The sequence below is a fragment of the Parabacteroides sp. B2-S-102 genome, assembly GCF_023656665.1.
Lineage (GTDB): Bacteria > Bacteroidota > Bacteroidia > Bacteroidales > Tannerellaceae > Parabacteroides > Parabacteroides distasonis.
This window is the reverse complement of sequence record NZ_JAMOKM010000005.1, coordinates 173,014-288,356: the sequence shown is the minus strand read 5'-3', so window position 1 is coordinate 288,356 and position 115,343 is coordinate 173,014. Positions and strand designations below refer to the sequence as shown.

Below are 115,343 nucleotides of genomic sequence, written 5' to 3'. Positions count from 1 at the left end.
ATATATCATGGTAGATAAAGACGGTGACGGCGAGATTTCCGATCCGGCGGATTATGACTACATCGGATCCGCTCAACCGAAACTGACATATGGTATCACCAATACTTTCCGCTACAAGAATTTTGATTTGTCATTCTTCTTGCGTGGAACGATCGGTAATGATATATTGAACGCGACCCGCATGGCATACGCTCAATCCGGATTCTTGCCGGGAACAAACGCATTGGATGATCCATTGACCTATACGTTAAGCGAAACTCCAAGATTCTCCAACTATTACTTAGAGAAAGGTTCTTTTATGCGTCTCGACAACTTGACTTTAGGTTATAAGATCAAAGCATTGAATGGTATCCGTGTTTATTTCACGGCGCAAAACCTATTCGTTATCACGAAATATAAAGGCCTTGATCCCGAAGTTCCTATGGATTCAGGAGACGGTTTGACCCCGGGTGTAGAACCTCGTGAATTTTATCCGAAGGCACGCACATTCTCTGTTGGATTAAACTTGAATTTCTAATACACAAACAGTAACGATCATGAAAAGATTATTCAAAAATATAATATGTGCCGTACTCGCTCCGGTAGCACTTGTCTCTTGCATGGATTTGGACGAGAACGTATACGACAAGCTTCCTACCGACGAATTCGGGACAACAGAAAAGCAGATTAATGCGATCATGGCTCCGGCATACCAATCCCTAAAGAACATGCTGGCTTATGACGGTCCTTGGGGAGCGGCCGATATGACAGCCGATATCTTGATAGCACCGACACGTGTAGGTGGCGACTGGTGGGACGGCGGACAATACATGGAACAATGTATGCACAGTTGGAAACCGAACTCTTACTCCGTGGAGAATTGCTGGACATATTGTACGGAAGGTTTAACCACCGTTAATTCCGTATATAATATTATAGAGAAAAGCGAGGCGATGAGCGATGAACTTAAGCTTCAATACTTGTCTGAGCTAAGAGGATTACGCGCTTTCTGGTATTATGTAATCGTAGATATTTTCGGTAACGCTCCATTAGTGACAGATTTTGAGGATACCTCCTTGCCCTCCATCACGAGTCGCGCGGATCTGTATAAATACGTGGTGAAGGAATTAACCGAGATCATCCCGAACCTGCGTTCCGATGTATCAGACGCCAGCTACGGTAAGTTCACGCAAGGGGCTGCCCGTATGGTATTGGCAAAGATGTACCTCAACGCCGAGGAATGGATCGGCGAGCCGAACTGGAAAGGTGTAGTGGAGCAGTGCGACGAGATCATGAAACTCGAATATATCATCGAGCCGAATTGGAAAACCAATTTCGAGGTTCATAACGAGGTATCACGAGAGATTATTTTCCCGATCTGCTACAAGGCATCTGATGCTTGGGGTAACTCCATTCATCTTTGGACATTGCATTATCTGGATCCCGATGTATTAGGTTTCACCGGCGGTATGTGGAATGGTATCAACGCCCAGCCGGATTTTGTCCGCACATTTGATACGGAAGATCCTCGTTACGAAGGTTCGTTCTTGATTGGCCCGATGATCGACCCTAGCACGGGAGAGATTTTGAAAACGACCCTAGGACATGACTTGATCCATACGATCGACTTAAATGTGGTACCGGGAACTGAGAAAACCGATGCGGATGGTAACTTAACCCCGTGGGGCGAGGTTCACCAAGAAGACGGCGCACGTATCAATAAGTGGGTATATGAGAAAGGCATGCAAAATACCAATATGGAGAACGATATCGCTATCTTCCGTCTGGCCGATGTATACCTGATGAAAGCGGAAGCCTTGGTTCGTATGGGCGGGGATCTCGGTGAAGCTACTCGTCTGGTAAACGCTATCCGGGAAAGGGCTTACGGCAATTCCGATCATAATTACACGAGCGTGACATTGGACGATATCTATAACGAGCGTGGTTATGAGTTGGCATTCGAATTTGTCCGCCGCCAAGATATGATCCGCTTCGGGACTTATCTGAAACCGAGATATATGAAGCCGAAACAGACTCCGGAATATCGTAAGATCTTCCCGATCCCGTTCAAGGCTTGGCAGAAGAATAATAATTTGGTTCAGAACCCGGGATATCCGGCATTCTAATCATATCAGTCTGTTTTTAATATCAATTCTTTAGACCCCAATTCAATTATTAATCATAATATGAACAAATTTATGAAAGAGGTAAATAAACAATCCAGTCCGACTGGAATCTCGAGAAGGGAATTCCTTGGGATGGCAGCCACAGGTGCTGCCGCCCTTACGATCCTGCCCAGTTTTACCGTAGCGGGATTAGGACACGTAGCTCCCAGCGATAAGCTTTATATCGCGAAAATAGGCTGTGGCGGTATGGGAGCCGCCGATTTGGGTAGCTTGATGAATACGCCGCACAAAAACGCGGCGATCACCTGTCTGTGCGACGTAGACGACCGTCAGTCTGCCGACGCTCGTAAGAAATACCCGAAGGCTAAGTATTTCAACGACTTCCGTGAGATGTACGACAAGGAGCACAAAAACTTCGATGCAGTATGTATCTCCACTCCGGATCACAACCACGCCATCCAAGCTTTCGGAGCAATGCGCATGGGTAAGCACGTATATCTGCAAAAACCGATCGCACACGATATTTACGAGGCACGTATCCTTACCGAGGCCGCCAAGAAATACAAGGTCGTGATCCAGATGGGCGACCAAGGTAACTCTTGCGACGGTATGCGTACCCTTCGTGAATGGTTCGAGGCGGATCTGCTGGGCGACATCCAGAAGGTATATTGCTGGACCAACCGTCCCGTATGGCCGCAAGGTATTCCTTGGCCGAGCCAGAAGCCTGAGGTTCCCAAGGGATTAAATTGGGACTTATGGGTAGGTACCGCCGAGTATGTGGATTATATCGATAATCTTGTTCCGTTCAACTGGCGTGGTTGGTGGCGTTTCGGTACAGGCGCTCTTGGAGATATGGGTTGCCACATCATCGGCCCTCCATTCAAATTGCTTCAATTAGGTTATCCGACTGAGGTTTCTTGCAGCACGACCAATGTCTACTCCGGTATCTTCGAGGAGGCTTATTATCCTGAGAGTTGCCCGGTAGCCAGCTCGATCCGTTATAAATTCAAGAAGAAAGACGGAAGCGACCTGAATCTCTATTGGATGGACGGTGGTATCATGCCGGAGCGTTTCGAGGAGATCGATCCGGATGCAGACATGACCTGCACGATGGGAGACTTGGATATGATGGACGTAGAAGGCGCAACCGTATTCGTAGGTACGAAAGGTATGGCTTCTTGCGGCTGGGGCGGTTCCGACCCGAGATTCTGGCCAAAGGGACAGAAGGCGAACAAGAAACCGCTGTTCGACAAGGACGTGAACATTCCTCATAAATACAAACGTATCGAAGGCGGCACGAACGGTCATTACTGGGCGTGGATCGACTCTTGTATCGCAGGATACGACAAGGCGGACGTAGAATCACCATTCGAAGGTTACGCCGGTCCGTTGACGGAGACCGTATTGATGGGTAACCTGATCTTACGCAGCTATAATATCCGGGAACAAGTGAAACATAACGACTCGATCTACGGAGAACGCGAGGGCTTTATCTATCCGGGAAGAAACAAAACTTTCCAGTGGGACGGAGCGAACATGCGTATCACCAACTTCGAGCAAGCGAACCAATTCATCAAGCGGAAATACCGCGATGGATGGGAAGATCTCAAGTTATAAAAGCGAACAACAATGGGATGAGACGGGGCACACCCCGTCTCTACAACTAGATAATTTACTTAAATAACTATACAAAGATGAAAAAGATTTATAGCAGTATTATGGCCGTAGCCTTATTCGCATCGGCTCTATCATGTACCTCTGGCAACAATAACAATACGAACAATGCCGGAACGCAAACCGCCCAAACCCAAGCCCTCGATAGCGATGGTATCCCTACGGGAGGCGAGTGGATCACCATGTTCGACGGGAAAACCTTGAACGGATGGCGCGGCTATTGCCGTCAGGATGTACCCCAAGGTTGGGTGGTTGAAGACGGATCGATCACCTATAAAGGTAGCGACAATAAGGCAGACACGGGCTTCGGCGACTTGATCTACGACAAGAAGTTCAAAAATTTCGTTTTCGAGATCGAATGGAAGATCGACAAGGCCGGTAATAGCGGTATCTTCTATACTGCGCAAGAAATTGAGGGTACACCTATTTATTACTCCAGCCCAGAATATCAGTTACTCGACAACGAGAATATGCCGGACGCATGGGAAGGTTGCGATGGTAACCGTCAGGCCGGTGCCGTATATGACATGATTATGCCGGATCCACAACCCGTAAAACCGTACGGAAACTGGAACAAGACGAGAATCGTTGTCTATAACCAACGCGTGATCCATTACATGAACGACGTGAAAGTGCTGGAATTCCAGTTCGGTACACCGGTATGGCGCGCGTTAGTGGATCATAGTAAGTTCAGCAAGTTCAGCACGAGTCCGGAGAAATGCCCGGAAGCTTACGACTTGATGCTACAATGCGGAAAACAACCGGGTTACATCGGTATGCAAGACCACGGTTATGGTGTTTGTTTCCGCAATATCCGAATCAAAGAGCTCTAAAATCGTATGAGAATAGAGATTTGTCAATCTTATGAGGCATTAAGCCTTAAGGCAAAAGAGATTGTTACCTCAGAGTTAGGGCAGCACAAGGCACTTACGCTTTGTGCCGCCACTGGGGGCTCTCCTACCCGGATGTATGAGTTGCTGGTAGAGGAAGCCGGTCGCCAACCGGAATTATTCTCCCAATTCACGGTACTAAAGCTTGATGAATGGGGAGGAATCCCGATGGACCACCCGGGTACGTGCGAGTCGTATCTACGGAACTATTTCGTAGGTCCGCTTCAAATCCCGGAAGACCGGTATATAGCGTTCCAAAGCGATCCGGAGAACCCTGAGGCGGAATGTGAGCGGATCCAACAGATACTGGATCAAAAAGGCCCTATCGACATTTGTATATTAGGAATAGGGATGAACGGCCATATCGCCTTGAACGAGCCGGCTCCTTCCTTACATACGAATTACCATGTGGCTCATCTGTCCCAGAAATCATTGCAACATCCCATGATCGCCGGGGATACGGAAAAACCGGGATACGGACTGACATTGGGCATGGCGAATATCTTTCAGTCACGCCTGATTATCCTTCTTATCAACGGGATAAAGAAAAGGGAGATTACTCAAGCTTTCCTTGAACAGAAGATCTCGACGGAGTTGCCGGCCTCCTTATTGTGGCTGCACCCGAACGTGATTTGCCTGATCGACAGGGAAGCGGCGCATAGTTCTAATTAAGCTTTTACAATTATCATGAAATACGCTATCGCATTAGACATTGGAGGAACAAGCATAAAATATACTCTTGTGAACCAGAATGGCGACATTCTTTACGAATCGTCGGAAACCACACAATCAAAAGAGAATCCACGCCCATTATCCGATATCATAAAAAGTATCGTACGGAAAATGACAGACTACGCCCGTTCCCGGGACTGGGGGATTTACGGAATTGGCATAGGTGTACCTTCCGTAGTAGATAAGGGGGTGGTTCTCTTTGCCAATAATCTTCCTGAACTGGACAACCAACAATTGGATCTTGCGTTAGCGGAATTTAATCTACCGGTATTCATCGACAACGACGCAAACCTTATGGGGTTGGGCGAGGTGATATATGGGGCGGCTAAGGGCCTCTCCGATATCGTTTTCTTGACGGTGGGTACCGGCATAGGGGGCGCCTTGTTCTTGAACGGCCGGCTTTATGGCGGCTACCGGAACCGGGGCACCGAACTTGGGCACTTAATTATTCATGGTCTGAATGGGAATCAATGTACTTGCGGAGCGTCCGGTTGCCTAGAGGCACACGCTTCCGTAAGTGCGTTGATCGCCTTATATCGGCAATTATTGGAGAAGAACGGACGGGAGATACCTTCCCGTATCGATGGAAAATATATAGTAGAGCGCTATAAAGCTCAAGAGAAAGAGGCCGTACTCGCTATGGAGGATCATTTCCGGAATCTGTCCCTAGGCGTAGCGAGCCTTATCAACATTTTCGCTCCGCAAAAGGTGATTATCGGCGGAGGCATTTCGGAATCCGGAGATTTCTACATTAATAATATACGGGAACAGGTCTGGAAATTCGTGATGAAGGAAACCTCGTACTTCACGACTATCGAACTTGCCCGATTAGGAAATAAGGCCGGATGCCTCGGGGCGGCGGCATTGGTGTTTAATCATTGAATCTATCTATCATGAATAAGAATAATTGGATCGTACTCCTCATCTTGTGTATTTGGTTTGTCATTTCTTTTGTTACCAATATATTAGGCCCTATGCTACCGATGATTATCGATAGTTTTGGGCTGAGCCTGACATTGGCCGCATTCTTGCCGTTCTCGTTTTTCTTGGCATATGGCATCATGTCCATCCCGGCAGGAATGATCATCGAGCGTTTCGGGGGAAAGATTTCCTTATTGGTCGCTTTCAGTCTGACGTTTTTGGGTGCGGGGCTTTTCGTCATGTTCCCGACCTACCCTATCGTATTGACCTCCCTTTTCGCTATCGGTCTGGGCATGGCGATGCTACAGGTGATTATATTGCCCTTGATGCGTGAGGCGGGCGGAGAGAAAAAATATGCCTTTAATCAGGTATTGGCCCAGATCGTATTCGGGGCCGCTTCTTTCATGAGCCCGTTCGTCTTGGCCGGGCTTATGCGGAAATTAACCGGTGAGGATCCGGCGAACGACTTCTTCATCCGTTTCCTCAAAGGGATAACGCCGGAGAGCTTACCTTGGAGCTCGCTCTATTTTATCTTTACGATTGTTTTTGTCATCATGTTAGTGGTTATCTCTTATGTCAAATTCCCGAAAGTAGAATTAAAGGAAGATGAGAAGGCGGGAACGGTACAGAATTATAAAGAATTACTCAAGCAAAAACAAGTTATATTCTATTTCTTGGGGATTATCGCTTATGTGGGAACCGAGCAAGGATTGGCGAATTGGATGAGTCTTTTCCTGAATATGTATCATGGGGTCAGCCCGGAAGGAGCCGGGGCTACTACGGTTGCTTGGTTCTGGGGATTGATGTCCATCGGCTGCTTGTTGGGATTGGTGATCGTAAAGTTAATCGACTCAAAGCTGATGTTACGTATTTTCTCGATGATAGCGATCCTTAATTTATCGATAGCGCTCTTCGGTCCTACGCAAGTAGCGATTATCGCTTTCGCTTGTTGCGGCTTCTCGATCTCGATCATGTTTTCGGTGATATTCGCCTTAGCCCTTAACTCCGTGGATAAGCATCATGGGGCTTTTTCCGGTATCTTGTGTACGGGTATTTTCGGTGGGGCATTGATTCCGTTCATCATTGGTGGACTTGGAGATCTGATCGGGTTGCGCTATTCCATGTTTTTCCTATTTATCACGCTGGGCTATATCTTGAGTATTTCCTATTGGGCAAAACCATTGGTCAAGAATGAGACCGTCAGTCTTAAGGAATTGTTGAAGCAGTTAAACCGTACAAAATAAATATGTATATCTTTGGCCTATAAAATTATCATCCATGAAAAAAGAATCAATCTACCTCGTTCTGGCATTTTTTATACTTTGCGCTCACTCTTTATATGCGAATAAAAGCGTGCGGTTGGCTTCTCCAAACGGAAAGATCAAGTTTTCCTTGGCTTTGGATAAGAATAGCCCGGTATACAGCGTAACATTTAATAAGCAGACCTTGATCCAAGACTCCCCATTGACGCTGACTTTCGATAATGGGGCGTTCGGGGAAAATGTAAAGATCAACAAACCCGTGTTCAGTACGAAGGAAGAGACCTACGAATTGATCGTTGGTAAGGCGAAACATATACATAGCCTTTCCAAAGAGGTAATCATCCCGCTAGAGGAAACCGTTCAGCCTTTTCGCAAGATTAATCTGGTCTTGAGGGCTTTCGATGACGGTATCGCCTTCCGCTATGAGTTTCCGAAGCAAAAAGGATGGGATTCGTATATCATGTATGACGAGGGAACCACCTTCAACCTACAAGGGAATCCGAACGTAACCACTTTATTCCTCCCCAACTACCAAAGTTCCCACGAAGGTAAATATACGGTCACAGATTATGCCGACATGGATAATAAACGATTGATGGATATGCCCGCCCTATTCTCTTTCCCGAACCATGTTTATATGGCGATTACCGAGGCGGCGGTTCGTGATTACGCCGGTATGTACCTATGGAAAGAAAACGGGACTCTTCTCGGGAAACTATCACCTAAACTGGGACAAGAGCGTATCAAGGTAGAGGCATCCCTACCCCATCAATCTCCTTGGCGGGTCTTGATGATCAGTGATCAAATCGGTTCCTTGATAGCGTCCAATATCCTTACGAATCTCAATGAGCCTTGTAAGATAGAGGATACGTCTTGGATTAAGCCGGGTAAGACTACTTTTACGTGGTGGAACGGAAATGTCGTTCCGGATACGACTTTCCTTGGCGGAAACAATTTCCCCACGAATAAATATTACATTGATTTCGTAGCCCGTAACGGATTGGATTATCACTCGATCTACGGGAACGCCGAGCAAGCTTGGTATGACGAGGATGGAGCCGGATTCGGTTCTCCGGGTCCTAAAGCGGACATCTTGAAAGTCGTTCCGAGCCTCAATATGCAGGAGATTTGCGATTACGCCAAGAGTCAAGGCGTACGTATCCATTTATGGACCAACTGGAAACCTCTGTACGCAAAGATAGACGAGGCTTTCGCCCAATTCGAGAAATGGGGAATCGCCGGCATGATGATCGATTTCATGGATCGAGACGATCAGGAGATGATCCGCATCCAAGAAGAGTTCTTGGCGAAGGCGGCTAAGCATCATCTATTCGTGCAATTCCACGGAGCTTGCAAGCCGTCTGGATTGAGCCGTACCTATCCCAACGAGTTCACCCGCGAGGGTACGCTTAATTACGAGCATTGCAAATGGGATAAGGATACCGACGCAGATCATGACATCCATATGCCTTTTACCCGTTTATTAGCGGGAGCGACTGATTATCATTTAGGAGGTTTCCGCTCTTTGCCAAGGGATAAGTTCAAGAACCAAGAACGTAACCCTTACGTAATGAGTACCCGCTGCCATATGTTAGCGATGTACGTGGTATTAGAGAGCTATCTCGGCATGATTTGCGATACGCCGGAGGCTTACGAAGGACAACCGGGATTCGAGTTCCTGAAAGCCGTGCCTACGACTTGGGACCAAACAGTCGTTCCGAACGCTTCCGTCAATGAATACGTAACGATCGCCCGCAAAAAGGGAGAGGATTGGTTTGTCGGTACGATCAATAACAGCCAAGCACGCAGTATCGATGTAGACCTCAAGTTCTTGGATAAGGACAAGAAATATAAGATAACGATCTATAAAGATGCTGAAGATACGAATATAGACTCGAACAAACTCGTAAAAGAGGTTGAGGAGATCACCTACAGGGATAAAATCACCCTTCCGCTGGCCTCCGACGGAGGATCGGTCTTTCATATTCAACCCATCTGACGTAACTCATCCACTGCAACCTGGGTTGCGGTGGTACTGCAAGGCTGATGCAGTAATACTGCAACGCCCATACAGTAACAAGACACAAAGCTTTCGGATAAAAGCAAGTATTGGAGGAACCGGAACAATTGATTACTTTTGTGCTCAAAAATAGATAAATGAGTTACAATTGGAATACACGGACGGAACTTTTGTTCGGAGCGGAGCGTATGGAGCGCTTATCCCGTAGCCATGTATTGGTAGTTGGCCTAGGAGGTGTGGGAGCTTATGCCGCCGAGCAGATTTGTCGGGCCGGAGTAGGAAAGATGACGATCATAGACGCCGATACGGTAAACGAGAGTAATATCAACCGCCAATTGCCCGCCCTTCATTCCACCCTAGGGATGCCGAAAGCCGAGGTCGTGGCCAAGCGTTTGCTCGATATCAATCCCCGGTTGCAACTAACCGTCCTGAATGAATTCCTGCGAGACGAACGGACGGAGGAGGTACTCTTATCGGCCCCTCTCGATTTCGTGGTAGATGCCATCGATTCCCTAAGTCCCAAGGTATACCTGATGTACCAAGCATATATCCATAAGATCCCCATCGTGTCCTCCATGGGGGCGGGCGCTAAGGTAGACCCATCCTTGGTACGGATAGCGGATATCTCCAAGACAATCAATTGCGCCCTCGCGAAAGCGGTGCGGAAACGGTTGCGTCCTCTAGGCGTAAGCAAGGGGATTCCCGTCGTATTTTCCACCGAGTTCGCCGATCCGGACGCCGTGATCGAAGTTGAAAACGAAACATGTAAACGTACGACCACGGGAACGGTCTCTTATATGCCGGCAACGTTCGGTTGTTTCCTTGCCTCGCACGTCCTAAGAAACTTGATATGATACAAACCGAAGGAATAACGAAAAGTTTCGGTGCCTTACAAGTATTGAAAGGCATCGACCTCACGATAAACAAGGGCGAGGTTGTCGCTATCGTAGGCCCCAGCGGGGCGGGTAAGACAACCTTGTTGCAAATCATCGGCACGCTCGACGCACCGGATAGCGGGCGACTGGTTATCAATGGCACGGAGACAAGACGATTGGGCGATAAGGAATTGGCGGCTTTCCGCAACCGGAATATCGGCTTCGTCTTCCAGTTCCATCAATTATTGCCGGAGTTCACGGCCTTGGAAAACGTGATGATCCCAGCCCTGATCGCCAAGGAGAAATCGGCCATAGCCGAGAAGCGGGCGAAAGAGATGCTGGACTTCTTGAAACTCTCCGATCGTATGGCACACAAGCCCGCCGAGCTATCCGGCGGAGAAAAGCAACGGGTAGCGGTAGCCCGTGCGCTTATCAATAACCCGGCGGTTATCCTCGCCGACGAACCTTCGGGAAGCCTCGATACCAAGAACAAGGAAGAATTGCACGCCCTCTTTTTCGAGTTAAGAGACCAGATGAACCAGACGTTCGTCATCGTGACGCATGACGAACAGCTGGCCACAAACACGGATCGGGTGATTCATATCAAGGATGGAGTGGTAGAAACGAACTAACAACAAGGGGGTTTATTTACAATACCCGTAGTTTCACCGTCTTTTGGTCGTAGGCGATCTCCGTGCGGATAATGTAGATGCCTGCCGGGAGATCGAACGTATAAGTCGGACGGGCGGGATATAAGGTACGTACCAAACGACCCATCGGCGTAAACACCTGTATCCGCTTCAACGCCTCGCTAGCACTGGCCACTATCCTACCCGATACGGCGGAATAGACAGAGATAGATTCTACGTTGTCCACCCCCTCATTACCGGTAGGCGAGCCCGCACTTAGGAAGTAACGTCCATGGCTGCTGCCGTCCAAACGCAAGGTATACGTATTGTCCGACAACTCCGTACTTTTACGGGTCACGGCATCGTACAGGTAAAGCGTCTCCGCCCAATCGCCGATACCCTCTATCGTCAGTGTAACCTCCCCCTTACCCTCGCCGGCATATACGCCAAGGGGCACTTGGTCGATCCGTCGTACTACGTTCACACCCACGGCACGAGTCCCGGCGATAGTGTACACCTGCGGGATCTCCTCCAGTTCCGTATCCAGCAAGATTACGGCATCCTTATCTGCCTCATAGCTATTCGCGGCATCATCCTGCCGCATCAACAAGGCCGTGCTACGATATGCATCCCGCTCTGCTGTCAGCCTCAATACCGGGTTTTTGGCCGTAGCGGTACGTAAGGAAGAAGAGACCTTCTCCGACTCTCCTTGCATCATGGAGGGATCGAAATGAACCACCTTCAGATCGGTACCGGTTGCCGTACCTTCCGCTTTCGTTTGAGCCGCATCTTTCAGCTCTACGAAGAAGGCTTGCATGGAGGCGATAACGGCTCCGGATGTAGCATCAGTAACATTTCCACCTTCCCATGCCACATCAGGTGTACCGACAACAAGCCCCTCCTTCACATCCAATGTCCAATATTTTTGCTCTAAGATAGCCTCATTCTCTTTCAAGAAACGAACGATATCCAACGGATACATATAAGGATTACCCAACAGGAAGTGCTTGCCGTCACCATCAGCAATAACACGGACGGTTCCATTATCCGTATTCCACCAATCTTCCGTTCCATTCACATCTGTCAATACCACCTTGATCGACTTGTTATCTGCCAGTTTACCAGCATTGATCCGATTTGCTAAAGTCGGGGCTTTGGTCATGGCGGCTCTCAATGTAGCGCTTTTCGTATCCGGTTTCCACGGTTCATATTTGTAGGAGTCATCCGCTTTCGGCAGGCGTACCAATACTTTCTCACCTAAGCCGGTCGCATTCTTCTTTTCTACGCTGGCATAGAATCCCTTTCCTAAAGCGTAGGGCACATTCACATCGTTATATTCACGGCTCCAGTTGGATTGGACTACCTCGTAATGAGTTGTATCCAAACCATTCTCCGGAAAAGAAACTATTTGATCTGCTTCGCTCTTCGGCACGTACATCGTGATCGCCTTGTCCCAAGCTTTCTGGTAGAAGGCTGGGGCTTGGCGGTCGTTGTCAGCCGTGCTGTAGGTGATATCGGCGAAAGCATAGGTGTTCTGACGGCCCGTGTTCTTCACGGTGTACATATCGCCGGCGAATACGCTTTGCAGGGGCGATGCCATCCAATATTTCGCATCAGGTGTCATCTCGAATTCCACATGGGCAGTGTCGTACGTCAGGAATTGCTGACGGCGTAACTGCGCCTCGGGTTTGAAATAGATAGCCTTTACCTTATTTATATAGTACGGGGTTACGATCGTATTATCTCCGTCTTTGTCTACCGCCATATCATATTGGATATACTCGGTAGCCTTTGATGAGTTCGCTTCGGGAATCTGTAACAAATGATCTTTCGTCTCCAAGCCTTCCAATTCCAGCATCTGCTTTTCCGGGATCGTGATACGGGTGAAATGAAGCGGGGCGAAGGCGGCGGTCAAGTCTGCATCATTGCCGTTGGCGTCTGTTTTATCTTCTCCGTTTGGATCTATGTACAATTCCCCTTTCGTAGACTGATGCCAGTTTGCGTCATTATACCATGCCTCAGCGTCCTCACCGGTGTTCGTACCCTTCCAAGTCAGATATTCCGGCACGATCTTGATAAGTAAGGTAGCGTATCCTTCGCAAGAGCCTTTTACGAAAGCTTCGTCCTTATATTCACCGAATGGGATATAGAGGGCATAAATCTGGCCTTCGTCAAAATTTGTATAAGCTTTATCGTCAAAAGTCATGGAGAATAATCCACCGCCATAGTCAGTTCCACCTGCCTCATTTTTACTTTTAGCTTTCGCAGACAACTTTGTCAAATTACCCACCTTTGTATAAGTAGCCCCTTGCCGCAAGAAGATATCCGTAGTATTGCTTTCGGGCAGACCTAATTGATTGGATTCTGTCATACCCATCTTTAGGCCATTGCTTTGGATAGGAATATTGGTTATGCTTTTCTCCATGATATTCGGCAAGCCAATACGCAGGGGAACATTGGGATAATGCTCCATTCCTTCCGGATACTTCACGTCCGGGAAACCAACAAGTAGTTTCGGGGCGGGAGCGGCTTTCAGTGATCGTTCTTGAGGTCTATCGCAGAAAAGCCAAAGTCTGTCCTTCTCGGGAATACTCTCCGGTAGATAAGGAATCGCTACCACTTTTTTTACCCAACGAAACTCCGCATATCCCAAATTCCCGCCAATCACCAATTTCGGCTCTGTATCTACATCACCTAAAAGCAATGTCTTCAATTTCGCAATAAGCCCAGGCTTATCTTTATATGCGTCTAATTTTTCATAATACTCAATCAAATTTTTCGCAGGGAAAGACGAAGCTTTCTCGCCATCGGGAAGGGTATTTCTATAAGACTTCAATATATCTTCTAAAGCGAATCCATATTCATCATAGAACGCAGCAAATTCCAGCGAGTCTCCCAAGAACCAGTCGAACGTATATGAATAACCCTCATATTTATCTACAAACTTATCTGTCTCTCCGGTCATCAAGTTGTTGTTCTCATCATATCTTTCAACCCACATGGTTGCCTCCTCAATCTGACTGATCCGTCCCTCGCAAGCGATCATGCCCTCCGGCAAATCTGTCTTGGTCTTTGCCACGATCGTGAAGGAAGGGAGTACGGTGAAAGGGGTAGTCAGCAAGCAAGGATCGTTGAAACTATCTCCCGCATGGGCATTCGGGAAATTCACGATTTCATCACTAGTAACTGTCGCAGCCGCACTAAAGATTACCACATCATACCTACCGGAGGCGGCATTCTCTTTACTTCCGAAATTTTGCTCCCCTTTATATTTCAACTCAGTCTTGTCCACATCAATGGCACTCAAATGGATGGTATTGCTATTTCCTTCATCCCACCAAGGCACACGAGGACGAGAAATACCCATTACCGAACAAACGGCCCGTATCAGTTCTTCGTACAGATTATTGTCATTCCCCTCCATTATTCTATCTATCTGGTTAGATAGGTCTTTCGGTTCCGGAATCTTATAGTCCCACTCTGAATCCGATTTGCCACAGAGTACACTCAAATTTTGTTTCAAGTACGCAATATACTCTTCTTCCGGGAATTTATCCCCATTTGTTTTTTGGGCATGATCTAGTATGTCTTTTTGCCAAATTTTATGCTCAGCGGCATCATATAAGAAATCATTGATCATACGCAGGTTTACGACAATTTGTCGTCGCATCGCAGTTTCATGATTTGTCAGATCCTCAAATCCTTGATGCTTCAACCCTTCTTTAGTCGGAACGATAATACGATACACCTTGCTTCGGTTGTTATAGCGCTCATTACTATAATCCTTCAAATCCGTATTTAATGTAATCCAATCTTCAGGCTTCTTTATATCCCCATTTTCCTTTTTATCGGTAGCTCCAATATAAACATTTCCGATCGTTTTATTAAGATTCTCATTTCTTTTCCTTGGATCTCCACCCATCAAACCATAGCGGTATTTCCATATATGCTTTGAATCTTCCGTTATGCTATTCCCCATATTCAGATCGGACAATACATCCGGATTAATGCTCCAACCCATATTCTTGAGCAGAAGTTCGTAATCCGTGGCAACGGTCAGGCTGGCAGAAGAACACACGTCTACTCGCTTTACGTCGATTTGCGGTATGGAGCGATAAATACGCAGACCATCGATGGCGTAGTCCGCACCATATGAATGAGCTGTATTGTTTTGTACCTCCAGATAATATCCTACATAATCATCAAGCGATTGTGACAAGGAAAATGAGTACATTAATTGCTGCCATTTACCAATATTGTTATTAGCCGGCCGCCCTTCCGAAGTCGAGGTATAATCAGTCAGTGCATCCCCTGAAGTAAAACGATGTAAAACAACTTCTGTACCATCTGCTTTTAATCCGATAAAATTCATGTTTACATTAGGAGGTAGAGGTTTTCCTTCGGCTTGAGTATCTTTCCATGTCGTCATATCATTCACCCAAAAGTTCACTAAAATACCCGTATGCGCACAGATATTACCATCCAACGGAATTTTCACCAAACGTCCCGGCAAATTGGCCGCATCCACATAAAAGAAATATCCCAATGATTTTTTCCCCGTATTGTAATAAGTCCGGTCATAGATTGCCACTTTGGGCTTACTTTGGGCACTTGCAAACCAAAAATAAGTCTTTCCCTCAACCTTTTCATTATTCGTTGATACTTTTTCCACATCCGCTGTTCGAAACAAACCATATTGGTTTTGTAAGGTCTGAATCCGATTATCCTTATTTGGTTGAATTTGATAATTAAATGGAGCATATCCCGTGATCTCCGGATCCAACCATTTACCTTTATCCTCTTTATTATCAGAAAAACCAATCTTTGCCATATTATTAACAGAGTTCAAATCGTCTACAGATATCGAATCATTCCGGTCAAAATTTATATATCCTATTCTTTCATAAAACTCCGGATAGTTATCCGGATTACGCCTTGGGTCAGAATCTTTTTCTTGCTTTTCCTGTAACATGAAACCATGATCACCAGGGATAAGATTATATCGCACCAACAGAGGACTCGCTTTCGTCTTATCTTTACCCACCGCCCGAATTTCTAATTTTACAGGTTGTGTTCCAACCGTTATCAAATTATTTATAATCTGTGTCCAGCGATTACCCAAATCTTTCCATTCGCCATTGTCTTTCTTATATTGATAAGTTTCTCCCTGTACTATTTGATCTCCGTCATACCACGCATAATTATTAGCGATCCTACCCAATTGTATATTAATCGTTCCATTATTTTGCGGGACATATATGGTTTCATCCATAAAAGGAGTGGTTTCATCCGCTTTAGAATCTTTTATGCGATTCGCAATTTCGCTTGCCGGACGAATCACAAATTTATAACGTATGGACAAAGTAGGTTCAGTGAATGTAGTCCCATCCACCTTATAATTGTTATTTAAACTCACATCACAAACAACAAGATCTTCTTTTACATTCACCGCTGAATATTCAACCGTAGAGGCTCCGAGAGGGACAGAGCTATTTATAGCAGTTGTACCTTCTATCTTATAAAAGTCTTTATAAAAAAATAAAGAAGTACCTGCGTCTCTCAACGAGCTTGGATAGAGATTTATAAGATCCTGTAAGGCACCACCCTGTACAAAAGAACCATCTAACTTAGGATTTATAGCCTTACCTTTTATATTTTCGCAACTTAAATTACCTTCATTAAGCTGATACCAACGTACATACCACCGATAGTTCGCATTATAAAAGCCATCATTATTCCTCAACTCAGGAATAAACAACTCCCTCTCTTCCCCATCTGCCACATACACCGTATCCACACGTTCGGTAATACCGGTTTGGGGTGAACCATTCTTATAATTGATCGTGTACGTCTGCCCCCACGCCGGCACAGCCACACCAGCGGAAAAAATTAACAAGCAAGTTAATAACAAGGATTTATATCGTAGGTTGATTGATGGTTTCATCCGTCAGGTCCTCCTTTTTTAGTTTATTGTTGTTATATTATGGTTGTTATTTGTAGTTTCTGATCTTGATGGTGTAGGGGATTTGCATCTCTTGCTTCTCCTGACCCACATAATAGTTTATAATGAGCGTGAGGATGACTGTAGCATCCACGTTTCCACCCAGTTCCCGAGTGCGGATCGTGAAGGAACCTTTCTTTCCTTCCTTGATCGAAGCCTCGGGAAGGTAGAAACGCTGTTTCTTGTCACAATCCTCTCCGTTTACGGCCGTAATGAGACGTTTCTCGTCGCTTTTTACTTGGATCGAACTGATTTTCGCTGTTTCCGTAACCGTTCCCTCCTGCGGGAGACCTTTGATCATGAAATCTCCTGTCACGCCTTCTATGCTAGATATCTCGAAACGGATCGACAAGTCACCGGCGGCTTGCAGGGTATGCTCAACAGGCGTCAGTATCTGCACGCCCGTCTTCTCGCCATAGAACAAGGCGGTCGGGTAGACCCCGATGGGGAGACGTTGCTCGGCTACTTCCAATTTCGTCGTGATGTTGGTTATCAAGACAGGGATGACCAGCAGGTCATTGCGGCGTACGAAGTCGAAGCCCGTGAGGTGCTCCGTACGAGGGCGGCCTTCGATCTCTACACCGAGGTGGATGCCACCGCCGTTCTCTCCGACGGCCGCATTGGTCTCAGGAATGTAGCGAATATAAGCTCGTTTACTACCGTTCTCGCCGTCCACATGTTTGGCTTGTATTTCTTTTTCATTATCACCGGGTTTGATAGATTCAGTATAAAGATCCTCTAGACTTACTACAGGAGGATTCGCATCTTTCGGAAAAGATGGAGCCAAAGGCTCTTCCAAGTCCTTGTTATCCTTAAACTCCAAATAATTCTCATTTCCCCAAGGCAAGAGCCAGATCGGCAGGCTTCCCTTGCGGAGGTTCATGATGTCCAATTGGTTTACGGTTATGGATTTATCTAAGTTATTGGTTATCTCCACTTGCACCTTGCCGATCATGCGGATCAAGGGAATCTCGAATTTGTTCTCTGCCGGAGCGGGCAATACCGTATGCTTTTGGGCGTAGCTGCTCATAGGAATACGCTTTCGAGACGCTTCCTCGCCTCCGAATTTACCTTTTTTCTCCTCATTCCTTGTATCAATACTCGTTCCCGAGTCCAATATCTTCACCTCCGACAGTTCCGCCAAGGAATGGGCTTCGGTAATTTTTTGATACAACGATGTACCGTCTTCCAACGATTGTAAATTGGCGAACGCATAAAAATGGTATGTGCCAAAGGGTAGTTTCATCTCCACCGTAGTACGAGAATCCTCATTACTGATATCCGGAGTCCATGTTCCATCTTTGCCGGATATATATCCGGCCAAATCCGCATTCTCATCATAGGCCACCACCAGCCAGTTCGTGATGTCTCGCTCGTATTCTTCATCTTTTGCCCAGAAATCCGTCTCAGTAGTTTCATCCGCCTTCGTCATCATCCCTCCGGCCTTCGTCTGCGGCGGGCGTACCGAACGGGATGTCCGCAAAGTGATAGTTACAACACAATGGTTCGGGTCGTCATCCGGGAGATCGCCCCCCCGGTCTTCACCACAAGCCATAAAAAGCCAACAGAGGCAAAGACCAGCGGCGACCGCCGTCAATCGGTTATATATGGTATAGCGTCTCATCATTAGCGATATTTAATAAATCTCTGTTTACAATATGCCATCGTTGATACGAATCACCCAATCCTTCACCTGTATCTTGAAGCAGGCGTACCCCACGATCATAGGGTCTTCCGGATCGGGACCATCGGGATTATCCGGGTTATCCGGATTGTCAGGATTATCAGGTCCCGGAGGATCCGGAGGCGTAGGCTTATCCGGGCAATCGGGGCATACCTTCGGCGTAAGGAAGAAGATGATCGAGTACTCATCCTGCCGGTCCAGATACTCCTGCGGGGAGATACGGTGCCCCTCCATCTTGGTGAGAAGGAGGTAATCGTTGAGGTTCACGTTCAGCACATCCTTCTCCCATCCGTGGTGACGGATGATGAGGCGGTAGTTGCGGCCCGCCATCAGGCGCATGGTGTTCATCTCGGCCACGGCCACGTATTGCCCGCCCACGGTAGCGCCGGGGGTCGGGTCGGCTCCCAGCTCCACGTTCTCCGTATAATAAGGCAGGTAGTGGATGGTGGGATCTTGCAGCAGGGAATTGTCGTAATCCATATACCCGTTGTCGGCCACGATCCGGAAGGAGAAGTTATTCACGTCCATGTCCTCCCCCATCACGTTTTGCAGCACGACACGTAGCTTGTTGGTATTCTTGGCGAGGCTGATCACCTTCTCCTCGGGCATGTCGCGCGTCACGGTGAAGGTATCGAGGCTATGCCAAAGCGGGTGCAGCTCGTTGGGTTGTGTCGTATCGTCCTCACGCAAGGTACGTACCTTGACGTCTTGCGCCCTCTCGACAGCCCGCGACGCCTCGGCGGGATCGTTCCATGCGTAACTGCCCTTGTCCAGCCCGGCCCAAGTGACTACCTGATAGGTACCCGGCTCCATGTCGAGGGCGATGGAGTTCCGCTCGTCCAGCTCGCTCTTCTCGATCCGCCGCTGGAAGAGGAAGTTCCCTTCTTGGTCGCAGAAGAAGAGCGTAACGAAGTCTACCTCATGCTGGAAAGCGTCGGCGAATTTCATATTATAGTCGTACTTGAAATACAGCCGGAACTCGCAAAGCGGCAGCGAGTCGTCGTGTATCCAATCGCAAGCGTATAGCCCCACGGACAAGGCAGCTACGCCAATCAACTGTTTGCAGGTATGAAATAAACGGTTCATAATCATTTTATTAAGATACACAGTAATCCTCCGCCCGTACTACCGGGGATGGAGGTAAACCATGATGCCCATTATAAAGTTCTTATGATGGGCATCGTAAGGTGGCTTGGATGGGCATCGTAAGGTGGCTTGGATGGGCATCGTAAGGAGCTTACAATGCCCATCGTAGGAATCCCCCGGAGGGGTAGGGTTAAATAATGATGTCTTTGTTCGTGCGTTTCACCCAATCTTTCACGTAGATGGTGACGTCGATGGTAACATCATCCGTCTCATCCGGTTTGTCCGGCGTATCCTTACCCGGCGTGTAAGGCAGCGGGTCACCTAAGCCACGCACACCCGTCACGTACAATTGGTACACGTTGTTACGCACGATACAGAACTCCATCACGCCCATCATACCATCGTTCCCGTTATCGTTATGACGGATCCAGAACTTGTAATAGCTCTTTCCGCCTTTGTATAAGGAAACGTTGTAGAATTGGTACAAATTACCGATCTGATCCGGGGTGAAATTATTCGGATCAGTGTAGGTATCAGGGAGATGACCACCGTCATTCTCATTTTGTTTCTTTCTAAATTCAGTATAGCATAGGCGCATTTTTAGCCCTTCACTCCAGTTTGTTTCGCCCTTAATCATGTCACTAAGATATTTCTTAAACGCGATCTCAAATCCGTTCTGATCAGACATGGAATTAATCGCCTTTTGTACATCAGCAAAATCCGGTAATGTTGTCATCCCATCCCAGCCATTCATTAAGCCTTTCAATAAATTAGGATTCGAACCCTCTTCCAAATTAAATGCGCAAGCGGCAACAGACGGAAGATCTTTATAGACAGAACGGACAGTCGCACCCACACCGTTCTTATGGACTGCCAAAAGGAATGTTTTATTGTTATCTAAAGGAACAGACTCAATAGAACCCGCATCTTTATTATAGAAACTGACTTTAAAATTATCACCATCTGGCATAAACTCAGACTCGAAAATAACGCCGGTAGAATAACCATTTACTTGCGCCTCACGATCCAACGTGTTCTCCTTGGTGTACACGACGGGGTAATATATTCTATCATTCACTCCATAATAAGGTTCAGTCTCAGCCTCAGGAATCTTAGACATATTCTCAACCCTATTTAAGTCTTTGTTTTCCGGATTAAAATAGTTGATATAAGAGTCCTTGAATTGAGTCCAAGGATCATCGCCTTCATTCATAGGTACCTTCTTTTGGCTGATCGACGGATCCAGCACATAATTATAAGAGCCATTCGCCTCATTTAGCGTCATCATAGACCATACTTCATCACCCAAATATTTAAAGTCATTACCACTTTCAGTATAATTTCCAGCCATCGCATCCGCTAAACTTGACCCTTCGCCAAAGTTCTTAGTCGCTTTAGGAGAGACCTGCTTAAACACGTAGCTGTTACCCTTCCATTGGTTCACGACCTTGTAACCCGTCAATTTGAATGAGCCTTTATTTTTTACCGGAGAGCTTTCGAGTATTTTATCTATCTCTAATACAGCAGCATATCCCAAGTCGATACGTGCGGCCATACGCTCCACGAATACGGTTGTTGTCGCCGGTTTCGTCTCATCTGTATTTTCCACGGAAATGCGAACAAGCGAATTCCCTATGCCATCTACGCCTTTCATCTTGTGCGTAGACATAATGAAGTGATCCGCTTTCGAAACCTGATTAGTGCCAGTCCATAAATCCTTTAAAGTTACTCTGTCTCGTAAGTCACCCAAAGTAGTAATACCCTCTATTCTATTTCCGGCATTAACTACTGTAAAGACTTGATACGTATGTCCTTCTGTTGTCAGCTCCTCATTCATCGTCACCTTCATCGTCACTTTTCCGGCACTGTCATGATTAGGCTCGCCACCTCCACTCGGATCAACACCGGTCTTAGATTCATACCAACCCTGTCCGGCAATCTCTAAACTTTTATTTACGTCATCATTAAAGAAGTCCAAGGGGTTAGAGTCAAATGTATTACCGTCATATTTCACCAAGAAGATATTAACATCATACACCTTACCCTCATTAGCGCCATCGAACTCTTCCAAGAAACCGTTGCCGTCCTCGCCCCAGCCGGCACCATCGTTATTAGGATTAGAAGGAGTTCCTCCCGCCTTCGTCAATGCCCCCTTCGACACCGTGGAGACGTTCACTGTCATATAGACTTTGCCGCTATCGCCCTCACCACCGGAATTGCCTCCGTTTTCGATATCATCGGAGCAACCCGTAACCGCCAGCAAGAAAGCGGCAGCCGCACTTAATAAATAATTCTTTTTCATGTTTCTCATCCGTTTTTATATTTGACACTCATTATTATCATCCTACGATCACGACTCTCGTCATCAATCAGCCAGTTCCTCCCGCTTCGCGGCGATCTGCCTCAAGTTCTCCTCAACCTGCGAGGCTACGGAAGGATCGTCGGACAACTTACCCAGCAGAGCCTCCGCCTCGTCCAAGCGGTTCTCCAGCATGGCGATGGCCGCCTCCGCCAAGGTACGCTCCGCGGAATCGGAAGTCTTCGCCAGATAACGGTGGGCCGATTCCAGGCGACCCACGTCGATCGCCGTAAGGGCGGCGTTCAGGTTCGATACCGGATCGTCCGGATACATGCGCACGGCAATCTCGAACACCTCGCGGTAAGCGTCGCTACCCGGTTCCATCGTCTGCGCCACCCGGAACATCTCGTTTAGACTCAACTGCCTAGGGTCCGAATAGATCAACTCACGGGCCTCTTCTACCGTAAACGAACGGATCGTGTAGCGCACCGCGTAATCCGAATGGCGCAAGGCTGGATAAATATCGCGCAAGAGCACCCGATACGAGGCCCCCCCGTTCAACGCCTTTAGCTTCGCCTCGCGGCGGTCGTAATCCTTCGGCTCGTCCGCACGGATGATGGCCAGCAACTCCTCCTTGTCCGCAAGCGAGGAGTTCTCCACCCGTTTCTCCAATCCGGCCCAGTCCTCCGGCTCGAAATCCACCGTGAAACGGGCCTGCTCAAAGTGGTAAAGGCCCTTCACATATTCGATCAACGCCTTGGCGCGATGCTCGGCCAAATAAGTGTTATGCTTATAGGTACCTTCCGGCGATGCGAAACCCTTGATATATACCTCCGTGATGGTAGCGTAAGGATCCTCCTTCACTGACGACACGGTCTCAAGGATCTTGCGCAGCTCCGAGGGATTGTCGCGATACTCAGGATATATCTCCGTGCGGTTTACCGGGAAGTCGAGGAAGGCGCTTCCTTCCTTCACACGCTCTTTCACACGCTCCGCCTCCGGCGTGACGTAGGCCAAAAGCGGCCGCAATACCACAGGCTCCGCGATTCGGATCGGGAAAAGCGGCGACTTGTCATTACTCAACGCCTCCCAACCGCAACCGCAAAAATCGGCTACCAGCGACACCTCCGAACGCTCCATCCACTTGGCGAAAGGAATAGAGGCATGGTAATCGAACGTCTGCTCCTTCCCATTGTGACGGCGTAAGACAAACTCTCCGTTCGCCGTCGCATCGCGCCCAGACCGGTCGTACTGGATCTGGCGGTTACGCCCGTTCACGATCACGGGAGGCAAAGCCCTTACGCTATCGCCCCGCTCGATCAGCGGCGTACAGACCAAACTCCGGTTGGCCGATAGCGACAACTCATCCAGCGCTAGTTTCATATCAATTATCAAGCGATCGCCCACATGCTCCACCAACCGCTCCTTCACGACGATGGCGGTAGCCGTCTGCTGCGCCTGTACGGGAATCGTAGTACCCACACAACCGGCCAAACAGGCGATCCCAAGTATCATCCATCCTTGTAGATTCTTCATTTTTCAGTCCTCCATCGATTTAAAATTGGTAAATCAGATTGATCGCCGCCTGCGTAGGCCCGAAGTAATGCTTCTTGATCCCTTCTTGCTTGCGACCGCAATTCGCGCAGGGATACTTGTCCGACTTCAAGTACAGATAGCCCACGCCCACCGTGGCCTCCAAGTTCCAATGGCGAGACAGCAGCCACGAGTATCCATAACTGATACCGGCTCCCGCGCCCCATCCCTGGTGACGCTCGCCCTCTGTACCCAGCCATTTGATATCGGCTACATTATATAATAGGTACGGAGTATGCACGCCGAGGAAATGACCGTTAAACGTCTCGCAAAACCAATACCTCAACTCCGGGTGCAGACGCAAATGCTTCAGTGAACGGCCATAACTCCCATCATCGTTCTTGCCGCTGAACGGATTCAAGCCTGCCTCCAACTCAAGTGTCCAATGACGGGCGAGATAAACTTCAGCCCCCAAATTAAACGTGGCAGTAGCCCAATAAGGAATTTAGGGGAAGCTATGTCTTTAAAATGAACCATATTCACCTTTATTGATTCACTCTCTCAACTAAAGAGGAATTTCTATACTCTACAAATTCCTCCTGAATATCAAAAACAAATAATACAATAAGCTCGTTTGGATAGGCCTATATGTAAGCCATTGATTGGCAGCTGTATAGAAACACCATAATATTTATTGGATTTCATGTACGTGTTTTCCAAAAAACATGTACGTCTTTTCAGGAAAACATGTACATGTTTTTCTGAAACGTTCCGTGTGGTCTATTGATATACTATATAAACGACAATAAAATGTTGTTTAACGTTTATTCTCCGCTGACGTTTTTGAAACGCTAAACCTTATTCCATAAATAAGTTCACAAACCATCCATCCTTTTCTCTAAAATCCGATTTACAGAGCCTATCACCTTCATGTTCGCATGAGCCAAACGTGATATATCCAATTCTTCCAGATAAAAACGAGTCGTTTTCTCCGACGAGTGCCCCAACGCCTGGCTGATCAAGGCCATCGGCATATCGCAACGTAAAGCTTCTGATGCCCAGCTATGGCGAACAACATACGACGTAAACGGATTCGGTAACCGTAAAGTTTGCCCAATCCGTTTCAGCCGGGCATTATGCTGAGCCAAGCTACGCTTATACCTCAAATGGTCCGGATTCCCGGGCGGAAGAATCGGGAACAAATACGACGATCCGGTCGCTCGCTGCCGATCCGCATATTTCCGGATCAATTGCAACATACTACTGGTTATCTCCAACCGGATCATACGTCCTGTCTTATGACGGTGATATACCAACTCATTCCCCCGGATATTCTGCCTCGTCAAGTACGCTATATCCACAAAAGGCATCCCGCAAGCCATAAAACTGAATAGGGAAAGATCTATCGATAATTCCACTTGCGGGTCATCCGCCACCTTGATCTGAGCGATTTGCTGGAACAAAGATGCGGGAATCGCACGCCTCGCCGTCATCGCACGCCGGAGTTTCAAATTCTCAAACGGATAATATGACGCAGGAACCAACGACTCTTGGCAAGCCATATTATAAAGCGCCCGCAAACTACTGATATACGTATTTACCGTATTAGTAGCTAATCCTTTTCCCTGAAGATACGTGATGAAATCTATCACCAACGCACGATTCAAATCGGCCAAACAGAACCCCGGGTTCTTCACGAATCTTAAAAAATGCCTTACGGCCACCTCATACAACTCAGCTGTCCCTTCTTTCTTTAACTGCCGTTTCATGTCTCTTCGTTTTCCCATATAATCCATCAATGAGATTGCTAACTTTTTCTTACGTCCTCGTTTCATACTCCTTTCACTAAATTATTTATACTTTACACGAACAAATTAATTCAAATTATTACTTTTGCTCCCGAAAATAAGAAAATAGGTAACAATTAAAAGCATAAAAGCAACAATAAATAATATGGCAAACAATCGAGTCACATTCGGTAGTAAATTGGGCGTAGTACTAGCTACCGTAGGATGCGCCGTCGGATTGGGAAGCGTATGGCGCTTCCCGTATATGCTGGGAGCGAACGGAGGTGCGGCCTTCCTACTGGTCTACATACTTTTCATGATATTCTTGGGCATTCCGGTGATGGTAACCGAGTTTTTCATTGGCCGGTATTCCCGTAGTAATACGGTGGGTTCTTTCAAGAAGATGGCTCCCGGAACAAAATGGTGCTGGATCGGGTACAACGGGATCTTGGCCGCATTTTTGATATTAAGTTATTACTCGGTTGTCTCCGGTTGGACGCTTGAATATGTTTGGCAAACGCTAAGTGGCCGTTTGTATGGACAGCCGGATATAGACTATACGGCCGATTTTCAGGATTTCGCCTCCAATGTCTTCCGTCCGATCTTTTGGATGGGCGCTTTTATCGGGTTAACTCACTTCGTGATTGTCTCGGGTGTAGAAAAAGGTATCGAACGGGCCTCTAAGATCATGATGCCGCTTTTATTCTTGATCTTGCTGATCATGTGCGTACGTTCCGTGACCTTACCGAACGCTGAGGCCGGATTGCTTTTCCTTTTCAAGCCAGACTTTAGCAAATTGACTTCCTCAGTGGTCTTAAGCGCACTAGGACAGGCTTTCTTCTCTTTGAGTTTGGGTATGGGCTGCCTGATCACTTACTCCTCTTACTTCGGGAAAGATACGAATATGCAGGCCACCGCTTGGCAGGTGACAATCATTAATACGCTTGTCGCCGTATTGGCCGGTATCATGATATTCCCGGCGGTATTCAGTTTCGGCATCACCCCTTCCGCTGGTGCGGAACTCGTGTTTATCACGTTACCGAACGTATTTGGGCAATTACCGCTGAGTGGCTTGTGGTCCTGTATTTTTTATATCTTGCTAGCGATGGCGGCACTGACTTCCACGATCTCTTTACATGAGGTAGCTACGGCCTACGTTCTTGAGGAGTTCCACATGACACGCAAGAAAGCGGCTTTGATCGTTTCCTTAGGGGTATTTTTCTTAGGTATTTTCAGTTCTCTCTCATTCGGGGTGATGAAAGGATTCACGGTTGGAGGCTTGGCCTTTTTCGACGCGCTGGATTACTTGACCGCCAAGATCATGCTACCGCTGGGAGGTATGCTCACTTGTATTTTCGTAGGTACACGTGTCGATAAAAAAGTATTGAAAGCCGAGTTGACCAATGAGGGGACTCTTAAGTTCCGTCTTTTCGGCGCTTACGTATTCTTTATGAAATACGTGGCCCCAATCGCCATCGGTATCGTATTCTTGAACGAATTAGGTATCTTGAAATGGATCACCGGTAAATAATACCGAGAATTCCTTGTCAATAGAAACGGAACTTCTACCTTTGTCGGTGGAAGTTCCACAAATCAAAACATAAGACTATGAAATGGCATGATTTACTTTATTTCTCCAAGGGGGAAAGGCAGGCTCTTACCCTACTCCTTTCCTTAATAGCGATGGCATGGATCGCAATTATCGGGACGGATTTCTACCGTTCCCAATTTCAAACAGTTCCATTGGTAAACACCGGAATCAAACAAGATTCCTCACAGATCTATTCGAATAAAACACCTTCAAATTCCATTCGGAAAGAAAAAGAATCCCATTCGAACGAAACTAAAATCCCTTCCGAAGGGAAATCCAAACGCATCCGAAGGGAATCAAAGCCCCATTTTCCCTCTTATCCCAAAGCAGAAAAATGGCCGCAAGGAACGGTTGTCGAATTAAACTCGGCTGATACCACCGCCCTTAAAATGGTTCCGGGAATTGGTAGCGTTTTTGCCAAGCGGATCATTAAATACAGGGACTTATTAGGAGGATTTTATTCCGTAGAACAACTAGGAGAAGTATATGGTATTGACGAGGATCGTTATGAAGCGATGAAATCGTGGTTTTCCGTGGACCCGTCAGTTATTAGTCATCTATTTGTCAACCAACTGTCAGCTAAAAAACTAGCCAGTCACCCATATGTCAGTTATAAACAAGCTAGGATCATCGAAAAAATGATCCGGAAAAAAGGGAAATTACAAGGTTGGGAGGATTTATCCCTATTGGAAGAGTTTCCGGAGCACGAACAACAACGATTACGATATTATCTTTCATTCCATTGATATTTTCACTATGTTTGTAACAAAACATATTCTGTATGATCTATCTGAAGCAAGTAAAATTACTGGACCCGGACTTGGTAGCCGGCGATCCCGAGGAGCTAAAGTATCCTTATAAAGCTCCGGCAGTACGTTTCACGGAATCATTCATTTTCCGCAAGCCGGTCACTTTCCTTGTCGGGGAGAACGGGGCGGGAAAATCCACCCTGCTGGAAGCGATGATGAGTAAATATGAGGAAAGGGATGAGGAAGAACCGGGTATGCTATATGACGGAACCGAGGCATACAAGATTTACGCCAATGTCTTACCCGAGCATATTAAACTGATCGAGACCCAAAAACCGGAAAAGCATTTCTTCTTCCGGGCAGAATCCTTTTTTAACCATGCGGCCGAATTGGATAGGCAAGCCCAACTGGAATTACGTAAGTACAGCCGGATCTACGCCTATAAAGCTTACGGTGGCAGGAGTTTATTGGAGCAATCGCACGGCGAGAGCTTTCTCTGCGCTTTTCTGAATTATGCCAGCCGCAATACATTATTTATATTAGACGAACCGGAAGCCGCACTCTCCCCACAACGGCAGCTGGCCCTTTTAGTGCGTATCCACGAACTGGTGAATAACGGTTGCCAACTGATTATCTCCACGCATTCCCCGATCCTGATGGCTTATCCGAACGCGGACATTTACGCCATCGATGATACCGGAGCGCATGTCACCCCGTATGAGGAAACCGAGCATTACCAACTCACTAAATATTTCCTCACGCATACGGAGCAAATGATGAAAGAACTGCTTGGGTGATATTATTTCTCCCAAGCATTCAAGATCTCGGCAATGTAAACGATATGCGCATTACCGTTCTTCTCATCATACCAACGAGGGAAAACGGTAGGATCTAAAAACTTGGCCTCCTCGATCTCGGACTTATAGACCACTTTGCATTCCAACGTAAGGCGAGCTTCCTCGAATACCGGGTTGCCGGCCTCCGTAAAGAGCGGCGTCAACCCCGTAGCGGCCACTTTATCAATCTCCCGTCCGGATTTAGAGCCACAAATGCTATGGGCTTTCCGGTGCTCCGGTCCTAGGAAAGTAATCGTGAATTCATTCCTAGCATCGATAAACTCACGGGTATAACGCTCCGGACGAATAAAGGCAAACACCACCGGACGGTTCCATAACACTCCCACGCCGCCCCAACTGGCAGTCATCATATTAAACTTCTCCTTATCACCGGCGCTTACCAGCATCCACTCCTTACCAATCAACTCGATAAAGTTGTCTTTGATCTCATTCGGATTAATCGCTTTCATATCTCATTTTATTTTTCCTCAAAGATATAAAATATTCCCTTACTTACCGGTACTCATCACACCGGAGTCATTATCAGCGTTATTCACCTTCTTCTGGCCGGCGCTGAACTTACGGCCGAAGGAGAAATTATAGGAGATCGTCGCGATGAATAAGCGAGAACTTTCCTTGATATAATTTGAACGGCGGAAAGAGGCGTATTGGTTCCAGTTCTCCGTCTCCTGCTTATAATTATCCGTAAACGGATTGATGACACGCAGGCCAACCATCAAGTCCTTATGCCGATAACCGAGTTGAATTCCTTGGATATTCTCACCCCCACTCATCGTCTCGCCCTTAAACCAGTTCCAATTTGTCATTACCATATACCAAAGCGACCATTTCTTCCATGTAGCGGAAACATTCGCCTCGCACCACCAGTTCGTATATCGATGCGTGTAGGTATTACCGTTACTCATATAATGGTTCATACCACCATTGACAGAAAATTGCAAGATGTCCTTGATCGGACCGACCCGCAAATTGGCAGACGCGACAACCCGTTGCCAGTTTTTCTGATTATCCCAAGTCTGGATGATCTTATTTCCTTCCAGATATTTCTCGTCCATGATAGCGTCCGGCTGATACTCATAAGCGCCCAAGGCATTCACGTAAAACAGACCTTTGCGAAACTCGTAATTCAATTCCGTATAATAACTCATATAAGACTTCAGGTTGGGATTACCCCGCTGTATTTGCAAGGAATCGATCACTTGGTCAATCGCACTCAACTCACCCAAAGAAGGAGTCACATTCCCCATCGTTGATTTCAAACGGATGGAAGACTCCCCGGGCAAAGCATAAAACAAGGTCAACCGGGGACTCACCGTATAACGTTCATAATCCGCATCCTCACCCCGTTGACTATAAGACGAGCGATTCACGGTCACACCCAACGAGTAATCCAGTTTTTTCACCTTTCCCTTGAACTCCGCATATACGGAACTCTCCATCTGTTCCATATGCGTCTTATAGTTATGCCCATTGATATAACTGTTATCCGAGAAAGATTGGTTATGGCGTAAACCGCCGCTCAACCGATTACCATTCGTTAATTTCTTCTCATAGATAGCCTCGCCGATAATCGAGTATTTATCACCATCCACCACATTATTTACATCAGTCAACAATTGTTCATGTTTACTCTCTTGATAGATACGGGTCGATTTCGTTTGGTTATAAGTCCCTACCACGTTAAACACCAAGGTCTGGTTATGCTTCAAATCCCGTTGGTAATATAAATCCAGCGCAGGAGCTTGATAGGCTGATCCCGATAGATCGATCATATCCACTTTATCCTCCGGATTCGCCTTATTCATCAAGACTCCTTGATAATCCCAATGCGGTTGATGATTATTCCGGTAGCGGAACGTGGCGTTAAACATATACTTATCCGGCTTTTGATAGCTATAGTTCACATTCAGGTTATGCATGAACAAACGAGCGCGCGAAGGTTCGCCTATTTCCACACGGTTCAAGGTCGTTCCATTCGCTAAATGGAACTCTTCCTCGTTATTCCGTTTCATTCCATAGAAATCACGAGGACCGATCCGATAAGAAGCGCCCCATTCCGAGTTCTTATGATTGATCTTTCCCCAAGCATTATGTTCACCCCACATGGAATTGATACCTTGCGCCATGTCCAGACCAAAACTACCTCCCGTATCCGGCCGGCGAACAATATAATCCAGCACGATATCGGCATTGCCGTAACGTAAGCCCGGGTTATCATGATATTCTATACGGATGATATCCGAGGGATTCAAGGCCTTGATCTCATCCTGTTCCACCTTCACGCCATTGATACGCACTTGGACTACCCCATTTCCCGTGGCCTTGATCTCGTTGTTCAACAAATCCACCTGCACTCTCGGTAGCATCATCTGCTGCAACAAATCCATACCGTTTCCCGAAGCCTTCATCTGGCGATCCGATGGGAAGACCACTTTTTTATCGGCATGGCTCGTCTGGGCAGAGGCGCTAACCGTCACCCCGTCTAAGGATACCGCATCATCATTTAAGGATATTTCTCCCAAAGAAATATTCTTGGACAAGCCTTCCAAGGAAATATACTCCGTCTTAAAGCCTAGACTAGAGACAGATAGAATATAACTCCCTTTTTTAATCTTATTTAATAAAAAATGCCCCTTCATATCCGTAGTCGTACCCGCTACAAAAGAAGAGTCCATTGTTTGCAATACCACATTTGCAAATTCCAAGATTTCTTTGTTGCGAGCGTCCCGCACCATTCCCTTTATCTCCAAGTTCTGAGCAAAAGCTCCCTGTACCATACCGCCTAGCAGTATGATCCAAATCATCATCCGTTTCATTTTTATCGTATTTTTTCCGAATATAGCAGGGTGGCCTTTCCCGCTTATCATTTGTTTCTAACTATAAGACGACAGCCGTTTGGAAAACGTTACAAGAAAATGATAAAAAAATAATATTTCGATGAATTTGCTTCGTAGATACGTATCTTTGTAACCAAACAACAGATTATAAATCATGGAGCTATTGAATAATTGGATCAACGGAGTCAACGATATATTATGGTCATACATCCTTATTATCATGTTATTGGGATGCGCCGTATGGTTTACGATAAAAAGTAGGTTCGTGCAATTCCGCATGATTGGCGAGATGATCCGATTATTAGGCGATTCTGCCGGGAAAGGAGAAAAAGGGGAAAAGCATATCTCCTCTTTCCAAGCCTTCGCCGTATCTTTAGCCAGCCGTGTAGGGACCGGAAACCTAGCCGGTGTAGCGACAGCCGTAGCGATCGGCGGACCCGGATCCGTATTCTGGATGTGGCTGATCGCTTTACTTGGTTCTTCCAGCGCATTCGTGGAGTCTACGTTAGCTCAATTATATAAAGAAAAAGGGAAAGACTCGTTCATTGGCGGTCCCGCTTACTATATGCTACATGGTTTGGGGTTACGATGGATGGGGGTATTATTTGCCGTATTGATTTCGATAACCTTTGGCTTTGCCTTTAATTCCGTACAAAGCAATACGATCTGCGCAGCTTGGGAAGGCGCTTTTGGCATCGATCATGCTTGGATCGGAGCGATTCTTACGGTACTTACGTTAATCGTCATATTCGGAGGTATTCAGCGCATCGCAAGAGTAAGCAGTATTGTCGTACCGGTCATGGCATTAGGATATATAGCATTGGCGTTGGGAATCGTACTGTTTAATATTACCCGCCTACCCGCTGTTATAGAAACCATTCTGTCAAACGCTTTTGGTTGGGAACAGGCGATAGGCGGTAGTGTCGGAGCGGCGTTGATGCAAGGGATTAAACGAGGTCTATTCAGTAATGAGGCCGGTATGGGATCGGCACCGAATGTAGCGGCTACGGCGCATGTCTCCCATCCAGTCAAACAAGGATTGATCCAAGCATTAGGCGTATTTAGCGACACGCTGATTATCTGTACCTGCACGGCGTTCATCATCTTGTTTAGCGGAGCGCCATTAGACGGCTCCATCAATGGAGTCCAGCTCACGCAACAAGCTTTGAGTAACGAGGTGGGTAGCATCGGTAGTACGTTTGTCGCTTTAGCGATCCTTTTATTCGCGTTCAGTAGTATTATCGGTAATTACTATTACGGAGAAGCGAATATTCGTTTTATCACGTCCAAGAGAAGTGTCTTATTTATTTATCGTATATTAGTCGGTGGAATGGTCATGTTCGGTGCGTTGGCTAGTTTAGACTTGGCTTGGAGCCTAGCGGACGTGACCATGGGACTGATGACGATCTGCAATTTGATCGCGATCTCATTGTTGAGCCGTCAAGCGTTCCTATTATTACAGGATTACGTAGCCCAAAAGAAAGCGGGTATTAAAAGCCCTGTATTCGATAAGAACAAGATACCCGAGTTGAAAGACAAAGCGCAGTGTTGGTGATCAGACAAACATATTGAAGTATGATAAAAAGCAAGATGATAAGCTTTTACATAGCGGTCATGATGATATGGACCTGTACGGTAAAAGCTCAAGATGATGATAAATCCATTATCCACAAAATAGGATTCGACGTACGTCCCTCGTATGTCGCCCCTACTAGTAAATTCCTCAAAGATGACGGCTATGGAAACGGGCTTACTTTACGTAAGGCGGCTTCATTCCATTTGAAATACGGATTCCAACTGAATCCTAACTCTAAGGAGGGCCAGCTTTATCCGCACACTTACCAAGGAATAGCCGTCTCTTATAATACCTTTGGAAACCGGCAGGAAGTTGGTAATCCTTGGGCGGCGTATGTTTTCCAAAGTTCCCGCATCGCCAAGATCTCTTCCCGGTTATCCTTCGATTATGAATGGAATTTCGGAGCCTCATTTGGTTGGCATCCGTATGATGATAACAATAATTACCGCAATAAGATCATCGGTTCTAAGATCAATGCCTATATCAATCTGGGCTTTTTCCTCAACGCGAAACTATCCCGTTATTGCAACCTGCTTGTCGGGGCGGATTTAACGCATTACTCAAACGGAAATACTCATCTTCCGAATGCGGGATTGAATACGATTGGTGGCCGGATCGGACTCGTCTACACGCTCAATCCTATCGAGGAAAGCCATCATGAGATAGGTACTGCACGTTCCTTACCTGAAAATCAGTTGTACCTCTCCAGCTTTTGGCAACGCATCAGCTACGATGTCATCCTATACGGCGCGACCCGTGCTAAGGGGGTTATGCTTGGTGACGAGGCTCATATCTTTCCCGGTCATTTCGGTATCCTCGGATTCAACCTCAACCCGATGTACAAATTCAACCGGTTCCTAAAAGCAGGTATCTCCCTAGACGGCCAATATGACGAAAGCGCAAATATTTATTCCGACGAGATCATCCAAGTCGGCGAAGAACCCCGATTCTACCGCCCGCCCCTACACGAGCAAATCGGTATCGGCCTCTCCGCCCGTGGCGAGTTCACGATGCCATTCTTCTCGATCAATATAGGAGTCGGACATAATTTATTTTACAACAAAGGCGATCTGAAAGGATTATACCAGATCCTAGCCCTCAAGGTATCGGTTACACGAAATTTATTCCTGCATGTCGGATACCAACTGCACAAGTTCCATAATCCGAATAACTTGATGTTGGGGGTTGGGTATAGGTTCCATAATTAGCCTCACTCATAAATCAAGCAAAACAACCGTTCCGGCGCAAGTACCTCATTAGCCACCTCAAGGATTTGCCCGGCGGTTATTTTCTCGATCTGGGCGAATACCTCGGGGAGAGTATCGTAACGGTTGTAATGGAGGTAGCTTTTTCCTAAGCCAAGGAAAAGACCCTCCCGGTTATCGCCCGACACGCCCAGTTGACCGATTACCTGCTTCTTGGCGGCGGCTAATTGAGTGGCGGACAGCTTTACGTCACGTAAACGGGCCAATTCCTTATGCACCAAACGCATCGCTTTCTCACGGTTCTTCGGGTCTGTCCCGAAATAGATACTGGCTAGTCCGGTATCGGTATAAGAGGTTATATTGGATTCTACGTTATAGACCAAACCATGCTTTTCCCGCAAGGAGACATTCAAGCGGTTATTCATGCCCGGACCACCCAAAATATTATTCAACAAAAATAAAGGAATGCGCTTTTTATCGTGCATACTGAAAGCCCGGCCACCGATCAGTACATGGGCTTGATGGGTATCTTTATGGATCTGGCGTACGCAAGCCTCGATGGGGTCCGGAGCTTTCCGGATCCGTTCAGCCATCGGGAAAGAGATATCGCTTAAAGCGGATTCCGCTGATTTCAAGATCTTCTTGAAGTCTTTTCGTCCCATCGAGAAGAACACCATATTCTCCGGGGCGTAAAAACGACGCATGAAAGAACGACCGGACTCGGAGTCAAAGCGAAGAAGAGATTCCTCATCCCCTAAGATATTATGCCCGAGGGTATGACCCTTATAAAGCAAGTTCTCAAACTCGTCGAATATAAGTTCCGAAGGACTATCCTCATACGAATTGATCTCATCCAAGATGACATCTACCTCCTTCTCGATCTCCTGTTTGGGGAATTGGGAATGGAAAACCAGATCGGTCAATAGCTCAAACGCCCGGCCAAAATCCTCCTCCATAAAAATGGAATAAACAAAGGTCTCTTCCTTCGTCGTATAGGCATTCAACTCCCCTCCTACGTTCTCCATACGGTTCAGGATATGCCACGCTTTCCGTTTCTCCGTACCTTTGAAGATCATGTGTTCAACGAAATGCGCCAAGCCAAATTCATCCTCGTTCTCATCCCGTGTACCGGCGTTCACGGCGAAACCGCAGTAAGAGACCGGGGAATTAACCGGGAGATGTACCATGCGAAGTCCATTCGGCAATGTATGAGCGATATAATCCATTTTCCTTCTTGTTTGTATCAGCCCGCAAAGGTACGAAAGACTTTCCGGAAAAACATGTACGTCTTTTTCAAAAAACATGTACGTGTTTCCGGAAAAAGACGTACGTGTTTTTTTCGATCTATTTGCCTCCTTGGAAAAAATACCTACATTTGTGTAAATTAAACAGATAAGGCTATGGGAAATATCGTCCGAAAATTACCGATAGGCATACAGAGTTTTGACAAACTACGTACAGAGAACTATTTGTATGTTGACAAGACCGAGTTCATTTATCAAATGGCATACCAAGGTGTCCCTTATTTCCTAAGCCGCCCCCGGCGATTCGGGAAAAGCTTGCTGCTATCGACATTCAAGGCATATTTCGAGGGGAAGAAAGAATTGTTCCGGGGATTAGCCATAGAGAAACTAGAGACCGAGTGGAAAGAGCATCCGGTACTTCATTTCAGCCTCAACGCCGAGTTGTACGATAGCCGCAAGGCATTGGAGAATATGCTGGAACGCCAGTTGAGGGAATGGGAAAAAATATATGATACCGGAGGAGAGGGTATCACCTATTCCGGACGGTTCATGACCATCATACGAAGGGCGGCGGAGATAACCGGAAGGAAGGTGGTCGTACTGATCGACGAGTACGATAAGCCATTACTTAGGAACCTGCACAACGAAGAGCTACAGAACGAGTTCCGGGAATTATTGACCGCTTTCTATACGGTCCTCAAAGATGCCGATCCTTGGCTGCGCTTCGTATTCATAACCGGTGTCACCAAGTTCGCGCAAGTCGGTATTTTCAGCAACCTAAATCATTTGAACGACATCAGCCTAGCCCCGCAATACGCGGCCCTTTGTGGCATGACATTGCCCGAGATCGAGGCGACTTTCCAGCCGGAGCTTTATGCCTTGGCCGAGGCGAATAAGCTTTCATACGAAGATACCATCGAGAAAATTACACGCCGATACGACGGCTACCATTTTGATTTCCGCAGCGGTATCACCCTTTATAACCCGTTTAGCGTATTGAACGTGTTGAGTAAACAGGTCTTTTACGACTATTGGTTTGCTTCCGGTACCCCGACATTCTTGGCGGAGATGTTACGGAAAACGAATTACGATATACGGGAGCTGGACGGGATAGAGGTATCCGAGGTATCCCTTTCGGACGATCGGGCGAACATCAATAATCCCGTGCCCATGATTTATCAAAGCGGATATTTGACAATCAAAAGCTACGATGAACGTTTTCGGTTATATACGTTAGGATACCCGAATGAGGAAGTTAAATATGGATTTTTGAATTTTGTAGCCTCCATGTATGCGCATTTACCGGAAACCGAGACTCCCTTTTATATCGGAAAGTTCATTCAAGAGCTGGAAAGCGGAAACACCGAGGCTTTCCTCACCCGCCTAAAGGCTTTCTTCGCCGACATACCCTACGAGCTGAATGACCGGACCGAGCGTCATTACCAAGTGGTTTTCTACATCGTATTCAAGCTACTAGGACAATTCACCGAGGCCGAGGTACGTTCGGCCCAAGGACGTGCCGATGCCATTGTAAAAACTCCTCGCTACATCTACGTATTCGAGTTTAAGCTGAGAGGTACGGCGGAAGAGGCGATTCGGCAAATCGACGATCGAGGCTATCTGATTCCTTATACGGCCGACGAACGGGAAGTAGTCAAAGTGGGGGTCGCTTTCGACGCAGCCACTCGCAACTTAGGTGAATGGCTGATTGAAAAAACATTGTAATTCTATGAGAAACATGAAAATAATAACCTGTTTACTAACAATCACTTCCTTGGTTTTTACCGCTTGTGGAGGAGGAAGTAATGATATAGAGAAAGCGAAAAGCGTAGCGACCACGGAACATTTAAAGCGATACACCGAGGCCATCTCGCATGACTCCTGCCAAGGCCGTAAACCATTCTCGGAAGGGGCCGACCGTGCGGTGAACTATATCGCTCACCAAATGAAAGAGGTTGGGCTGAAACCCATCAACGGCGATTCTTATTTCCAACAGGTTAATATCATATCCTCACGCACACGATGCCCGGACCCGATGGTCCTAAAGACCCCGAAAGGGAAAATCCCCTTAGATTGGTTGGAAGGTTACACCGCTTTCTCCGCACGGATCGAGCCGGAGATCGATATAGACAACGCAGAACTGGTATTCGCCGGCTATGGGATCGTAGCCCCCGAGTATGGGAAAAATGATTTCGAGGGAATCGAGAACCCGCAGGATAAAGTAGCGGTCGTTATCGTAAATGACCCGGGACTCGGAAGCGACAACACGGATTATTTTAACGGTGATATCATGACCTATTACGGTCGTTGGATGTATAAATTCGAGGAGGGCGCCCGACAGGGATTAAAAGGAGTTTTGATCATCCATGAAGACCGGGGAGCGGGCTATCCTTGGTCGGTCGTACGAGCTTCCGCCCAATCTAAGATGTATGTGGACAGCGATAGCGATGCCTATCATTGCCCGCTAAACGGCTGGATCCAATTCAATGCCGCCAAGCAATTGCTGGCCGATAATGGCTACGACATTGACCAACTAATCGAGCAATCTAAATCGCCAGACTTCAAGCCCATCTCCTTGAAATCTACGGTAACCGTCTCGATGAGGAACACCTTCGACCGCCAGCAAAGCCCCAACGTAATCGGTTATATTCCCGGTAGCGGGAACACGGATGAGAGTGTTATTTATCTAGGCCATTGGGACCATCTAGGCTATGGAGCACCGATCAACGGCGACAGTATCATCAACGGCGCTACCGATAACGCCGTAGCCATCGCATGGATGCTCGAGATGGCACGTTGTTTCAATGCCTTGAAAGAGAAACCCCGCCGGAATATCGTCTTCCTCTCCCCTACTTGCGAGGAGACCGGATTCCTCGGTACGAAATACTATGTGGAGCACCCGTTGTTCCCGATTGATAAGATAGCCGCCGTAATCAATCTGGATGTCTTCCCGCTATGGGGCGAGAACAACGATGTCACGATCACCGGATACGGCAACTCCGAGCTGGATGATACCCTAGCCGAGCTAGCGAAGAAATACAACCGTTACATCATGCCCGACCCCGACGCTTATAACGGGATGTTCTATCGCTCCGACCATTTCCCTTTCGTACAAAAAGGCATCCCGGCCATGTTCGCCAAAGGTTGGAACGACAACCGCAAACAGGGTAAGGAGTGGGCCAAAGAGCATATCGCACATTATTGGGCGGAAACTTACCACAAACCGACCGACCAGACCCATCCCGACACGGATGATTACAGTGGTCTGTTACAAGAAGTACAATTATTCTTCGACCTCGGTTATAAACTGGCACAAGATACCGGATACCCGAAATGGAAGCCGAAGTCCGAATTCGCAAACGTCTTAAAAAGATAAATTGTCTGAAATAGATGATGCCAATATCAGTAAATATAAATACTTTCGCGATCGTTATTCAGGCAGGAATGCCGTAAAACAATCAATCAACAATATGGTAAACGAAAATATCACCTCTTTATTGGAGCAGGAAGCGGAAGCGGTTCGCAACATACCCGTTACACCCGGATATGAGGAAGCGGTATCGCTTATAGTGAAACATGTACACGACCTAGGTGGAAAACTGATCATGAGTGGAATGGGTAAAGCCGGGCAAATCGCCTTGAATATCGCTACCACCTTTAGCTCGACCGGTACACCTGCTTTTTTCTTACATCCCAGCGAGGCACAACACGGAGATCTGGGAATCGTATGCAAGAACGATATCATGTTATTGATCTCCAACTCAGGAAAGACACGTGAACTGGTGGAATTGGTAGATCTCACGAGGGGTTTGGTGCCAGACATGAAATTTATCGTTATCACCAGTAACCCGGATAGTCCTCTAGCCGCCGAGGCGAACGTATGCCTGTTGACCGGCGCTCCCAAGGAAGTTTGCCCGTTAGGCCTTACGCCGACTACCTCCACGACCGTCATGACGGTAATAGGCGATATCCTCGTGGTCGGAACCATGAAGCGTATCCATTTCACCAACAAGGATTACGCCAAGCGCCATCACGGGGGCTACTTAGGCTCCAAGAGCCGTGAGCTAAGCAAGAACGAATAACAAACCAGTATATAGTCATGAGAAAAGTCTTTGGTATAGGAGAAACCATCCTCGATATCATTTTCAGGAACGACCAACCACAGAAGGCCGTTCCCGGTGGCTCCGTCTTCAACGGATTGATATCATTAGGTCGATTGAATGTCCCCGTATCCTTTATCAGCGAGCTGGGCAACGACCGGGTTGGTGACATGATTCGGGATTTCATGGAAGATAACCACATCACGACCGAGTTCGTAGACCGTTTCCCCGATGGGAAAAGTCCTATATCACTCGCTTTTCTGGACGACGATAAGAACGCTAATTATATCTTCTACAAGGATTACCCGGCGCAACGGCTGGAGGTGCCCCTGCCTAAGATCGAGAAAGACGATATTTTCGTGTTTGGCTCTTATTATTCCCTGAACCCGGTCTTGCGGACTCGTATGGTAGAATTTCTGCAATACGCCCAAGAACGGAAAGCGATCATCTATTACGATCCCAATTTCCGCAAGGCACACGCTCATGAGGCGATCCGCCTCATGCCTACCGTACTGGAAAATCTGGAATTCGCCGACATCGTCCGGGGCTCGGACGAGGACTTCCAGAACCTTTATGGCAAGAGCGACGCACAGGAGGTTTACAAAGAGCATATTCAGTTTTATTGTGATCGTTTCTTAACAACTCACGGGGCAAACGGAGTCAATCTCCACACCCGTAATTTCACACGACATTTCGATTCCCCGCAAATCCAGCCGCTTAGTACCATCGGCGCCGGCGACAATTTTAACGCGGGTATTATCTACGGACTTCTAAAGTATGACGTACGCCATGCCGACCTTCCCTCTCTGGATCAGGATACTTGGGGAAAAATCATCCGCTGCGGAATGGACCTCGCCTCCGAGGTTTGCCAAAGCTATGATAATTATATATCCAAGGAGTTCGCGGCGAAGTATGTTAGTCAGTCTTAAATATCATTAATGAAGAAGCGGGAAAAACTTGTTTTACTATCTTTGTAAGGAAAGCTTATTATCATAGAAGACAATGTTAGGAAAGATTCTCTCTCTATTCGCCAGTGTGATCCTGTTAGTGGGTTGTTCCTCTAACGCACCCGACATACGAGCTATTTGCCTACGTGATGACATCGGAAATTACGTGATAAAATGGGAAACCGATCCGGTAATGGAGGGGATTGTCAAGATGACCGTGTCCGACAACCCGGATCTTTTCACCAACGAGTCCCCGATCATTTACGCCAACATCAAGGATGGCGTAGCTACTTACATCACGAACGATAATATATCACGTAAGTATTTCCGCCTTTCTTTTAATGATAAATACCCACGGATCATCGGGGCACGCTCGGCGGTTATGGATAGCGTACAGAATTTCCGGGATCTAGGCGGTTATACCTCTACAAACGGGAAGACGGTGAAATGGGGCAAGGTATTTCGCTCCGGCGAGTTAAGCAGCTTGAGCGAATGGGACTCCATCCGATTGGATAATCTAGGGATCAAGACCATCATCGACCTCCGTACGAACCAAGAAACCCTCACCGCCCCTATCAAATATACGAAAGCAAATATCCTGCAAATCCCCATCTCGGTCGGCAAGATCGCCGATGCCCCCCAACGTGTTATCGAGGGACGAATGCGGAAAGGAGACGCCGGGGTATATATGGAAGACGAGTACCTGCAATTCGTGACAGATAATACCGATCAGTTCGCCAAGGTACTGGAACAGTTCCAGAACGAGGATAATTACCCCATTCTCATCAGTTGTTCCTACGGAAAGGATCGTACCGGGTTTCTCACCGCCATGTTACTCGCCGCCTTGGATATTCCCCGGGACGCCATCATGGAAGACTACTTGACATCCAATCAATATATCGATACGAGTCATTTAGCTGATATCGTGAAACATCTCTCCACAGACGCCCAAGAAAGCATTACGGTCTTCCTTACGGCCAACGAGGGGCTCATGGACCTAGCTTTCCATAAAATCAAGAAAGAGTACGGTTCCACCGAGAAATATTTGTCGAAAGGATTACGTCTTACTGATAAGAAACGTGAAAGGCTCAAGGACATATTACTTTATTAAGAAAAAGAGCCACCCGGAAAAGATTCACTTACCCGATGGCTCTCGGTAATTCTCCACGTTTATGCCTGTTCTATTTGATAATTAATTGTTGAGTCAGCTTCTTGCCGTTCACAAAAACCAGCACAAAATACCTTCCACTTCTCAATTCCGATACAGGGATTTCAACTATAGGACGATCGAAAGTAAATTGTTTCAACAAGCTTGTTTCCGACCAGATTTGTACTTCATACTCACCTCCATTTTCTGTCGTAAACATAGGTTCCATACGTGGACTAGGCGTATTTACATCATTTAGAGTTAACGTTACTAGGCTGGTGGCAGGGTTCGGTGTCAAAGAAAAGCTATAATTTGAGGAGCAATCCACAGCCTCTACCTCACCAGTAGTTACCCAATCTCCATTCTTGCATCCCAACAAACGAGCTTCCATTGTATACCAACCCGGAGAGAGCATATTAGTCAGATCATTATCACCTTTCGAGGCGGTCCTCGTCATAACCACATTCAACCCCGGATATCTCAGCAACCGAACCTCATAAGAACTCAAATTATAATCAGACTCGATGGTGAAGATATTTCCGGAATGGCTCGTACACCATGTATCGTTTCCATTCACAGTGTTCCGATAGGTGATCATACAAGAGGTATAGCCTCCACTAATTACTTTCCGCTCTTGATTGTGGCTTTCAATACGGCAGGTCCGTTACCGGTAGAAGAGACCGTACAAGAAGTATTGCTTTGCGAGGTTATTCGCAAAGGCCCCGTGCATGACCAAGTAACTGTGGAGTTTGGATAACTTACAGAGAATGTTGAAGAAGAACAGACTTGGTCTGAACCACCGGTGATGGATATGGGATAGTAAGGAAGGAGGAAGTCGAGGAAGGAGGAAGATCGAACATACGCACAATAAGCTCTCTGAGTACTAGGATTTCCATGTACAGTTCCAATTACAACATGTCTCTGTAAAGAAGAATCCCAAATTGTCAATGCTCCACCACTATCACCTTTAGAAGGACTATGCTTACCATCATATGTAATAACAAAACTATTAGCAGCTCCTATAGTAGAATTTGAAACAATAGGAAGATCTACCTTTTTTAAATCATCTGACATTTTCCATTCTTTAAAAGGATCATCAATCACAAGAAAAGTAATCCCCCAACCTGTAACTCGAAGTATATTTCCTACATTATAATAAGAAGCCTTATTAGCTGAAAGAATATCTATAGCTTTTACATTTGTAGAATAAGACAAAGGCCTAGACAATATTAATAAAGCAATATCCAAAGAAGGGTGATAAACAATATTTGAAACAGAATACCAATTCGCACCAATATTTGAATATTTAGAACTACCAACTCCCACTTTAACCTCTTTTGCAGTATATTTTTCCACCACATGAGCAGCTGTTAAAATCAAGTTTGGAGCCAATATAGACCCTCCTCCGTTAAAAACACCTTTCGTTTGAATCGCAACCTGCCAAGGAACCTCTGATATATTGATATTAGATCCCTCCACTATTCGCTGTTGAGCATTTACAGGATAAAACAATATACCCAATAAAACACTAATAATTAAAAAAGTTTTTTCATAATACAATCATATTAAAAAGTTTATTCATTCAATTCTCGAACAGAAAGTACAGAAATATCAATTACTGAGGAATCCGATTTACACAATGGATATCTCTTTCTATCCCCAAAACAAAAGCCTACTTCTAAACGTTTTCCGTAGTGATTTTTATAAGGTATAACTATCTCATCATCACAATAAACTAAAGAATCCTCTAGAATAAGGAATATTCCCTCTGCCTCACAATTTACATTTGTAATAGTAACCTTTCTAATGTGTGGCCAACCAACACAATCAAACTCATCTGCATCAAAGACACTTTGTGTTTTCTCTTCCTTGCATCCCGGCAACAGGAAAAGTAAACTCAAAAAAGCAATAATCATTCTTTCTTTTTTCATAAGCTCTCTATTTTAGATTTATAAACGGTAACAAATCACAGTGCTTGATTCCTCCATCATGGCAACAAGCAGGTTCATCGGGCAAGACAGGCTCAAGACGGCCTTAATATATACAACAAAAAGTCTTTTAACTTTTCATTTATCTTAATCCATAGAAAATCTCCGTTCAGACCGTTTCTAACAAACTGTCACTTTTTGACACATTGTAATCTAAAGCCTCAGAGAATCGAATATTCCGGGACTTAGTACGGCTCGCTCGCAAATAAGGAAGAAATATTTCGCAATCAGCTATTGATTAACAAGATACCGAAAAACGGTCTTTCGCCACCTATCACACTTGGAAAAGGCACTATTTTCCCCCAAAGCACCACTTTATCCCCTTACCCTCCGGCTATATCATAGTATCAAGAAAAAGGACATGTCACGATATACGCCCTATTTCTATCAGAAAGATCAGACAAGAGCTGTTTCGCTAACAAATAAACGACACGGTTCGCATGCGACCGAGGTGCCCACCCTCTCCCAATAGGTAAAAACCATCCGTGGTTCGCTGATTTTTAGCGAATTTAGCATAACAATCCTATAGAATCCGAATTATTTACGTACCTTTGCGGCCACTGAATATTATCATATATACACAATCGCATTTTGAAAACATTTGAAGAATTAGGAGTTGCCGCACCGATATTAAAGGCAATCCAAGAGATGGGCTACGAATCGCCCATGCCCGTACAGGAAGAAGTGATTCCTTTCTTACTGGGAGAAGATAACGACGTAATCGCATTGGCACAAACAGGAACCGGCAAGACAGCCGCTTACGGCCTGCCGATCCTGCAAAAGATCAATGTCTCTCAATATCAGCCTCAAGCGCTTATCCTTTGTCCGACACGCGAGCTTTGCCTACAGATAGCGGACGATTTGAACGATTATTCTAAATACATCGATAACCTGAAGGTTCTCCCTGTATACGGAGGTTCCAGTATAGAGAGCCAGATCAAGACACTGAAGAGAGGCGTACACGTGGTAGTGGCTACCCCGGGACGTTTGATCGACTTGATGAACCGCAAGACGGTTGACTTAAGCAACGTAAAGAACGTCATTCTTGATGAGGCGGACGAGATGTTGAACATGGGTTTCACCGACAGTATCAACGAGATCTTGGCGGCTATACCGGAAAACCGCAATATGCTGCTCTTCTCCGCTACCATGCCGAAAGAGATTGCCTCTATCACCAAGAAATACATGAAGGACCCGAAAGAGATCGTCATTGGCAGGAAGAACGAGGGAAACAAGAATATCCGCGATATCTATTACATGGTTCGTGCGCAGGATAAATATCTCGCGTTGAAACGTCTAGCCGATTATTACCCGAACATCTACGGTATCATCTTCTGCCGTACCCGTAAGGAGACACAGGAGATCGCCGATAAATTGATTCAAGACGGCTATAACGCCGACTCCTTGCACGGCGAGCTGAGCCAAGCGCAACGTGATTACGTGATGCAGAAGTTCCGTATCAAGAATATCCAGTTATTGGTCGCTACGGACGTAGCCGCACGTGGTTTGGACGTGGATGACTTAACCCATGTAATCAATTACGGTCTGCCGGATGAGGTAGAATCTTATACCCACCGCCGCGGACGTACGGGCCGTGCGGGAAAAACGGGTATCGCTATCTCTATCTGCCACGTAAGGGAAAAAGGCAAGATCCGCGAGATCGAACGAATCATTAACAAGAAATTCGATAAAGGCAAGATGCCTACCGGTGAGCAAATCTGTGAGAAGCAATTGTTCAACTTGGTGGACCAGATCGAGAAAGTGAAAGTGAACGAGGAGGAAATCGCTAGTTTGATGCCTTCTATCTACCGTAAATTGGAATGGCTGGATAAGGAAGATATCATCAAGCGTGTCGTATCCTTGGAGTTCAACCGGATGATCGACTATTATAAAGATAACGATGATATCGAGGTTGTAGACGAGAGCGCCCCAAGAGAAAGAGGCAAACGTGGTGGTAGAGGCGAAGCGGAAGAAGGCTACACCCGTTTCTTTATCAACTTTGGAAAGACAGACGAGCTTACACCTCCTCAACTTATAGAGTTGGTTAATAAGTGTGTACCGGGTAAGGTTCGTATCGGTCGTATCGACTTACGTGATAATTTCTCATTCTTCGAGGTAGAAGAGGGAGAAGCCAACCGTGTCATGGACTCGATGAACGGCTTCGAGGTAGACGGACGACGTATCTCCGTAGAACCGGCGCAAGCGAAAGGCGAAGGTGGTAAAGGCAGTCGTGGTAGCCGTGGAGGTAGCCGTAGCGGAAACGGTTTCAGAGACCGACGGGATAGCGGTAGAAAAGGCAGAGATAGCCGTCGGGAAAGCGACCGTGGAGACCGTGGCGGTAGACGTTCCGGCCGTGGCGATGACAAACCGAAGCGTAAATTCTATGAGGACGCTCCTCGTGGAAAGAAAAAACGCAGTAAATAAAAATAGATATTCATAACCCTTCCTAATGAGCTCGGCATCGAACCGGGCTCATTTTTTAATTAAGGTTATAAAGGTCTTAAATTATGCGTACCTACAAAGTTTGTGGTACTTAATTCCTTATTTTTGCCAAAACTGGAAAAAGTCCTGAAGACATGCAAACAGAACTAGTACGTCAGCTAACCATAGAAGATTTATCGCAAAACGCTGTGCTTGACTATATTGATGGAGATATAGCATTTGCCAATCGCCTCCGCCTTCCTCATGTGCCCCATGCCAAGCCTGTCAAGATTGACGCATTAAAATTGTTGATATGCACAAAAGGCACATTGCAAGTAGACGTGAATACCAAGACACGGATAATCCGAGCCAACGAAGTTCTGTGTTGCCTTCCTCTGACCGTACTTCGCAATGCTATCGGTAGTGATGATTTGGAATGCAAGGGGATCGCTATCTCCATGAATATAGTCAGGAGATTAGTCAGCTTGGGTGGTGGCACACGAGACAAGTTTTTTTATCTCGAACAAAACCCAGTCCTGCCAATAGGACAAAAGGGAGCACAAATCTTCGAATTATATCATAAATTAATTGGTTCCAGGATAAAAGCAACAGACAATCCTTATCAGAAAGGGATCATGTCTGCCCTTATCAGCGCTATATTCTATGAGTTGCTAGGTAATTTGGATACATATTGTATATCCAGAAACAACACGATGTTCAAGCAAGGCGATCTTTTATTCAATCGATTTATAGAATTACTATCTAAATCAAAAGTAAAAGTACGCTCCGTCTCTTTCTATGCGGATAAGCTCTTTATCACTACCAAATATCTCTCGGTGATATGTAAACAGGTATGTGGAAAGACAGCTTTCGATATCATTAATGAATTTATCATAGAGGATATCACCGAGCTACTTAAATACTCTGAAAAATCCATTAAGGAAATAGCCAATTATTTGGAGTTTCCCAATCTCTCATATTTCGGGAAATACGTGAAGGCACACACGGGTATGTCGCCTACCCAATACAGAAAGCATCTTATAAATAAGCTATAAAAGCATCTCATACTTTCTTTTTGAGAAACCATACTACAAGATATTACAATCAGAACACTTCACCAGCACATTTGGTATATAAAAATGAGCTATCTCCTTTTAACTTTGCGCGGAATTTTAAAAGGATATACAAATGGTTATGAGTTCAAAATGGATGAGACTAATAGGATTAGTCGGTTTTACGGCAGTATTGGTGTCTTGCAAACAAACACCTCAAGCTCCAATGAATGCCAATTATGCAACAATGAAAATAACAGTAAGTGACAAGAAATTCTCTACCTCTTATTCAGCCACGATCCGTGGACGGCAGGATATCGATATTTATCCACAGGTATCCGGAACTATCGAGCGCCTTTGCGTAACAGAAGGTGAGAAAGTCCGGAAAGGACAAATTCTTTTCGTCATAGACCAAGTACCCTACAAGGCAGCCTTGAATACGGCTATAGCCAACGTTAAATCAGCAAAGGCAGGCTTAGCCACGGCGGAATTAACCTACAACAGCAATAAAGAGCTATATGCCCAGAAAGTAGTATCAGAGTTCAGCCTAAAGACCTCCGAGAACAGTTATCTCACCGCACAAGCAGCTTTGGCACAAGCTGAGGCTCAAGAGACAAACGCCCGCAACAACCTCTCTTATACCGAAGTAAAAAGTCCGAGTGACGGAGTGGTAGGAGCGTTACCCTATCGGGTCGGAGCCTTAGTCAGCGCCAATATTCCACAGCCATTGACTACAGTATCCGACAACTCGAACATGTATGTGTATTTCTCTATGAATGAGAACCAGCTTTTATCCTTGACCCGTCAATATGGTTCCATGGATGACGCACTGAAGAACATGCCGGAAGTAGAACTTAGACTAAATGACAACTCCATCTACGAACATAAAGGAAAGATCGAGTCGATCAGCGGCGTGATCGATCGCCAGACCGGTACGGTAACCGTCCGTTCTGTCTTCCCAAACGAGGCACGCCTACTACATAGCGGAGCCTCTGGAGCGGTAATCATCCCCAGTACATATGAGAATTGTATCGTAATCCCACAGGAAGCGACAATACGTCTACAGGATAAAACAATGGTATATAAAGTAGTGGATGGCAAAGCAGTCTCATCCTTGATCACGGTAGCTGAATTGAACGATGGACGCGAGTATGTCGTATTAGACGGACTGAAAGCCGGTGAAGAAATCGTATCACAAGGAGCCGGATTGGTACGTGAGGGAACACAAGTTAAATAAAAAGAAATCAGTGCATTATGAAAGGGAATATATTTATCAAACGGCCTGTTATGGCTATATCCATTTCCATCCTGATCTTGGTAGTCGGGCTGATTTCGCTTTTCTCGTTACCTGTTGAGCAATATCCGAATATCGCTCCGCCAACAGTAAATGTATCAGCTACCTATACCGGCGCAGATGCCAACGCTGTGATGAACAGTGTCATCATGCCTTTGGAAGAAAGCATCAATGGTGTGGAAAATATGATGTACATCACTTCTACCGCTACAAACGCAGGGACTGCAACTATCGAGGTATTCTTCAAACAGGGAACTGATCCCGACATGGCAGCGGTTAATGTGCAGAACCGAGTCTCTAAGGCACAAGGCTTACTACCGGCCGAGGTAACCAAGATTGGTGTCTCCACTCAAAAACGCCAGACGAGTTTCTTACAGATCGACGCATTAGTCTGTGATGATGGTCGCTACGACCAAACATTCCTTGCCAACTACTTGGACATTAACATTATTCCACAAATCAAACGTATCGAAGGTGTGGGAGATGTGATGATGTTAGGTGATGCTTACAGTATGCGTATTTGGCTCAAGCCGGATCGTATGGCTCAATATGGATTGGTACCATCAGACGTAACTGCCGTACTAGGCGAACAGAACCTGGAAGCTCCAACAGGCCAATTAGGCGAGAACTCACAAAACGTATTCCAATACACGATGAAATACCGCGGACGCCTAAAAGATGTCAACGAATTTAAGGAGATCGTCATCCGATCACAAAATGATGGATCAGTCCTACGGCTAAAGGATATCGCAGATGTAGAGCTCGGAACTTTGACTTATGGATTCGATAATAAAATGGATGGTAAAGCAGCCGTAACCTTCTTGATTTTCCAGACCGCAGGCTCTAACGCTACCGCCGTGAACGAACAGATCACCAACTTGCTGAACGAACTTGAGCAGGATCTGCCGAAAGGAACTTCTTTCATGACTATGATGAGTTCCAATGACTTCCTCTTCGCCTCTATCTATAATGTGGTGGAGACCCTAATCGTCGCAATCATTCTCGTGATCTTAGTGGTTTACTTCTTCTTGCAGGATTTCAAGAGTACGTTAATTCCCTCTATCTCGATCATTGTCTCATTGGTCGGAACCTTCGCTTGCTTGGTTGCGGCAGGATTTAGTATCAACATCTTGACTCTTTTTGCGTTGGTATTGGCTATTGGTACGGTGGTGGATGATGCGATCGTCGTAGTAGAAGCGGTACAGGCGAAATTCGACGTCGGCTATAAGTCGCCCTATCAAGCGACTAAAGATGCCATGGGCGATGTTACCATGGCGATCATTTCTTGTACCTGCGTATTTATGGCAGTGTTCATCCCTGTAACTTTCATGGGAGGTACATCCGGAATTTTCTATACTCAGTTTGGTGTGACCATGGCAACTTCCGTTGGTATCTCCATGATCTCGGCTTTGACACTTTGCCCGGCGCTTTGCGCTATTATGATGCGTCCATCCGATGGCAACAAGAGTACCAAGAGTATCAACGGCCGTGTACGTGCCGCTTATAACGCCTCGTTCAACGCTGTGCTAGAAAAATATAAGAAAGGCGTGATGTTTTTCATCCACCATCGTTGGATGGTATGGGTATCATTAATCGCTACGCTTGTGCTGTTGGTCTGGATGATGATGACCACAAAAACCAGTTTGGTCCCTCAAGAAGACCAAGGTGCGATCATGGTAAACATGTCCATCGCTCCGGGTAGCACGCTAGAAGAAAACAAGCTAATAATGGCCAAAATAGAAAAAATCCTGGAAAGTACGCCAGAGATCGAGCATTATGCCCGCATTGCCGGTTATGGGCTTATCTCCGGACAAGGAGCCTCTTACGGTTCGGTTATCATCCGACTGAAAGACTGGGATGAGCGTAAGGGAAAAGAGCACACCGCCGATGCGGTGATTGCCCGGCTCAACGCACAATTCCATCAAATCAAGGAAGCACAGATCTTTAGTTTCCAAACTAGTATGATCCCGGGTTACGGCATGGGTAACTCCATTGAGTTGAACATGCAGGACAAGACCGGAGGCGATAAGACGATTTTCTATAACTCAGTATTACAATTCCTCGGAGCCTTGAACCAACGCCCGGAAATAGCGATGGCCTATAGCTCTTACGCCATGAACTTCCCGCAGATCTCTGTAGATGTAGATGCCGCCAAATGTAAACGAGCCGGTATCTCGCCCGCTTCCGTATTGGATGTTCTCGGTAGCTATTGCGGTGGTGCCTATATTTCCAACTATAACCAATTCGGTAAAGTGTATCGCGTGATGTTGCAAGCCTCTCCTGAATATCGTCTCGATGAGCAAGCATTAGACAATATGTTCGTACGCAACGGGACGGAGATGGCTCCTATCAGTCAGTTCGTCACTCTTAAGAGGATTATGGGATCAGAAGTGGAGAACCGCTTCAACCTATTCAGTGCCATTACCGTAAACGTGAACCCAGCTCCGGGTTACTCAACGGGAGAGGTGCAGCAAGTAATCAAAGAAGTAGCCAACCAGAGCCTACCTGCCGGTTATGGCTACGAATATGGAGGTATATCGCGTGAAGAGGCAGCATCCGGAGGTACACAGACTATATTCATCTATGCGATCTGTATCCTGTTGATTTTCTTGATTCTCGCATGCCTATACGAAAGTTTCCTAATCCCGTTCGCTGTCATCTTTTCCGTACCTTTCGGATTGATGGGGTCATTCCTCTTCGCTAAGTTATTCGGATTGGAAAACAATATCTATCTACAAACCGGTGTAATTATGTTAATCGGCCTATTGGCAAAAACCGCCATTTTGATTACGGAATATGCCATCGAACGCCGTCGGAAGGGCATGGGTATTATCGAATCAGCCTACTCCGCCGCCCAAGTACGTCTGCGTCCTATCTTGATGACCGTATTGACGATGATCTTCGGTATGCTTCCGTTGATGTTTGCGAGTGGAGCCGGCGCCAACGGTAACTCCTCGTTGGGTACTGGTGTAGTCGGCGGTATGGCTATCGGTACATTGGCCTTGCTTTTCGTTGTACCAGTATTCTACATCGCTTTCGAGTTCTTACAAGAGAAGATCCGCAAGCCGATGGAAGTAGAGGCAGACCTACAAGTATTGCAAGAGCAAGAAAAGAGCGCAAACGAACGCGAGAATCATAAATAAATCGGGAGAATCCCATTAATTACAATTATAGAAAAAGAATGAAACGACATATCATCACACTAGCTGTATCATGCGTTATGTTAAACAGCTGTGGTATATATACAAAATACAAACCGGCTTCTGAGGTTTCCGCAGATCTGTACGGCTCAGAGGCCACCGCTCAAACGGATACTGTATCCTTGGGAGACATGAGCTGGCGGGAGGTCTTCACCGACCCGCAGCTCCAAACACTCATTGAGCATGGCCTAGCAAACAACACAGACTATCGTTCCGCACAACTCCGTGTAGAGGAGGCTGAAGCAGCTTTACTGTCAGCCAAGCTAGCTTTCCTGCCTGCCTTCGCTTTCGCTCCTCAAGGAGCGGTGAGCAGTTTCGACTCCCATAAGGCTACACAGACTTATTCGATTCCGATAACAGCCAGTTGGGAACTGGATATATTTGGTAAAATGCGCAATACCAAAAAGCAGGCGCAAGCTCTTTACGCACAAAGTCAAGATTATCGGCAAGCGGTACGTACACAGCTAATCGCCGGAATAGCTAATACTTATTATTCCCTGCTTATGCTGGATGCTCAGTTGAAGATCTCAGAGCAAACCGCTTCCTCCTGGAAAGAGACGGTCAATTCCACCCGTGCCTTAATGAATGCAGGCATAGTAAACGAAACAGCTGTTTCCCAAATGGAAGCTACGTACTACAGCATCTGTACATCCATCCTCGACCTGAAAGAACAAATCAATCAGGTAGAGAACAGCCTTGTATTGTTACTGGCTGATACACCTCATACCATACAAAGAGGTGAATTGGAAAACCAGCAACTGCCGAAACATTTCTCAGTAGGCATACCCGTCTATTTATTATCAAACCGCCCTGATGTAAGGGCAGCGGAACATGCTCTGGAAAGTGCATTTTACGCCACTAATCAAGCCCGTTCCGCTTTTTATCCCTCTATTACCCTAAGTGGTTCGGCCGGCTGGACTAACTCGGCAGGTGCAGTCATCACCAATCCGGGTAAGTTTCTGGCCTCGGCAGTAGGCTCACTCACCCAGCCACTTTTTGCCAGAGGACAACTTCTAGGACAACTGAAAATCACCAAAGCGCAACAAGAAGAGGCCCGGTTGAGTTTTGAGCAAGCTTTACTGAACGCAGGAACCGAGGTTAACGATGCTTTGGTGCAATATCATACAGCACGTGACAAGGCTGTGTACTTTGAAAAACAGATAGAGTCTCTCGAAAGAGCCTATAAAAGTACCTCCCTACTTATGCAGCACGGAACGACAACCTATCTAGAAGTACTCACAGCACAACAAGGATTATTAAATGCCCAACTAACCCAAGTGGCTAATCGTTTCACGGAAATCCAAGGGGTTATTAACCTCTATCAAGCCTTAGGCGGAGGACGTGAATAGGCCATTCGTTTTATTCATATTTGAAATAACCTATAGGATTGCCCAGAAAGTGATTTTAGGGCAATCCGCCTTTCTTAGCACGCTCTCACTTTCACCTAATATATAATTTCATGACTTTAGTAGACTTGTTCCGTCTTATACCATGCTTATAGTCGTATCGTATTCAAGAATTAACAAATAAATCGTATATTTACGGTCATAAAAATCTTCTCGGACAATTGATACAAACATTTAAAATACAAGAAAGATGAAAAAACTTTTTACCTATGTAATCATGCTTTACGCCAGCCTATCCGTTTCCGTGGCGCAACAGATCCAGTATCCGGAGCCGGTGTTAAACCCGGAGAGTTGTACGAGTATCATGGTCGGGAAAAAAGCCTCGGCGGATGGTTCCGTGATGACCAGCCACACCTGCGATAGCAATTACCGCACTTGGATGGATATCGTACCTTCCGCCTCGTACGATCACGATACGACAACCACAGTCTATACCGGACGTATGCATACCGAATACGCCGAGGGAACCCGGGGGATGATCGCAAAAGGAACGCTACCCGAAGCGCGGTCTACGTATCAATTCCTCAACACGGCCTATCCTTGCCTGAACGAGAAGCAACTAGGCATCGGGGAAACAACGATCACCGGCCGGAAAGCCCTTGTCAACAAGAAAGGTATGTTCATGATCGAGGAACTTCAGCGAATCGCCTTGCAACGTTGCACGACCGCCCGTGACGCGATCCGCTTAATGGGCGAGTTGATCGAGAAATACGGATATGGCGACTGGGGCGAGTGCCTTACGATAGCGGATCCGAAAGAGGTATGGCATTTCGAGGTCTTCGGCGAGGGTCCGGATAAGATCGGTGGCGTATGGGCGGCGATCCGCATCCCCGACGATCATGTGGGCGTATCGGCCAATATCCCCCGTATCTCCAAGGTAGATCCGAGCGACAAGGAGAATTGCATGGCTTCCGCCAACGTATTCGAGGTAGCCAAGCGCATGGGCTTCTGGGACGGGAAGAAACCGTTCCGCTTCTGGGAGGCCTATGGCGGCGGGAACTATTCGGGAGAATTGAAATCCTTCAGCATCCGTGAGTTTTTCATTTTGAATAAGCTGGCGCCATCCTTGCATCTTTCTTATGATGCCGAGGAACTTCCGATCAGCGTAAAACCGGAAAAACCGGTTGACGTGACCGACGTGATGGCCCTTCTCTCCGAGACGTATGAGGGGACGGAATATGATATGACGAAGAACCTGAAAGTCGCCGTCAAGAAAAAAGATAGTAACGAGACAGATACCATTATCAGCCCGGTAGCGAATCCGTGGATGACTACGGATATGGTAAACATGTTAAACGGACTCAGACCGGATGCCGTGAAACGCTACCGCCTTGTAGCCGTGCCGCAATGCTCCTACTCTACCGTGATCCAATTGCGTGACTGGCTGCCCGACGCGGTAGGCGGCGTGGTTTGGATGGCCTATGATAATCCCGGACAAAGCCCCCGCATCCCCATCTTCTGTGGGACGAAAGATCTCCCGGCTTGCTTCAAGGTTTGCGGACAGCACCGTTACCGGGAAGATGCCGCCGTATGGGCTTTCCGTCGTGCCAACAAACTCGCTACCGTACGTTGGGGAGCGACTAAAGATCGTATGAAAGCATCTATCGCCCATTTTACGGAGAAAGGGCAGACAGAACTTCCTTTCGTAGAGAGCCGTTACAAAGAGATTCTTACCCAACAAGGTGAGGAGGCCGCAAAAGAATACCTAACCGGATATACCGCCGATTTCGCCGGAGCCACGATGCTACGCTGGAGAGAAATGGGAGACTCATTCTGGACCCAATTCGAAAGAGGCTTCTAATCACCACATCCGATAGTAAAGACGAGGCACGCCCCGTCTCTACAATAATAATATAAACTTAAATTCATATACAATGAGAACATTCATTCTATCATGCGCCTTAGCGTTAGGTTCCTTGAGCACATTCGCCCAAGGCTACCAATTTACGGATGTAGTAAAGGTACCCGCCACGCCAGTCAAGAATCAAGCATCCACGGGAACCTGCTGGTGTTTCGCCACGACCTCTTTCATGGAGTCCGAATTACTCCGTATGGGAAAAGGGACGTACGATCTCTCCGAGATGTTTATCGTCCGCCAGAAATACATGAACCAGTTGCAGGATAATTATGTCCGCCAAGGTAGAGGTAATATCGGTCAAGGAAGTCTCTCCCACACCTTCATGAACGCTTTCAACCAAGTAGGTATCGTTCCTGAAGAGGTGTACTCGGGTATCAACTACGATTCCGACCGGCACAATCATGCCGAGATGGTAAAATACATCAAGGCGATCGCAACGACCGCCGTGGATATGAAAAAACGGAGCCCGGAATATTACAAACTAATCGATAACCTATTCGATACCTACCTAGGCAAGCTTCCGGAGAAATTCACCTATCAAGGCAAGGAATATACCCCGAAGACATTCGCCGCCTCCCTAGGGTTGAATATGGACGATTATATCGAGCTGACAAGCTTCACGCATCATCCGTATTACCAGAAATTCGAGGTAGAGGTTCCCGATAACTGGGAGCATGCGCAAATGTATAACCTACCATTGAATGAAATGATGGAAGTAGCGGATTATGCGTTGAATAACGGTTACACGGTATGCTGGGATGGCGACGTGAGCGAGAAAGGCTTCTCTTTCAAGAATGGCGTGGCGATCAACCCGGAGGTAAAGAAGGTGGAAGATTACTCGACTACTGACCGTGCCCGCTTCGAGAAAATGGACGAGAAGGAACGTCTGGAGGAAGTCTACAAATTCGAGAAACCTTTCCCGGAAGTAAACGTCACCCCGCAGGTCCGTCAAGAAGGCTTCGAGGCGTTCGTCACGACCGATGACCATTTGATGCACCTTACCGGCATCGCCAAGGATCAAAACGGCACGAAATATTATATCACGAAGAACTCTTGGGGAACCGAACGTAATACATTCGGCGGTTACCTCAACATGTCAGATAGCTTTGTCCGTGCCAAGACGATTTACATCATGGTGCATAAGGACGCAATACCGAAAGCAATCAAGTCTAAATTAGGCATTTAGTACAATGCCCATCGTAAGGCGCTTACAATAGGCATTCAAAGCTCCTTACGATGGGCATCATAAGCTCCTTAGAATGGGCATCTGCGGAAATCACGGATGCCCATCTCTTTTTTCTCTCATCGAACCAGCTTCAACTCCTCAATCAACCTCGGGCATTTACCCCATTTATCGATCATGAAAAGGACATAGCGGATATCTACGCCGATGCAACGTTGCAAATCCGGTTCAAAAGCGATATCACCACTCATCGCCTCCCAGTTACCGTCGAAAGCAAGTCCGATCAAACGGGCGTTTTTATCGAATACCGGGCTACCGGAATTACCACCCGTGATATCATTGTTCGAGAGGAAGCACAGCTGCAATTCCCCTTTTTCATTCGCGTAAGGTCCGAAATCACGGCTACGAACCAGATCCAGTATCTCCGGTTGTACCCAGAACTCATCGCTCGTCGGGTCCTCTTTCTCTAGGATACCTTTATCCGTTGAGTAATAATTGTACCATGCGGCATCATAAGGACGATACCCTCCGATAGAACCATAGCTCAAACGCATCGTGAAATTAGCGTCGGAAGACAAAGCTTTCTCCGGATACATCTCCTTCAAGCCCGCGAAATACAAACGTTCTCCCTTAGCGATATCATACTCCGCATCACCCATCAACTGCTGTAACTGGAAGATAGACACCAATACGGACAAGCTCAGTTCCGCCGCCGGATCTTTTCTCAATTTCTCATATTGCTTCGGATTTCTCAACATCTCGGCGATCTTGTCGTACGACAATAAGGAAGTCTTCTTAAATACATCCGCCGCATATTTCTCATAATTTCCTTTATACTTCTTATCAACGCTCGTATAAATATCCGGCAAGAACTCCGGAGATACACGTTCTTTCGCGATCTTCATCATCGCGGCCAGTACCTTCTGATCCAAAGACGGCTCGTAATCCTTGAAGAACGGTTGGATACGATCCTCTAAAAAGACAGTAATCTCTTCCGGGGTAGCTCCTTCAATATCCACCGATTGCACCATACGGGCCAAACGAATAATCTCCGCTCCACTAGAAAACGCCTCATTCAAATAGGTCAAAGCCTCTCTATATTTATTGGTCGAGGTATATCCTTTTTCCAGCAAATTCAAGACCTCGCCATATTTAGCGCCCCGGGCCTGATCTTTCGCTACCCAATCAGCGAAGGCCGTCTCCTCCGCACGTTTACGTTCGATCACGTTTAGATTCGCCAATCCTTTATTCATACCGATCGAGTTCTTCCAATAATTGGAGCTTCCCGCATACTTAGAGGCATATTTGATACGTACGGCGTCGCTAGCCAACATCGCCTCTTTCCAGATGCCCTGCTTGATGCCACGCACCTCGATACGGGGCTTATTACTATTCTCGATACGCTGTTGCACGCCCCAAGAGCACAAATAACGATCCGTGCTTCCCGGAAAACCGATTGTCATGGCATAATCTTTATCTTGATAGCCTTGCATAGACACCTCCGCTACATATCTCGGGGTATAAGGCTTATTATCCGCATTGTATTCCGCCGGTTTATTATCCGCGTTGGCGTACACACGGAATACGGAAAAATCACCGGTATGCCGAGGCCACATCCAGTTATCCGTATCGCCACCGAACTTACCGATAGAGCTAGGCGGAGCGAAAACCATACGCACGTCACGATAAACATCGTACACCACCAAGAAATATTTATTATTGCTATAGAAAGGAACAACATCAGCCGCTAGGAACTCATTATTTCCCACGGAATCACAAATCACACGACCGATAGAATCAGCCGCCGACAAACGCTGGAACTCATCCTCGATACCGGAGATCTGGCTGTTGATACGATCGCTCACGTCTACGGTCTCTTTCAGGTAACGTACTGTCAAGCCTGGAACCGGAAGTTCTTCCTGTTTACTTTGAGAGACAAAACCATCTTTCAGATAGTCGTGCTCCACACTACTCAACTGCTGGATGGCTCCGAAACCACAATGGTGATTCGTGAAGATCAATCCCTCGTTAGAGACCGTAATACCGGTACATCCCCCACCGAAGATTACCACGGCGTTCGCCACGCAAGGATCCGTCTCACTATACAACTGATCATAGGATGGGGTAAAACCCAACTCGGCCATTCTCGCCAAATTCTGCTTATTTAATTCCTTCAGCACCCACATGCCCTCATCGGCATATAACTGGCCGGAAGCGGCTAAAAGCAACAAAGCCGCCCACACTCTTTTCATCAACTTCATTCTACTCTGATTAGTCTAAATTATTCGATTAGTAATTTAATATTTTTCATTTCCACACGAGCCGACAGCCATTCCTTGATCTTCTTACGTTCCGCATCTTTAATGATCGTCTTACTTTTCAGATAAACCAGCATAACCGTATCCGGCTTCGCCGTCTCCGTATTCACGATATACGTATTCGAGCAAGAAGCCTCGACTACATAGGGGAAAAGAACCTTCATCTCCGGGATCAACTCGGATGTCAAACGCCTATAACTCTGATATTTGTCAACCTGTCGTTTTAACGAATCTATCTGGATGGTCTGCGCACGTAGCACCTCCTCGCTATTCTTATATAAATCCTGCATCAAGAGGCTTTTCAACTCATTGATATCCGTGGCCTCTTGTCCGAAGCCTTGTTGCACGACTAAATGCACATCTTTCAATCCATACTTAGGCAATTTAGCCCGGGCGTTAGCGATCATCTCATCCGGTACCGTCTGGCCGATCAAGACTACTTTCACCTCCTTTTTCTCGCTCGTATCCGTAACGACCTTATTCAAGATTTGCGTATTCGGGAAAGTCAACTCCTCCGATACGAAGTTACGTACCCGATCATTGAAATAACTACTCCGGATCAAGTTATAACTCAAGAAAAGGCTCGGCACGATCGTGAAAAAAACAATGATACCCACGTAACGAGTCACGATCTTTTCCCGTTGTTTATCCAAGAAAACTTTCTTCGGATATTTCAACAAACGAACGACGACAAACGTAGCCAAACTGATAAAAACCGTATTGATAAAATACAGATAAAAAGCACCGAAAAAGTAATACAAATTGCCACTCGCCAACCCGAATCCAGCCGTACAAAGCGGAGGCATCAAAGCCGTAGCGATAGCTACACCCGGAATCACGTTACCCTTACTCTTTGTCGAGCTCGCCACGATTCCGGCCAGACCGCCGAAGAAAGCGATCAATACATCGTATACCGTAGGTTGCGTACGGGCAAGCAACTCGCTTTGCGCCTCGCTGATCGGTGAGATCAAGAAATATAAGGTGGAGGTAATCACGCTAAAAATAGTAGCGGTAGCGAAATTACGGAACGAACGCTTGATCAACTCGAAATCGGAGATTCCCAATCCCAAGCCGAATCCCATGATCGGTCCCATCAACGGCGAGATCAGCATGGCGCCGATAATCACGGCCGTAGAGTTCGTATTCAATCCGAGAGAGGCCACAAATGTAGCGAAAATAAGTACCCATAAATTTGTCCCCTTAAATTCGACTCCCTTCTTAATAGATTCTATCGTGTCCAGTTCATCCTCTTTGTCCTGCCTGACGTCGAAATTACGGACAAAAAAATCCATAATCTGTTTATGTAGCAATCCTTTTTCCATGCGGTATTAATCTTGTCCCATATTTATGCAAAGATATTTCAATTGTTTGTTTTTCTAACTATTTAATAGCTTTTTTATGGTGAGATTACGTATATTTGCATTTGTAATACAATAAACACAACAAGAGATTCTATTTGTATGAAACGATATCTAATACATTTATGCTTATTATTTATGTCCTTTGTCGTTTCATCTCAAACGACTACACCAGACTCGCTTAAAAGCGCCTTGCAAAAAACGACCTCCGAGCGCACAAGGCTGGAAATCCTCGCCAACTTGATGGATATCTCACGAAACGATGACATATTAGTAAACGCTAAACAACTCTATCAGGAAGCCTTAAAAGCGAATGACAATTACTATAAGGAAGCGGCATTGACCGAGATTCTCCGGCATTATATCAACACGGACCAAACCGATAGCGCAAATGTCTATATCGCCAAAGCCGAGCAGGAGCTAAAAGGAGAAGCCAGAACCAGCCTCGTATCGTTCATGAAAATGATCCAAGATACGCGCGTCATATTCTACACATCCGGTGAACCAAGAAGGAAAGTCCTCATGAATTGCCTATTCAAGCTGGAGGAACCCGACAAATTGTCTCCCTATGAGAAAATAGCCTGCAATTATGTACTTGGTATGGCTGTCAGCAACAGCGTCATGGAGGAGAACATGCTTAAGGAGGACTTCAAGCAAGGGAAAGAATATTTCGATAATGTCCTGACCACGGCGGAGAAACTACCCATACGATACGCATACAATTTCCTGCCTAATACCTATTTCATGCTATGCGCTTATGCGAGCGACTCCCAAGAACGGGGACGGTATGCGACCCGTTACCTAAACACGATCTTGGGCTACTCTAATATCCCGGAGATGAGGAAACGTCCTTACGCGATCAACAAACGCCATTTATTAAGCGCTTATTCAAACCTTGCCATTAGCGCCGAGGCTATCGGAAAAGATTTGGCGACCTCCTATTACCGTGAGTTCATGAATCTGTTGAAGGCTTATCCGGAATCAGCCAGCGCCATACCGGAATATGAGCTTTATTATACCTCAGCGAATTATTACCTAGGCATCAAGGACTATAAGAAATTCATCGAGTTCAGCGACTCCTTGATCAATTTCTCCAAACAAATACCGCTTTACAAGGAGCATGTAATCGCCTATGTATCCGCGAAAGCCGCCGCCTACGACAGCCTCCGGATGTACAAGGAGGCCTATGAGACATCCAAAGAGTATGCGGTATTGCTAGATACCTTGCGTATGCAAGAACTCCGGAAGAAAATGGAGAATCTCGAGATCGAGAAAGGGGCGAACAAGTTGGTGATCGAAAAGAAATCATTGGAATTGGAATTGCAGAAAAGCAAGAAGGAGAATTACCTATATATATCCCTATTGCTTCTAGCCTTATGCGCCGTGTTCTATATCTTTTTCCGGTTAGGCAAGATGAGATCTCTTTATCAAGCATTACAGAAATCCAACGAGCAGGTCTTGATAGCGAACCGGAAAGCACAAGAGAGCGAGGAGATGAAGACCGCCTTCATCCGGAATATGTCGCATGAGATACGGACTCCCTTAAACGCGATCAACGGTTTCTCGGAACTCATCACCAACGACGATATCTCCATGGACGAGAAACAGGCTTTCAGCCGTATTATCTATGAAAACTGTTACCACTTGACTTCCATGCTGAACAATCTCCTTGAGATCGCCCAGCTCGATAGCGGCAATGATTCCCTTCCTCTTGTTCCCACACGAATCCATGAGCTTTGTTTACATGAGATGCAACAGGTAAAGAAATATCAAGAGAAGCCGGAGATCAACTATGTGGTGGAAGGCGATAAGGAGAATGATATGATCTTGACCAACCGCGCTTATTTCAGCTTGATCATCTCACATCTGCTGGCAAACGCAAATAAATTCACGGAGAAAGGAAGCATCACACTTTCATACCATCTGGATAGCGGAGCCAATTTAGTGACCCTGTCGGTAACAGATACGGGTTGCGGCATCCCTCAAGACAAACAGGAATGGATATTCGAGCGTTTCACGAAGACCAATGATTTCATTCCCGGCTCTGGCCTGGGGCTTTACCTATGTCGCTTGATCGTTAACCGGCTAAACGGTAAGATAAAGACAGATCCGTCTTATACGAAAGGCTCACGCTTCGTTATCACGATGCCAATCGCCACGCCGTCCAAGCCGTCCGAACCTACCGATTAACGAAAGAAACGTCCTACGTACGGGAGTTCTCGTAAAGGTAAATCCCTTTTAACCATAAACGCGATGAATACGCCTAATAAGATCGTACGGTATCCCAACCGGAGCCATTCAGACTGTATCGGCAGTGCCATGCCTGCCACGTATAACACCGTCGCCACTCCGAAATAAAGAAACGCAGATTTCAAGTCGTACTCGATCGGGAATTTCTTTTGTCCTACAAAATAGGATAAAAGCATCATCAATAAATTACAAAAGAACGATGCCCACGCACAAGCCATATAACCGTACGAGGGACCGAACAGCAAGATGATAGAGACCGTGGCCACACATCCGATCGTGGAGAAATAGGCGCCCCATCGTGTCTGGTCGATCAGCTTATACCATAAGGAGAGGTTGAAATAAATACCGAAGAACAACTCGCCCAACATCACGATCGGCACCACCCGTAATCCGGGATAATAGGCCGGCCCGACAAAGTACTTCAAGATATCGATATAGAACATTACCCCGAGGAAGATAAACAAGGCGAATATGATGAAATATTTCATCGCTTCCGAGTAGGCTTTCTTATTATCATCGCTCTTGTTTTTAGCGAAAATAAACGGCTCATAGGCATACCGGAAAGCCTGCGTGAACATCACCATCACCACGGCGATCTTGAAGCATGCGCCGTATATACCCAATTGCTCATTCGCATACTCCTTATCATCAAACAAGAATGGAAACAGGATCTTATCTGCCGTCTGGTTAAAGATACCGGCAATACCTAGAATGAGGATCGGGAAGGAATAACGCAAGATTTGTTTCAATACCGTTCCGTCTACTCTCGCCCATATGCCCGGCAAGATATCCGGGATCAAAAGCAATAAGGTTATCAGTGTCGTAAACACGTTCGCCACGAATACATAGCCTACCCCATAATCCGGACGATAGAACCAGCTTATCGCCTCCGGATAGTGCGTATGCAACCACGGACAAGTGATCAAGAAGAATATATTCAAGATAATATTCAAGAAAATACTCAGCAACTTAATCCCGGCGAAACGCCATGCTTTCCCCTTATACCGAAGATAAGCGAACGGAATGCAACAAAAAGCGTCTACCGCCACGATACCCGCCATCATCCCGATATACTCCGGATGGTCGCCATATCCCAAGCCGGCGCTAATAGATGGCAATAAGGCGAAAACCGCTACGCTAAACAGCGCCGAACTTCCCAGCAAGCAATACAGCACGGAAGCATACACCCGCATCGGCTCTTGCTCCTCTTTCTTATTGATGAAACGGAAGAACCCCGTCTCCATGCCATAAGTAAGCAAGACCAGCAACAGGGCTGTCCAACCATATAAATTCGTCACGATCCCATAATCCCCTGTTCCGGCCAACACACGTGTGTACATCGGCACCAACATCCAATTCAGGAAACGCCCCACTATACTACTCAATCCATAAACGGCTGTCTCTTTAGCGAGCCGCTTCATTCCTCCTGCCATATCTATCTGTCTAATCAAATAAAAAACCTTGTTCCCCCACCCGGCTACGTCCCAGATGGGTATAAGCTAAATCGGTGACCTCACGGCCACGGGGCGTGCGTTTGATAAAGCCCTCTTTGATCAAGAAAGGCTCGTACACTTCTTCTAGCGTTCCGGGGTCCTCGCCCAAAGCCGTGGCGATCGTCGTTAATCCGACCGGGCCTCCCTGGAATTTATCAATGATCGTCGTCAGCAACTTATTATCGATCTGATCCAAGCCATACCGATCTATATTCAACGCCTCCAAAGAGAAGCAAGCGATCGCCTTATCGATATCTCCGTTCCCCTTCACTTGAGCGAAATCACGCACACGGCGCAATAAAGCGTTGGCGATACGAGGCGTACCCCGGCTACGGGAAGCGATCTCCCTAGCGGCGTTCAACTCACATTTTACATTCAAGATATTAGCACTACGGAGCACGATCTTCGTCAGCGTCTCCATATCATAATACTCCAAGTGCATATTGATACCGAAACGGGCACGCAGCGGACTAGTCAGCAAGCCGCTACGGGTCGTAGCGCCAATCAATGTAAACGGAGCCAAATCGATCTGTATCGAGCGGGCGCTCGGTCCTTTATCGATCACGATATCGATCCGGTAATCCTCCATAGCGGAATACAGGTATTCCTCCACGATCGGGCTCAGCCGGTGAATCTCATCGATAAAAAGCACGTCGTTCTTCTCCAGCGAGGTCAATACCCCGGCCAGATCTCCCGGTTTATCCAGCACCGGCCCCGACGTGACCTTGAAACCAACCCCCAACTCGTTCGCTATAATATTCGACAACGTCGTCTTTCCCAACCCGGGAGGTCCATGCAAAAGCACATGATCCAGCGCCTCCTTACGCATGCGGGCAGCCATGACGAACACCTTCAGGTTCTCCACCACCTTCGCCTGCCCGCTGAAGTCACGGAGCGAAAGCGGCCGAAGCACGTTCTCGTACTCTCGCTCGTTTTCCGGCATCCGGGCATCCCTTATATCAAAATCATCTTCCATATTCACGTTCATTGACTTGCAAAGATAATGTTAAACAACACATTCACGAAAATAGATGTATAAAATATTTTTCTGACAGTGAGAAAAGCATATGTTTGCTAAAAGAACACCTTTAAAAACATACTACCATGAAACTTATACTCACAATCTCTGCGATGATCCTGTTCCTGATAACGGGATGCGAAAGTGGCAAGCAACCGGCTAACGACTTTTTAACCGTGGATATCACGGCAAATTATCCGAAGAAGGAACTGATTCTTCAAGACTTTTTGGATGTGGAATACATCCCATTAGAAACGAATGAGGAATTCATAACCTCAGCCAGCATGCAAGCCATCGGCAAAAATCTCATAATCCTTAGAAACAAGAACGGACAAGACGGAGATATATTTATCTTCGACCGGACCGGAAAAGGCCAGAGAAAAATCAACCGCAGCGGCCAAGGTAGCCAAGAATACACGAATATCGGGTCTATTGCCCTCGATGAGGAGAAAGGTGAGCTGTTTATCAACAACTACTACTCGAGCCAGTTTATCGTATACGACCTGTCCGGAAACTTTAAGCGAACTTTAAAGTACGATAAAGATTTTAATTTCAATAGCGGGAAGACATACAATTTCGATCAAGACAACTTAATCTGCTACGATGAGATTGGCAATTATATAAATCTGAGAAAAAGCGCATTTTGGCTCCTGTCCAAACAAGACGGGAGCATTGTCAAGGAAATCGAACTCCCTTATGAGCATAAGATATCACCGTTTTTATCGAAAGGAGGTTGGGCCGCGGGACCTCGTAATACCGAATTAATTTCCCAAAATGGAAGTTGGGTTTTAGTAGAGCCATCTACAGATACGATTTATAGTTATTCGCAAGATCACTCTATCAAACCCTTTATCGTAAGGACTCCACCTATCCGCTCTATGGCCCCGGAAGTATTTCTTTATCCAAGTATTCTTACCGACCGGTATTATTTCATGCAAACAACAAAGAAACAATGGGATTTTGAGAAAGAAACCGGATTCCCCAGAACCGACTTGGTATATGATAAACAAGAGGACGCTATCTTTGAGTGTGTCGTATATAATAACGATTTCGTAGATCAGACACCCGTTAATATGTGGTACGAACACGGAATACTAAAGATCATCAATAACGATGGGATCGCTTTCATAAAGAAACTAGAAGCCAATGAGTTGGTGGAAGCCTACGAGAAAGGTAAGCTGAAAGGCCGATTGAATGAGATCGCAGCGGGATTGAATGAGGAATCCAACCCCGTGATTATGGTGGCTAAGTATAAGGAGTAAAAAACTTCTTACTTATTGTCTATTTTTCCAGACTTGTTTTTTATTCGTACATGTTTTTCGGAAAACACGTACGTGAATTCCCAAAAACACGTACGTGAATCCGTGAAAACATGTACGTGTTTTTACGGAAATCCGACAAGCATATTTATCTATCTTATTATCAGCGAATTATAAATAGACTTCATAGTAAGATATTATTGTTGAAAATTTACTTCTAAAGATACGGTTCCTCTCCTATATTTTATGTAACTTTGCTTATAAGTCGCATAAAATATAGGACGATATGAACCAGACAATTTATCCCATCGGCATACAGAACTTCGAGAAAATTCGCAAGGACGGCTATCTCTATATTGACAAGACAGCCTTGGTCTATCAATTGGTTACTACCGGACAGTATTACTTCCTCAGCCGCCCCCGGCGCTTCGGGAAAAGCCTGTTGCTGTCCACGCTGGAGGCCTACTTCCAAGGGAAAAAGGAGTTGTTCGAAGGACTGGCCATGGAGAAACTGGAAAAGGACTGGAAAGAATACCCGATCCTCCATTTTGACCTGAATATCTCCCAATACGACTCTCCGGATAGCTTATACAAGATATTAAACGACATCCTGTCCCGGTACGAAGACGAATATGGGACACGTCCCTCGGAAGTGACCCTGCCCCTCCGTTTCGCCGGAATCATCGACCGGGCCTACCGCAAAACCGGACAAAGGGCCGTGATCCTGATAGACGAGTACGACAAGCCCTTGCTACAGAACTTGCACGACGAGGAGATGCAAAACCGGCTCCGGAACATGCTCAAACCCTTCTACGGCGTATTGAAGACCATGGATAGGGCCATCCGTTTCGCCCTGCTCACAGGTGTGACCAAGTTCGGCAAGATAAGCGTGTTCAGCGACCTCAACAACCTCATGGACCTGTCGATGGATAATCGGTACGTCGAGATATGCGGCATCACAGAGAAAGAGATACATGCCTATCTGGAAGACGAAGTGAAGGAACTGGCTGATACCCAAATGACGACCTACGAGGAAACCTGCCTAAAACTCAAGCAACGCTATGACGGATACCATTTCACCGCCAAGTCCGAGGGTATATACAATCCATTCAGCCTATTGAATACCTTCGCTAAGATGGAATTCGGAGACTACTGGTTCGAGACCGGAACACCCTCCTACCTCGTGGAGCTGCTCAAGCACACCCATTACGACCTCTACGAGATGGCCAACACGGAAACCGACGCCGACGTGCTCAACAGCATCGACTCCGCCTCGAACAATCCCATACCCGTCATCTACCAAAGCGGGTATCTTACCATCAAGGGCTATGATCCTGAGTTTGGCATTTATCGACTGGGTTTCCCGAACAAGGAGGTGGAAGAAGGTTTCGTCAAATACCTACTTCCTTTCTATACGAGCATACAAGCCTCTAAGACCCCCTTCGAGATCGGACAGTTCGTTCGGGAGATACGGTCTGGCAATTACGACGCCTTCTTCCACCGCCTCCAAAGCTTCTTCGCCGACACACCCTACGAGGTGATCGCCGGGCAAAAGCCGGAACGAGACACGGAGCTGCATTACCGGAACGTCCTCTTCATCGTCTTCAAGCTGGTCGGCCTGTACACGCAAGTGGAGTACCATACCTCGAACGGGCGTATAGACCTCGTCTTGCAAACCGATCGCTATGTATATATCATGGAGTTCAAGCTCAACGGAACCGCCGAGGAGGCCCTGCGGCAGATCGAGGAGAAAGGCTACGCCCTACCCTTCGCCGGAGACGACCGGGAAGTCTTCAAGATCGGCGTGAACTTCTCTTCCGAGACCCGCAATATCGAGAAGTGGCTGGTTGGGTGAAAAAGTCATGTTTTTATCCAGATATACTTACTTTGCCGATACAGTATATATCCTATGCCCGGAGAAGATATACTTCAAGTGGCATCGAAGTATATTTCTCCCCCAAAAGGCTCCTCAAGTGAATAACTAATCATTTCCCAACTCGTAAGCTTACGGCTACCCCTACTCGTAAGTTATTCACTTGACAAACCGTAAGTTATTCATTTGACAAGCCATAAACAGACAGTTTACACCTAGCGTAACAATCTGTTATTCAATGCATTTACAACATAAATAAAAACCGTTCAAAAAAGTCGGACTTTCCAGCCGGAATATCCTCGCCTTTTTGTATTATCTTTATCGCCAACAAATAATACGCAGATGAAGAAAAACATTGTTTTCCTGTTAATTCTAATACCTATTATATGGATCTCTTGCGACGGAATGGGCCATCAAACCATAGACTTCCGAAAAATAGAGAACCTTATGCCCCAACATCCGGATAGCGCCTTAATGCTCCTTGAGCAAATAGAGAACAAAGAAAACCTATCCCGAAAAGATAAGGCACATTATTATTTATTGCTGACGGAAGCGCAAGACAAAACTTTTGTTAAGCATGAAACCGACTCGCTGATCACGATCGCAACGGATTATTATGAGGAAACAGACGATCTGGAACGAAAAGCGAAAGCTTGGTATTATAGGGGAAGAATCAGCCAAGATCAGAACCATCCACTAAAGGCCCAAGAGTGTTATCTAAAAGCCTTACGGGATGAAGAATCGATAAAAGATCACGCTTTACTGGGAAGAGTAAATAACTATATTGGAATACTCTACACTTTTCAAGATGTCTACGAAAAAGCGTTATCTTTCCAGAAAAAAGCTGTCTCAAATTTTCGTGCGATTAACGATTCTATCGGTCAAGCTTACGCTTCACGTGATCTAGGCCGTGTTTATCAAATGCTAGCACTTCCTGATAGCGCAATCGCTTGCTACTTAGACGCAATTGCCCTAATACGATCTTTCGATGAATGGTCTATTTATTCGGAGTTAGGAAATTTATATATAGAAAAGAAAGATTATTCGCTAGCGAATCAGTATTTAATGAAAATGAAATCATTTTTGGATAGAATGCAAGCGAATAATTTTTCTGACAATATCGATTTTTCCTTTCATGCGACATTAGGAGACTATTACAATCAAGTAAATAAATTAGATTCCGCTTTATTCTATTTGAATATTTGCAAAGAACAAACGACAAGGCTAGACACACGTATTTCCGCATATGCCACCCTCAAAAAAATAGCCTATAAGCAAAATGACTGGAAGCAATACGTCCTGTTAGATCAGAAATATACAAGTATGCATGATTCTCTTCATGCACAAGGAGAAATGGAATCTATCCGGAAATATCAAGCACTTTATGATCATCAAGAGACAGAACTAAAACTAACAAAAGAACAAGCCAAGAATGCGGTATCTAATTTGAGGATCATAATCGTTATGATAGTCTGTTTTTTAGTAATTTCGCTATCAACTTATGCTTATTTTAAACACAAACAAGAAAAAAGTCAGCTAATTCTTCGACAACAAGAAAAAGATATCCAAAACAAAGAACGATTGTCCATCTATGAAAACCAGATTCACGACTATGAAGAACAAATAGCCTTGAATGAGCAAACTTTACATTCTTTGAAAGAACATTTACAAGATCAAAACTTGAAAATAGAGAGTTTGAATACTATGCGCACGCACTTGGAGAATGAGATACAATCACTCAAACATAAAAAGCATATTCAAGAAAACCGTGCGGAAGAGATAGCTTTTAAAAATTCATCATTATATGCACAATTCCATGATAAGAAAAATTGGACACCGGCCCCGGAAGACTGGCAAGCTCTTCTCGATAAAATCGATCTCATTTATCCTACGCTTGCTTCTACATTAAGTAAAACATTACCCGGATCAACCATCTCAGAGAAACGTTTATGTTATCTACTAAAGATACAAGTAAAGCCAACAGTTATTGCTCGATTGTTATGTTGTAGCGATACAAATATTACGATGCTACGAAAGCGATTATATAAAAAAGCATTCAACAAAGATGTTCCGGCTAAGGAGTTTGATAGATATATACTTGATATATAACACTTTCACATTTATTTTTTTACAAAACTGCACAAATTTTTATTACAAAATGTGCAGTTTTATAAAAACAAGTTCATCCTTAAAGTCTTACATTTGCCTACAAGAAAATTTAATACCATGAGAAAAAGATTTGCTATTTTATTAGGGCTTATAGCTCTTCTTTCTGTGCAGTTGGTCTATGGAGATCCGGTTGAGACACGAGGGAAATGGGGGGATAAATATTATCGCTCAATTAATCCTCTTCCACCTTCATTATCCATACAAGGGAACATTTTGAGTGTGGATTTTATGAATGCGCTTGAAAACCTAACCATCACTATAACCGACGAACAAGGTACTGTAATAATGGAAGACAACATCTCTGGTGAAACAGGAGAATGTATAACTATCATTTTAAACAATGAGAGTACAGGACGATTTTACGTAAAGTTAGAGCATCAGTTAGGTTGGCTTATGGGAGAATTCATCATACAAAATAATTAGGTATTATTCTTTATCATATGCAAGCTTCAGGATTAAACAGTATTATATAGTTGATCCATCACTATTGTGATAATCACTGTACAGTGCCCCCAATGATACGTTTTTCCTGAATGCTTGCATTGAACTATGTTATTAGGAATTCTAAGCGTAACCTAACAAAAATACTAAGTTTGTCATTAATCAAGAACTAATACATATTATGATAATCTACGACCCCAAAATAGCGATTCTCCTTATAGCTTTTAATCGATCAAATATAAAGCAAGTATTTGATCGCATCAAAGTGGTGAAACCGAGAAGACTATATATCGCAGTAGATGGATCAACTAATGACACACAGCGTAAAATAAGTAAGGAAACAACGTTCATTGTTTCCCACATTGACTGGGAATGCCAAGTATTTAAACTATATCAGGAAAAAAATCAAGGATACGACAAACACTGTTTTGATTCGATTTCTTGGTTCTTCGAGCAAGAGCCAGAAGGAGTCATTCTAGAAGATGATTGTGTACCTTCCATTTCATTCTTTGGTTTTTGTACGACATTGCTGGAAAAGTTCAGACACGATGAACGCATCGGACACATATCCGGAAGCAATTACCAATTCGGGAAAAACAGGGGAGACGGTACTTTCTATTATTCAAACCTAACCCACGTATCCGGATGGGCTGGTTGGAGAAGAGTTTGGCAAGAGCACTGCCTTCACGAAAACAAGTACGACCTTTTTAAACAATTAGATTACTTATCAAATTTACCCTCTCACGCTCCATTCCAATATCGTTGGAACAGACTCTTCAATATGGCGAATCATGACAATGAAGGTTTTTGGGAGGCCAAATATGCTTACACAAACCTTATCAATAATAGATTATCGATCATTCCAAACAAAAATTTAATAACAAAGATCGCATATAATGACAAAACGCCCCATGCCATAAAGAATCATCCTTTTACAAACATCAAAAACGAGGAAATCGACCATATTGTTCATCCATCTTTCATCTGTCCGGACATAGAAGCCGATTTATATTCACAAACCAAAGAATATAATACATCTTTCGAGGAACTGTATATGCCTAAAGAATACTTTTACTTAAAAGAGCACTTTGTCACCGCAATCCGAAATAATCATATACATCCTAAAATTCCACAGATCATTCATCAGATCTATGAGGATTTAGCGGGACCACCTCCTTCTTTAGTCGAGATTTCCCAATCATGGAAAGAGCTAAATCCCGATTGGGAGTATCGGTTTTGGAATAAAAATGATATAGAGACATTTTTGAAAACCTATTATCCGGAATTTATTCCGGCCTATAATGCTTTTCCACATAATGTACAACGTTGGGACGCAATCCGGTATTTAATACTTTATAAGTTTGGTGGTCTATATGTAGACATGGATTATGAATGTACGGAAAATATCACTCCTATATTATGTAATACAGAATGTGCCATGGGATTGGAACCGGAAGCTCACGCTTTCCGTATCCATGTGCCTTACATTGTTGGAAATGCTTTTATGGCGACAGTTCCGGAGCATCCTTATTTCAAAGAGCTGATCGATACTGTATTTTGTACTGAGAAAAATAGCAACATGTACTCTGATCTTTGCGAGTTGATTCTTAATACAACAGGCCCCTGCATGACCACTCAAGTATACAAAAACAGCAATTATCAAAAGCGTGTGACATTAATTCCAGCAGAACTAATAGCACCTCTAACCTATACAGATATAAAAACAATCATAAACAATGAAACAACCAAGAATGTAGAGAGTAAGATAGAGAAGTCATTTGCCATACATTACTTTTTCGGCAGCTGGCTAAACTAATAGAAAATAACTGATAAATAGATGTTGTTATGAACCCCATTGAAGAGTCGATCTACCAATATATAAATAATATAATTGAAATTTCAGAAGAACAAGAACCTCTTCTGATTCAATATTGTAGAATGTTTTCTGCGGTTATTACTGGTAGTTTTTACGTACTAGATATATCAAAAAAACGTTTCATCTATATCAAACCGGATGATTTATTACTATGTGGTTATTCTGTAAAGGAAGCTATGAAACTTAACTTTGATTTATTTCCTCTGATTATCCATCCTGAAGATCTATCTTTATGGAACAACTTTTTAGAAATTATCCCTCAACACCTACAAGCATTACATGAAAAGCGAAATGAGATAGATCATATTTCATGTACAGTCCGCTTGATTCGTAAGAACTCTTATACTAAAGATCCACTATCACAAGTGCTCTACCAAAGAATGATTCCTGTTTGGAAGAATGAAAAAATAAGCTATTTAATCTGTTCTGTAGAAAGTGTAGCATATAAAAAAAACGGCTTCTACTTACATTACAAAAACTCGCTAACTTATGAAAAATATGAACCTGCAGTCGGTTCTTGGAGCACACATACAATGAGTCTCCTAAACGAGCGGGAACGAATTTTATTAAATCTTTCCCGGCAAGGACTAAATTCAAATGAGATTTCAGAAACCTTATGTCGTAGTAAACATACGATACAAAATCAAATCAAGGCCCTATTCGTTAAATTGAATGTTCATTCTATACAAGAAGCCATCGAAAGAGCAAACCATTGTAACCTCCTACACCCATACAAAGAAAAAAAGATCGATTTTCCAAATGAAACAATACATAGCTCCCCCAAAAAAATCAATAAAAAGTTGATGTGTGAAATACAAATATTATTAGATAAAGGTAAAAGCATCCGCTCAATTGCTTCCATGGTCGATATCGCAGAAAGTACAATTCGCAGTTGGATCATAAAGAAACTACTAAGAAGGTGAATTTCTGCGCAAAAAAAACAAAAAAAGCCCAAATAGACTATTGTTTTTGCGCATTAAATACTATACATTTGTAATATTACTTCTGTAAAGAACAAATTATTAACAATCTAATAACGAATAGTTATGGAAAAAGACAAAAAGCAAATCCTTGGAAAATTAAAGCTGAATAAGCTTAGTGAGAATGAGTTGGAGAAACGTGAAATGAGAATCCTAAAAGGTGGATCTGATTGTCCTGATGGCTGCTCTCCAAATACCAGCATATCGAATGCAACTGTTGATAAGTATTCATAATCTACTGCTATCAACATCTACGACTAGTATTATCTTATTACAAAGACTCCAAGTTGTCATATTCAAGGTCTTTACCGACCTTGAATATTTTTTGAATGTAATGCATAGAATGAACTTTTTGTTTAATTAATCTACTATAATGAAATCAATAATACATTCCACTGAAAATAACAACTTCTATTTGTATGATACCCAACGCATACTATCTATGTTAATACATCCCGAATTAAAAAAAATTCATGAAAAGTCGACAGATATAAATATAGATGCTTATTATTTGAAAAAATACTCTTATCTTGTAAATCATGGTTTTTTTGGAGAAGCAAAACCTTTTGAATTTAAAGCTAATATTAGCGAAAATAGCATAAAGGAAAATATCACTCAAACGAAAGTTATTGTATTTGAAATAACAGATTATTGTAATTTAAAATGCAAATATTGTTCACTAGGTGATTTATACAACTTCTCAAAAAAAGAATCCAAAAATATAAATATAAAATACGCTTTAAATTTCCTAAGATACATTTTCAATGTAAAACATAAAAAGACCAAATTAACAATTAGCTTTTTTGGGGGGAGAACCACTTGTCAATTTTCCTGCTATACAACAAATAATAGAAGAAGCGAAACTTTTAAACAAAAACAAAAAATTGGACTTAATGTTCAATATGACAACAAATGCCACCTTAATACACAAATATATCGACTTTATAGTTGAAAATAATATAGAGTTATTAATCAGTTTTGATGGAAACGAAAAAGCTCATAGTTATCGTACCTATGCAAGCAACAACAAAAATTCATTTCATGATGTTTTAATGAATACCGATATGATAAAACTAAAACATCCTAGTTATTTCGATAAATATGTGAATTTTAATGCAGTACTAAATAATCGCAATTCCATAAAAGGAATTTACGAGTTTATTTATAATAGATATGGTAAAATTCCAAGAATATCACAATTAAGCTCAGATCATATAAATCTTAATAAAAAAAATATTTTTGATGATATTTTTCATTCCAGAAAAATAAGCGAGAAGGAATTCCAAAAGGAAGGATCTGACGTATTACCCATAGTAAGTAATCGATTGATCCCATTTAATGAATCAAAAAAGTTTTTGAAACATTATTCTCTCAATTTGTATCTTTCAAACACACTCTACTTATTGTATGATTTGATAGATTCCTTCCCAACGGGAACTTGTTTGCCCTTTCAAACAAGAATATTCTTAAACACGCACAATAACTTGTTACCTTGTGAAAAAGTTAGCTACAAAAACTTTTTAGGCAAAGTAAATGATCATGTATTTATTAACATTCCTGAAATTGTACAAAGGTACAATTCTTATTATGTACACTGCAAAAAAGTTTGTCAATATTGCTACGGAGGAAGAGCTTGCTCCACTTGCTTATTAAGTTTGGATAATCTGGATCAACTAGGTGTAGAGGAATTTGTTTGTCCAGACTTTCAGAATCAAAAAACATTTGAAGATAAACTAAATCGCATTTTTTCATATTTGGAAAAATGTCCTAGTGAATTCTTTCAAATAATTAATCATTTAATAACAGAGTAATGGAAAGAACAAGTGACTATTGGTTTATGATTGAGCCTTATGTGCATATAAACATTGCAAATGGCTATATGTTATTGTATAACACATTAGACAAAGAAACCATAATCTCTAATAATGAAAAAGTAATTAATCTATTAGAAGAATTACTTCAAGATGAAAATTGCGGTGTTACCATATTGAAAAATGAGCAATATAGACAAAATGATATACATTCTTTTATTACAAATTTAAGAGAAAAATACATGGGAGATATTATAGATATATCTTTATCTAAAGGGAAACCTATACAAATATTACCACATACTAATTTCTGCAATAAACGTAACGAAAAGTATAATTTTATAAAAAATGCCAACTTATTGCATTTTTTAAACGAAATAATCATTCATCTTGATCATATCTTAGATCAAGATAAGCTAATTGATTATTTGCAGTCAATGCCAGATAATATAACATATAGCATCAGTGGGGATTTAAAACACATTGCTAAATTTGACAAGCTTGTTGATTTTTTGAATCAATATAATTCGTCAAAAAAAATAATATGCAATTATATTAATTTTGCAATTCCAGCATCAGTATGCAAAAATATTTTTTTATACAAAATACATATTCATTTTCCTATAGATATAAAACAATTAATCATAACTACACAATCGTTAAAAGATCAGAATAATCTATTTGAACTTATTTTTGATATAGCATCTTTAGATGATTATCTAAAAGCTTGGGAAATTATCGAAGAATATCAAATTGACAAATATCAATTTAATCCAATATACACAGGGTATAATATCGATTTTTTCAAAGAAAATGTTTTTCTAAAAAAGAGCGATATATTATCTACATCAATGTCCATTAAAGACTTTTTTATCAAACAAATGATAAATAATAATGACTTTGGGAAAATCAACATAATGCCAAATGGAGATGTGCATTCGAATATAAATTATCCAGCATTAGTCAACATATGTACTCATAGTATTTTTGAGTTAATACAGAAAGAAATAGAAGAAGGAAAATCTTGGCTGCGAGTACGCAATCAAGAGCCTTGCAATGCATGTATTTATCAATGGCTATGTCCGTCTCCTTCTGATTATGAAATAATGATTGGGCAAACTAACCTTTGTCATGTAAATATTCATAATCCAAATTGTGAGAATCTTTAATTCTAAAATATAAAAAGTAATGAAAAATAAAATTATAGCATTATCTGTCCTCCTTTCTATTTTGAGTGGAGGCTGTGTAAATATGCAACAAAGTAAAGATTTGCTCACAATAGATGTCACAAAAGATTACCCTCAAAAAGAATTTGCTCTCCAAGATATATTTGATATAGATTATATCCCGCTAGACACCAGTCGTACGTTTACGACTATGGGGTATATGCAAGATATCAGTAAGGATATGATTATTGTCAGAAATCTGAAATTATCTTCAGATGGTGATATATTCATTTTTGACCGAAAAGGGAAAGGTATTAGAAAAATAAATAGGCAAGGTTCTGGTTCCGAAGAATATAGCTTTCTTTTGCGAGTTACCCTAGATGAAGAACATGAAGAATTATTTGTAGTTGATAATCGATCTAAAAAAGTATATATATATGATCTACAAGGTAATTTTAAACGAAGTTTTAAAAATATAGAAGGGGCATCCTATGATCGGGTTTTCAATTTAGGAAGTGACTATTTAATCTGTAATGATGGAGACAATTTATTTACCGATGAAATCAAAAACATATTTTATATTATCTCAAAACAGGACGGAAGACTTATCAAAGAAATTCATATTCCATATGACAAGAAAAAAACCAGTTTAATTATTAATAAGGAACAGACTAAATCTGCAAGACCTCGAAATGAAGAATTTGTTCCATTTCATGATTCATGGATTTTAATGGATCACTCATCAGATACGATATATCGGGTTTTTACTGATAAAAGAGTTGTCCCTTTTATAGCAAGAACTCCTTCCATACAATCAATGGGAACCGAGATATTTCTATATCCATCAGTTCTTACTGATCGCTACTATTTTATGCAGACAGTAAAAAAAGTATATGATTTTTCAAGTCGGGTAGGACTTCCAAGAACAGATTTAATGTATGATATGAAAGAAAATATTATCTATGAATACTCTCTTTATAATGCTGATTATGTGCATAAAGAATTTGTAAGTTTGGGTTATGGAGGAATAGCCTTTATAAATAAAGAAATAGCCTTTGTTAAAACATTAGAAGCACCTGATCTAGTTGATGCCTATAAAAATGGGAATTTAAAAGGCAAATTAAAAGAGATTGCAGCCAGCTTAGATGAGGAATCCAATCCAGTTCTTATGATTGCAAAATATAAACAAAAGAAGTAACTGCCTAGAATAATTATTATGGAACTAACAAAAATTGCAGATTGGCTTCTTTTAAATGGGACATTAACAAAATGCCCAGGATTACTACATGGCAAGTTAGGAATAGCTATTTTCTTCTTCCATTATGCTCGTTATACAGGAAAAACATTATTCGAAGAATATGCATGGGATTTGATCATGGCAATCCAAGAACAGCTCCATGTAAATTATCGTCCAGATTATGAGAAAGGCATAGCTGGTATTGGGGTAGGGATCAACTATTTATCCTACAATAATCTTATTGAGATTGAGGAAGATTTATTTGAGGATTTCGATAAGCGGATGTACCGAGCCGTCATTCACGACCCTTTCCCTAATTACAGTCGTGATGAAGGATTGATTGGATATGGATGGTATTGGCTTCATCGTGCCAAAAGCCAAATGAGCAACGAATGTTTATCTTTTATCACAGAGAGTATCAAAAATAATAGAAATGATCTATCAGCAAATGAACAACAAGACATATATCTTTTTTTGCGTGCACACACTAGAGAATTAGAGTCGAACAGAATATTTCCGAAGCTTAAACCTAGTTTAACATTGGAGAATATGGGGTTATCTGGTGGTTATGCAGGTGAGGGCATGTATAGATTGACTGCCCTTGGAGCAATTGAGACTTCGTGGCAACAGCTTTTATAATATAAGTTGTAAGTATATTCTATCAACATACCATAAAAATGATTAATCTATATATTTTCTCGAACAAAAGTCGAGGTGGCTTATACGGAGTAGGTACCTATATTCGTGAATTGATTACCGCCTTGCGAAGTAAAAGTAATAGTATCCACATCCATGTAGTTCACATATTATGTGACCAACTTCAAATCGAAAAAAAAGAAGTGAAAGATGTTTCATACTGGTATTTCCCAGAGCCGATCTCAAAAGAATGGAATCTTCTAGATCAAGAACAACGAAAAGTTTACTCTCGGAATATTGTCTATCTACTCAGAAATTATATTCAAGACCAAAAAAATCTAGTTTTTCATTTAAATTCATACAGAGATAAATCACTTGCATTAGAACTAAAAATTGCATTTGATTGCAAAGTGATTACTGTCACTCATTTTTCTGAATGGAGTTCAGTTATTCATGATAACTTAGAAAAACTTCGAATTATCTTACGAAAAAAAGAAACAAATGAATTGGAAGATTTAATCCAAAAATCATTCGAGGAGGAAAGGACATGTTATGAAAGAATGGATCAAGTGATCAGCCTGTCAAACTATATGCAAGAATTATTGTATCACGATTATGGAGTAGATATAAATCGTATAATAATTATTCCAAACGGAATGAGCGACAAGATAAAAGAAGAAGTTGACCAGAAGAGATTACGAAAAAAATGGCACTTGTACCCAGAAGAACAAATGATTATTTTTGTCGGACGGTTAGAAGAGATCAAGGGAACTCATTTCTTGATTCGAGCCTTTCAATTAATTTTACAAGAAAGCCCCAATTGCCGTTTATGGATAGTTGGTGATGGCGATTATCAAAATTCTTTCTCCGAAGCCAATCCTATCTTCTCCAAAATAACTTTCACTGGTTTCGTTGATCAAACCTCGCTTTTTGAGTTATACCGTTTAGCTGATGTCGGTGTCGTACCTTCCCTATTCGAGCCTTTTGGTTATGTACCTGTCGAAATGATGATGCATGAATTACCCATCGTCGCAACCGCCACATCCGGGTTGAACGAGGTCGTAGACGAATCTTGCGGATTGAAAGTACCATTAATAGTATCTCCTGATAGTGTAGAGATCGACACCTCCCTGTTAGCGCAGAAGATCGTCTACCTATTACAGAACCCGAAAGAAGCGAAACGACTCGGGAAGAACGGTCGCAAACGGTATTTGGAGAAATATTCCTCGGAAGTATTCGGGAAAAACATGATCGCATTTTATAAATCCTTATTCCAAGAATGTAAATAATAATCAACGAACCTGATACTATATGGATACGCTCAATCAAATCGACATATCGATCATTATCCCGATATATAACGTGGAGAAATATTTGACGGTTTGTATCGACTCGTTGAAGAACCAAGGTGGCCTTCGTATGGAGATTATATTGGTTAATGATGGCTCGACTGATTTGTCAGGGGAAATTGCTGATGAATACGCTAAAAAAGAGGAGCGTATCAAAGTGATTCATCAAGAGAACGGGGGAGCATCCGCAGCCCGCAACGTTGGTTTGGATATTGCCACGGAAGAGTACATCGCTTTTTTAGATAGTGATGACTGGATTAAAGATGAATCATTATCTCTTTTATATGATGAGGCGGTGAAACATCATGCCGATGTCGTGATGGGAAATATGTGGCTATGTCATCAAGACGGAAGTATGGATAAACCTTTTAAATGTATTTCCAACGGATCTATAAAAGAATTGCTTTCCGGTAAAGAAAGTTTCATAGAATTAGTCAAAACTTGTTTCTATTTGCCCATGCCCTTCAAATACATATACAATAGGAAATATCTGCATAAAATACAGGCTCGTTTTGAGGAAGGCATCATGCATGAGGATGAGTTATGGTGTCCCATCGTCCTTTGCCAAGCGGAGAGGATGGTTATCACCAACATTGAGTTTTATTATTACCGCCAGAACGAAGAATCGGTCATGCATACGACAAGCCTAGCCCAAAGGCTGAAATCATTATTTCAAGTTACTGAGGGATTGATTAAATTCTCTGATCAATTTGTTTCCTCTAAGACGAGCGTTGACTTGAGAAGCTGGTGGTATGTAAACATCCTCAGGCTTTATTCTAAGGCATTCACACTACTTCCCAACATAAAAGATTCCTCATACATAGTACACAAACATTATCTGGATCGATTTTGGAGGGATTGCGGGCAAATGATTCCGGAATCTATACAAAGATGCAGAAATTATTACTACAAGGCAGAAGCCGGGCTGAAAGAATATACGGATTGGCGTGTGTCTGATTGGGTAGCAGGCGTAGATTGCCAAATAAAGGCTGGTAAAAAAGTGATGCTCGTATTCAACACGATAAATGGGGAAGATCTACAGTTGAAAATAGAGGATGTACCCGTTGATTGGGTGATAACCACCGACAGGAAATATTTCCAACAGGCGACTATAGTCGTTTTCCACCTTCCCACATTGCATTATGAGCTAGAGAATGATCAGGATAAGCTGGAAGGACAAACATGGGTCAGCTGGCATCTGGAGTCCGAAAAGGATGATCCGGGAATCAACGATCCGGAAATAAGCGAACTATTCGACCTTTTGATAAGTGACCCACAAGATAGCGAGGGTGAACAACATCCATTGCTAAGACTGTGCCGAAATTATGTAAATAATGGATAGAATTCCATTCACCGCTATAAGTTTTGAGCAAAAAGAAGAGATCACGAGAAAAAATAACCTAGTTTTGTAACTAGGCATGATTGAGCGAACGTATCGCTCCAAGTGTTTAACCTTAAATCGGAAGAATAATGAAATGGATAATCACAATACCAGCGATCCTCCTCTTTGCGTTAGCGGGATGTGGAAAAGATAAGCAATCGACAAATGAGCTTATCACTGTTGATGTTACGGTAAGTTACCCTAAAAAAGAACTAATTCTTCAAGATTTTATGGATGTCGAATATATTCCTTTGGAAACAAAGGACGATTTTATTTGCCAAGGTCTTGTCCTAGCAATCGGAAAGGATATTATTCTTGCCAGAAACCGAATCAGAGATGGAGATATCTTTATCTATGACAGAAAAACGGGAAAAGGATTAAAAAAAATAAATAGAGAAGGGCAAGGTGGAGAAGAATATACGTTCATCCAAAGAATTGTGCTTGATGAAAAACAAAATGAAATATTTGTACTCGATCATTTTTCAAGGAAAATATCAGTATATGATTTAGATGGGAATTTTAAAAGAAGCCTTAAACGAGGTGATGAACTCTATTTCTTTCATTTATACAATTTCAACCAAACAAGTTTAATAACTAATAATTATTGGGTAACAGACAAGCCTGCTTTTACTATTATATCTAAACAGGATGGAACAACCAAACAAATCCAGATTCCATTTAAAGAAAAAATATCAATGGCTGTAAACTATTCTGATAAAGCAAAGGATATATATTACAACGTGATCCCTGATAACTATAATCCTATAATTCCCTATTTTGATTGTTGGGTACTTGTAGAACAATCATCCGATACAGTATATAAGTACCAATCAGACCATAAAATGATACCGATTATAGCAAGGACCCCATCCGTACAATCCATGAATCCGGAAGTATTCCTCTTCCTAGGGATTCTTACTAACCGCTATTATTTTATGGAAACGGTTAAAAAAGAATATAACTTCGAGACACATGAGGGATTTCCCACTACAGACTTATTATATGACAAACAAGAAAAGGCTATTTTTGAATATATTGTATATAACAACGATTATTCTGAGAAAAGAGCGGTGAATATGAAATCACTTCCTGTAGACGATAAAATCGCATCTTGGCAAAGTATCGAGGCTTCCCAGCTCATTGAGGATTATGAAAAAGGGAAGTTGAAGGGACGATTAAAAGAAATTGCCGCAAGTTTAGATGAAGAATCCAATCCGGTAATCATGTTAATAAAACACAAAAAACAAACCAATCCCTAATGGTTATGAATCCAATGGAGGCTGTCTCTTATAATACAAAAATTGAGAAACAATTATTTTTTTTGCCGATCGGATTGACGAAATAAAGGGTGTGAGTTCTTTGATCAAAGCGTTCCATATGGTCTTAGAAGCTCATCCTAATAGTCGTTTGCTGATAGCCGGTAACGGTGATTATACAAGGGCCTTCCAAGAAGCAAAAAATATTTGACCACATGCATAGATTCCTTGATGTACCAAGGCGATCTGCACTTGGAGATTGTCTTGGTGGATGATGGCTCGACCGACTTATCCAGAAAGATCGCTGACGAATACGCTAAGAAAGAGGATCGTATCAAGGTGATTCATCAAGAGAACGAGGGAGCGTCCGCTGCCCGTAACCCAGGTTTGGAGATTGCCCAAGGTGAGTATATCGCTTTTTTAGATAGCGAAGACTGGATAAGTTGGAAGGACAAACATGGGTCAGCTGGCATCTGGAGTCCGAAAAGGATGATCTGGGAATCAACGACCCGGAAATAAACGAACTATTCGACCTTTTGATAAGTGACCCACAAGATAGCAAGATAGCGAGAGGAAACAACATCCATTGCTAAGCCTTTGCCTAAATTATGTAAATAACGGATAGAATTCCATTCACCGCTATAAGTTTTGAGCAAAAAGAAGAGATATCGAGAAAAAATAACCTATTTTTGTAATTAGGCATGATTGAGCGAATGTATCGCCCTAAGTGTTTAACCTTAAATCGTAAGAATAATGAAATGGATAATCACAATTTCAGCGATCCTTCTCTTTGCGTTAGCGGGATGTGGAAAAGATAAACAATCAACAAATGAACTCATCACAGTTGATGTTACAAAGAATTATCCTGAAAAGGAATTGACACTACAGGATTTCATGGATGTGGAATACATCCCGTTGGAAACAAATGATGAGTTTGTTACCCAAGGCAAAGTAATGGCCATTGGTGCAGAAGTTATATTAATAACCAACTGGGCCAACGACGGGAATTTGTTTGTTTTTGACAGAAAAACCGGCAAAGCCTTGAAGAAGATAAACAGGAAAGGGCAAGGTGGCGAGGAATATGTAGGTATTACGGAGGTTGTTCTGGATGAAGCAAACAAGGAAATATTTGTTATAGCCTATACCGGAAGTAAAATCTCTGTATATGATCTATACGGAAATTTTAAAAGGAGTTTCAAAGCCGAAGGTACGGAATCTCATATAAATACATTTAATTACGACCGGGATAATTTGATCTCTTATGTACCAGATAATAGTCTGGAAAACCCGTCAAACGCCATACCTCCATATTATTTAATCTTTTCCAAGCAGGATGGAAGTATCACCCGGAAAATATCAATTCCTTTTGATGAAGTTAAAAGCCCGGTCGCAAGAGATGGGGAAAACTGGGAGAACTGGGCCGCTCCAGTACCAACCGCCATGTATCAAATAGTTCCAGATCATACCAATTGGGTACTTATGGAGACATCATCCGATACCATATACCACTATTTGCCGGATGCTAATACGACAATCCCCCTTATCGTAAGAACCCCCTCCATACACTCCATGGATCCTCCTGAAGTATTTCTTATACCAACCGTTTTTACCGACCGTTATTATTTCATGAGCCTGTTGAAAGCGGAATTTAATTTTGAAACAGGGAGAGGGTTTCCAATTTCCGGATTGATGTACGATAGACTGGAAAATTCTTTATTCATACCTAAAATATACAATGGTGATTATACCAGCAAAAGAGAAGTGGATATGACGTCGAGACCTTTAGATCCGGAATTCGTAATCGGACAGTCATTGCAAGCCCACGAACTTGCCGAGGCTTACGGGAAAGGACGATTGAAAGGCAAACTGAAAGAGATCGCAACTACATTGGATGAAGAGTCTAATCCGGTGATTATGCTGATAAAACATAAGAAAAATAAATACTAGCATGAAAGTAAATTTAATTTCAGTAGTCCTCCTCTTTGCCTTAGCGGGATGTGGAAAAGATAAGCAATCGACAGACGAGCTTGTCACGATCAATGTTAGCAAAGATTACCCAGAAAAGGAGCTAATCCTTCAGGATATTATGGATGTGGAATATATTGCGCTGGAAACGACTGACGAATTTATCACACATGGTAATGTCATGGATGTCGACGAAAAATTTATAATAGTAAAAAACAACACAAACGACGGGAACATATTCATTTTTGACCGGAAAACGGGAAAAGCTATACGGAAAATAAACCGTTTAGGACAAGGTGTCGAGGAATATCCGGGGATTGCAGGAATTACACTAGATGAGGAAAACAATGAGCTATTTGTTACACATACAGGGAAAATATCAGTATATGATTTAGACGGGGACTTTAAAAGAAGCTTTAATTTCCTAGACCCCGAAAGTGACTACCTTAAGGTTTTTAATTATGACAAGGATAATCTGATCACTTATGATAACAAAGGCTATGGAATGGTGGCAGACCAACAGCCTTATCATTTGATTATCTCAAAGTATGACGGAAGTATTATCCAGAAAATTACAATTCCTTCTAAAGAACAGAAAACACTGGTTATATTCGGAGATAATGATCAAAAAGTAATTCCTACTTTTTTTGCTACAACCGCCACTTCCGATAATTGGATACTTATGAATCTCTCATCCGATACCCTATATTCCTATTCGCCAAATGGTCATATTAAACCTTTTATCGTGAGGACACCCTCTATATATTCCATGGATACAGAAATATTTCTTTTTGTAGAGGAGGTGACAAGCCGTTATTATTTTATGAGAACCGTAGAAAAAAAACTCGATATTAAAACGAGAAAAATACCGGTGAGTAGGTTGGTATACGACAAACAGGAAGATTCTATATTCAAATATCAAATATATAATACTGATTTTTTATATCAAAGACCGATCTATTGGATTTCATCTATTAATCAAGATATCGCGAACTGGTATCCCTTTGATGCGCCTGAACTGATTGAGGCTTATAAAGAAGGGAAGCTCAAAGGTAGGCTAAACGAAATCGCGACGAAATTGAATGAGGATTCCAATCCCGTCATAATGCTGATCAAGTATAAGAAATAAGAACTAAATCATGTCTATATCCTAATGTTTTAATTTATGCTAAGATCGTTTCCACATTATCAGCAATTGGATTCTATGGACTGTGGTCCTAGCTGCCTCCGTATGATCGCCAAGTTCTATGGTCGTGTGTACTCGATCCAGAACTTACGGGAGAAAGCCTTCATCACACGGGAAGGAGTCTCCATGCTGGGTATCAGCGAGGCGGCGGAAGCGATCGGGTTCCGAACACAGGGCGTGCGGATCACGGTGGAGGAATTGGAAAAGGAATGTCCCCTACCCTGCATACTGCACTGGAACCAATGGCATTTCGTGGTTTGCTACAAGATAAGGAAAGGGAAGTTCTACATAGCGGACCCGGCGGCGGGACTTATCACCTATACGAGGGAGGAGTTCAAGCGGTGCTGGGTCAGTACCAAGGTGGACGGGCAGGATACCGGGACGGCGCTCTTGCTGGAACCGGGGCCGGAGTTCTACGGGATGGAGGACGAGGAGAGAGACAGGAAACGTAACCTCGGATTCTTTTTCCGATATATATCGCCCTACAGGCGGGAGATGGCACAGCTCGTGCTGGGCATGGTGACAGCCAGCGTACTGCAACTCATCCTGCCTTTCCTCACGCAGAGCTTGGTAGATACCGGTATACGGGACAACAACCTAGGTTTCATAACCTTGATCCTTATATCGCAATTGGTGATCTTTATCGCCAAGCTATCCGTGGACTTCATACGGAGCTGGATATTGCTGCACGTAAACACGAGGATCAATATCGCCTTGATCTCCGATTTCCTCGCCAAGCTGATGCGCCTGCCCCTGCATTTCTTCGATACCAAGATGGTGGGCGATATCATGCAGCGCATCGGAGACCATGACCGCGTCGAGGCTTTCATGACCGGGACATCCATCAATACGCTCTTCTCTTTTGTCAACTTCATCGTGTTCGGGTTCGTGCTCGCCTACTATGACTGGACCATACTGGGACTCTTCTTGGCGGGTAACGGCTTATACGTGGCGTGGGTACTCGCCTTCATGAGATGGAGGAGGGAGCTGGACGTAAAGCGTTTCTCGCAAGCGGCCGGGGAGCAAAGCAACCTATTCCAGCTCATCACCGGAATGCAGGAGATCAAGCTCAATAATTGCGAGACCAAGATGCGATGGAAATGGGAACGGATACAGGTAAAACTTTTCAAGATAGGGATCAAGGGGTTGGCGTTACAACAATATCAGCAACTCGGGGCGGTCTTTTTCAACCAGACCACGAACATACTCATCTCCTTCATCGCGGCGCGGGCCGTCGTGCAAGGGGATATGACGCTGGGTATGATGATGTCGGTGACCTACATCGTGGGGCAGCTCTCTTCGCCTATCGAGCAATTGATCGATTTCTCACGATCCCTACAGGACGCGAAGATCAGTCTGGAGCGGCTCGGCGAGATACACGGGAAGGAGGACGAGGAACAGGCAGGCGGGATAAGGCTGAATGTTCTTCCCGATGACAGGACGCTACGGCTGGAAAACCTCAGCTTCAGCTATGACGGCGCGGACCGGGATTACGTGCTGGAGGATATCAACCTGACGATACCCCATAACAGGGTGACCGCCATCGTGGGGGCCAGCGGGAGCGGAAAAACGACGATCGTGAAACTCCTGCTCGGTTTTTACAACCCCAACAAGGGGGATGTGAAGATCGGCGATACCTCCCTCAAGAACTTGAATCCTCACGTATGGCGTAGCAAGACCGGTTCGGTTATGCAGGATGGTTTTATCTTCTCGGATACGATCGCCAACAACATCGCCCCCGGCGAAGAGGTGGTGGACAAGGAACGCCTGCTGCATGCCGTGACGGTGGCGAATATCCGGGATTTCATCGATTCTCTCCCGTTGGGCTATAATACGAAGATCGGCATGGAGGGAAACGGAGTGAGCCAAGGGCAGAGACAGCGTATCCTGATCGCCCGGGCGGTGTACAAGAATCCCGACTTCATCTTCCTTGACGAGGCCACGAACGCTTTGGACGCCAACAACGAGCGGGAGATCATGGAGCAGTTGCACGCCTTCTACAAAGGACGGACGGTGGTGGTCGTGGCGCATCGGCTAAGCACGGTACGTGACGCGGACAAGATCGTGGTGCTGGACAAGGGACGCGTCGTGGAGGAAGGGACGCATCAGGAGCTCACGGCCTTGCGGGGGACTTATTATAAGTTGGTGAAGAACCAGTTGGAGTTGGGGAATTAATCACTTAACAATCTAAATATGCAAATACCATGAAAATATCAATGTACACATTCCTATTTGAGATAGACAGTAAATTTTATGCATATAATACATTGTCTAATGCCTTGATCGAAATAGCAGAGGATACATATAAGATTTTATTAGTCAACAAGAATAGACATACACCTTTACAAGAGAAAGACTTGGGATGTGATGAACTTTATCAAACTTTGAAAGAAAACCATATGATCACTGAAAATAATCGGGATGAGTTCTTACTGTATAAAAGTATTATCCTAGCAGGACGCTCCATCAATATCTTAAATCTAACGATAGCTCCAACCATGGATTGCAATTACTCGTGTTCTTACTGTTTTGAAAATTGCAAACGTAATATTTATATGACAGAAAAGGTCATAAGCTCAATTATTAAATTCATAGAACAATATGAAAACATTAAAAATATTCACGTAGTTTGGTTTGGAGGAGAACCTCTTCTAGGCATTAAGCAAATAGAATCACTTTATCGTAAGATGATTCTGATTCCCGATAAAAATTATTCTTTCTCAATAATCTCTAATGGGTTCTTGATATCACCGGATATTATAAAACTCTTTAAGGAGATGAAGTTACAACACATACAAATTACGCTAGATGGATTAAAAGAGACTCACAACAAGATAAAATTCACAAAAAATGAAAACGATACTTTTTCTAGAACTATAAAGAATATAGACTTGCTAGCATCTTCTGCCCCAGAAATACGAATTAGTATACGAGTAAATATGAATAAAGAGAATTCTTCTGAATTTATAACTTTATATTCTTTCATATTACAACGATATAAGAGCAACCCATTGATTGGAATTTATCCTGCTTTTATAACATCTACTTCTTCTAAATCAAGTTCTTCTTGTTCTTTACTTTTCAATAGACAAGAGAAATCTGAGTTTATACAACAGCTCTACTATGACAGAGGTATCGTAACCAATTTATGTGGATATCCAGATTCCTCTTTTACAGAATGTTCTATTCGAAATAAACACACATTTACAATAGATCCAGAAGGATACTTATATAAATGTTGGGAAATTATAGGCGATCAAAAATATGCCATAGCAAAATTGGATTCAGAAGGAACTATTCAATCCATAGATCAGAAAATTCTTAACCGATACCTCTATGCCGCAGATCCACTGGAAGATAAAACATGTTCTAAATGTCCTTATCTTCCTATTTGTTTTGGAGGTTGCCCCCATAAACGGATAGAAAATATATTTAAAGATAAACATTATGATACATGTACATACCTTAAGGGTTCTCTCAAAGAATTTATAAAAATTCATTTGTCACAAAATAGCTGAATAAGATTATAATAAAAAGGCTATTTATTTAAAAACTTAATATCATTGCGTTATGAAAAATTTTAAAGTGATTGAAAAAAGCCGTCTAAATGAATTTACAATGGCTAAACTTATAGGAGGACGGCCTTGTAACGAGCGTAATACAAATTGTGGAGCAACAGGATACTCATGTAATGCGGCTTTTGGCATTTCTGATCCATGTGGAAATTTTCGAGATGGTACTAATTGCCCTAGAAACTATGGAACTTGTTCTCCCAACATAGAAGTGTGCCCTGAACGTCGCTTACCTGATTTGCCGGTACTAATGAATATATAAATTTATGAAATCTATTATCATTAGTATTATCCAAATTCTTTTTTTGGTATCTCCCGTTTCTGCATCGGAACGGGAGACCGACTATATTGTTACGTTTTATCCTGAAAGTGGATCTATTCTTCAAAATATCTCATGTAAAATAGTTTTTACAGCGGAAGGAATTGACAAGAAAAAGATATCCATCACTGGAGTAATTATAAATGAGAGAGGGGATACGGTTCAATCCGTGAAAACGCTATTGCCCGGAATAGGCTACTTTCATATTTATGCAAATCCAGGAGAAAGATATATCTTAAAATGCGAAAATCGAGATAGAATCCGTAAGAATTTTTATTTGCCAATGATGAGTGAAAATGGCTTTGGTCTTAAAATAATTGAAAATAAAGAACAATGGCTCTTATCCGTTATCAACTCTTCGAGGGAAGTGCCAATGAAATTATTATATTTAGTGGCCCAATCGGAAGATTCTATTTTTTTCCAAAAAGTCTGGAATCCTAAAGATTCTTATTTAGTTTTTGACAAAAAACATTTTCCAAAAGGGATATCCTCGTTCGCTTTAGTAGATTCTATGAAGAATCTATTGTGTGGCCGTGTCGTACTAAACATACAAGAACAGACTGATTTCCAGTCATTGCCTCCAGACTTCCGAATGGGATTGCTTCCACTTAAGAACCAAATAGATTCAGATCCCTCACGATTGAGTTTGGCCTGGGATTTAATAGCTATGACATTAGAGGTTACTCCCATTAAAAACTTATCACAACCAAATCCGGATATATGGAAAACCGTAAATCTCGATGAAGTTTCTATTATCGCAAGCATGAGAAGAAAACAAAAATATAATGGATTGTATTCTGGATCTTTGCCATCCAGTCGTGTAATCTATCGACAAAACATAGAACAATGGCATATACAGGATATGAGGTCCTTACTTTATCTATTGGGGAGTGTTAACATTTCGTGGTATGTAGTAGATCATGTGTATAAGGAATGTGTGTTTATTCAAGATTATGGAGCCATTTCATTCCAAACGGATCCTGTAAAAAATTATGAGCCACCTTTATTTGTCGTTGATGACGTTCCATATCAAAATTATGATATACTTTCGTTTCCTGTGACCGAAATAGAAGAAATTTTTATCCTAAAAGGTGTTGATGCTGCTATATACGGTCCAAAAGGGAAAAGAGGGATTATCGTAGTTACCACCAAACGAAATAAACCACCTTATGAAAAATAATAAAGATATAGAGTTACGTAGCGAGGAGGTACAGGAGGTGATGGGGCAAGTGCCGGCCTGGATCGTACGGTGGGGGATAACGCTGTTATTCCTCGTGGTCGTAGCGTTGCTGGTGGGGAGCTGTTTCTTCAAGTATCCTGACGTGATCACGGCTGACATGACATTGACGGGGCAACATCCCGCAACGGCGGTGGTGACACGGGCGGCGGGAAAGATACAGGAGCTGCTCGTCAGGGATAATCGTCCGGTAAGGCAGGGGGATTGGCTGGCGGTCATAGAGAATCACGCCGACACGGACGATGCCATCTATCTGGATAAGGCGTTGGAACGATCCGGAAGCGACGTGGATAGCTTGGACAAGGCATTATCAAAGTACAAGGAGCTATCGCTGGGTGATATGCAAGCGGCTTACTCGGGACTACTGTCGGCGCTCCATGCCTGTATCAATTACAGGGAGATCGATTATTATCCGCAAAAAATGACCTCCATCCGCAAACAGATAGCGTTGTATAAGGCTTACTATAACGAGACCGAACGGCAGCGGAAGACCCTCTCGGAGCAATTCGCCTTGACAAGGCGGCAATACGCCCGGGATTCATTATTGTATAGCCGGTCCGTGATTTCCTCCTACGAGCATGAGACCGCACGGGCTTCCCTACTGCAAAGCCGTTATTCGCTAGAAGGGGCGGCAGCCTCGGCTGAGAATCTCAGGATACAGATCGGGGAGCAAGAGCAATCCTTGCTGGATCTGACGCTGGAGCGGAGCGAGAAAGAATTTACGCTACGGCAGGAATTACAGACCGCCCGGGAACAATTGCTGAACAGCATGAACGAGTGGAGGTTGCGTTATTGCCTCATCGCCCCGGTAGGGGGTGTCGTGACTTTCACCAAGTACTGGAATGAGAACCAATATATCCCATCCGGAGAGGTGGCTTTCACCGTCGTGCCGCAAGGCGAGGGCCGGCTGGTGGGGAAGGTGCGCATACCGATAGCACGCTCGGGAAAAGTCCGGAGAGGCCAGCGGGCGATCGTCCGTTTCTCCAATTTCCCGGATCAGGAGTTTGGAGTGGTAAACGGCGTGGTATCGAATATCTCATTGGTCCCCACCGACGAGTACTATACGGCGGATATCGATTTTCCAGAGGGCCTGAGAACCAATTACGGTATCGACCTGCCCGTCTCGCCCGAGACGCAAGCCTCTGCGGAGATCGTAACGGAAGAATTACGCCTGATCGAACGATTCTTCCTCCCGATCAAACGGATCGTGAAAGAAGGATTTTAGTGTAATATTATCCTTTCTTTCCTATGCGTTTATCACAGATGTCACGAGTGACAGAGTCCGCCGCAGACTATGGTATTCAACTTCTATTACAAATTCTTACAATTAAGATAGCTCCTTATGAAAAAATTTTATTTTATTACGCTTAGTTTTTGAAAAAACTTATTGTACCTTTGCCCTAATCACTCAATAAAGGTATAACCATGACAACTAAGTTCTTGCTCTCGTCCGATGACAATACTCGCAGTGGCCTTCTGAAAAAGAAGATCATACATTATTATATGGCCAATGGAGACGCTACTATAGCGGAGGTATGTAAAGAAATGAATCTCAGTATCCCCACCGTCACTAAGCTAATTAGCGAATTACAAGAGGACGGTTATATACTCGACTTTGGAAAACAAGAGACTAGCGGAGGGCGTAAACCTAGTATTTACGGGCTCAATCCCGTATCCGGCTATTTTGTGGGCGTAGATATACTGAAAGATCAACTGAATCTAGCCATATTAGATTTTAAAGGAGATAAGATCCGCATTGAGCAGAATATCCCTTATACACTCGAAAACACACCAGCCGCTTTAGACCATCTTTGCGAATGCATCAATGAATTTATAAACTCGTTGCCGATCCCAAGGGAAAAGATATTAAGCATTGGCATTAATATATCCGGACGGGTAAATCCTTTCGCCGGATATAGCTATAGCATTTTTTACTTTGAGGAGAAGCCCTTGTCTCAAATCCTTGAGGAAAAACTACATATAAAGATCTATATAGAGAATGACACCCGTTCCATGGCTTACGGCGAATATCTTCAAGGAGTCGTAAAAGGAGAGAAAAATATCCTATTCATCAATATATCTTGGGGATTAGGTATCGGTATCATCATAGACGGCAAGGTTTATTTCGGGAAATCAGGTTTCTCCGGAGAATTTGGGCACTTCAGCTTCTTCGAGAATGAGATTCTTTGCCATTGCGGTAAAAAAGGATGCCTCGAGACTGGAGCTTCCGGTTCTGCCCTATACCGTACCCTCCTTGAGCGGTATAAAGAGGGTAGCAACACCATATTGGCCAGTAAAATCGATGCCGGGGAATACATCGGGCTCTCTGACTTGATCGACGCCATTCACAAAGAGGATATGCTATCCATTGAGATACTGGAGGAGATCGGTTTTAATCTAGGTAAAGGAATAGCCGGATTGATGAACATTTTCAATCCGGAACTGGTCGTACTGGGCGGCCCCTTGTCGCAGACGGGAGAATATTTAAGCCTACCTATTAAAAGTGCCGTCAGGAAGTACTCTTTGAACTTGGTAACCCGTGATACTCAGATCAAAGTATCCAAATTAGGTGAAAGAGCGGGTATATTAGGAGCCTGCCTGCTATCTCGATCTAAAATTCTAGGTATGATTTAATATGTATTTCAAAGGAATTAAATAAAAAATAAATAATTATTTCATTTTCTCGATAAAACACCACTATATTATTAAAATATTTTATTTATATTTGCAGCATAATTAAAATCAGAGGTTAAAACTCATAAAAATAACGCAGATATGGATAAAATTAAAGGATTGATCGATGCTCCCTTTACTCCGTTCTACGAGAACGGGGAAGTTAATTACGAGCCCATTGAAGATTATGCGAAACTTCTTGTGAAAAACGGGCTGAAAGGCGTATTCATCAATGGTTCTTCCGGAGAAGGTTATATGCTGACAGAGGAAGAACGCATGAAATTGGCCGAGAAATGGATGGAAGCAGCTCCGGAAGGCTTTAAGGTAATCGTGCACGTAGGTAGCACATGCGTTAAGTCTAGCCGTAATTTAGCGGAACATGCTCAAAAGATCGGCGCTTGGGGTATTGGCGCTATGGCTACCCCTTTCCCTCGTATCGGTCGAATTGAGGAATTGGTAAAGTACTGCGAGGAGATCGCTTGCGGCGCTCCTGCCTTACCGTTTTACTACTATCATATCCCTGCGTTTAACAACGCTTTCCTCCCTATGCTGGATTTCTTAAAAGCAGTAGACGGGCGTATCCCTAATTTCGCCGGTATCAAATATACATACGAGAGCTTATACGAATACAATCAATGTCGTTTATACAAGGATGGTAAATTCGACATGTTGCACGGACAGGATGAAACGATTCTTCCTTGCCTTGCGATGGGTGGAGCGCAAGGAGGTATCGGTGGTACCACAAACTATAACGGAAAAGAATTAACCGGTATCCTAGAGGCTTGGGCAGCCGGTGACTTAGAGACAGCTCGCGAGAGACAAAACTTCTCTCAGGAGGTTATTAACGTTATCTGCAATTACCGTGGTAATATCGTCGGAGGAAAACGCATCATGAAATTGATCGGATTAGATCTCGGCAAGAACCGTACCCCGTTCCGGAATATGACGGACGAAGAAGAGGCCGCAATGAAAGCGGAATTAGAGGCTATCAATTTCTTTGAAAGATGTAATAAATTCTAAGGTATGGCAGCGTTTGACAATTTATCTAATCCATCGGAATATCTAGCTTATTGGGGCAAGACCTATCGGAATGAGCTTCTTTCCAATATTCTTCCTTTTTGGATGAAATACGGACTGGACAAAGAGAACGGCGGTTACTTTACTTGCGTAGACCGGGATGGTACTCTGATGGACTCCACTAAATCCGTTTGGTTCCAAGGACGATTCGCCTTTATCTTGGCATATGCCTATAATCACATTGAGAAGAACGAAGAATGGCTGAGAGCCTGTAAAAACGGTATCGATTTCATCGAGAAACATTGTTTTGATACGGACGGACGTATGTTCTTCGAGGTGACAGCGACAGGCATCCCTGTACGTAAACGCCGTTACGTATTCTCCGAGACTTTCGCGGCGATCGCTATGGCTCACTATGCATTGGCATCAGGCGACAAAGGCTATGCTGAGAAGGCCGTGAACTTATTCAAGCAAGTATTACACTATAAGAATACCCCGGGATTATTGGAGCCTAAATTTCGTGAAGGTCTCGTGGCGAAAGGCCATTCTTTCTGCATGATACTGATCGATACGGCGGCACGCATCCGTGAGGCCATAAACGATCCCATACTTACACAACAAATCGATGATTCCATAGCCGAGCTACGCCGTGATTTCATGCATCCCGAATTCAAGGCTATCTTGGAGACAGTAGGACCCAACGGTGAGTTTATCGACTCTATCGCCGGGCGTACCATCAATCCCGGCCACTCCATCGAGACCGCATGGTTTATCTTAGAAGAGGCCAAATACCGAGGATGGGACCCTCAACTGAAAGAGATGGGCTTACAAATCCTCAACTGGTCTTGGGACTGGGGCTGGGATAAGACGTACGGCGGAATCAACTATTTCAAGGATTGCAAAAACTTCCCTCCCCAAGAGTATTGGCACGACATGAAGTTCTGGTGGCCACAATGCGAGGCGGTTATCGCTACGCTTTACGCCTACCAAGCGACTGGCGACGCCAAATATCTCGAAATGCACAAACTAATAAACGATTACACATTTAATCATCTCCCCGACAAAGAATATGGGGAATGGTATGGCTACCTACACTTCGATGGTAGTCTCTCTCAATCTGCCAAAGGCAATCTATTCAAAGGTCCGTTCCACATTCCTAGAATGCTTCTCAAATGTAGTTTACTCTGCGACGAAATTCTTTCTAAATAACTTTATCTAAAATACTGAAAATTGGTCAATTGACATCAGGGGTCACAACCGTGGCTCCTGATGTTTCTAAGGCTTTGTTTTCCTTTTTATTTTCCTCAATCAAATGAAAAATAAGAAATTATATCCTTGGATCGTAGTCGGTTTACTATGGGTTGTCGCCTTACTGAACTATATGGATCGCCAGATGCTATCAACCATGAAATCAGCTATGATGGTGGATATCGTGGAACTAGAGTCTGCGGCGAACTTCGGACGTTTGATGGCGGTCTTCCTCTGGATCTACGGATTCATGAGCCCTGTGGCCGGTATGGTGGCAGACAGGGTAAACAGGAAGTGGCTAATCGTGGGTAGCTTATTTGTCTGGTCCTTCGTGACTTTGATGATGGGGTATTGCACGGATTTCAATCAGATCTATTACCTACGTGCCTTGATGGGGGTCAGTGAGGCCCTGTATATTCCTGCCGGATTATCGCTTATCACAGATTATCACCAAGAGAAAACACGCTCATTAGCCGTAGGTATCCATATGACAGGTCTATACGTAGGCCAAGCCTTGGGGGGATTCGGAGCTACGGTGGCCAGCGCTTATACGTGGGAAACGACTTTCCATTGGTTTGGTATCATCGGCATCGCTTATAGCGTGGTCTTGATCATCTTCTTACACGATAAGAAAGATCATGTGGAACAAGCCGTAAAACTGGAAAATTATCCGAAAGAGAATCCGATTTCCGGTGCGTTTAAAGGATTAGGGATGTTATTCACGAACATCGCTTTTTGGATCATTCTTCTTTATTTCGCCACGCCGAGCTTACCGGGTTGGGCGACAAAGAACTGGCTCCCTACCCTATTCGCTGAAAATCTCTCGTTGGATATGTCCGAGGCCGGTCCGTTATCTACATTCACGATCGCTATCTCTTCCTTTATAGGGGTAATCGCCGGAGGTATTTTATCCGATAAATGGATCCAGCGGAATGTCCGGGGACGTGTATACACAGGCGCCATCGGTTTGGCATTAACGATACCCTCTCTCCTATTACTAGGATTTGGGCACAACTTCCCGATGATTATCGGCGGTGGTCTTTGCTTCGGTATCGGTTATGGTATATTCGACGCCAATAATATGCCTATCCTTTGCCAATTCATCTCCCCCCGTTATCGGGCTACAGCCTATGGAATTATGAATATGACCGGTGTATTTGCCGGAGCCGCCATCACGGATATACTAGGAAAATCTACCGACGCTGGTAATCTTGGCCATGACTTCGCCATGCTAGCCGGATTGGTACTCATCGCACTTTTAATCCAAGTGATCTTCTTACGTCCGAAAGTCGCTAATATGACCGACGAATGCTAATTAATCTCATCCAATAAACTAAATAAACAACAAAAAAGTAATTCATTATGAAGAAGAATCTACTGCTCTTAATGCTTGCGCTCCTACTTCCGGCATTTATGTACGGACAAGAGCAGACAGTCTCCGGAACAGTGCTGGATACCTATAACATGGGTGTCCCCGGTGCGTCTATCGTTGAAAAAGGCACGACAAATGGAACGATTACCGATTTCGACGGTAATTACACTCTCACCGTATCCAACAAGAACGCCACATTAGTATTTTCTTTCATTGGGTACAAGACACAAGAAATTCCAGTAGCTGGGAAAGCCAAAGTAGACGTGATCCTACAAGAAAACGCCGAACAGCTAGACGAAGTAGTGGTAACCGGTTACGGTGGCTCACAAAAGAGAGCGACCTTGACAACCTCTATCTCTAAATTGGATAACGCCGTACTGGAAAACGCAGCGATGTCTAACGCCGGACAATCCTTGCAAGGAACCGTATCTGGTTTGCGCGTCGTAAACACGACCGGTCAGCCGGGAGCAAACCCAAATATCGTACTTCGTGGCGGAGCTACCATAACAGGTAAGGATAATGGCGCATTGGTCGTTGTAGATGGTATCGTGCGCAACTCATTGGCCGACATCAACCCCTCCGACATCGAGTCTATCCAAGTATTGAAAGACGCAGCCTCAACCGCTATCTACGGTGCCCGTGCCAATGGTGGCGTAATCTTGGTTACCACGAAACGTGGTAAAGAAGGATCCGCTTCCGTCTCTTACAAGTTCAAGGGAGGTGCCAACTTTGCTCGCACAGGTTATGATTACTTAAACGCTCACGATTATATTTACTACAATCGCTTAGGATACCAAAGAACTGGACGTTCAGGCATGGATAACCAAATGGGATACGGTATCGGGAATGACCTATTTGATATCCGTTATTTGGATGACAGTACCAAAGGCCTCTTGGCAGAAGGTTGGCAACAAATGCAAGACCCAACCGATCCGAATAAACAAATCTTATTCAAGGATTACTCAGGGCAAATGAAAGACGCAGCCTTCCAAGACCCTTCTTTCACGCAAGATCATTATATCAATATCACAGGAGGTAACGACAAAGGTACATTCGCAGCCAGCTTAGGTTACTACAAAGAAGACGGTCTCATTAAGGGAACCAGCTACGAGCGTTTCTCCGGGACATTCAATGGATCCTATAAGATATTTCCGATCTTGACAGTCAACGCTGGAACGACTTATACATGGTCTCGCCAGCCGGGTCTTTGGATCGGATCATATGAGTTCTTCTATCGCACAATGAGCCAACGCCCTACATGGAACCCATACATGGAAGACGGATCTCCCGCTTCAGGCTTCGGCACGGGTGATGGAAACCCTCTTTACTACAAAGATAAATTAACGAATACGAATGGAACCCGCCGCTCTACCTATAATATCGGTTTTGATCTAGAGATCATCCCGAAGAAATTAATCTTGAAAGAGAATAGCGCCCTATACCACGTAGACGATCAAACAGATAAGTTCGAGAAATCTTACCAACAACAAAACGCCACTAGCCCGAATCTTACCCGTAAGGCTGAGGCCAAATATATAAAGCAGAACCAACAGCAACATAGTGTTACTTTGACGTACACAGACACATTCAAAGAAAAACACAATCTGGAGGCAATGCTTGGTGGCGAGTATTTCAATTGGCATCAATATACGCTGAACGCAAGGACCGAAAATTCTCCGTCGGATGACATCCCTACTTTGAACGCTGGTAGTAATCGTACCTATACCTATAGCTACAAGGAAGGCTATCGTATCCTTTCTGGCTTTGCCCGTGTAAACTATAACTACAATTACAAATACCTGTTATCGGTCGTAGCTCGTTATGACGGAATCTCCAAGTTGAGCGATAACCGTTGGGGCTTCTTCCCGGGTATCTCCGCTGGTTGGAATATCATGGAAGAGGAGTTCTTTAAGGAATCGAAGTTGGTAGATGTGATCTCTAACCTGAAGCCTCGTATCAGCTACGGCGTGAACGGTAACGTAAACGGATTAGGATACTATGACGTATATGGCAGCTATGGGCAGAAAGATGCGAACGGATCGATCATAACAAACTATGATGGCTCTGTAGGTTTCTATAATGACAAATTGGTAAACGGTGGATTACGTTGGGAGCAAAGTAAATCTTTCGAAGTAGGTTTGGATATAGGATTCTTCAACAATCGCTTGAGCTTTATCCTAGACTATTATAATCGTACGACTTCCGATTTGTTGACAGATTTGGATTTACCTAATTACACTGGTTTCAACAGCATCAAAACCAACTTGGGAACTTTACGTAACCAAGGTTTCGAGATGGAAGTAAAAGCGAATATCCTAAACAACGTAAACGGATTCAGTTGGGATGTATCAGCAAACTTATCTACGGTAGCGAACAAGATTGTCAAGCTTCCGGCCAATGGGAACGAAAATAACCGCCAAGGAGGTTACCAAGTATACGACCCGCAAAAGGGTGAAGTCGTATGGGTTGGCGGAAAACAAGAAGGAGGTAAGCTGGGTGATTTATTTGCCTTCAAGCAAGATCATATCTTCAAGGATTGGGATGACGTGAAAGCGAATGCCAATAACCGCTACGACGCAATTGGAGAATTGTATGGCCCCGCCGCATGGGAAGCTTTAAAGGATAAGGCAGGTAAGCAACCGATCGAGCCGGGTGACGTTTGTTGGGCCGACTTGAACAATGATGGCGTAATCAACAATCTAGACCGCGTGAAAGTAGGTAATCTTTTCCCGACAGTAACCGGTGGTTTCTCCACGACATTAGGCTATAAAGATTTCTCTTTATACGCTCGTTTTGATTATGCGTTAGGGCATACGCTGTATAACGACTTAGCCGCACGTTCACTTGGACAATATCAAGGTTCGTTTAACATCATCGATATGGTGAAAGACAGTTGGTCGGAGACAAACCAGGATACGGATATACCTAAGTTCTACTATGCCGATCAGTTGAGCAAGAAGAATATTACTCGCTCCAACAATGGTTTGACAGCAGTTGACAACAACAGCTCCCGCTTCTACGAAAAGGGTGATTATCTAGCTTTACGTGAAATCACATTGACTTGGAACCTACCAAAGAAATGGATTAACAAAGCCTTGATGAGCAATGCCTCTGTTTATGTAACCGGACAAAACTTGTTCTACATCACAGGATATACCGGTGTATCTCCGGAACCGGCGGTAGATACTACCTATGGTCAAGGTCTTGATAACGGTAGATACCCAACTCCTAAAACGGTTCTTCTTGGTTTATCCGTAACATTTTAGTCAAACCCATTAAAAAAGACAGACATTTATGAAAAAGATAATTATAGCCATGATGGCAGCAGTCTCATTACTGAATTTCAGCGGATGCGACTCCTTGGACATGGAACCCGTAAGTAGTATTTCCGACGCAAACTATTGGAAATCCCCGGACCAGTTTAAGGCATTCAACATAGGTTTACACGGATTGCTCCGTTCACAATCCAGTTATAACATATTCGTATTGGGCGAACCTCGCTCGGACATCTACGGAGATCAGCCGTTCGGAGGCGAGGCTACCCAAGGCGTAGAGCGTTTCTCATACAACACGATCAACGCAGAGTTTACAGGAATCAGCAACTTCGCTAATTTTTATACGACACTGAACCAAATCAACTTGATGATCCGTAGAACGAACGAGACCGATTTATTAGGCGAGGCCGAAAAGAACTATTACTTAGGGCAGGCTTACGGTTTACGCGCCTATATCTATTTCCATTTGTTACGCTCTTGGGGAGACGTTATCATTACTACAGAGCCAACCTTAGGTAGCGAATTGGATATCTCTCACCTTGATAAGGCCGCTTCTCCAGCGAGTGAGGTGATGGATCTGATCAAGAAGGATATCGATGCCTCGGAAAAAGCTTTTGGCGGAGATTATTCTTATAAACAAGGAAAGTGTTATTGGTCTAAACCCGCTACCTTGATGCTGAAAGGTGAGGTTTATCTATGGAGCGGACGCCAGATGGGTGGCGGCACGGGCGATTATACCGTAGCCAAGACAGCCTTGCAAGATCTTCAACAAAACGGCAACTTAAAGCTGCAAGAGAAATTCACGGACGTTTTCTCTTTCAACAATAAGGAGAACAGCGAGATGATCTTCGCACTCCATAGTGGTAAGGAGGATGATTTCATGATGTGGAGAGACTATAACTGGCGTAACAATATGGTACCTCAACGTGAGTACATGGCAGGCTACTGTGACGAGACAGGAACTCCATTCCTTGAAATACCGGGATACAACCTACAAGGCTTAATGCGCTACCAAGTAAAGAAAGATCATTACCTAAAATCATTCCGCGAAGGTGATACCCGCTTGAAAGGTACCTTGAAGGCCGTTTATAAAAAGCACGAAGACGGCACCTTGGAGTATATCGCGCCAATCCAATACAAGTTCCAAGGAACCACCTTGGAAGGTAGTAACGAGAGAAGTTGGTACGATGATTATCCTATCTATCGCTATGCGGATGCCTTGCTATTATTAGCCGAGGCTAAGGCCTTGCTCGGAGAAGATCCTTCTACAGAGATCAACGCCGTTCGCGAGCGTGCTTACGGTTCCGAATATTTTAACGCACATAAGAACGAGGTGGCTTATCCGAATGACAAAGGAAGTTTCTATAACGATAACCCGTTTGAGGCGGGCGACGAGAATGTGATGGAAGCTATCCTTAAAGAGAGACTTCGCGAGTTCTTCTTTGAGGGTAAACGTTGGTACGACTTGAGACGCTTCGGTAAGGATTATGTATTAAAATATACCACAGCACAAGAATCACGTTTATTATGGCCGATCAATGAAGGGGCATTGACAAACAACCCCGCATTGAAACAGACTCCCGGATACTAATCGTACATAGGTTTAAGGCGATTGGATATAACTAGGTTTTTGGCACGAATTCCAAAGGGGCTTTGTTCATATGAATGAATATCGCTACCTTTGGAATTCACATATCTATTAATTTCAACCTACAAACAAAAAACATCATGAAAAAAACTTTCCTGTATTTCTGCCTTCTTTTCATCGTACAAACGGCTTTTGCGGCAGACAGTCTTTATGTGCGAGAGCAACAAATCCCCATCTTGATAGACCGGATCGACAATGTACTTTACGAGATGCGGATACCGGCCCAAAAAGGGGATGTATTAAACGAGATCACGATACAGATCGGAGACAATGTCGACCTGTCGGACATCCAAGCGATACGTCTATTTTATAGCGGAGTGGAAGCTCCATCCCGCAAAGGGGAACATTTCAGTCCCGTTACGTACATATCCAGCCATATACCGGGAAATACCCGTAAGGCTCTTGAATCTTATTCCGTACGGCAAGATGAGGTTACCGCCCCCTTGTCGCGCACGGTAAAACTAACCTCTAAGCAACCGATGCTTAAAGGCATCAACTATTTCTGGGTAAGTATCCAGATGAAGCCTGAGACTTCCTTATTGGCAAAAGTAGCGACCACGATGCCTAACGCACAGATCAACAACAAACCGATCGACATCACTTGGAAAGGAAAGGTGGACGAACGCCATGTAGGTATCGGCGTACGCCAAGCCGGGGATGACGGATCGGCGGCCTTCCGCATCCCGGGATTAGTGACGACGAATAACGGAACATTACTCGGAGTCTACGATATTCGCTATAATAACAGCGTGGACCTACAAGAGAAAATCGATATCGGAGTAAGCCGCAGTACCGATAAGGGACAAACTTGGGAACCGATGCGAGTAGCCATGACTTTCAAACAAACGGATGGCCTGCCCCACGGACAAAACGGCGTGGGAGACCCATCGATCTTGGTAGACGAAAAGACCAATACGATCTGGGTAGTAGCCGCATGGACGCATGGTATGGGTAACGAACGGGCTTGGTGGAACTCCATGCCGGGAATGACACCGGACGAGACCGCCCAACTTATGCTCGTGAAAAGTGAGGACGATGGTAAGACGTGGAGCGAACCGATCAATATCACCTCCCAAGTAAAAGACCCGTCTTGGTATTTCCTATTGCAAGGCCCGGGACGAGGCATCACGATGCAAGACGGTACCTTGGTCTTCCCGATCCAGTTTATCGACGCTACCCGTGTGCCCAACGCCGGCATTATGTATAGCAAAGACCGCGGGAAAACATGGCACCTGCATAACTTAGCCCGCACGAATACCACAGAGGCGCAAGTTGCCGAGGTAGAGCCGGGCGTATTGATGTTAAATATGCGTGATAACCGGGGCGGTAGCCGTGCCGTGGCCACCACAAAGGATTTAGGCAAGACATGGACAGAGCATCCTTCCAGCCGTAGTGCCTTACAGGAATCCGTTTGCATGGCCAGCTTGATCAAGGTAAATGCCAAAGACAACATCACCGGCAAGGACCTTCTACTCTTCTCCAATCCGAACACGACGAAAGGGCGTAATCATATCACGATCAAGGCGAGTCTGGACGGTGGACTTACTTGGCCCACGGAGCATCAAGTCTTATTAGACGAGGCCGAGGGGTGGGGATATTCCTGTCTTTCGATGATCGATAAGGAAACGGTAGGAATCTTCTACGAGTCAAGCGTAGCGCATATGACCTTCCAAGCTATCAAATTACAGGATCTCATTCATCAATAATCTAAGTATATGCGATATATACTGCATTTTGCAATTGTTTTAAGTTTCTTGTATTCCGGGCCTCTGATGGCCCGGAATCCTGTTTTATTGCCCTTGCCCCAAAAATACGTCCGGACAAACGCTTCGTTCCATCCGAAGGAAATCGCAGTTTCTTCCGAAGGGAAACTCCGTTCCATCCTAATGGAATTCTTGGAGGAGCTGCCGGTAAGCGTCCAACCGGACAGCCGATACAAGATAGAGGTTTCCTTGGTTGACAAATTGGACGGAATCCCCCTCAACTCCGAGGAGGCTTATCAACTAAGCGTCTCTTCCCGGGGGATAACCATCCGGGCGGTATCCGAGCAAGGAGCTTATTGGGCGATACAAACCTTGCGCCAACTGACCGAGCGGCAAGGGAAGCGATATTCCATCCAAGGTTGCGAGATCACCGACTGGCCTGCTTTCCGCATACGAGGATTCATGCAAGACGTAGGGCGGAGCTATATCTCCATGGAAGAACTGAAACGGGAGATCGAGGTACTTTCCCGCTACAAGATGAACGTATTTCATTGGCATCTCACGGAGAACCAAGCTTGGCGTCTGGAGAGCAAGATCTTTCCGATGCTGAACGACAGCTGCAATATGAGCCGTATGCCCGGAAAATATTACACGATCGAGGAGGCAAAGGAGCTGGTTCGCTTTTGTAAAGAACATAACGTACTACTCATCCCGGAGGTAGATATGCCGGGACATAGCGCCGCTTTCATACGGGCCTTCCGTCATGATATGCAGAGCAAGGAGGGTATGGCGATCTTAAAACTATTGATGGATGAGGTTTGCGAGGTATTCGAGGAGGTTCCTTACTTACATATCGGTACGGACGAGGTAAAGTTTACCAATCCGAAGTTCGTACCCGAGATGGTCGCTTATATCCGTGCGAAAGGGAAACAAGTGATCTCTTGGAACCCGGGATGGAAGTACAAACCGGGTGAGATCGACATGGAGCAAATGTGGAGTTACCGGGGAAAAGCGCGACCGGGCATTCCTGCGATCGACTCCCGTTTCCATTATATCAACCATTTTGATACGTTCGCCGACTTGATCGGCTTATACAAAAGCCGTATTTACAATGAACCGCAAGGAAGCCATGATTTGGCGGGTACGATCCTTGCCGTATGGCACGACCGGGTCGTACAGCCGGAGGACAAATTGATCCGGGAGAATAATTTGTATCCGAATCTATTAGCGATCGCCGAACGTTCTTGGTTGGGCGGCGGCTATCAATATTTCGATAAGAACGGAACGATGCTGCCTATCGATCCCGATAACGAGGAACATAAGGCATTTGTCGATTTTGAGCGGCGGATGTTATGGCATAAAGAACATCATTTCCAAGGATACCCGTTCGCCTACGTCAAGCAAACCAACGTGAGATGGCGTATCACCGACCCTTTCCCGAATGATGGGGAACTGACCCGTTCTTTCCCTCCGGAAAAGTCGCTTCAAGCGCAATATACCTATGAAGGGAAAAATTACGGTACGCACGACGCCATCGGTGCCGGTATCTACCTGCGCCATGTCTGGGGACCGCTGGTTCCCGGTGCCTATAAAGACCCGCAACCGAACCATACCGCTTACGCATGGACTTGGATCTATTCGCCCAAGGCGCAAGAGGTAGGTACGTGGATCGAATTTCAAAATTATAGCCGTTCTGAAATGGATCTACCTCCAATGCAAGGAAAATGGGATTATAAAGAAAGCCGTATCTGGGTAAATGATCAAGAGATAACGCCCCCCGTATGGACCGCTACCCACCGGGAGAAGTCCAATGAGATCCCACTGGGGAACGAGAACTGCGTAAGCCGTAAACCAACCCCGGTCCATCTGGAAAAAGGCTGGAACAAGGTGTTCATGAAGCTTCCGGTCGGTACGTTCAATACCCCCGAGGTCCGTCTGGTGAAATGGATGTTTACGTTCGTTTGCGTCACCCCGGATGGAGAGAAAGCGGTGGAAGGACTGGTTTACTCTCCGGATAAACAACTTAAATAACGTCTAATTCGGTTGAATGAAATGAGAAAAATAATAGGAATCTTATCCATCTTCCTCGCTTTCGCATTTATGAGCCAAGCGCAAAAGATCAAGGTGGCTTGCGTAGGTAATAGCGTGACCTACGGCTACGGAATCAAGAACAGGGAAACAAACTGCTACCCGGCCCAATTGCAACAGATGCTTGGAGATGCCTACGAAGTGGAGAACTTCGGGCATAGCGGGGCTACTTTATTAAACAAGGGATATCGTCCTTATACCCAACAAGAGGCGTATCAAAAGGCACTGAGGTTTGCCGGGGATTACGTGATCATCCATCTGGGATTGAACGATACGGACCCTCGGGCATGGCCGAATTACCGGGATGATTTCGTCCGGGACTATCTTTCCTTGATCGAATCCTTCCGGAAAGCCAATCCGAGATGCAAGGTATGGGTTTGTCGTATGACTCCGATATCTCACCGCCATCCTCGTTTTAAATCCGGTACAAGAGACTGGTACTGGATGGAGCAAGCGCTTATCGAAGAAATCGCCCGGATAGCCGGCGCGACCTTGGTCGATTTGCAGGAAGGATTATATGACCGTCCGGATCTATTGCCCGACGCATTGCATCCAAACGCTGAAGGTGCCGGTATCTTGGCCCGCACCGTTTATGGGGCGCTAACCGGCGATTACGGAGGATTACAGCTTCCTGCCATCTATTCGGACCGGATGGTCTTGCAACGGGATCAACCGCTTCCTATATCTGGCATCGCCAACCAAGGGGAGAAAGTAACCGTTACCCTCGCCGGACAAAGGAAGGAGACCGTAGCCGGTACGAACGGGAAATGGACTGTCACGCTCGATCCCTTACGGGTAAGCGGGAAATCCTATACCTTAACGGTTTCTACCCCCAGCCGCACGCTGAACTATCGGGATGTAGTAGCCGGGGAAGTCTGGCTATGCTCCGGACAATCCAACATGGCGTTCCGGGTAAACGAGAGCGTAAAGGAAGAACAACAGCAACAATTGGATTACGCGAAACAACACTCGCAAATCCGTTTATTCGACCTAAAGCCCCGCTGGGAGACCTACGCCGTGGAATGGGACGCTTCCGTACTGGATTCATTGAACCGCCTGCAATATTACCACGACGCCCAATGGGAAGTATGCGACACGCGGAATACCGCACGCTTCTCGGCCATAGGATTTGCCTTCGGGCGTATGCTGGCCGATAGCTTACAAGTACCCGTAGGATTGATATTGAACGCTGTTGGCGGCTCGCCTACGGAGGCATGGATCGACCGGAAAACACTGGAATTCGAGTTTCCGGATATCTTACAGGATTGGACGAAGAACGACTTTATCCAAGATTGGGTACGTGAACGGGCGGCCTTAAACATCAAGCAAGCGTCCAACCCGCTCCAACGCCATCCGTATGAGCCTTGTTATCTGTTCGAGGCGGGTATCCAACCCCTTCATCGATATCCCATCAAAGGGATTATTTGGTACCAAGGAGAATCGAACGCCCATAATATGAAAGTACACGAACGATTATTCCCGTTATTGGTGAACAGCTGGCGCCAGAATTGGAACGCAGCCCTGCCTTTCTACTATGTCCAACTATCCAGCATAGACCGCCCGAGTTGGACTTGGTTCAGGGACAGCCAACGCCGCCTGGCGCAAACCGTATCGAATACGGGTATGGCCGTTAGTAGCGATCGCGGGGATTCTTTAAACGTTCACCCTACCCGAAAAAAAGAGATTGGCGAACGACTGGCACATTGGGCCTTGAACAAGACCTACGGACATAACGTAATCCCATCCGGCCCTTTGTTCCGCAGCGCAACGTTTACCGATAACGCCGCCTATATCACTTTCGATTACGCAAAGGGCTTGACAACTTCCGATGGGGACCCCATCCGTACATTCGAGATCGCCGAGCAGGAAGGACTTTACTATCCGGCGCAAGCCGTGGTAGAGAACGGGAAAGTAAAGGTGTGGAACGATCAAGTGACTCACCCGAAGCTGGTACGCTACGGCTGGCAACCCTTCACGAGAGCGAATCTTATAAACGAGGCGGGCATGCCGGCCTCTACGTTCCGGGCAATAAAAGAATAAGCTATGCATAATAAACAACAAATCACCGGCTGGTTGTTCCTCCTGCTACTCTGCGTAGCGGGATGCGGCCAGCCTGTATCTAAAAAACAGAACACCATGATAAACTGGACAAAATTACCGGATCTACCGGGAGCAGCCGATACGGCTTCCCTTGGCGTTTCCGCCCCGTTCGCCGGCATCCATAACGGCGTATTGATCGTTGCCGGAGGTTGCAACTTTCCGGACAAACCCGTCACCGAGGGAGGAGCCAAGCGATATTATAGCGAGATATTCGTCCTTCTTCCCGAAGGCTGGAAAGAGATCGACCGACTGCCTCGTCCCGTCGCCTACGGCGCTACGGTTTCCACCCCAGAAGGTATCGTTTGCATCGGAGGAAACAACAGTGATTCTTCCTTGGTGGAGGTCTCCCGCATCTCCTATAACCCCACGAAAGGAGAGGTAACGGTTTGCGCCTTACCCTCCTTACCATCTCCAATGGATAATCTCTCGGCTGCTTTTACCGGACAGGAGATTTACGTAGCAGGGGGAAATGAGAACGGACAGCCCTGCCATACCTTCTTACGCCTCAACCTAGCGAATATCGAAAAGGGATGGGAACAACTACCGGACTTCCCGGGAGCAGCCCGTGTACAGCCGGTATTAGCGACCGGAGAAAGTCCCAACGGCACACGTATCTATCTAGCCGGAGGCTTCCAGCCCATCCTAAACGAAGAGGAACCGATCGTCCCGACGGATGTATTGGTATTCGACCCGGCAACTTTTACCTGGCAACAAGAGACCGTTCTTCCCCCGTTTAAGGACGGAGCGAACCGTACCCTAACAGGAGGCTGTGCCGTGACTTTCCAAACGGATAAAATCTTATTTATGGGAGGTGTGAACTACGATTGTTTCCTAGCCGCCATCGCCCGACCGATCCATTTAGCGAAAGCGGAGGCGGCGCAAGATTCAGCGGCCATTACCCGCCTGCAAGCGGAAGCCAAGGCCTATATGCACCATCCGGTAGAATGGTACCGATTCAATACCACCTTACTTCAATACGACCTATCCACGAAAGCATGGAGCGATCTGGGCGAATATGAGCAGTTGGCCCGTGCCGGAGCGGGAGCGGTTATCCAAGATGGCCGATTAACCATCATCAACGGAGAATTGAAACCGGGTATCCGCACGCCGCAAGTGAATCAAGCGAAATTATAATAGGGATTTAGTGGGATCGCTGGTAAGTTTGCCAACGATCCCTGTTTACTTTTCCCACCCGATTTTCAGTATCCGGAGTCTATTTAGAGCATACGTATCCCAAGGCAAATCCTAGACAATAAGCACGTAAATAATGTTCTTATATAAATCATTGAACATAAACATCTTAAAAAGACGATTATACTTTCCGCAAAACACGTACGTGTTTTTGGAAAAAGTCGTACATGTTTTTCGGAAAACACGTACATGTTTTTACTGAATCACACGACAGAAAACAAGAGCGTATATGGAAATATACAATAAGCCTACCTTATCATCAGATCTGAACAGTATTTCTTCCTAATCTCTATTTCATAGATATTTTGGTGCAGTTACCTTGAATAAATCTTGATTATCCAGCTTTTAGCATTATCTTTGTTCTTAGAATATATTAACATAACCAGCTAAACATACTAAACACATGAAAACCAACATCGCATTATTAATAGAGCAATCCGTTAACGTTATAGACTCCTTAAATAAAGGACTACGATTAACACACAAAGAACAACAATTTTTTTGTGAACACTTCGAACGTGAAGAAATCAAGAAAAACGAGTTTACCATAAGAATCGGTGATTACGAAAAATATCTTTATTTCATAGAAAGTGGTATCCTACGCTATTGGACTGCACAAGAATATGGTGATCCGGACAAAGAAGTCACCTTTTGGTTTTCTTTCCCGGGTGAATTCGCCAACTCGTACTTTTCCCTTAAGGAAAATCAGCCATCACTCATACATATACAAGCATTAACAGACTGTGTAATCTGGAAATTATCGAAGCAAGACTTAGCAGATTTATATCAAACCTCCCTAAACATAAATAAGATCGCAAGAATTGTTCTCGAAGATGCTTTATGCCGGAAAATAACGAGAGAGACCTTGCTACTTGGTTCCTCCGCCGAAGCTATTTATGAGGATCTTATAACCAAAGAAAAAGAACTGATTAATAATATACCATTAAAGTATTTGGCATCTTACATAGGAGTCACCCCTCAAAGATTAAGTCAAATAAGGAGAAAAGTTCATTAATAAGACAACTTATTTTTCGTTCCACTTTTGCGTTAGAGAATTATAATGAAGAATCTGTTGTGTTAAATCTTCTTTATAAAGCAAGAAACCTAAGTAAATAATTAAAATAGTTTCATTTCATAATATAATAACTGTCAATAATTTTGTCAAATTAAAAGAGAGGAGTTTATATGCAAAACGAATTTGACAACATGACATTAAAAGACTTCGAAAATAGAGGTCAAGACTTATTAACCAGAGCAAAACAGGTTGATGATTATATATCGTATAGACATAGAATCCAGCATTTACCTTATCGTGTCATCTCTTTGACCGGTTCTAGTGCCCACATGAGAGTGATCGATCCATATTCAAATAAAGAAAAAGAAATGATCAGTTTCGTTTCCAATGATTATCTGGGCTTATCACACCATCCAGAGGTTATAAAAGCAGGGATTGATGCGCTTGAACAATATGGAGCCGGAGCGGGGGCCAGCCCTTTGATTGGCGGGCACAACTTCTTGCATGAGCAGTTAGAGCAAGAGATCGCTCATTTCTTGAAAAATGAGTATGCAATAACCTATACATCCGGATACGCCGCAAATTGTAGCACATTACTAGCCATGATGGGTAAAGAAGATATCGCAATCATGGATATGTTTACTCATGCGAGTGTATTTGACGGTTGTTTATGTACCAATACAAAGAGGTTCCTTCACAACGACATCGATTCCTTGGTGCATGTCCTAAACAACGCAAAGAGCTTCAAAAATCGCTTTGTAATTATTGATGGCGTTTACTCCCAAGATGGGGATATCGCCTTTCTTGATCAAATTTATACCGTATGTAAAGAGCATGACGCATTCCTCATTGTTGATGACGCTCATGGTATTGGTGTATTAGGCAAAACAGGCCGAGGAATTATTGAGGATTATGATCTTCTCGACAAAGTAGATATAATTACCGGAACATTCAGCAAAGCTTTCGGATGCGTGGGAGGTTATGCCATAGCCAGAAAAGAGATCATAACTTTACTCAGATATTATTCAAGGCAAAATATATTTTCCGCTGCCGCTACACCCCAAACCGCCGCATCCGCAATAAAAGCCATCCAACTGATTGACCAAGAACCCCAATGGAGAAACACACTAGCCGACAATATCGAATATTTTAAAACCGGACTTGAAACCTTAGGTCTTGATTATGGTAATACCGAATCAGCGATATTCCCCGTAATGGTACGTAATGAACACTATGTGAAAGAAGCAGCTCGCATATTATTTGAGCAAGGAATATATGTAAACCCAATCAGTTATCCAGCTGTACCGGAAAAATTATCCCGTCTTCGCTTCAGCTTAACAGCTATGCATACGAAGGAGGAGTTGGATAAGACATTTAGTATCCTTGAAAACATTAGGAAGAAATACAAACTAGCACAAATATAATCACATTTATAAATTATATAAAGATTAGCAGCTTTGTTATTTACAGCAAAAATCAATAATTTAGAAACCTTCACTTTTACAAAGAAAACAATCATGATAAAAATTATCATTTATTCATACGGCATCTCAAGTAGTTAATATATATTCATCACTATAAAATCAATAAATATCTACTTTAACAAAGTAAATATTTACACAAATATACATAAAATTCAATATATGAAAACTAGACATTTATTAAATATATTATTATTAGCACTTTATACAAGCAGCTGTAATAAAGAAGACACCCCTCTAATCAAAACAGAAACTGTCAAAATATTTCTTTTATCAGAAACAAATAGAATCCAAAATGAAGATATTGAAAATCATGAATATATACTAGCAAAAGAAGAAAATCAAGTCGATTTTCAAGAAATAAATATTTCTGCGATCGAGGGTTTCCATTATGAAAAAGGGTATGAGTATGAATTACTAGTTGAAAAAAAGACCCTCGTTAATACTAATTTTGACAATAATCAGACTAAATACAAATTAATTGAGTTAATCTCAAAAAACAAAGTAGATTTTAAATATTTGATTATAACTAAAGAAAATCCCTTCATACTACATTCAGCCGGAGGCAGATTCGAAATACCTCTGCAATGTATAAAAGAAAAATATATTAACAACAAATTATCAGAAAAAGAGCACCATCCTTTAAAAGGATTAAAATATAAGATTGGAACTAATTATGGAGGTATTACTAATATAGTAAAAGAAGGGAAAGAAATCGGTTTTTACAAAATAATTATCGAGAGATATGGAGCATACAACATGAATGGAATTCCTGAATGGTTTTGTGCTTTTTACACTAAAAATGCAAATTTAAATTTTGACCTAAAACCATCTCCAATCTATGAGCAAATATTTGAGCAACCACAAACTAAAGGAGAGCAGTATCTTATCCTTCCGATCATAAATATTTCAATTGGAACATTTGATATATAAAGATCCTATATTAAAATGCAACAAAATTAACACAGCAATTATTCACCTTATAAATATATATTATCATGAAAAAAGAAATCTTTATCTTACTAACTGCTTCACTTGTAGTTTCTTCATGCGTTGACAATGAAGATATATACAAAAATCCAGACAATAGTAAAAAGGATCAAGTCTTAACACTATCCAAATATCCTCAGAAAGTCATAGACATTGAAACTGGCAGTAAAGAACACTTAGCTCTTTTAAATGCAACCACACGATCTACCTTTCTCATTAAGGATAGTGTTTGGCCGGATAAAAAAGGTCATTCACTCATATATGAAACAAATGAACACGGTACAACAGCCAATACAATGAGATACATCTATTTGGGATCATTACTGAAAGGTGGCTCGCTAGAAGAACAGCGTTTTCAACGCTTAACAAACGAATTAGACCCTCTTTATATATCCTACTCTTTTCCTGCTAAGATTGTAGGAGATATAATAGAGAAGCCCAGCTTGCAGTCGCAAAGAACATCTTTAAGTAAAATAATGAATCAAGAAGGGATGACAGGCAAACAGATTGTTTCATTTATCTATGACATGAATCAGTTCACCTATTATAATGAATTAAAATTAGCATTTAATTGCAATATAGACGTTGCAAGTGTTTTTAACATATCTACAAGTGTTGCGCAAGGAAAGATCAGGAAGAAATGTGGATTAGTAGCTAAATTTATACAAAAAAATTTCACAGTTGATTTAGATTTACCAGCAGATGGATGCCTTTTAAAAAACAATAATGAATTATCAAATGTTGGTCCATACGATCCTGTTTATATAAGTTCAATAACCTATGGAAGAATGGGAGTAATGATGTTCGATTCTAGTTATGCATATGATTCATTAAGAGTAGCAGTAAAAGCAGCCTTTGATGCAAAAATAATAAATGGGAAATTAGAGCTAACAAGTGAACAAACGAAAATAATTAGTGAAGCAGACTTAAAAATTGCAATCATAAGTGGTGATGGTAGCTATTCTGTGAAAACAGTGGATGGAATTAACGGATTTAAGGAATTTATTATAGCTGGAGGAGAATTTAGTAAGGATGTTCCTGGAGATCCTATATTTTATTCAGCAAGCTACTTAAGTGATGATTCTCCATTCTACGCAAAATTCAGAGTAAACATACCTTATAAATAATTATACTATGAGAATTACATCAATATTTTTATTTACAATCATCATATTTGGAGGATTATCATGTTCAAATGATGATAGCCTTATTCATAATAAGACTAAAGGAATCTTAGAGAAATATCCTGAACCCACTGTCACAATAACAGCTCATAATCATATACCTTTTCTTGCTAAAAATATTTTAGAAGAAAAAGCGATTACAAAAAGTGTAAATATTATCTCCGATATTGCATGGGCAAATGGATTTGGAAGAACAATTACAGCCCGATCGGATGAAATGGTAATACCAGACAATATGAATAGATACATATACCCGGGATCAATATTGGAAGCATCTAGCATTGCAGAGACACGATTTACTCCAATACCTGTAAAAAACAATCCGGTCCATGTCTCTGTCTCTTTTCCTGCTAAAAAAGTAGGAGGAACTATAAAAGAGCCTTCTTTATTGAATATCAGACAATTTGTCATGGATCTAATGCAACAAAATAATATAGGAAAACAAAGTGCAACATTAAGTTTTGATGTTCAAAAATTTGTATCATATGATGAATTAAAAATGACTTTTGGCTCTAATGAAAATACAGGATTATTGTTTTGGGGAACTTCTTCTGCGCAATATCAAAATAAATATAGAATCATACGCAGCTCTGGACTTTGCATAAAATTTATTCAGAAATATTTCACATTAGACATGGATATTCCTAGTAATGGTCTAATTTCAGGAACTATACCAGGAGGATACTCACCTGTATACGTTAGCTCTATTGCCTATGGAAGAATAGGTATTCTCACACTAGAAACAAATTACGATTATGAAAAAGCTAACAAATTAGTGAAAGAAACTTTTAATTCGCTATTTATTAACAAGAATAATACACTCACAAAGGAGCAAGAAGCCTTTTTCAATAGCGCAGAAATGAAAGTTTTCATAGCAGGAGGATCAGGGGTCACAGGAGTTAAAACTATAGGAGGTATTAAAGAATTCACAAATTATATTACAGAGGGAGGAGAGTTTTCAGCATCCTCACCAGGTAAACCAATTTTTTGTTCTTTTGCAAACTATAGTGACGATTCTCCATATCGCATTAATTTCAAAATAGATATAGACAGTGATCCTGTTTATGCAAGACTTGAATATGATATAACCAAAGATGTATCAGGTGGAAATGTTAAATCATGGTATACTGATGCTAATGTTTATTTAAGGTTTTATGCAGATAAAGCCTGTTCAATCAAAACGATAGCCCAAAACTATATTGGATTTAATATAAATCGCCTTATATTACAACAATATGTTGGACCTAATTATAGTGTTAGTAAAGCAAGAGAGGTAAAACTAGATCAAAACCTCACTTTTCATAATCAAACAAAAGGCATAGAGTATCCAATTGCATATGGTCATCGCATGACAGAAACAATAGGCACTACATATTTAGATCGAGGAAATTGGACTAATGACCATTTTTACCTAAGAGCAGGTAAATTTTATCAAGTACGACCTCCTATAAATATGAAATATACATGTTTCATAGATTATCATAATCAAAATGAATATGACTGTTCGGATTTTGAATAATTAATATTCCAAAATAAAATACCCCTAGAGTTAAATAGACAACTTTGGGGGTATTTCTATCATAGGAGCTTGAACCTCTGTATATATTAAGATTAATATATGCTAAATCTACTTGTTCTCATATTTATTTCATACTCTCCTTCTTATAATTTATACGAACCCCATACTTCGTGTATACTCGGTCTAGCCCCAACATACCTTGTGGGTTAGGCTCGCCTTGTGCTTTGCCGGACAGGATATCCTCGCTCATCGTGATCATGTCTTTTACACGTTGAGGGGTTTCCTTGTTCATTCCGAAATAATGTCCGGGGTAGAGGTATTTGATATCATATTTCTCGATCACCGCACTCATCTTCTTACAAGTAGATATTAGCGTAGAGAAGTCAACTCCCAGCAATAGATTACCGGAGCCGAACGAATCGCCGCTAAAACCATAAGCGGCATCCTTATCCACAAAAGTGGTCGATCCGGGAGTATGCCCGGGAGTAAAGACAACTTCGAGGGTACGCCCACCCAAATCTAGAATTTCGCCATCT

General features: G+C 43.9%; 84 protein-coding genes and 1 pseudogene (2 of these 85 only partly in view). 67 read left to right on the top strand and 18 right to left on the bottom strand.

What is annotated here, in order from left to right:
- The 10 genes from NBH07_RS09495 to NBH07_RS09450 all read left to right on the top strand — a co-directional run.
- Positions 1 to 517, top strand: the 3' end of a protein-coding gene (locus NBH07_RS09495) for a SusC/RagA family TonB-linked outer membrane protein (protein WP_009016471.1). The gene continues 2,627 nt to the left of window position 1, outside the view; 517 of the gene's 3,144 nt are visible here — the last part of the coding sequence; the start codon falls outside the window, past its left edge; its stop codon occupies positions 515 to 517.
- Between the two features lie 19 nt (positions 518 to 536).
- Positions 537 to 2,105 (top strand): RagB/SusD family nutrient uptake outer membrane protein, encoded by a 1,569-nt coding sequence (locus tag NBH07_RS09490; RefSeq protein ID WP_005860631.1) that lies wholly within the window; start codon positions 537 to 539, stop codon positions 2,103 to 2,105.
- 72 nt (positions 2,106 to 2,177) lie between these two features.
- Positions 2,178 to 3,722: a Gfo/Idh/MocA family protein gene (locus tag NBH07_RS09485; RefSeq protein ID WP_250833503.1), complete on the top strand. Its 1,545-nt coding sequence runs from the start codon at positions 2,178 to 2,180 to the stop codon at positions 3,720 to 3,722.
- Positions 3,723 to 3,799: 77 nt separating this feature from the next.
- A complete protein-coding gene (locus tag NBH07_RS09480; RefSeq protein WP_005860627.1) occupies positions 3,800 to 4,612 on the top strand; it encodes a 3-keto-disaccharide hydrolase in 813 nt (270 codons plus the stop codon).
- Between the two features lie 6 nt (positions 4,613 to 4,618).
- Positions 4,619 to 5,341: a galactosamine-6-phosphate isomerase gene (locus tag NBH07_RS09475; RefSeq protein ID WP_009016473.1), complete on the top strand. Its 723-nt coding sequence runs from the start codon at positions 4,619 to 4,621 to the stop codon at positions 5,339 to 5,341.
- A 15-nt stretch (positions 5,342 to 5,356) separates the two neighbouring features.
- A complete protein-coding gene (locus tag NBH07_RS09470) occupies positions 5,357 to 6,283 on the top strand; it encodes an ROK family protein (protein WP_009016474.1) in 927 nt (308 codons plus the stop codon).
- 11 nt (positions 6,284 to 6,294) lie between these two features.
- On the top strand, positions 6,295 to 7,566 hold the full coding sequence (locus NBH07_RS09465) for an MFS transporter (protein WP_009016475.1): 1,272 nt from the start codon (positions 6,295 to 6,297) through the stop codon (positions 7,564 to 7,566).
- A gap of 34 nt (positions 7,567 to 7,600) precedes the next feature.
- On the top strand, positions 7,601 to 9,583 hold the full coding sequence (locus NBH07_RS09460; protein WP_009016476.1) for a glycoside hydrolase family 97 protein: 1,983 nt from the start codon (positions 7,601 to 7,603) through the stop codon (positions 9,581 to 9,583).
- 158 nt (positions 9,584 to 9,741) lie between these two features.
- Positions 9,742 to 10,458, top strand: a complete 717-nt coding sequence (locus tag NBH07_RS09455) for a tRNA threonylcarbamoyladenosine dehydratase (protein WP_156682743.1) — start codon at positions 9,742 to 9,744, stop codon at positions 10,456 to 10,458.
- Positions 10,455 to 11,111, top strand: a complete 657-nt coding sequence (locus NBH07_RS09450) for an ABC transporter ATP-binding protein (RefSeq protein WP_008778861.1) — start codon at positions 10,455 to 10,457, stop codon at positions 11,109 to 11,111. Before NBH07_RS09455 ends, NBH07_RS09450 begins: the two co-directional genes overlap by 4 nt.
- A 16-nt stretch (positions 11,112 to 11,127) precedes the next feature.
- Here NBH07_RS09450 and NBH07_RS09445 read toward each other — a convergent pair whose 3' ends face one another.
- The 7 genes and pseudogenes from NBH07_RS09445 to NBH07_RS09415 all read right to left on the bottom strand — a co-directional run bounded on the left by NBH07_RS09445 (position 11,128) and on the right by NBH07_RS09415 (position 25,546).
- Positions 11,128 to 17,052: a hypothetical protein gene (locus NBH07_RS09445; RefSeq protein ID WP_009016477.1), complete on the bottom strand. Its 5,925-nt coding sequence runs from the start codon at positions 17,050 to 17,052 to the stop codon at positions 11,128 to 11,130.
- A gap of 46 nt (positions 17,053 to 17,098) precedes the next feature.
- Positions 17,099 to 18,736 (bottom strand): hypothetical protein, encoded by a 1,638-nt coding sequence (locus NBH07_RS09440; RefSeq protein WP_195319224.1) that lies wholly within the window; start codon positions 18,734 to 18,736, stop codon positions 17,099 to 17,101.
- A gap of 24 nt (positions 18,737 to 18,760) precedes the next feature.
- Positions 18,761 to 19,879, bottom strand: coding sequence for a FimB/Mfa2 family fimbrial subunit (locus tag NBH07_RS09435; protein WP_009016479.1), 1,119 nt, complete (start codon positions 19,877 to 19,879; stop codon positions 18,761 to 18,763).
- A 190-nt stretch (positions 19,880 to 20,069) separates the two neighbouring features.
- The gene (locus tag NBH07_RS09430; RefSeq protein ID WP_009016480.1) at positions 20,070 to 22,181 is read right to left on the bottom strand and encodes an Mfa1 family fimbria major subunit; all 2,112 of its coding nucleotides are present in this window, start codon (positions 22,179 to 22,181) and stop codon (positions 20,070 to 20,072) included.
- A gap of 63 nt (positions 22,182 to 22,244) precedes the next feature.
- Complete coding sequence (locus NBH07_RS09425; protein ID WP_009016481.1) at positions 22,245 to 23,714, bottom strand: DUF3868 domain-containing protein; 1,470 nt, start codon at positions 23,712 to 23,714, stop codon at positions 22,245 to 22,247.
- Positions 23,715 to 23,733: 19 nt separating this feature from the next.
- Positions 23,734 to 24,216, bottom strand: a pseudogene (locus tag NBH07_RS09420) (DUF3575 domain-containing protein); the annotation flags it as partial.
- A 370-nt stretch (positions 24,217 to 24,586) separates the two neighbouring features.
- Positions 24,587 to 25,546, bottom strand: a complete 960-nt coding sequence (locus NBH07_RS09415; protein ID WP_005860602.1) for a tyrosine-type recombinase/integrase — start codon at positions 25,544 to 25,546, stop codon at positions 24,587 to 24,589.
- Between the two features lie 118 nt (positions 25,547 to 25,664).
- On the opposite strand from NBH07_RS09415, the gene NBH07_RS09410 reads away from it, so the two are divergent.
- The 3 genes from NBH07_RS09410 (at position 25,665) to NBH07_RS09400 (ending at position 28,635) form a co-directional block, all read left to right on the top strand.
- Positions 25,665 to 27,029 carry a sodium-dependent transporter gene (locus tag NBH07_RS09410; RefSeq protein WP_009016483.1) on the top strand — a complete coding sequence of 455 codons (1,365 nt, stop codon included), beginning with the start codon at positions 25,665 to 25,667 and terminating at the stop codon, positions 27,027 to 27,029.
- A gap of 77 nt (positions 27,030 to 27,106) precedes the next feature.
- The gene (locus NBH07_RS09405; protein WP_005860598.1) at positions 27,107 to 27,835 is read left to right on the top strand and encodes a ComEA family DNA-binding protein; all 729 of its coding nucleotides are present in this window, start codon (positions 27,107 to 27,109) and stop codon (positions 27,833 to 27,835) included.
- Between the two features lie 35 nt (positions 27,836 to 27,870).
- Positions 27,871 to 28,635, top strand: a complete 765-nt coding sequence (locus NBH07_RS09400) for an AAA family ATPase (protein WP_005860596.1) — start codon at positions 27,871 to 27,873, stop codon at positions 28,633 to 28,635.
- Between the two features lie 2 nt (positions 28,636 to 28,637).
- Here the strand turns inward: NBH07_RS09400 and NBH07_RS09395 are convergent, their stop codons facing one another.
- Both NBH07_RS09395 and NBH07_RS09390 read right to left on the bottom strand, forming a co-directional pair.
- Positions 28,638 to 29,144 carry a flavin reductase family protein gene (locus NBH07_RS09395; protein WP_009016484.1) on the bottom strand — a complete coding sequence of 169 codons (507 nt, stop codon included), beginning with the start codon at positions 29,142 to 29,144 and terminating at the stop codon, positions 28,638 to 28,640.
- Between the two features lie 39 nt (positions 29,145 to 29,183).
- Positions 29,184 to 31,511 (bottom strand): TonB-dependent receptor, encoded by a 2,328-nt coding sequence (locus NBH07_RS09390; RefSeq protein ID WP_009016485.1) that lies wholly within the window; start codon positions 31,509 to 31,511, stop codon positions 29,184 to 29,186.
- 175 nt (positions 31,512 to 31,686) lie between these two features.
- On the opposite strand from NBH07_RS09390, the gene NBH07_RS09385 reads away from it, so the two are divergent.
- Positions 31,687 to 33,087 carry an alanine/glycine:cation symporter family protein gene (locus NBH07_RS09385; protein WP_009016486.1) on the top strand — a complete coding sequence of 467 codons (1,401 nt, stop codon included), beginning with the start codon at positions 31,687 to 31,689 and terminating at the stop codon, positions 33,085 to 33,087.
- A gap of 20 nt (positions 33,088 to 33,107) precedes the next feature.
- Positions 33,108 to 34,316 (top strand): acyloxyacyl hydrolase, encoded by a 1,209-nt coding sequence (locus NBH07_RS09380; protein WP_009016487.1) that lies wholly within the window; start codon positions 33,108 to 33,110, stop codon positions 34,314 to 34,316.
- Positions 34,317 to 34,318: 2 nt separating this feature from the next.
- Here the strand turns inward: NBH07_RS09380 and NBH07_RS09375 are convergent, their stop codons facing one another.
- Complete coding sequence (locus tag NBH07_RS09375; RefSeq protein ID WP_005860586.1) at positions 34,319 to 35,539, bottom strand: M16 family metallopeptidase; 1,221 nt, start codon at positions 35,537 to 35,539, stop codon at positions 34,319 to 34,321.
- 174 nt (positions 35,540 to 35,713) lie between these two features.
- Between NBH07_RS09375 and NBH07_RS09370 the strand changes: the two genes are divergently transcribed.
- The 5 genes from NBH07_RS09370 to NBH07_RS09350 all read left to right on the top strand — a co-directional run bounded on the left by NBH07_RS09370 (position 35,714) and on the right by NBH07_RS09350 (position 41,715).
- Complete coding sequence (locus NBH07_RS09370) at positions 35,714 to 37,282, top strand: PD-(D/E)XK nuclease domain-containing ATP-binding protein (RefSeq protein ID WP_005860584.1); 1,569 nt, start codon at positions 35,714 to 35,716, stop codon at positions 37,280 to 37,282.
- Between the two features lie 4 nt (positions 37,283 to 37,286).
- Positions 37,287 to 38,933: a M20/M25/M40 family metallo-hydrolase gene (locus NBH07_RS09365; protein ID WP_005860582.1), complete on the top strand. Its 1,647-nt coding sequence runs from the start codon at positions 37,287 to 37,289 to the stop codon at positions 38,931 to 38,933.
- A 94-nt stretch (positions 38,934 to 39,027) separates the two neighbouring features.
- The gene (locus tag NBH07_RS09360; protein ID WP_005860581.1) at positions 39,028 to 39,639 is read left to right on the top strand and encodes an SIS domain-containing protein; all 612 of its coding nucleotides are present in this window, start codon (positions 39,028 to 39,030) and stop codon (positions 39,637 to 39,639) included.
- Between the two features lie 17 nt (positions 39,640 to 39,656).
- Complete coding sequence (locus tag NBH07_RS09355) at positions 39,657 to 40,586, top strand: carbohydrate kinase family protein (protein ID WP_005860579.1); 930 nt, start codon at positions 39,657 to 39,659, stop codon at positions 40,584 to 40,586.
- A gap of 73 nt (positions 40,587 to 40,659) precedes the next feature.
- Positions 40,660 to 41,715, top strand: a complete 1,056-nt coding sequence (locus NBH07_RS09350; protein ID WP_005860577.1) for a tyrosine-protein phosphatase — start codon at positions 40,660 to 40,662, stop codon at positions 41,713 to 41,715.
- A gap of 70 nt (positions 41,716 to 41,785) precedes the next feature.
- On the opposite strand, the gene NBH07_RS09345 is transcribed toward NBH07_RS09350, so the two are convergent.
- From NBH07_RS09345 to NBH07_RS09335, 3 genes are read right to left on the bottom strand one after another with little or no spacing between them, the layout of a single operon-like run.
- On the bottom strand, positions 41,786 to 42,349 hold the full coding sequence (locus tag NBH07_RS09345) for a T9SS type A sorting domain-containing protein (protein WP_005860575.1): 564 nt from the start codon (positions 42,347 to 42,349) through the stop codon (positions 41,786 to 41,788).
- Between the two features lie 23 nt (positions 42,350 to 42,372).
- A complete protein-coding gene (locus tag NBH07_RS09340) occupies positions 42,373 to 43,311 on the bottom strand; it encodes a S1 family peptidase (RefSeq protein ID WP_005860573.1) in 939 nt (312 codons plus the stop codon).
- Positions 43,312 to 43,325: 14 nt separating this feature from the next.
- Positions 43,326 to 43,682, bottom strand: a complete 357-nt coding sequence (locus NBH07_RS09335) for a hypothetical protein (RefSeq protein WP_005860571.1) — start codon at positions 43,680 to 43,682, stop codon at positions 43,326 to 43,328.
- A gap of 705 nt (positions 43,683 to 44,387) precedes the next feature.
- On the opposite strand from NBH07_RS09335, the gene NBH07_RS09330 reads away from it, so the two are divergent.
- The 7 genes from NBH07_RS09330 (at position 44,388) to NBH07_RS09300 (ending at position 56,156) form a co-directional block, all read left to right on the top strand.
- Positions 44,388 to 46,163: a DEAD/DEAH box helicase gene (locus tag NBH07_RS09330; protein ID WP_022191843.1), complete on the top strand. Its 1,776-nt coding sequence runs from the start codon at positions 44,388 to 44,390 to the stop codon at positions 46,161 to 46,163.
- Positions 46,164 to 46,315: 152 nt separating this feature from the next.
- A complete protein-coding gene (locus NBH07_RS09325) occupies positions 46,316 to 47,215 on the top strand; it encodes a helix-turn-helix domain-containing protein (RefSeq protein ID WP_005860567.1) in 900 nt (299 codons plus the stop codon).
- A 133-nt stretch (positions 47,216 to 47,348) separates the two neighbouring features.
- Complete coding sequence (locus NBH07_RS09320; protein ID WP_005860565.1) at positions 47,349 to 48,449, top strand: efflux RND transporter periplasmic adaptor subunit; 1,101 nt, start codon at positions 47,349 to 47,351, stop codon at positions 48,447 to 48,449.
- Positions 48,450 to 48,466: 17 nt separating this feature from the next.
- Positions 48,467 to 51,649: an efflux RND transporter permease subunit gene (locus NBH07_RS09315; protein WP_005860563.1), complete on the top strand. Its 3,183-nt coding sequence runs from the start codon at positions 48,467 to 48,469 to the stop codon at positions 51,647 to 51,649.
- Positions 51,650 to 51,687: 38 nt separating this feature from the next.
- Positions 51,688 to 53,055 carry a TolC family protein gene (locus tag NBH07_RS09310; protein ID WP_250833502.1) on the top strand — a complete coding sequence of 456 codons (1,368 nt, stop codon included), beginning with the start codon at positions 51,688 to 51,690 and terminating at the stop codon, positions 53,053 to 53,055.
- Positions 53,056 to 53,302: 247 nt separating this feature from the next.
- Positions 53,303 to 54,913: a dipeptidase gene (locus NBH07_RS09305; protein WP_005860559.1), complete on the top strand. Its 1,611-nt coding sequence runs from the start codon at positions 53,303 to 53,305 to the stop codon at positions 54,911 to 54,913.
- Positions 54,914 to 54,986: 73 nt separating this feature from the next.
- Positions 54,987 to 56,156, top strand: a complete 1,170-nt coding sequence (locus tag NBH07_RS09300; protein WP_005860557.1) for a C1 family peptidase — start codon at positions 54,987 to 54,989, stop codon at positions 56,154 to 56,156.
- 116 nt (positions 56,157 to 56,272) lie between these two features.
- Here the strand turns inward: NBH07_RS09300 and dpp7 are convergent, their stop codons facing one another.
- On the bottom strand, positions 56,273 to 58,405 hold the full coding sequence (dpp7, locus tag NBH07_RS09295) for a dipeptidyl-peptidase Dpp7 (RefSeq protein WP_009275523.1): 2,133 nt from the start codon (positions 58,403 to 58,405) through the stop codon (positions 56,273 to 56,275).
- 29 nt (positions 58,406 to 58,434) lie between these two features.
- A complete protein-coding gene (locus NBH07_RS09290; RefSeq protein WP_009016492.1) occupies positions 58,435 to 59,793 on the bottom strand; it encodes a TIGR00341 family protein in 1,359 nt (452 codons plus the stop codon).
- A 138-nt stretch (positions 59,794 to 59,931) separates the two neighbouring features.
- On the opposite strand from NBH07_RS09290, the gene NBH07_RS09285 reads away from it, so the two are divergent.
- Entirely contained in the window at positions 59,932 to 62,019 is a 2,088-nt protein-coding gene (locus NBH07_RS09285; RefSeq protein ID WP_009016493.1) for a sensor histidine kinase, read from the top strand.
- Here the strand turns inward: NBH07_RS09285 and NBH07_RS09280 are convergent.
- Together NBH07_RS09280 and ruvB are read right to left on the bottom strand one after the other, a co-directional pair.
- On the bottom strand, positions 62,016 to 63,512 hold the full coding sequence (locus NBH07_RS09280; protein ID WP_009016494.1) for a lipopolysaccharide biosynthesis protein: 1,497 nt from the start codon (positions 63,510 to 63,512) through the stop codon (positions 62,016 to 62,018). The genes NBH07_RS09285 and NBH07_RS09280 overlap by 4 nt on opposite strands.
- Positions 63,513 to 63,522: 10 nt before the next feature.
- Complete coding sequence (ruvB, locus tag NBH07_RS09275; RefSeq protein ID WP_010182716.1) at positions 63,523 to 64,548, bottom strand: Holliday junction branch migration DNA helicase RuvB; 1,026 nt, start codon at positions 64,546 to 64,548, stop codon at positions 63,523 to 63,525.
- 128 nt (positions 64,549 to 64,676) lie between these two features.
- Here ruvB and NBH07_RS09270 point away from each other — a divergent pair, with 128 nt between their 5' ends.
- From NBH07_RS09270 to NBH07_RS09080, 39 genes are all read left to right on the top strand, one after another.
- Positions 64,677 to 65,852 (top strand): DUF4934 domain-containing protein, encoded by a 1,176-nt coding sequence (locus tag NBH07_RS09270; RefSeq protein ID WP_009016496.1) that lies wholly within the window; start codon positions 64,677 to 64,679, stop codon positions 65,850 to 65,852.
- Between the two features lie 283 nt (positions 65,853 to 66,135).
- Positions 66,136 to 67,704 (top strand): PD-(D/E)XK nuclease domain-containing ATP-binding protein, encoded by a 1,569-nt coding sequence (locus NBH07_RS09265; protein ID WP_005860543.1) that lies wholly within the window; start codon positions 66,136 to 66,138, stop codon positions 67,702 to 67,704.
- A 360-nt stretch (positions 67,705 to 68,064) separates the two neighbouring features.
- Complete coding sequence (locus NBH07_RS09260) at positions 68,065 to 69,831, top strand: tetratricopeptide repeat protein (protein WP_005860541.1); 1,767 nt, start codon at positions 68,065 to 68,067, stop codon at positions 69,829 to 69,831.
- Between the two features lie 117 nt (positions 69,832 to 69,948).
- Positions 69,949 to 70,314, top strand: coding sequence for a DUF3244 domain-containing protein (locus NBH07_RS09255; RefSeq protein ID WP_005860539.1), 366 nt, complete (start codon positions 69,949 to 69,951; stop codon positions 70,312 to 70,314).
- Between the two features lie 199 nt (positions 70,315 to 70,513).
- Positions 70,514 to 72,148 carry a glycosyltransferase family 32 protein gene (locus tag NBH07_RS09250; protein WP_005860537.1) on the top strand — a complete coding sequence of 545 codons (1,635 nt, stop codon included), beginning with the start codon at positions 70,514 to 70,516 and terminating at the stop codon, positions 72,146 to 72,148.
- A 29-nt stretch (positions 72,149 to 72,177) separates the two neighbouring features.
- Complete coding sequence (locus NBH07_RS09245; RefSeq protein WP_005860535.1) at positions 72,178 to 73,131, top strand: helix-turn-helix transcriptional regulator; 954 nt, start codon at positions 72,178 to 72,180, stop codon at positions 73,129 to 73,131.
- A gap of 123 nt (positions 73,132 to 73,254) precedes the next feature.
- Entirely contained in the window at positions 73,255 to 73,422 is a 168-nt protein-coding gene (locus NBH07_RS09240; RefSeq protein ID WP_005860533.1) for a TIGR04149 family rSAM-modified RiPP, read from the top strand.
- 139 nt (positions 73,423 to 73,561) lie between these two features.
- Complete coding sequence (locus NBH07_RS22600; RefSeq protein WP_232284049.1) at positions 73,562 to 74,140, top strand: hypothetical protein; 579 nt, start codon at positions 73,562 to 73,564, stop codon at positions 74,138 to 74,140.
- Complete coding sequence (locus NBH07_RS09230) at positions 74,025 to 74,999, top strand: radical SAM peptide maturase (RefSeq protein ID WP_239138954.1); 975 nt, start codon at positions 74,025 to 74,027, stop codon at positions 74,997 to 74,999. Before NBH07_RS22600 ends, NBH07_RS09230 begins: the two co-directional genes overlap by 116 nt.
- Complete coding sequence (locus NBH07_RS09225; RefSeq protein WP_009016498.1) at positions 74,999 to 76,168, top strand: TIGR04150 pseudo-rSAM protein; 1,170 nt, start codon at positions 74,999 to 75,001, stop codon at positions 76,166 to 76,168. Before NBH07_RS09230 ends, NBH07_RS09225 begins: the two co-directional genes overlap by 1 nt.
- A 19-nt stretch (positions 76,169 to 76,187) precedes the next feature.
- The gene (locus tag NBH07_RS09220) at positions 76,188 to 77,363 is read left to right on the top strand and encodes a DUF4934 domain-containing protein (protein ID WP_005860525.1); all 1,176 of its coding nucleotides are present in this window, start codon (positions 76,188 to 76,190) and stop codon (positions 77,361 to 77,363) included.
- Positions 77,364 to 77,381: 18 nt separating this feature from the next.
- Positions 77,382 to 78,041: a lanthionine synthetase LanC family protein gene (locus tag NBH07_RS09215; RefSeq protein ID WP_005860523.1), complete on the top strand. Its 660-nt coding sequence runs from the start codon at positions 77,382 to 77,384 to the stop codon at positions 78,039 to 78,041.
- A 38-nt stretch (positions 78,042 to 78,079) separates the two neighbouring features.
- Positions 78,080 to 79,327 (top strand): TIGR04157 family glycosyltransferase, encoded by a 1,248-nt coding sequence (locus NBH07_RS09210; protein WP_005860521.1) that lies wholly within the window; start codon positions 78,080 to 78,082, stop codon positions 79,325 to 79,327.
- Between the two features lie 22 nt (positions 79,328 to 79,349).
- Positions 79,350 to 80,729: a glycosyltransferase gene (locus NBH07_RS09205; RefSeq protein ID WP_009016499.1), complete on the top strand. Its 1,380-nt coding sequence runs from the start codon at positions 79,350 to 79,352 to the stop codon at positions 80,727 to 80,729.
- Between the two features lie 128 nt (positions 80,730 to 80,857).
- Positions 80,858 to 82,027 carry a 6-bladed beta-propeller gene (locus NBH07_RS09200; protein WP_008778896.1) on the top strand — a complete coding sequence of 390 codons (1,170 nt, stop codon included), beginning with the start codon at positions 80,858 to 80,860 and terminating at the stop codon, positions 82,025 to 82,027.
- 52 nt (positions 82,028 to 82,079) lie between these two features.
- Positions 82,080 to 82,235, top strand: coding sequence for a glycosyltransferase (locus tag NBH07_RS09195; protein WP_080504979.1), 156 nt, complete (start codon positions 82,080 to 82,082; stop codon positions 82,233 to 82,235).
- Positions 82,232 to 82,543: a glycosyltransferase gene (locus tag NBH07_RS09190; protein WP_008778897.1), complete on the top strand. Its 312-nt coding sequence runs from the start codon at positions 82,232 to 82,234 to the stop codon at positions 82,541 to 82,543. Before NBH07_RS09195 ends, NBH07_RS09190 begins: the two co-directional genes overlap by 4 nt.
- Before the next feature lie 234 nt (positions 82,544 to 82,777).
- Complete coding sequence (locus tag NBH07_RS09185) at positions 82,778 to 83,971, top strand: 6-bladed beta-propeller (protein WP_011967064.1); 1,194 nt, start codon at positions 82,778 to 82,780, stop codon at positions 83,969 to 83,971.
- A 1-nt stretch (position 83,972) separates the two neighbouring features.
- Entirely contained in the window at positions 83,973 to 85,118 is a 1,146-nt protein-coding gene (locus tag NBH07_RS09180; RefSeq protein ID WP_005863850.1) for a 6-bladed beta-propeller, read from the top strand.
- A 36-nt stretch (positions 85,119 to 85,154) separates the two neighbouring features.
- Positions 85,155 to 87,350 carry a peptidase domain-containing ABC transporter gene (locus tag NBH07_RS09175; protein ID WP_156682741.1) on the top strand — a complete coding sequence of 732 codons (2,196 nt, stop codon included), beginning with the start codon at positions 85,155 to 85,157 and terminating at the stop codon, positions 87,348 to 87,350.
- Between the two features lie 29 nt (positions 87,351 to 87,379).
- Positions 87,380 to 88,693 (top strand): radical SAM/SPASM domain-containing protein, encoded by a 1,314-nt coding sequence (locus NBH07_RS09170; RefSeq protein ID WP_156682740.1) that lies wholly within the window; start codon positions 87,380 to 87,382, stop codon positions 88,691 to 88,693.
- Between the two features lie 52 nt (positions 88,694 to 88,745).
- A complete protein-coding gene (locus NBH07_RS09165; RefSeq protein ID WP_005860508.1) occupies positions 88,746 to 89,009 on the top strand; it encodes a hypothetical protein in 264 nt (87 codons plus the stop codon).
- A gap of 4 nt (positions 89,010 to 89,013) precedes the next feature.
- Positions 89,014 to 90,246: a TonB-dependent receptor gene (locus NBH07_RS09160; protein WP_005860505.1), complete on the top strand. Its 1,233-nt coding sequence runs from the start codon at positions 89,014 to 89,016 to the stop codon at positions 90,244 to 90,246.
- On the top strand, positions 90,236 to 91,528 hold the full coding sequence (locus tag NBH07_RS09155; protein WP_008778900.1) for an HlyD family secretion protein: 1,293 nt from the start codon (positions 90,236 to 90,238) through the stop codon (positions 91,526 to 91,528). The genes NBH07_RS09160 and NBH07_RS09155 overlap by 11 nt, the downstream gene beginning before the upstream one ends.
- Positions 91,529 to 91,728: 200 nt before the next feature.
- Complete coding sequence (locus tag NBH07_RS09150) at positions 91,729 to 92,937, top strand: ROK family transcriptional regulator (RefSeq protein ID WP_005860500.1); 1,209 nt, start codon at positions 91,729 to 91,731, stop codon at positions 92,935 to 92,937.
- Positions 92,938 to 93,078: 141 nt separating this feature from the next.
- Entirely contained in the window at positions 93,079 to 93,996 is a 918-nt protein-coding gene (locus tag NBH07_RS09145) for a dihydrodipicolinate synthase family protein (protein WP_005860498.1), read from the top strand.
- Between the two features lie 3 nt (positions 93,997 to 93,999).
- Entirely contained in the window at positions 94,000 to 95,202 is a 1,203-nt protein-coding gene (locus NBH07_RS09140) for an AGE family epimerase/isomerase (protein ID WP_005860496.1), read from the top strand.
- Positions 95,203 to 95,305: 103 nt separating this feature from the next.
- Positions 95,306 to 96,556 (top strand): MFS transporter, encoded by a 1,251-nt coding sequence (locus NBH07_RS09135; RefSeq protein WP_005860494.1) that lies wholly within the window; start codon positions 95,306 to 95,308, stop codon positions 96,554 to 96,556.
- Between the two features lie 47 nt (positions 96,557 to 96,603).
- Positions 96,604 to 99,879: a SusC/RagA family TonB-linked outer membrane protein gene (locus NBH07_RS09130; protein WP_122268528.1), complete on the top strand. Its 3,276-nt coding sequence runs from the start codon at positions 96,604 to 96,606 to the stop codon at positions 99,877 to 99,879.
- A 28-nt stretch (positions 99,880 to 99,907) separates the two neighbouring features.
- The gene (gene nanU, locus NBH07_RS09125) at positions 99,908 to 101,479 is read left to right on the top strand and encodes a SusD family outer membrane lipoprotein NanU (RefSeq protein WP_005860490.1); all 1,572 of its coding nucleotides are present in this window, start codon (positions 99,908 to 99,910) and stop codon (positions 101,477 to 101,479) included.
- A gap of 137 nt (positions 101,480 to 101,616) precedes the next feature.
- Positions 101,617 to 103,242: a sialidase family protein gene (locus NBH07_RS09120; RefSeq protein ID WP_008778903.1), complete on the top strand. Its 1,626-nt coding sequence runs from the start codon at positions 101,617 to 101,619 to the stop codon at positions 103,240 to 103,242.
- Between the two features lie 9 nt (positions 103,243 to 103,251).
- The gene (locus NBH07_RS09115) at positions 103,252 to 105,270 is read left to right on the top strand and encodes a family 20 glycosylhydrolase (protein ID WP_008778904.1); all 2,019 of its coding nucleotides are present in this window, start codon (positions 103,252 to 103,254) and stop codon (positions 105,268 to 105,270) included.
- Between the two features lie 21 nt (positions 105,271 to 105,291).
- The gene (locus tag NBH07_RS09110; protein ID WP_005860484.1) at positions 105,292 to 107,367 is read left to right on the top strand and encodes a GDSL-type esterase/lipase family protein; all 2,076 of its coding nucleotides are present in this window, start codon (positions 105,292 to 105,294) and stop codon (positions 107,365 to 107,367) included.
- Between the two features lie 3 nt (positions 107,368 to 107,370).
- Entirely contained in the window at positions 107,371 to 108,561 is a 1,191-nt protein-coding gene (locus NBH07_RS09105; protein WP_005860482.1) for a cyclically-permuted mutarotase family protein, read from the top strand.
- 460 nt (positions 108,562 to 109,021) lie between these two features.
- Positions 109,022 to 109,633: a Crp/Fnr family transcriptional regulator gene (locus NBH07_RS09100; protein WP_008778905.1), complete on the top strand. Its 612-nt coding sequence runs from the start codon at positions 109,022 to 109,024 to the stop codon at positions 109,631 to 109,633.
- 170 nt (positions 109,634 to 109,803) lie between these two features.
- Positions 109,804 to 111,057, top strand: a complete 1,254-nt coding sequence (locus tag NBH07_RS09095; RefSeq protein WP_005860478.1) for an aminotransferase class I/II-fold pyridoxal phosphate-dependent enzyme — start codon at positions 109,804 to 109,806, stop codon at positions 111,055 to 111,057.
- A gap of 219 nt (positions 111,058 to 111,276) precedes the next feature.
- Positions 111,277 to 112,047, top strand: coding sequence for a DUF4377 domain-containing protein (locus NBH07_RS09090; RefSeq protein ID WP_005860476.1), 771 nt, complete (start codon positions 111,277 to 111,279; stop codon positions 112,045 to 112,047).
- Between the two features lie 65 nt (positions 112,048 to 112,112).
- Positions 112,113 to 113,231: a thiol-activated cytolysin family protein gene (locus tag NBH07_RS09085; RefSeq protein ID WP_005860474.1), complete on the top strand. Its 1,119-nt coding sequence runs from the start codon at positions 112,113 to 112,115 to the stop codon at positions 113,229 to 113,231.
- 7 nt (positions 113,232 to 113,238) lie between these two features.
- Positions 113,239 to 114,807, top strand: a complete 1,569-nt coding sequence (locus NBH07_RS09080; protein WP_008778906.1) for a thiol-activated cytolysin family protein — start codon at positions 113,239 to 113,241, stop codon at positions 114,805 to 114,807.
- A 124-nt stretch (positions 114,808 to 114,931) separates the two neighbouring features.
- On the opposite strand, the gene NBH07_RS09075 is transcribed toward NBH07_RS09080, so the two are convergent.
- Positions 114,932 to 115,343, bottom strand: partial view of an MBL fold metallo-hydrolase gene (locus NBH07_RS09075; protein WP_005860469.1) — the 3' portion only. Its footprint extends 419 nt past the window's final position; 412 of the gene's 831 nt are visible here — the last part of the coding sequence; its start codon lies beyond the right edge, outside the window; the stop codon is at positions 114,932 to 114,934.

What these genes read in the sequence shown, in the direction of transcription:
- NBH07_RS09130 (WP_122268528.1), top strand. Translation starts at nt 96,604, where the DNA reads ATGAAGAAGAATCTACTGCTCTTAATGCTTGCGCTCCTACTTCCGGCA.
- NBH07_RS09090 (WP_005860476.1), top strand. Translation starts at nt 111,277, where the DNA reads ATGAAAACTAGACATTTATTAAATATATTATTATTAGCACTTTATACA.
- NBH07_RS09310 (WP_250833502.1), top strand. Translation starts at nt 51,688, where the DNA reads ATGAAACGACATATCATCACACTAGCTGTATCATGCGTTATGTTAAAC.
- NBH07_RS09255 (WP_005860539.1), top strand. Translation starts at nt 69,949, where the DNA reads ATGAGAAAAAGATTTGCTATTTTATTAGGGCTTATAGCTCTTCTTTCT.
- NBH07_RS09290 (WP_009016492.1), bottom strand. Translation starts at nt 59,793, where the DNA reads ATGGAAAAAGGATTGCTACATAAACAGATTATGGATTTTTTTGTCCGT.
- NBH07_RS09480 (WP_005860627.1), top strand. Translation starts at nt 3,800, where the DNA reads ATGAAAAAGATTTATAGCAGTATTATGGCCGTAGCCTTATTCGCATCG.
- NBH07_RS09250 (WP_005860537.1), top strand. Translation starts at nt 70,514, where the DNA reads ATGATAATCTACGACCCCAAAATAGCGATTCTCCTTATAGCTTTTAAT.
- NBH07_RS09360 (WP_005860581.1), top strand. Translation starts at nt 39,028, where the DNA reads ATGGTAAACGAAAATATCACCTCTTTATTGGAGCAGGAAGCGGAAGCG.
- NBH07_RS09415 (WP_005860602.1), bottom strand. Translation starts at nt 25,546, where the DNA reads ATGAAACGAGGACGTAAGAAAAAGTTAGCAATCTCATTGATGGATTAT.
- NBH07_RS09165 (WP_005860508.1), top strand. Translation starts at nt 88,746, where the DNA reads ATGAAAAATTTTAAAGTGATTGAAAAAAGCCGTCTAAATGAATTTACA.
- NBH07_RS09475 (WP_009016473.1), top strand. Translation starts at nt 4,619, where the DNA reads ATGAGAATAGAGATTTGTCAATCTTATGAGGCATTAAGCCTTAAGGCA.
- NBH07_RS09240 (WP_005860533.1), top strand. Translation starts at nt 73,255, where the DNA reads ATGGAAAAAGACAAAAAGCAAATCCTTGGAAAATTAAAGCTGAATAAG.
- NBH07_RS09210 (WP_005860521.1), top strand. Translation starts at nt 78,080, where the DNA reads ATGATTAATCTATATATTTTCTCGAACAAAAGTCGAGGTGGCTTATAC.
- ruvB (WP_010182716.1), bottom strand. Translation starts at nt 64,548, where the DNA reads ATGGAAGATGATTTTGATATAAGGGATGCCCGGATGCCGGAAAACGAG.
- NBH07_RS09320 (WP_005860565.1), top strand. Translation starts at nt 47,349, where the DNA reads ATGGTTATGAGTTCAAAATGGATGAGACTAATAGGATTAGTCGGTTTT.
- NBH07_RS09490 (WP_005860631.1), top strand. Translation starts at nt 537, where the DNA reads ATGAAAAGATTATTCAAAAATATAATATGTGCCGTACTCGCTCCGGTA.
- NBH07_RS09265 (WP_005860543.1), top strand. Translation starts at nt 66,136, where the DNA reads ATGAACCAGACAATTTATCCCATCGGCATACAGAACTTCGAGAAAATT.
- NBH07_RS09380 (WP_009016487.1), top strand. Translation starts at nt 33,108, where the DNA reads ATGATAAAAAGCAAGATGATAAGCTTTTACATAGCGGTCATGATGATA.
- nanU (WP_005860490.1), top strand. Translation starts at nt 99,908, where the DNA reads ATGAAAAAGATAATTATAGCCATGATGGCAGCAGTCTCATTACTGAAT.
- NBH07_RS09435 (WP_009016479.1), bottom strand. Translation starts at nt 19,879, where the DNA reads ATGAACCGTTTATTTCATACCTGCAAACAGTTGATTGGCGTAGCTGCC.
- NBH07_RS09370 (WP_005860584.1), top strand. Translation starts at nt 35,714, where the DNA reads ATGGGAAATATCGTCCGAAAATTACCGATAGGCATACAGAGTTTTGAC.
- NBH07_RS09425 (WP_009016481.1), bottom strand. Translation starts at nt 23,714, where the DNA reads ATGAAGAATCTACAAGGATGGATGATACTTGGGATCGCCTGTTTGGCC.
- NBH07_RS09400 (WP_005860596.1), top strand. Translation starts at nt 27,871, where the DNA reads ATGATCTATCTGAAGCAAGTAAAATTACTGGACCCGGACTTGGTAGCC.
- NBH07_RS09175 (WP_156682741.1), top strand. Translation starts at nt 85,155, where the DNA reads ATGCTAAGATCGTTTCCACATTATCAGCAATTGGATTCTATGGACTGT.
- NBH07_RS09205 (WP_009016499.1), top strand. Translation starts at nt 79,350, where the DNA reads ATGGATACGCTCAATCAAATCGACATATCGATCATTATCCCGATATAT.
- NBH07_RS09430 (WP_009016480.1), bottom strand. Translation starts at nt 22,181, where the DNA reads ATGAAAAAGAATTATTTATTAAGTGCGGCTGCCGCTTTCTTGCTGGCG.
- NBH07_RS09335 (WP_005860571.1), bottom strand. Translation starts at nt 43,682, where the DNA reads ATGAAAAAAGAAAGAATGATTATTGCTTTTTTGAGTTTACTTTTCCTG.
- NBH07_RS09375 (WP_005860586.1), bottom strand. Translation starts at nt 35,539, where the DNA reads ATGGATTATATCGCTCATACATTGCCGAATGGACTTCGCATGGTACAT.
- NBH07_RS09270 (WP_009016496.1), top strand. Translation starts at nt 64,677, where the DNA reads ATGAAACTTATACTCACAATCTCTGCGATGATCCTGTTCCTGATAACG.
- NBH07_RS09450 (WP_008778861.1), top strand. Translation starts at nt 10,455, where the DNA reads ATGATACAAACCGAAGGAATAACGAAAAGTTTCGGTGCCTTACAAGTA.
- NBH07_RS09220 (WP_005860525.1), top strand. Translation starts at nt 76,188, where the DNA reads ATGAAAAATAAAATTATAGCATTATCTGTCCTCCTTTCTATTTTGAGT.
- NBH07_RS09095 (WP_005860478.1), top strand. Translation starts at nt 109,804, where the DNA reads ATGCAAAACGAATTTGACAACATGACATTAAAAGACTTCGAAAATAGA.
- NBH07_RS09395 (WP_009016484.1), bottom strand. Translation starts at nt 29,144, where the DNA reads ATGAAAGCGATTAATCCGAATGAGATCAAAGACAACTTTATCGAGTTG.
- NBH07_RS09170 (WP_156682740.1), top strand. Translation starts at nt 87,380, where the DNA reads ATGAAAATATCAATGTACACATTCCTATTTGAGATAGACAGTAAATTT.
- NBH07_RS09225 (WP_009016498.1), top strand. Translation starts at nt 74,999, where the DNA reads ATGGAAAGAACAAGTGACTATTGGTTTATGATTGAGCCTTATGTGCAT.
- NBH07_RS09410 (WP_009016483.1), top strand. Translation starts at nt 25,665, where the DNA reads ATGGCAAACAATCGAGTCACATTCGGTAGTAAATTGGGCGTAGTACTA.
- NBH07_RS09285 (WP_009016493.1), top strand. Translation starts at nt 59,932, where the DNA reads ATGAAACGATATCTAATACATTTATGCTTATTATTTATGTCCTTTGTC.
- NBH07_RS09160 (WP_005860505.1), top strand. Translation starts at nt 89,014, where the DNA reads ATGAAATCTATTATCATTAGTATTATCCAAATTCTTTTTTTGGTATCT.
- NBH07_RS22600 (WP_232284049.1), top strand. Translation starts at nt 73,562, where the DNA reads ATGAAATCAATAATACATTCCACTGAAAATAACAACTTCTATTTGTAT.
- NBH07_RS09085 (WP_005860474.1), top strand. Translation starts at nt 112,113, where the DNA reads ATGAAAAAAGAAATCTTTATCTTACTAACTGCTTCACTTGTAGTTTCT.
- NBH07_RS09470 (WP_009016474.1), top strand. Translation starts at nt 5,357, where the DNA reads ATGAAATACGCTATCGCATTAGACATTGGAGGAACAAGCATAAAATAT.
- NBH07_RS09455 (WP_156682743.1), top strand. Translation starts at nt 9,742, where the DNA reads ATGAGTTACAATTGGAATACACGGACGGAACTTTTGTTCGGAGCGGAG.
- NBH07_RS09080 (WP_008778906.1), top strand. Translation starts at nt 113,239, where the DNA reads ATGAGAATTACATCAATATTTTTATTTACAATCATCATATTTGGAGGA.
- NBH07_RS09330 (WP_022191843.1), top strand. Translation starts at nt 44,388, where the DNA reads ATGGGCTACGAATCGCCCATGCCCGTACAGGAAGAAGTGATTCCTTTC.
- NBH07_RS09115 (WP_008778904.1), top strand. Translation starts at nt 103,252, where the DNA reads ATGCGATATATACTGCATTTTGCAATTGTTTTAAGTTTCTTGTATTCC.
- NBH07_RS09300 (WP_005860557.1), top strand. Translation starts at nt 54,987, where the DNA reads ATGAGAACATTCATTCTATCATGCGCCTTAGCGTTAGGTTCCTTGAGC.
- NBH07_RS09405 (WP_005860598.1), top strand. Translation starts at nt 27,107, where the DNA reads ATGAAATGGCATGATTTACTTTATTTCTCCAAGGGGGAAAGGCAGGCT.
- dpp7 (WP_009275523.1), bottom strand. Translation starts at nt 58,405, where the DNA reads ATGAAAAGAGTGTGGGCGGCTTTGTTGCTTTTAGCCGCTTCCGGCCAG.
- NBH07_RS09355 (WP_005860579.1), top strand. Translation starts at nt 39,657, where the DNA reads ATGAGAAAAGTCTTTGGTATAGGAGAAACCATCCTCGATATCATTTTC.
- NBH07_RS09365 (WP_005860582.1), top strand. Translation starts at nt 37,287, where the DNA reads ATGAGAAACATGAAAATAATAACCTGTTTACTAACAATCACTTCCTTG.
- NBH07_RS09460 (WP_009016476.1), top strand. Translation starts at nt 7,601, where the DNA reads ATGAAAAAAGAATCAATCTACCTCGTTCTGGCATTTTTTATACTTTGC.
- NBH07_RS09140 (WP_005860496.1), top strand. Translation starts at nt 94,000, where the DNA reads ATGGCAGCGTTTGACAATTTATCTAATCCATCGGAATATCTAGCTTAT.
- NBH07_RS09215 (WP_005860523.1), top strand. Translation starts at nt 77,382, where the DNA reads ATGGAACTAACAAAAATTGCAGATTGGCTTCTTTTAAATGGGACATTA.
- NBH07_RS09465 (WP_009016475.1), top strand. Translation starts at nt 6,295, where the DNA reads ATGAATAAGAATAATTGGATCGTACTCCTCATCTTGTGTATTTGGTTT.
- NBH07_RS09325 (WP_005860567.1), top strand. Translation starts at nt 46,316, where the DNA reads ATGCAAACAGAACTAGTACGTCAGCTAACCATAGAAGATTTATCGCAA.
- NBH07_RS09120 (WP_008778903.1), top strand. Translation starts at nt 101,617, where the DNA reads ATGAAAAAAACTTTCCTGTATTTCTGCCTTCTTTTCATCGTACAAACG.
- NBH07_RS09305 (WP_005860559.1), top strand. Translation starts at nt 53,303, where the DNA reads ATGAAAAAACTTTTTACCTATGTAATCATGCTTTACGCCAGCCTATCC.
- NBH07_RS09345 (WP_005860575.1), bottom strand. Translation starts at nt 42,349, where the DNA reads ATGATCACCTATCGGAACACTGTGAATGGAAACGATACATGGTGTACG.
- NBH07_RS09185 (WP_011967064.1), top strand. Translation starts at nt 82,778, where the DNA reads ATGAAATGGATAATCACAATTTCAGCGATCCTTCTCTTTGCGTTAGCG.
- NBH07_RS09245 (WP_005860535.1), top strand. Translation starts at nt 72,178, where the DNA reads ATGAACCCCATTGAAGAGTCGATCTACCAATATATAAATAATATAATT.
- NBH07_RS09150 (WP_005860500.1), top strand. Translation starts at nt 91,729, where the DNA reads ATGACAACTAAGTTCTTGCTCTCGTCCGATGACAATACTCGCAGTGGC.
- NBH07_RS09135 (WP_005860494.1), top strand. Translation starts at nt 95,306, where the DNA reads ATGAAAAATAAGAAATTATATCCTTGGATCGTAGTCGGTTTACTATGG.
- NBH07_RS09100 (WP_008778905.1), top strand. Translation starts at nt 109,022, where the DNA reads ATGAAAACCAACATCGCATTATTAATAGAGCAATCCGTTAACGTTATA.
- NBH07_RS09280 (WP_009016494.1), bottom strand. Translation starts at nt 63,512, where the DNA reads ATGGCAGGAGGAATGAAGCGGCTCGCTAAAGAGACAGCCGTTTATGGA.
- NBH07_RS09260 (WP_005860541.1), top strand. Translation starts at nt 68,065, where the DNA reads ATGAAGAAAAACATTGTTTTCCTGTTAATTCTAATACCTATTATATGG.
- NBH07_RS09200 (WP_008778896.1), top strand. Translation starts at nt 80,858, where the DNA reads ATGAAATGGATAATCACAATACCAGCGATCCTCCTCTTTGCGTTAGCG.
- NBH07_RS09440 (WP_195319224.1), bottom strand. Translation starts at nt 18,736, where the DNA reads ATGATGAGACGCTATACCATATATAACCGATTGACGGCGGTCGCCGCT.
- NBH07_RS09485 (WP_250833503.1), top strand. Translation starts at nt 2,178, where the DNA reads ATGAAAGAGGTAAATAAACAATCCAGTCCGACTGGAATCTCGAGAAGG.
- NBH07_RS09390 (WP_009016485.1), bottom strand. Translation starts at nt 31,511, where the DNA reads ATGAAACGGATGATGATTTGGATCATACTGCTAGGCGGTATGGTACAG.
- NBH07_RS09110 (WP_005860484.1), top strand. Translation starts at nt 105,292, where the DNA reads ATGAGAAAAATAATAGGAATCTTATCCATCTTCCTCGCTTTCGCATTT.
- NBH07_RS09385 (WP_009016486.1), top strand. Translation starts at nt 31,687, where the DNA reads ATGGAGCTATTGAATAATTGGATCAACGGAGTCAACGATATATTATGG.
- NBH07_RS09315 (WP_005860563.1), top strand. Translation starts at nt 48,467, where the DNA reads ATGAAAGGGAATATATTTATCAAACGGCCTGTTATGGCTATATCCATT.
- NBH07_RS09445 (WP_009016477.1), bottom strand. Translation starts at nt 17,052, where the DNA reads ATGAAACCATCAATCAACCTACGATATAAATCCTTGTTATTAACTTGC.
- NBH07_RS09350 (WP_005860577.1), top strand. Translation starts at nt 40,660, where the DNA reads ATGTTAGGAAAGATTCTCTCTCTATTCGCCAGTGTGATCCTGTTAGTG.
- NBH07_RS09145 (WP_005860498.1), top strand. Translation starts at nt 93,079, where the DNA reads ATGGATAAAATTAAAGGATTGATCGATGCTCCCTTTACTCCGTTCTAC.
- NBH07_RS09155 (WP_008778900.1), top strand. Translation starts at nt 90,236, where the DNA reads ATGAAAAATAATAAAGATATAGAGTTACGTAGCGAGGAGGTACAGGAG.
- NBH07_RS09105 (WP_005860482.1), top strand. Translation starts at nt 107,371, where the DNA reads ATGCATAATAAACAACAAATCACCGGCTGGTTGTTCCTCCTGCTACTC.
- NBH07_RS09180 (WP_005863850.1), top strand. Translation starts at nt 83,973, where the DNA reads ATGAAAGTAAATTTAATTTCAGTAGTCCTCCTCTTTGCCTTAGCGGGA.